This is a genomic window from Lactobacillus sp. WILCCON 0058 (assembly GCF_057198005.1).
The window spans coordinates 1,951,799-2,067,141 of the sequence record NZ_JBUBHM010000001.1 but is presented as its reverse complement, the minus strand read 5'-3'; the positions used below and the strand labels follow the sequence as shown (position 1 = coordinate 2,067,141).

Annotated in this window: 94 protein-coding genes, 28 tRNA genes and 3 rRNA genes (2 of these 125 running past the window's edge); 89 read left to right on the top strand and 36 right to left on the bottom strand. The window is 49.3% G+C overall.

What is annotated here, in order from left to right; translation table 11 throughout:
- The 3 genes from ACYVUU_RS09600 to treR form a co-directional block, all read right to left on the bottom strand.
- Positions 1-1,491, bottom strand: partial view of a mucin-binding protein gene (locus ACYVUU_RS09600; protein ID WP_484500752.1) — the start only. 3,651 nt of this gene lie to the left of the window's left edge; the window shows 1,491 of its 5,142 coding nt (coding positions 1-1,491); the start codon lies at positions 1,489-1,491; its stop codon lies off the left edge, out of view.
- 289 nt (positions 1,492-1,780) lie between these two features.
- The gene (gene treC / locus ACYVUU_RS09595) at positions 1,781-3,436 is read right to left on the bottom strand and encodes an alpha,alpha-phosphotrehalase (RefSeq protein WP_484500751.1); all 1,656 of its coding nucleotides are present in this window, start codon (positions 3,434-3,436) and stop codon (positions 1,781-1,783) included.
- Positions 3,437-3,445: 9 nt separating this feature from the next.
- Positions 3,446-4,153 (bottom strand): trehalose operon repressor, encoded by a 708-nt coding sequence (gene treR / locus ACYVUU_RS09590; RefSeq protein WP_484500750.1) that lies wholly within the window; start codon positions 4,151-4,153, stop codon positions 3,446-3,448.
- 211 nt (positions 4,154-4,364) lie between these two features.
- Between treR and ACYVUU_RS09585 the strand changes: the two genes are divergently transcribed.
- Positions 4,365-6,230 (top strand): beta-glucoside-specific PTS transporter subunit IIABC, encoded by a 1,866-nt coding sequence (locus ACYVUU_RS09585; RefSeq protein WP_484500749.1) that lies wholly within the window; start codon positions 4,365-4,367, stop codon positions 6,228-6,230.
- A gap of 57 nt (positions 6,231-6,287) precedes the next feature.
- Here ACYVUU_RS09585 and ACYVUU_RS09580 read toward each other — a convergent pair whose 3' ends face one another.
- Both ACYVUU_RS09580 and ACYVUU_RS09575 read right to left on the bottom strand, forming a co-directional pair.
- Complete coding sequence (locus ACYVUU_RS09580; RefSeq protein WP_002879841.1) at positions 6,288-6,473, bottom strand: hypothetical protein; 186 nt, start codon at positions 6,471-6,473, stop codon at positions 6,288-6,290.
- 73 nt (positions 6,474-6,546) lie between these two features.
- Positions 6,547-7,419, bottom strand: coding sequence for a LysR family transcriptional regulator (locus ACYVUU_RS09575; RefSeq protein ID WP_484500748.1), 873 nt, complete (start codon positions 7,417-7,419; stop codon positions 6,547-6,549).
- Between the two features lie 168 nt (positions 7,420-7,587).
- Here ACYVUU_RS09575 and ACYVUU_RS09570 point away from each other — a divergent pair, with 168 nt between their 5' ends.
- Both ACYVUU_RS09570 and ACYVUU_RS09565 read left to right on the top strand, forming a co-directional pair.
- Positions 7,588-8,406: a class C sortase gene (locus ACYVUU_RS09570; protein ID WP_484500747.1), complete on the top strand. Its 819-nt coding sequence runs from the start codon at positions 7,588-7,590 to the stop codon at positions 8,404-8,406.
- 331 nt (positions 8,407-8,737) lie between these two features.
- Entirely contained in the window at positions 8,738-9,430 is a 693-nt protein-coding gene (locus tag ACYVUU_RS09565; protein ID WP_484500746.1) for a hypothetical protein, read from the top strand.
- Between the two features lie 55 nt (positions 9,431-9,485).
- On the opposite strand, the gene ACYVUU_RS09560 is transcribed toward ACYVUU_RS09565, so the two are convergent.
- A complete protein-coding gene (locus tag ACYVUU_RS09560; protein WP_439774737.1) occupies positions 9,486-10,556 on the bottom strand; it encodes an LLM class flavin-dependent oxidoreductase in 1,071 nt (356 codons plus the stop codon).
- A 14-nt stretch (positions 10,557-10,570) separates the two neighbouring features.
- On the bottom strand, positions 10,571-12,313 hold the full coding sequence (locus ACYVUU_RS09555; protein WP_484500745.1) for a diguanylate cyclase domain-containing protein: 1,743 nt from the start codon (positions 12,311-12,313) through the stop codon (positions 10,571-10,573).
- A gap of 535 nt (positions 12,314-12,848) precedes the next feature.
- Here ACYVUU_RS09555 and ACYVUU_RS09550 point away from each other — a divergent pair.
- Positions 12,849-13,862: an NAD(P)H-dependent glycerol-3-phosphate dehydrogenase gene (locus tag ACYVUU_RS09550; RefSeq protein WP_484500744.1), complete on the top strand. Its 1,014-nt coding sequence runs from the start codon at positions 12,849-12,851 to the stop codon at positions 13,860-13,862.
- 133 nt (positions 13,863-13,995) lie between these two features.
- Positions 13,996-14,364: a helix-turn-helix domain-containing protein gene (locus ACYVUU_RS09545; protein ID WP_439774734.1), complete on the top strand. Its 369-nt coding sequence runs from the start codon at positions 13,996-13,998 to the stop codon at positions 14,362-14,364.
- A gap of 79 nt (positions 14,365-14,443) precedes the next feature.
- Here the strand turns inward: ACYVUU_RS09545 and ACYVUU_RS09540 are convergent, their stop codons facing one another.
- On the bottom strand, positions 14,444-15,322 hold the full coding sequence (locus ACYVUU_RS09540) for an IS982 family transposase (RefSeq protein ID WP_484499368.1): 879 nt from the start codon (positions 15,320-15,322) through the stop codon (positions 14,444-14,446).
- A 142-nt stretch (positions 15,323-15,464) separates the two neighbouring features.
- On the opposite strand from ACYVUU_RS09540, the gene ACYVUU_RS09535 reads away from it, so the two are divergent.
- Entirely contained in the window at positions 15,465-16,241 is a 777-nt protein-coding gene (locus ACYVUU_RS09535; protein WP_484500743.1) for a hypothetical protein, read from the top strand.
- 321 nt (positions 16,242-16,562) lie between these two features.
- On the opposite strand, the gene ACYVUU_RS09530 is transcribed toward ACYVUU_RS09535, so the two are convergent.
- Complete coding sequence (locus ACYVUU_RS09530; RefSeq protein ID WP_484498915.1) at positions 16,563-17,423, bottom strand: DNA/RNA non-specific endonuclease; 861 nt, start codon at positions 17,421-17,423, stop codon at positions 16,563-16,565.
- A 335-nt stretch (positions 17,424-17,758) separates the two neighbouring features.
- On the opposite strand from ACYVUU_RS09530, the gene ACYVUU_RS09525 reads away from it, so the two are divergent.
- The 3 genes from ACYVUU_RS09525 to ACYVUU_RS09515 all read left to right on the top strand — a co-directional run bounded on the left by ACYVUU_RS09525 (position 17,759) and on the right by ACYVUU_RS09515 (position 23,546).
- Complete coding sequence (locus ACYVUU_RS09525; RefSeq protein ID WP_439775487.1) at positions 17,759-20,998, top strand: glycoside hydrolase family 68 protein; 3,240 nt, start codon at positions 17,759-17,761, stop codon at positions 20,996-20,998.
- A 157-nt stretch (positions 20,999-21,155) separates the two neighbouring features.
- A complete protein-coding gene (locus ACYVUU_RS09520) occupies positions 21,156-22,334 on the top strand; it encodes an LCP family protein (protein WP_484500742.1) in 1,179 nt (392 codons plus the stop codon).
- Positions 22,335-22,565: 231 nt separating this feature from the next.
- Positions 22,566-23,546 (top strand): LCP family protein, encoded by a 981-nt coding sequence (locus ACYVUU_RS09515; RefSeq protein WP_484500741.1) that lies wholly within the window; start codon positions 22,566-22,568, stop codon positions 23,544-23,546.
- 270 nt (positions 23,547-23,816) lie between these two features.
- Here the strand turns inward: ACYVUU_RS09515 and ACYVUU_RS09510 are convergent, their stop codons facing one another.
- Positions 23,817-25,208: an IS4 family transposase gene (locus tag ACYVUU_RS09510; RefSeq protein ID WP_484499835.1), complete on the bottom strand. Its 1,392-nt coding sequence runs from the start codon at positions 25,206-25,208 to the stop codon at positions 23,817-23,819.
- A 220-nt stretch (positions 25,209-25,428) separates the two neighbouring features.
- On the opposite strand from ACYVUU_RS09510, the gene ACYVUU_RS09505 reads away from it, so the two are divergent.
- Genes ACYVUU_RS09505 through tagD form a run of 9 tightly spaced genes read left to right on the top strand, consistent with a single transcriptional unit; the run spans position 25,429 to position 33,949 of the window.
- The gene (locus ACYVUU_RS09505) at positions 25,429-26,025 is read left to right on the top strand and encodes a sugar transferase (protein WP_439775488.1); all 597 of its coding nucleotides are present in this window, start codon (positions 25,429-25,431) and stop codon (positions 26,023-26,025) included.
- Positions 26,025-26,801, top strand: coding sequence for a DUF4422 domain-containing protein (locus tag ACYVUU_RS09500; protein WP_439775484.1), 777 nt, complete (start codon positions 26,025-26,027; stop codon positions 26,799-26,801). The genes ACYVUU_RS09505 and ACYVUU_RS09500 overlap by 1 nt, the downstream gene beginning before the upstream one ends.
- Before the next feature lie 24 nt (positions 26,802-26,825).
- Positions 26,826-27,935, top strand: coding sequence for a UDP-galactopyranose mutase (gene glf, locus ACYVUU_RS09495; RefSeq protein WP_484498916.1), 1,110 nt, complete (start codon positions 26,826-26,828; stop codon positions 27,933-27,935).
- A 2-nt stretch (positions 27,936-27,937) separates the two neighbouring features.
- Positions 27,938-28,870: a LicD family protein gene (locus tag ACYVUU_RS09490; protein ID WP_439776414.1), complete on the top strand. Its 933-nt coding sequence runs from the start codon at positions 27,938-27,940 to the stop codon at positions 28,868-28,870.
- Positions 28,870-29,919, top strand: coding sequence for a glycosyltransferase (locus ACYVUU_RS09485; protein WP_439776413.1), 1,050 nt, complete (start codon positions 28,870-28,872; stop codon positions 29,917-29,919). The genes ACYVUU_RS09490 and ACYVUU_RS09485 overlap by 1 nt, the downstream gene beginning before the upstream one ends.
- A gap of 27 nt (positions 29,920-29,946) precedes the next feature.
- Complete coding sequence (locus tag ACYVUU_RS09480; RefSeq protein WP_439776412.1) at positions 29,947-31,083, top strand: glycosyltransferase; 1,137 nt, start codon at positions 29,947-29,949, stop codon at positions 31,081-31,083.
- A 19-nt stretch (positions 31,084-31,102) separates the two neighbouring features.
- Positions 31,103-32,536, top strand: coding sequence for an oligosaccharide flippase family protein (locus ACYVUU_RS09475; protein WP_439776411.1), 1,434 nt, complete (start codon positions 31,103-31,105; stop codon positions 32,534-32,536).
- Positions 32,537-32,556: 20 nt separating this feature from the next.
- Positions 32,557-33,468 carry a LicD family protein gene (locus ACYVUU_RS09470; RefSeq protein ID WP_439776410.1) on the top strand — a complete coding sequence of 304 codons (912 nt, stop codon included), beginning with the start codon at positions 32,557-32,559 and terminating at the stop codon, positions 33,466-33,468.
- 16 nt (positions 33,469-33,484) lie between these two features.
- The gene (gene tagD, locus ACYVUU_RS09465) at positions 33,485-33,949 is read left to right on the top strand and encodes a glycerol-3-phosphate cytidylyltransferase (RefSeq protein ID WP_439776409.1); all 465 of its coding nucleotides are present in this window, start codon (positions 33,485-33,487) and stop codon (positions 33,947-33,949) included.
- Positions 33,950-34,016: 67 nt separating this feature from the next.
- On the opposite strand, the gene ACYVUU_RS09460 is transcribed toward tagD, so the two are convergent.
- A complete protein-coding gene (locus tag ACYVUU_RS09460) occupies positions 34,017-35,276 on the bottom strand; it encodes a beta-carotene 15,15'-monooxygenase (protein WP_439776408.1) in 1,260 nt (419 codons plus the stop codon).
- Between the two features lie 10 nt (positions 35,277-35,286).
- Positions 35,287-35,973: a Wzz/FepE/Etk N-terminal domain-containing protein gene (locus tag ACYVUU_RS09455; RefSeq protein WP_439776407.1), complete on the bottom strand. Its 687-nt coding sequence runs from the start codon at positions 35,971-35,973 to the stop codon at positions 35,287-35,289.
- Positions 35,974-36,264: 291 nt separating this feature from the next.
- Here ACYVUU_RS09455 and ACYVUU_RS09450 point away from each other — a divergent pair, with 291 nt between their 5' ends.
- The 4 genes from ACYVUU_RS09450 (at position 36,265) to ACYVUU_RS09435 (ending at position 40,599) form a co-directional block, all read left to right on the top strand.
- Positions 36,265-36,978: an IspD/TarI family cytidylyltransferase gene (locus ACYVUU_RS09450; protein WP_439776406.1), complete on the top strand. Its 714-nt coding sequence runs from the start codon at positions 36,265-36,267 to the stop codon at positions 36,976-36,978.
- A gap of 10 nt (positions 36,979-36,988) precedes the next feature.
- Positions 36,989-38,029, top strand: coding sequence for an NAD-dependent epimerase/dehydratase family protein (locus tag ACYVUU_RS09445; RefSeq protein WP_439776405.1), 1,041 nt, complete (start codon positions 36,989-36,991; stop codon positions 38,027-38,029).
- Between the two features lie 133 nt (positions 38,030-38,162).
- Positions 38,163-39,254, top strand: a complete 1,092-nt coding sequence (locus ACYVUU_RS09440) for an acyltransferase family protein (RefSeq protein WP_439776404.1) — start codon at positions 38,163-38,165, stop codon at positions 39,252-39,254.
- Positions 39,255-39,342: 88 nt separating this feature from the next.
- Positions 39,343-40,599, top strand: coding sequence for a C39 family peptidase (locus ACYVUU_RS09435; RefSeq protein WP_439776403.1), 1,257 nt, complete (start codon positions 39,343-39,345; stop codon positions 40,597-40,599).
- A gap of 66 nt (positions 40,600-40,665) precedes the next feature.
- Here the strand turns inward: ACYVUU_RS09435 and ACYVUU_RS09430 are convergent, their stop codons facing one another.
- From ACYVUU_RS09430 to ACYVUU_RS09410, 5 genes are all read right to left on the bottom strand, one after another.
- Positions 40,666-42,318, bottom strand: a complete 1,653-nt coding sequence (locus ACYVUU_RS09430) for a hypothetical protein (RefSeq protein WP_439776402.1) — start codon at positions 42,316-42,318, stop codon at positions 40,666-40,668.
- A gap of 96 nt (positions 42,319-42,414) precedes the next feature.
- Positions 42,415-43,461 carry an acyltransferase family protein gene (locus ACYVUU_RS09425; protein WP_439776401.1) on the bottom strand — a complete coding sequence of 349 codons (1,047 nt, stop codon included), beginning with the start codon at positions 43,459-43,461 and terminating at the stop codon, positions 42,415-42,417.
- Positions 43,462-43,722: 261 nt separating this feature from the next.
- Entirely contained in the window at positions 43,723-44,172 is a 450-nt protein-coding gene (locus tag ACYVUU_RS09420) for a VanZ family protein (protein ID WP_484500740.1), read from the bottom strand.
- A 108-nt stretch (positions 44,173-44,280) separates the two neighbouring features.
- Positions 44,281-44,709 (bottom strand): GtrA family protein, encoded by a 429-nt coding sequence (locus tag ACYVUU_RS09415; protein ID WP_439776399.1) that lies wholly within the window; start codon positions 44,707-44,709, stop codon positions 44,281-44,283.
- Between the two features lie 140 nt (positions 44,710-44,849).
- Positions 44,850-46,496: a hypothetical protein gene (locus ACYVUU_RS09410; protein WP_439776398.1), complete on the bottom strand. Its 1,647-nt coding sequence runs from the start codon at positions 46,494-46,496 to the stop codon at positions 44,850-44,852.
- A 204-nt stretch (positions 46,497-46,700) separates the two neighbouring features.
- Here ACYVUU_RS09410 and ACYVUU_RS09405 point away from each other — a divergent pair, with 204 nt between their 5' ends.
- The 3 genes from ACYVUU_RS09405 to ACYVUU_RS09395 all read left to right on the top strand — a co-directional run bounded on the left by ACYVUU_RS09405 (position 46,701) and on the right by ACYVUU_RS09395 (position 51,073).
- Positions 46,701-47,408, top strand: coding sequence for a VanZ family protein (locus ACYVUU_RS09405; protein WP_439776397.1), 708 nt, complete (start codon positions 46,701-46,703; stop codon positions 47,406-47,408).
- Between the two features lie 10 nt (positions 47,409-47,418).
- Positions 47,419-48,939, top strand: coding sequence for an ATP-dependent nuclease (locus ACYVUU_RS09400; RefSeq protein ID WP_439776396.1), 1,521 nt, complete (start codon positions 47,419-47,421; stop codon positions 48,937-48,939).
- Between the two features lie 145 nt (positions 48,940-49,084).
- The gene (locus ACYVUU_RS09395; RefSeq protein WP_484500739.1) at positions 49,085-51,073 is read left to right on the top strand and encodes a glycerophosphodiester phosphodiesterase family protein; all 1,989 of its coding nucleotides are present in this window, start codon (positions 49,085-49,087) and stop codon (positions 51,071-51,073) included.
- A gap of 67 nt (positions 51,074-51,140) precedes the next feature.
- Here the strand turns inward: ACYVUU_RS09395 and ACYVUU_RS09390 are convergent, their stop codons facing one another.
- From ACYVUU_RS09390 to ACYVUU_RS09375, 4 genes are all read right to left on the bottom strand, one after another.
- Positions 51,141-53,480: an SEC10/PgrA surface exclusion domain-containing protein gene (locus ACYVUU_RS09390; RefSeq protein ID WP_484500738.1), complete on the bottom strand. Its 2,340-nt coding sequence runs from the start codon at positions 53,478-53,480 to the stop codon at positions 51,141-51,143.
- A gap of 152 nt (positions 53,481-53,632) precedes the next feature.
- Positions 53,633-54,325 carry a glycerophosphodiester phosphodiesterase gene (locus ACYVUU_RS09385; RefSeq protein ID WP_484500737.1) on the bottom strand — a complete coding sequence of 231 codons (693 nt, stop codon included), beginning with the start codon at positions 54,323-54,325 and terminating at the stop codon, positions 53,633-53,635.
- A 115-nt stretch (positions 54,326-54,440) separates the two neighbouring features.
- A complete protein-coding gene (locus ACYVUU_RS09380) occupies positions 54,441-55,094 on the bottom strand; it encodes a histidine phosphatase family protein (protein WP_484500736.1) in 654 nt (217 codons plus the stop codon).
- Between the two features lie 15 nt (positions 55,095-55,109).
- Positions 55,110-55,772 (bottom strand): matrixin family metalloprotease, encoded by a 663-nt coding sequence (locus tag ACYVUU_RS09375; protein ID WP_439776391.1) that lies wholly within the window; start codon positions 55,770-55,772, stop codon positions 55,110-55,112.
- A gap of 199 nt (positions 55,773-55,971) precedes the next feature.
- On the opposite strand from ACYVUU_RS09375, the gene helD reads away from it, so the two are divergent.
- From helD to ACYVUU_RS09355, 4 genes are all read left to right on the top strand, one after another.
- The gene (gene helD, locus ACYVUU_RS09370; RefSeq protein ID WP_484500735.1) at positions 55,972-58,251 is read left to right on the top strand and encodes an RNA polymerase recycling motor HelD; all 2,280 of its coding nucleotides are present in this window, start codon (positions 55,972-55,974) and stop codon (positions 58,249-58,251) included.
- Positions 58,252-58,615: 364 nt separating this feature from the next.
- Positions 58,616-59,257 carry an amino acid ABC transporter permease gene (locus ACYVUU_RS09365; RefSeq protein WP_439776389.1) on the top strand — a complete coding sequence of 214 codons (642 nt, stop codon included), beginning with the start codon at positions 58,616-58,618 and terminating at the stop codon, positions 59,255-59,257.
- Between the two features lie 12 nt (positions 59,258-59,269).
- Positions 59,270-59,902 (top strand): amino acid ABC transporter ATP-binding protein, encoded by a 633-nt coding sequence (locus ACYVUU_RS09360; protein WP_484500734.1) that lies wholly within the window; start codon positions 59,270-59,272, stop codon positions 59,900-59,902.
- A 10-nt stretch (positions 59,903-59,912) separates the two neighbouring features.
- Complete coding sequence (locus ACYVUU_RS09355; RefSeq protein ID WP_484500904.1) at positions 59,913-60,743, top strand: amino acid ABC transporter substrate-binding protein; 831 nt, start codon at positions 59,913-59,915, stop codon at positions 60,741-60,743.
- Positions 60,744-60,805: 62 nt separating this feature from the next.
- On the opposite strand, the gene ACYVUU_RS09350 is transcribed toward ACYVUU_RS09355, so the two are convergent.
- The 3 genes from ACYVUU_RS09350 to ACYVUU_RS09340 form a co-directional block, all read right to left on the bottom strand.
- Positions 60,806-61,558: a hypothetical protein gene (locus ACYVUU_RS09350; RefSeq protein ID WP_484500733.1), complete on the bottom strand. Its 753-nt coding sequence runs from the start codon at positions 61,556-61,558 to the stop codon at positions 60,806-60,808.
- A 5-nt stretch (positions 61,559-61,563) separates the two neighbouring features.
- Positions 61,564-62,007, bottom strand: a complete 444-nt coding sequence (locus ACYVUU_RS09345) for a LytTR family DNA-binding domain-containing protein (protein WP_484500732.1) — start codon at positions 62,005-62,007, stop codon at positions 61,564-61,566.
- A gap of 127 nt (positions 62,008-62,134) precedes the next feature.
- On the bottom strand, positions 62,135-62,704 hold the full coding sequence (locus ACYVUU_RS09340) for an SGNH/GDSL hydrolase family protein (protein WP_484500731.1): 570 nt from the start codon (positions 62,702-62,704) through the stop codon (positions 62,135-62,137).
- Positions 62,705-62,805: 101 nt separating this feature from the next.
- On the opposite strand from ACYVUU_RS09340, the gene coaA reads away from it, so the two are divergent.
- Both coaA and efp read left to right on the top strand, forming a co-directional pair.
- Positions 62,806-63,720 carry a type I pantothenate kinase gene (gene coaA / locus ACYVUU_RS09335; RefSeq protein WP_484500730.1) on the top strand — a complete coding sequence of 305 codons (915 nt, stop codon included), beginning with the start codon at positions 62,806-62,808 and terminating at the stop codon, positions 63,718-63,720.
- A gap of 53 nt (positions 63,721-63,773) precedes the next feature.
- Complete coding sequence (gene efp / locus ACYVUU_RS09330; RefSeq protein WP_002879354.1) at positions 63,774-64,331, top strand: elongation factor P; 558 nt, start codon at positions 63,774-63,776, stop codon at positions 64,329-64,331.
- 59 nt (positions 64,332-64,390) lie between these two features.
- Here efp and ACYVUU_RS09325 read toward each other — a convergent pair whose 3' ends face one another.
- From ACYVUU_RS09325 to ACYVUU_RS09315, 3 genes are all read right to left on the bottom strand, one after another.
- Entirely contained in the window at positions 64,391-65,230 is an 840-nt protein-coding gene (locus ACYVUU_RS09325) for a helix-turn-helix domain-containing protein (RefSeq protein WP_484500729.1), read from the bottom strand.
- Positions 65,231-65,388: 158 nt separating this feature from the next.
- The gene (locus ACYVUU_RS09320) at positions 65,389-66,303 is read right to left on the bottom strand and encodes a proline-specific peptidase family protein (RefSeq protein WP_439776382.1); all 915 of its coding nucleotides are present in this window, start codon (positions 66,301-66,303) and stop codon (positions 65,389-65,391) included.
- Positions 66,304-66,371: 68 nt separating this feature from the next.
- Positions 66,372-67,439: a hypothetical protein gene (locus ACYVUU_RS09315; RefSeq protein WP_484500728.1), complete on the bottom strand. Its 1,068-nt coding sequence runs from the start codon at positions 67,437-67,439 to the stop codon at positions 66,372-66,374.
- Positions 67,440-67,609: 170 nt separating this feature from the next.
- Here ACYVUU_RS09315 and ACYVUU_RS09310 point away from each other — a divergent pair, with 170 nt between their 5' ends.
- From ACYVUU_RS09310 to ACYVUU_RS09300, 3 genes are all read left to right on the top strand, one after another.
- Positions 67,610-69,205 (top strand): ABC transporter ATP-binding protein, encoded by a 1,596-nt coding sequence (locus ACYVUU_RS09310; RefSeq protein WP_484500727.1) that lies wholly within the window; start codon positions 67,610-67,612, stop codon positions 69,203-69,205.
- A 213-nt stretch (positions 69,206-69,418) separates the two neighbouring features.
- Positions 69,419-70,162, top strand: coding sequence for a PAS domain-containing protein (locus tag ACYVUU_RS09305; protein WP_484500726.1), 744 nt, complete (start codon positions 69,419-69,421; stop codon positions 70,160-70,162).
- Between the two features lie 146 nt (positions 70,163-70,308).
- Positions 70,309-71,214 (top strand): ROK family protein, encoded by a 906-nt coding sequence (locus ACYVUU_RS09300; protein WP_484500725.1) that lies wholly within the window; start codon positions 70,309-70,311, stop codon positions 71,212-71,214.
- An 85-nt stretch (positions 71,215-71,299) separates the two neighbouring features.
- Here the strand turns inward: ACYVUU_RS09300 and ACYVUU_RS09295 are convergent, their stop codons facing one another.
- Both ACYVUU_RS09295 and ACYVUU_RS09290 read right to left on the bottom strand, forming a co-directional pair.
- On the bottom strand, positions 71,300-71,755 hold the full coding sequence (locus ACYVUU_RS09295) for a hypothetical protein (RefSeq protein ID WP_439776377.1): 456 nt from the start codon (positions 71,753-71,755) through the stop codon (positions 71,300-71,302).
- A 502-nt stretch (positions 71,756-72,257) separates the two neighbouring features.
- Entirely contained in the window at positions 72,258-73,088 is an 831-nt protein-coding gene (locus tag ACYVUU_RS09290) for an aldo/keto reductase (protein WP_484500724.1), read from the bottom strand.
- 120 nt (positions 73,089-73,208) lie between these two features.
- Between ACYVUU_RS09290 and ACYVUU_RS09285 the strand changes: the two genes are divergently transcribed.
- From ACYVUU_RS09285 to ACYVUU_RS09270, 4 genes are all read left to right on the top strand, one after another.
- Positions 73,209-74,051, top strand: coding sequence for a DNA/RNA non-specific endonuclease (locus ACYVUU_RS09285; RefSeq protein ID WP_484500723.1), 843 nt, complete (start codon positions 73,209-73,211; stop codon positions 74,049-74,051).
- Between the two features lie 15 nt (positions 74,052-74,066).
- Positions 74,067-75,470, top strand: coding sequence for a C69 family dipeptidase (locus ACYVUU_RS09280; protein ID WP_484500722.1), 1,404 nt, complete (start codon positions 74,067-74,069; stop codon positions 75,468-75,470).
- Between the two features lie 74 nt (positions 75,471-75,544).
- Positions 75,545-76,132, top strand: a complete 588-nt coding sequence (locus tag ACYVUU_RS09275) for an alpha/beta fold hydrolase (RefSeq protein WP_484500721.1) — start codon at positions 75,545-75,547, stop codon at positions 76,130-76,132.
- 24 nt (positions 76,133-76,156) lie between these two features.
- Positions 76,157-76,678, top strand: a complete 522-nt coding sequence (locus tag ACYVUU_RS09270) for a GNAT family N-acetyltransferase (protein ID WP_484500720.1) — start codon at positions 76,157-76,159, stop codon at positions 76,676-76,678.
- Here the strand turns inward: ACYVUU_RS09270 and pepI are convergent.
- On the bottom strand, positions 76,675-77,562 hold the full coding sequence (pepI, locus tag ACYVUU_RS09265; RefSeq protein WP_484500719.1) for a proline iminopeptidase: 888 nt from the start codon (positions 77,560-77,562) through the stop codon (positions 76,675-76,677). The genes ACYVUU_RS09270 and pepI overlap by 4 nt on opposite strands.
- Positions 77,563-77,640: 78 nt before the next feature.
- Here pepI and ACYVUU_RS09260 point away from each other — a divergent pair, with 78 nt between their 5' ends.
- From ACYVUU_RS09260 to ACYVUU_RS09250, 3 genes are all read left to right on the top strand, one after another.
- Positions 77,641-78,558 carry a magnesium transporter CorA family protein gene (locus ACYVUU_RS09260; protein ID WP_439776370.1) on the top strand — a complete coding sequence of 306 codons (918 nt, stop codon included), beginning with the start codon at positions 77,641-77,643 and terminating at the stop codon, positions 78,556-78,558.
- 32 nt (positions 78,559-78,590) lie between these two features.
- Complete coding sequence (locus ACYVUU_RS09255) at positions 78,591-79,505, top strand: serine hydrolase (protein WP_484500718.1); 915 nt, start codon at positions 78,591-78,593, stop codon at positions 79,503-79,505.
- 107 nt (positions 79,506-79,612) lie between these two features.
- A complete protein-coding gene (locus tag ACYVUU_RS09250; protein WP_484500717.1) occupies positions 79,613-80,434 on the top strand; it encodes a TIGR02452 family protein in 822 nt (273 codons plus the stop codon).
- A gap of 42 nt (positions 80,435-80,476) precedes the next feature.
- Here ACYVUU_RS09250 and ACYVUU_RS09245 read toward each other — a convergent pair whose 3' ends face one another.
- Positions 80,477-80,722: a hypothetical protein gene (locus ACYVUU_RS09245; RefSeq protein WP_439776368.1), complete on the bottom strand. Its 246-nt coding sequence runs from the start codon at positions 80,720-80,722 to the stop codon at positions 80,477-80,479.
- Between the two features lie 147 nt (positions 80,723-80,869).
- On the opposite strand from ACYVUU_RS09245, the gene ACYVUU_RS09240 reads away from it, so the two are divergent.
- From ACYVUU_RS09240 to ACYVUU_RS09230, 3 genes are all read left to right on the top strand, one after another.
- Complete coding sequence (locus ACYVUU_RS09240) at positions 80,870-81,451, top strand: TetR/AcrR family transcriptional regulator (RefSeq protein WP_484500716.1); 582 nt, start codon at positions 80,870-80,872, stop codon at positions 81,449-81,451.
- 43 nt (positions 81,452-81,494) lie between these two features.
- Positions 81,495-85,766, top strand: coding sequence for an MMPL family transporter (locus ACYVUU_RS09235; protein ID WP_484500715.1), 4,272 nt, complete (start codon positions 81,495-81,497; stop codon positions 85,764-85,766).
- Positions 85,767-85,878: 112 nt separating this feature from the next.
- Positions 85,879-86,961, top strand: coding sequence for a zinc ribbon domain-containing protein (locus tag ACYVUU_RS09230; protein WP_484500714.1), 1,083 nt, complete (start codon positions 85,879-85,881; stop codon positions 86,959-86,961).
- A 212-nt stretch (positions 86,962-87,173) separates the two neighbouring features.
- Here the strand turns inward: ACYVUU_RS09230 and ACYVUU_RS09225 are convergent, their stop codons facing one another.
- Complete coding sequence (locus ACYVUU_RS09225; protein WP_484500713.1) at positions 87,174-88,559, bottom strand: NAD-dependent succinate-semialdehyde dehydrogenase; 1,386 nt, start codon at positions 88,557-88,559, stop codon at positions 87,174-87,176.
- A 257-nt stretch (positions 88,560-88,816) separates the two neighbouring features.
- Between ACYVUU_RS09225 and ACYVUU_RS09220 the strand changes: the two genes are divergently transcribed.
- The gene (locus tag ACYVUU_RS09220) at positions 88,817-89,488 is read left to right on the top strand and encodes a type 1 glutamine amidotransferase (protein WP_484500712.1); all 672 of its coding nucleotides are present in this window, start codon (positions 88,817-88,819) and stop codon (positions 89,486-89,488) included.
- An 8-nt stretch (positions 89,489-89,496) separates the two neighbouring features.
- On the top strand, positions 89,497-89,994 hold the full coding sequence (locus ACYVUU_RS09215) for a nucleoside 2-deoxyribosyltransferase (RefSeq protein ID WP_439776362.1): 498 nt from the start codon (positions 89,497-89,499) through the stop codon (positions 89,992-89,994).
- A gap of 39 nt (positions 89,995-90,033) precedes the next feature.
- Here ACYVUU_RS09215 and ACYVUU_RS09210 read toward each other — a convergent pair whose 3' ends face one another.
- Both ACYVUU_RS09210 and ACYVUU_RS09205 read right to left on the bottom strand, forming a co-directional pair.
- A complete protein-coding gene (locus tag ACYVUU_RS09210; RefSeq protein ID WP_484500711.1) occupies positions 90,034-90,894 on the bottom strand; it encodes a helix-turn-helix domain-containing protein in 861 nt (286 codons plus the stop codon).
- 2 nt (positions 90,895-90,896) lie between these two features.
- Positions 90,897-91,700 carry an alpha/beta hydrolase gene (locus tag ACYVUU_RS09205; RefSeq protein WP_484500710.1) on the bottom strand — a complete coding sequence of 268 codons (804 nt, stop codon included), beginning with the start codon at positions 91,698-91,700 and terminating at the stop codon, positions 90,897-90,899.
- 219 nt (positions 91,701-91,919) lie between these two features.
- On the opposite strand from ACYVUU_RS09205, the gene ACYVUU_RS09200 reads away from it, so the two are divergent.
- From ACYVUU_RS09200 to ACYVUU_RS09150, 11 genes are all read left to right on the top strand, one after another.
- Positions 91,920-92,513: a TVP38/TMEM64 family protein gene (locus tag ACYVUU_RS09200; protein ID WP_003616018.1), complete on the top strand. Its 594-nt coding sequence runs from the start codon at positions 91,920-91,922 to the stop codon at positions 92,511-92,513.
- On the top strand, positions 92,513-93,007 hold the full coding sequence (locus tag ACYVUU_RS09195) for a GNAT family N-acetyltransferase (RefSeq protein WP_484500709.1): 495 nt from the start codon (positions 92,513-92,515) through the stop codon (positions 93,005-93,007). The genes ACYVUU_RS09200 and ACYVUU_RS09195 overlap by 1 nt, the downstream gene beginning before the upstream one ends.
- Positions 93,008-93,250: 243 nt before the next feature.
- Positions 93,251-94,558 (top strand): serine--tRNA ligase, encoded by a 1,308-nt coding sequence (serS, locus tag ACYVUU_RS09190; protein ID WP_484500708.1) that lies wholly within the window; start codon positions 93,251-93,253, stop codon positions 94,556-94,558.
- A 156-nt stretch (positions 94,559-94,714) separates the two neighbouring features.
- The gene (locus tag ACYVUU_RS09185; protein WP_484500707.1) at positions 94,715-95,278 is read left to right on the top strand and encodes an RNA polymerase sigma factor; all 564 of its coding nucleotides are present in this window, start codon (positions 94,715-94,717) and stop codon (positions 95,276-95,278) included.
- A gap of 13 nt (positions 95,279-95,291) precedes the next feature.
- A complete protein-coding gene (locus ACYVUU_RS09180) occupies positions 95,292-96,158 on the top strand; it encodes an RsiV family protein (RefSeq protein WP_484500706.1) in 867 nt (288 codons plus the stop codon).
- Positions 96,159-96,720: 562 nt separating this feature from the next.
- Positions 96,721-98,284: ribosomal RNA gene (locus ACYVUU_RS09175) — 16S ribosomal RNA — on the top strand.
- A gap of 112 nt (positions 98,285-98,396) precedes the next feature.
- Positions 98,397-98,470, top strand: a tRNA-Ile gene (locus ACYVUU_RS09170).
- A 68-nt stretch (positions 98,471-98,538) separates the two neighbouring features.
- Positions 98,539-98,611 (top strand) — tRNA-Ala (locus ACYVUU_RS09165).
- Positions 98,612-98,738: 127 nt separating this feature from the next.
- Positions 98,739-101,645 (top strand): 23S ribosomal RNA (locus ACYVUU_RS09160).
- Positions 101,646-101,714: 69 nt separating this feature from the next.
- Positions 101,715-101,831 (top strand): 5S ribosomal RNA (gene rrf / locus ACYVUU_RS09155).
- Together the 16S, 23S and 5S rRNA genes with 2 tRNA genes alongside form the textbook arrangement of a ribosomal RNA operon.
- A gap of 167 nt (positions 101,832-101,998) precedes the next feature.
- Complete coding sequence (locus tag ACYVUU_RS09150; RefSeq protein ID WP_484500705.1) at positions 101,999-103,573, top strand: amidohydrolase; 1,575 nt, start codon at positions 101,999-102,001, stop codon at positions 103,571-103,573.
- An 87-nt stretch (positions 103,574-103,660) separates the two neighbouring features.
- Here ACYVUU_RS09150 and ACYVUU_RS09145 read toward each other — a convergent pair whose 3' ends face one another.
- On the bottom strand, positions 103,661-104,380 hold the full coding sequence (locus ACYVUU_RS09145; protein ID WP_484500704.1) for a B3/B4 domain-containing protein: 720 nt from the start codon (positions 104,378-104,380) through the stop codon (positions 103,661-103,663).
- 75 nt (positions 104,381-104,455) lie between these two features.
- On the bottom strand, positions 104,456-105,325 hold the full coding sequence (locus tag ACYVUU_RS09140; protein ID WP_484500703.1) for a DNA-binding domain-containing protein: 870 nt from the start codon (positions 105,323-105,325) through the stop codon (positions 104,456-104,458).
- A 308-nt stretch (positions 105,326-105,633) separates the two neighbouring features.
- On the opposite strand from ACYVUU_RS09140, the gene argF reads away from it, so the two are divergent.
- From argF to ACYVUU_RS08980, 32 genes are all read left to right on the top strand, one after another.
- Positions 105,634-106,635, top strand: coding sequence for an ornithine carbamoyltransferase (gene argF, locus ACYVUU_RS09135; RefSeq protein ID WP_025896204.1), 1,002 nt, complete (start codon positions 105,634-105,636; stop codon positions 106,633-106,635).
- A gap of 18 nt (positions 106,636-106,653) precedes the next feature.
- Complete coding sequence (arcC, locus tag ACYVUU_RS09130) at positions 106,654-107,583, top strand: carbamate kinase (RefSeq protein ID WP_439775620.1); 930 nt, start codon at positions 106,654-106,656, stop codon at positions 107,581-107,583.
- A 163-nt stretch (positions 107,584-107,746) separates the two neighbouring features.
- Positions 107,747-108,970, top strand: coding sequence for an arginine deiminase (gene arcA, locus ACYVUU_RS09125; RefSeq protein WP_484500702.1), 1,224 nt, complete (start codon positions 107,747-107,749; stop codon positions 108,968-108,970).
- Between the two features lie 99 nt (positions 108,971-109,069).
- A complete protein-coding gene (locus ACYVUU_RS09120; protein ID WP_439775618.1) occupies positions 109,070-110,497 on the top strand; it encodes a basic amino acid/polyamine antiporter in 1,428 nt (475 codons plus the stop codon).
- Between the two features lie 158 nt (positions 110,498-110,655).
- A tRNA-Val gene (locus ACYVUU_RS09115) sits at positions 110,656-110,728 on the top strand.
- 2 nt (positions 110,729-110,730) lie between these two features.
- Positions 110,731-110,803 (top strand) — tRNA-Lys (locus ACYVUU_RS09110).
- Positions 110,804-110,815: 12 nt separating this feature from the next.
- A tRNA-Leu gene (locus ACYVUU_RS09105) sits at positions 110,816-110,897 on the top strand.
- Between the two features lie 15 nt (positions 110,898-110,912).
- Positions 110,913-110,985: transfer RNA gene (locus ACYVUU_RS09100), tRNA-Thr, on the top strand.
- A gap of 4 nt (positions 110,986-110,989) precedes the next feature.
- Positions 110,990-111,061: transfer RNA gene (locus tag ACYVUU_RS09095), tRNA-Gly, on the top strand.
- Positions 111,062-111,076: 15 nt separating this feature from the next.
- Positions 111,077-111,162, top strand: a tRNA-Leu gene (locus ACYVUU_RS09090).
- Between the two features lie 5 nt (positions 111,163-111,167).
- Positions 111,168-111,241 (top strand) — tRNA-Arg (locus tag ACYVUU_RS09085).
- A gap of 6 nt (positions 111,242-111,247) precedes the next feature.
- Positions 111,248-111,321 (top strand) — tRNA-Pro (locus ACYVUU_RS09080).
- Positions 111,322-111,357: 36 nt separating this feature from the next.
- Positions 111,358-111,431 (top strand) — tRNA-Met (locus ACYVUU_RS09075).
- Between the two features lie 12 nt (positions 111,432-111,443).
- Positions 111,444-111,517 (top strand) — tRNA-Ile (locus ACYVUU_RS09070).
- An 11-nt stretch (positions 111,518-111,528) separates the two neighbouring features.
- A tRNA-Met gene (locus ACYVUU_RS09065) sits at positions 111,529-111,602 on the top strand.
- A gap of 17 nt (positions 111,603-111,619) precedes the next feature.
- Positions 111,620-111,692: transfer RNA gene (locus ACYVUU_RS09060), tRNA-Phe, on the top strand.
- Between the two features lie 14 nt (positions 111,693-111,706).
- Positions 111,707-111,777: transfer RNA gene (locus ACYVUU_RS09055), tRNA-Gly, on the top strand.
- Positions 111,778-111,780: 3 nt separating this feature from the next.
- Positions 111,781-111,854: transfer RNA gene (locus ACYVUU_RS09050), tRNA-Ile, on the top strand.
- A 2-nt stretch (positions 111,855-111,856) separates the two neighbouring features.
- Positions 111,857-111,944, top strand: a tRNA-Ser gene (locus ACYVUU_RS09045).
- Between the two features lie 242 nt (positions 111,945-112,186).
- Positions 112,187-112,258 (top strand) — tRNA-Glu (locus ACYVUU_RS09040).
- A gap of 41 nt (positions 112,259-112,299) precedes the next feature.
- Positions 112,300-112,387: transfer RNA gene (locus ACYVUU_RS09035), tRNA-Ser, on the top strand.
- A 9-nt stretch (positions 112,388-112,396) separates the two neighbouring features.
- Positions 112,397-112,470, top strand: a tRNA-Met gene (locus tag ACYVUU_RS09030).
- Positions 112,471-112,474: 4 nt separating this feature from the next.
- A tRNA-Asp gene (locus tag ACYVUU_RS09025) sits at positions 112,475-112,548 on the top strand.
- 6 nt (positions 112,549-112,554) lie between these two features.
- A tRNA-Phe gene (locus ACYVUU_RS09020) sits at positions 112,555-112,627 on the top strand.
- An 8-nt stretch (positions 112,628-112,635) separates the two neighbouring features.
- Positions 112,636-112,717 (top strand) — tRNA-Tyr (locus tag ACYVUU_RS09015).
- A gap of 4 nt (positions 112,718-112,721) precedes the next feature.
- Positions 112,722-112,792 (top strand) — tRNA-Trp (locus ACYVUU_RS09010).
- A gap of 14 nt (positions 112,793-112,806) precedes the next feature.
- Positions 112,807-112,879, top strand: a tRNA-His gene (locus tag ACYVUU_RS09005).
- Between the two features lie 29 nt (positions 112,880-112,908).
- Positions 112,909-112,979: transfer RNA gene (locus tag ACYVUU_RS09000), tRNA-Cys, on the top strand.
- Positions 112,980-113,007: 28 nt separating this feature from the next.
- A tRNA-Leu gene (locus tag ACYVUU_RS08995) sits at positions 113,008-113,092 on the top strand.
- Between the two features lie 17 nt (positions 113,093-113,109).
- Positions 113,110-113,194, top strand: a tRNA-Leu gene (locus tag ACYVUU_RS08990).
- Between the two features lie 170 nt (positions 113,195-113,364).
- Complete coding sequence (locus ACYVUU_RS08985; protein ID WP_439774905.1) at positions 113,365-114,534, top strand: glycosyltransferase family 4 protein; 1,170 nt, start codon at positions 113,365-113,367, stop codon at positions 114,532-114,534.
- Positions 114,527-115,343 carry the 5' portion of a glycosyltransferase family 4 protein gene (locus ACYVUU_RS08980; protein ID WP_484500701.1) on the top strand. It continues 233 nt past the right edge of the window, so the window shows 817 of its 1,050 coding nt (coding positions 1-817); it begins with the start codon at positions 114,527-114,529; its stop codon lies off the right edge, out of view. Before ACYVUU_RS08985 ends, ACYVUU_RS08980 begins: the two co-directional genes overlap by 8 nt.

The following is a 115,343-nucleotide window of genomic DNA, read 5'->3' as shown; positions in this document are numbered from 1 at the left end:
AGCTTGAATATCTTCCGGAAGCTCGCTTAACTTCTGGTCTTCGCCAATTCTGACGGTTTGCCCCGCGCTATTAGTGTAGCTGACTAAATCGTCAGGCACTGCAAAAACTTTAAGCGTCGAGTAAAGCGGGATCTGCATCTTGTCAAAATATGATCTGAAGTCCGCGTTTTCCAAACTGGTCTTAGGGTAGTTGAAGTAGTATCCCCACTGGTAGACAGTGTTGTTGGCAACCGCGCTGTCGATAAACTGCTTCACATCGCCGTCGCTGTTGGCCTTCAGCAAGTCCAATTCATGCTCAAGCGAAATATCAGTGGAGTCGCCATCGCTCGCGCCGGGATTATATCTCATTTCATCGGTCAGAGATCTTTCTTCCATGGAAAAACCGTAGAGGATCTCATCGCTTTGGACAAAATCCTTGGCCGGCGTAATCTTGGCGTACAGAACCGGGCCGCTAGTTGTTGAAGAAACTGCTGTGCCGTCGCTAGTAGTAATCACCGGCGTTAAACTGCTGTCTTTTCCTTCGTCACTTAAGCTGGGATTGATTGCCCGGTTGGCTTGGACAGGAATGTAAAAATCCGCGCTAGTAGCGTTGGTGTTTTCAGCCCGGCTTAAAGTGAGGGTGCCGTCACCGTTATTAATTAAGTTCCAAACCGGCTTGCTCTGTTCAAGCAGGGTGGTAGTGCCCGCGTTATAGGAAATGACAAAATCCTTGCTGCTGTTTCTTAAGCCGCCCGCGTTGTCAAAAGAAATCGTAAGCGGGGTGGTATTCTCCGCTAAGCCAGAAATGTTGAAGCGCAGATAGATGTTTTGATTGCCTGGCGTCAAATTCTCAGGCTTGTCCGGGGAACTTTCGATTTTGCCAGCAGGATTGGCACTTTTGGCATTTTCCGCGCTGTCGTAGACAGTGATGTTGTAGTTGACATTGCTTTGCTTACTTTCCTGGGCTTCAGTGTTATTTTGGGAAGTGCTTGTCTCGTTTTCCGGGATGCTGCTTTCAGCGGCTGCCGCGCTTTCTTTTGCTGGTTCAGCAGTCTCCTTGTCTGCTGTTTCTGCTGAAGCAGTTTGACTGCTTGTTACATCTGCTTGCTTTTGCTCAGCAGCAGTAGCAGTCTCTTCCCTAGTAGATTCGCTGCTTGTATTTTCTGCAGTTGCCGTGTCTGTGACGGTAGATTCGTTACTAGTACTCTCTTCAGTTGCGTTTTCCGCAGTAGCAGTCTCTTCCGCGGCAGCAGTAGCATTCTCGCTGCTAGTATTCTCTGCAGCTGCAGTACTAGAGCTTGTATCTGCCGCGCCGGTGTCACTCGCACTGCTGCTTTGCTGCACGACAGTTTCAGTCGCTTGATCGTCAGCCGCGTGCACCAGTTGCCCGTTACTTACGAAAAAGCTGGTTCCTAACGCAACTGCCGCCAGGCCAAGCGATAATTTACGAAAGCCAAACTTTTCTTTCCCATTTAATTTGGCGTTGAAGTAGGGATCGTGTTTATGGCTCATGATTATCAGTCCTCTATGATTTTATACTAAAACAACTATATATTTATGTAAAAATTTTTATGTATCATTGAAAAACGATACATGCTTAGAAAATTACACTCAATTGGCTATAAGAAAAGGACTTCCTCTACTTATAATCTAAACGAACAATATTAAAGTAAGTCCTTATAAATAATTTTAGCAAAAAATCGCTATAATGGACGATCAAATACGAAAAAGCGATGAATATTACAAAAAATGCCTTGTAAGCATCAGACTTTTGTCTAAATCTTGCAAGGCATTTTCATTTTTATTGAATTTTAAAGGCTAAAGTTTCGTATGGCCGCAGGCTCAATTCAGCTGGCAGCTGGCTGAGCTCTCTTTGATAGTTGTCCAAAAGAACCTGCCCGCTCTCCCGCAGGTCGCTTGGCACGGACACAATGGTTTCTTTTCCGTAGAAGTTGTTGAAGACAGCTAACTTTTCCCCGTCCAGTTCTCTGACGTAAGCAAAAACTTGCTGGTCATCCGGGAGAATTTCCCGGAAGCCGCCAGCAGAAATCACGTCTTCCTGCTTTCTCAACGCAATCAGCTTCTGGTAGAAGGCAAAAACTTCCCCCTCAGCCAGTTCCTTTTCGACATTGATTTCGTCTTGGTGGGTCGGCATAAGCCACGGCTTAACCTGGCTGAAACCGGCGTACTTGCTGTCGTCCCAGTGCATCGGCACCCGGGAGTTGTCTCTGGACTTGGCCTTGATGATTGCAAAAGCCTCATCTTCGCTCATGCCCTTGTCCAGCAATTCTTGGTAGGCGTTCTTGCATTCCACGTCCACGTACTCGTCCATTGACTGGTAGTCCGGGTCAACCATCCCCAGTTCTTCACCTTGGTAGATGAATGGCGTTCCCCGCAAAAAGTGAGTCGTCGCCGCCAGCATTTCCGCTGACTTTTCCCGGTAGTAGACCGGGTCGCCAAAGCGGTTCAAGGCCCAAGGCTGGTCGTGGTTGTTCCAGAAGACCGCGTTCCAGCCGCCGCCTGCCGTCATCCCTGTCTGCCAGGAGCTGAGCAGGCCCTTCAGCTTCATGAAGTCAAAAGGCATCTTGGTCCACTTTTCCCCGTTCTTATAGTCGACCTTCAAGTGGTGGAAGGTGAAGACCATGGACAGTTCCTTTTCCTTAGGGTTGGTGTAGCGGATGCTGTTGGGGATGGTGGTTGAAGACATTTCCCCAACTGTAATTGAGTCCTCATCTTGGCCAAAAGTCGTCCGGTTCAGTTCCTTCAAGTAGTCGTGAACCACCGGCGTGTCGGTGTAGAGGGTCTTTTCTTCAGTTGGGTCTGTGGAGTCGACCAGGTCTTCGCTCTTGCCCGTCACGTTGATGACGTCGAAGCGGAAGCCCTTGACGCCCTTGCCCCGCCAGAAGTTGACCACGTCTTCCAGTTCCTTTCTGACTTCCGGGTTGTGCCAGTCCAGATCAGCCTGGGTTGGGTCATAGAGGTGGAGGTAGTAGAGGCCAGTGTCGCCGAACTTGGACCAGGCCGGGCCGCCGAACTTGGACTGCCAGTTGTTTGGCAGGCTGCCGTCAGGCTTGCCAGGCCGCAGGTAGAAGAACTTCTGGTATTTTTCATCCCCGGCTAAAGCCTTCTTGAACCACTCATGTTCAGTTGAGCAGTGGTTCAAGACCATGTCCAGCATGACGCCAACGCCGATGTCCGCCAGTTTGGCCTGCAGCTCTTCAAAGTCAGCCATGGTGCCAAAAAGGGGATCGATCTCCCTATAGTTGGCGATGTCATAGCCGTTGTCGTTTTGCGGGGAAACATAGAAGGGGTTGAACCAGATCATGTCCACATTCAGCTTCTTGATATAGTCGATCTTCTCGATAATGCCCCGAAGATCCCCGATTCCGTCGCCGTTAGCGTCGTAGAAGGACTTTGGGTAGATCTGGTAGATGACTTTTTGGCCTAAATTTTGCATATTTTTCTCCTATATTTTGCTGCGGCGAGCAAAGTCAATAAATCTGAAACGATTGGGATTGTGGTAAGAGGCGGTCAATTGGAAGAGGGAGGTGTCCTCTAAGTAGACCATGCTCTTAACTAAAACGGCTTTTCGGTCGGAGTCCAGCTCCAGCATCTTGGCTAATTCCTCACTCACGGTCTGCACGCTGACGTCTTTAACCGCGTAGGAAATCTTGAGACCCAGGTCATTTTCAAAGTAGTCATATAAGGAATGTTCCGCCACGGACGGGCTGATTTCCTTGACGTATTTGGTGGAGATGTAGTCCACGTCCAAAACGTCCGGCTCACCGTCAATGATTCTGAGCCGCTTGACCTTGATAAAAGGCTCTGTGTTGTCGCAGCTGAAGTCGTCGGGAACTTCTTTTACTTCTTTGATTTCCAAAAGCTTGGTCTGAGCTTTCAGCCCCAGGGATTGGTTCAGCTCGTTAAAAGTCGTGATCCTGGAAATAGGAAAACTTAAACGGGAAAAGTCGAGGACGATTGAGCCCTTGCCCTTGATCTTCTGGATTAATCCCAGGCTGGTTAAGTCTTCCAGGGATTTTCTGACCGTGTTCCGGGATGCCCCGTAGAGGTTGGCCAGTTCGTTTTCGCTGGGCAAAAAGCTCTTGGGCGGGTAGATCCCGTGCCGGATCTTGCCGGCCAGGTCTTGGGTAATCATGTCTTGCTTGGCAGTCATGTCAGTTGCCTCCAAATTCTTTTATGCCTCCATTATAGCCGGGCAGGCAGATTTTTTCAACATGTATGGACAAGATAAATTAGAAACAGAAACCGGAAACAATGCTGATGGAAAAAGGTTTTAGAAAAGTTGTTGACAACTTGTATGCACAAGTGTAAGATGGAGACAGTTAAGAGAAAGCGGTTACCCGCTAAGTTTTTGGAGAATGAATATGGCAAAGAAAGATTACAGCGCCCTGGCGAAGACGATCATCGCCAATGTAGGCGGCAAGGAGAACATCAACAGCTTGATTCACTGCATCACGCGTCTGCGTTTCTACCTTAAGGACGAAAGCAAGGCCAACGATGAAGTATTAAAGGAAACCGACAGCGTCATCGACGTAATGCACGCTTCCGGCCAGTACCAAGTGGTCATCGGCAATGCGGTTACCCAGGTTTACGACGCCGTGATGGCGGAACTGGGCGGCCTGCCAGAAGGCGGCGAAGAAACTGAGACTAAGGAAGACGACGGCAAGAACCCGGTTTCCAGAGCTTTTGGCAACTTGATCGGCTTCATCACCGGTTCCATGAGTCCGGTAGTTGGCGTTATCGCTGCTTCCGGTATCATCAAGGGGATCCTGGCCCTGTTGACTTTGCCGCAATTAGGGGCACTTTTGAACGTGAAGAGCACGGCTTACATCACGGTCAGTGCCATGGCGGACTCAGCCTTCTACTTCCTGCCAATCCTGGTTGGCTTCGCCGCTGCTAAAAAGTTGAACGGCGACCCAATCGTGGCCGCGGTAATCGGCGGGGTCCTGACTTACCCGCAACTGGTTACCTGGGGCGGACAGTACAAGACCATGTTCAGTATTGGGGGCTTTAACTTCCAGTTCCTGAACTACACCTACTCAATCTTCCCGATGATTCTGGCCGCTTGGCTGGCTAAGAAACTGGAAGACTGGCTGAAGGACCACCTGCCGGACTACCTGCAGATGATCTTTACTCCATTGATCACTATCTTGCTGGTTTCAGCAGTGACCTTGATGGTTACCGGTCCGGTGATTCAAGGCGTAGCCAACGGGATTGCCGACTTGATCAACTGGGTTGTTTCAGCATCTGGCTGGATCGGCGGCCTCTTGATCGGTGCCTTCTACCAAGTTCTGGTTATCTTCGGTCTGCACTGGGGTGTTGTACCGCTGGTTGCCCAGCAGATTGCCCAAAGTGGCCAGAGCTCACTGAACGCAATTATTTCTACTACCATGGTTTCCCAAGGTGCAGCAGTTTTGGCTGTAGCCTTGAAGACCAAGAAGAAGGGGACCAAGACTTTGGGTATCTCCGCAGCTGTTTCAGCCTTCTGCGGGGTTACGGAACCAGCTATCTACGGGATCAACCTGCGCTTTAAGAAGGTCTTCATCTCAGGTTTGATCGGGTCAGCAGTCGGTGGTTTGATTACTGGCTTGATGCACGGGACCATGTACGGCTTTACCGGTTCTTTGATCGGTTTCTCATCCTTCTTCAACCCGAAGAATCCAAGCGACTTGACCAGCTTCTACGCCTTCCTTCTGTCCAGCGCGGCAGCTTTGGTAATTTCCTTCATCGTGGCCTGGGTTTGGGGCTACAATGATGAAATGGTTGCCGGCAAGAAGGTTGAAAAGAAGCAGCGGCCAGGCAGCGAAGCCAAGCAAAAGGGCGAAACTTTGACTGCTCCGGTAGCTGGTAAGGTGATTGCCTTGTCAAGCGTTAACGACCCAGTTTTTTCAACTGGTGCCATGGGCGAAGGCTTCGCGGTAGTGCCAACTGAGGGCGTGGTTAAGGCTCCGGTTGACGGTGAAGTAGCAGCCTTGTTTGAAACTGGCCATGCGATTGGCTTGAAGACTACGGCCGGCGCGGAAGTGCTGATCCACATCGGGATCGACACGGTTATGCTTAAGGGCAAGGGCTTTAACGTCAAGGTTGCACAAGGTGACCTGGTTAAGGCCGGGCAGACTCTGATCGAGTTTGACCTGGACGGCATCAAGGAAGCCGGCTACGACCCAACGGTCATGACGGTAGTCACTGACAAGCACGGCGTGGACGTTAAGCTGCCAAGCGTTGAATAATTTGCAGAGAAAAAAGACGTCATCCCTCGATTTGGGGATGGCGTCTTTTGCGCTTATTTAGCTTTCTTCTTCGCTGCAGATAGCGATGACCCGCATCTTGTAGCCAAAGGTGTGGTCTTCGGTAACCTTTTCGCCGGTGTGGTCAGTGATGACCGCGTCGATGTGGCCGCCTTCAGCAACGAACTTGTCGATTTGCTCTTTAACTTGGGCAAAAGTGCCTTCAAATTGCTTGGTGAATTGCATAGCATTATCCTCCTCTTTCGTAGTTTATTTAATTTTACCTCTAAAAAAAGGAAAAATGCTTACTGCTTATAAATTAATATGGAAAATCTTCTGGCCAGTTTTTGCTTAAAAGGTCCAAGAGAGGGGTGACCATCTTCTTTTGGTCCTTGCGGTAGACGGCGTAGAAGTCAAGCCGGTTCTTCGGGTCAGCAATTCTGACCGGAACCCGGTTGCCAAGTTCTGGGTAGTCAGGGTTGGACAGGTTGGACCGGAAGACGGGCAGCTGGGAGTATTTGGTTAATTCGGTGAGGGAATCCACATCATCCTGGTAGATGAAGTGAGGATGAGGGATGGCCTTTTCCTTGATCTGCTTCCAAGGGCCGATATCCTGCAAGACGATAAAGCTGACCCCGGCAAGCTCCTGGAAGGTAACTGAGCCCTTCTTGGCTAAGTCGCTATCCTTGTCGCACATGAGAAAAAGCTGCTCATAACCGATATAGCGGGACTCACAAAGGTCGGTCTGGTATTCACGGCTGCTGAAAACCATCTGGTAGCGGTAGCTTTCAACTGCCGGCAGAAGCTCGTTTTCTTCAAGCAGCTTCTGGTCCAGCTCAACTTTGACCGGTAGCTTGTTTTCGATCCGCTCACTGAGCAGCAAGGGGCCAGGGGCGTCTGAACCGACTAGGAAACGGGTTTGGCCTTTAGCGAAGTTCTGGACTTTTTCCAGCATGCTGCTCTCCATGGCGAGCAAACGGGCGGCTTCTTTAGCGGCGAGTTGGCCAGTGGTGTTCAGAGTGATTTTGTTGTTGCCGGATCGGTTGAAAAGGGCGACGTCCATCTCTTGTTCCAGCTTCTGCATCCCCCGCGTCACCGTCGGCTGGGTCAAGTGCAGCTCTTCAGCTGCCCCGCTGAGGGTCCCGCTTTCGGCAAAGGCAACTAATTCTTCAAGTAGTCGTGGATCGATCATTATTTTTACCTCACTATGTTCTAGACGTATACTAGCATAAAAAAGCGACAATTTTCAATTTAGAACCCCCGAATCATCTTTAGGGCAGAATTGACAAGTATTTTTATCGCCGCAATGTAATTGCTGGCCAGCGGCATGTAGTAGAATATTGTACAGAAAGAATAGAAAGTGACTGAAAAAATGTCGAAAAAATCACTGATCATCCGGCTCTTGGTGATCCTGGCCGGCTTCATCATCCTTCTGTATCCGGTCATAAGTGACTATGTAAATACGCAAAACAGCGGCAATGCGGTCAACAGCTACGCCGGTTCCGTAAGAAAGGCGACCAAAAAGCAGCGCCAGCAGCTTTTTAAAAAGGCTAGAGCCTATAACGAGGCCTTGGCCAAAGATCCAGAAACTTTTTATCACCCAAACCTGGTCCCGGGCTACTCAAGTCAGCTTAAAGTAGCGGACACGGACGTGATGGCTATCGTTGACATTCCTAAAATCAGAGTCCATCTGCCGGTCTACCACGGGACAGCCAACAGCGTCTTGGGTGACGGGATCGGTCACTTGAAGGGGACCAGCCTGCCGATCGGGGGCAAGTCGACCCACTCGGTACTGGTGGGCCACCGGGGTCTGCCGAGCGCGACCTTGTTCACTGACCTGGATGCCATGAAGAAGGGGGACTACTTTACGGTCACCACTTTAGGCAAAAAGATCACCTACAAGGTTGATGCTATTCACGTCGTTAAGCCTAACAACGTCAAGTATTTACAGATCGTCAAAGGCAAGGACTACTGCACCCTGCTCACTTGCACGCCTTACGGGATCAACACCGAGCGGCTCTTGGTCAGAGGGGGCAGAGTAAAGAACCTGCCGGAGGATAAGAAGGGCAAGTTAGGCTTCTTCATTTCCCCGAAGAAGCTGATCTATTACGGCGCTATGGCCTTGCTCGGTCTTTTGGTCGTAGTCTGGCTGATCGCCTTGCTCCGGCGGAGCAGATAAAGAGAATAAGTTTTTTAGCAGTCCTGTTGCCGAGCAGCAGGGCTGTTTTTGTTTATACTTTCTTATACTTTTTAGGCAAAATATAACTTTTATTTTTTGTGTAGACATATAGAAATGAATCATACAATGTTCATAGGTGGAAAAAGCAGGTTAAAAACGTGCATGACTAGAAAATAAGCTGGATAATTTTATCTATTCCTAGGATAAAAGTTTAATTCTAATTTTCTTCATTTTCTTCATTTTTTAGCTTAACATCCTTCAATAATTGAGTATAATTAAGGGCAAGCAATAAAAATAATTTTGATCTCGATATAGGGAAAGGAACCGTATTATGAAGAACAACCGTTTAATGAAGAACCTTGGTAAAGCTACTGTTGCCGCTGCACTGCTTGCTACTGGCGTAAGCCCAGTTCTGGCCGCAACTGAAAACAAGACTGAAGTTAAGAGCAACAAGACTGCTGCTGAATCTTCATCAAAGAAGACCAGCTCAGTAAGCTCATCAACTTCATCAAAGAAGACCAGCTCATCTGAATCATCAAAGGCTTCAAGCTCATCAGAAGCTTCATCATCAAGCAAGAAGGCCGCCAAGAAGGCAGCAAAGAAGTCAACTAAGAAGGCCGCCAAGAAGGCAGCTAAGAAGTCAACTAAGAAGGCCGCCAAGAAGGCAGCTAAGAAGTCAACTAAGAAGACCACCAAGAATGCTGCAAAGAAGGTAGCTAAGAAGACTACCAAGAAGGCAGCTAAGGACACTAAGAAGGCAGCTAAGACTGCTAAGAAGACTACCAAGAAGGCAGCTAAGGACACTAAGAAGGCCGCTAAGACTACCAAGAAGTCAACTAAGAAGGCTGCAAAGGACACTAAGAAGGCCGCTAAGACTGCTAAGAAGACTACCAAGAAGGCAGCTAAGGACACTAAGAAGTCAACTAAGAAGGCCGCTAAGACTGCTAAGAAGTCAACCAAGAAGGCCGCTAAGAAGACTAGCGCAAAGTCAACTTCAGCATCTTCAACTAGCTCAGCTAAGTAATTAATTTGAGCAAAACTAAAGGCTCTGTCATCAATCACGATGGCAGAGCCTTTTTTTAGTCCTTATTTACTTCCGGGAAAACGTACTTTTCCATATCAGCCAGGCAATCAGCAATTGGCCGCTTGGTTGGCTTGAAGTTGATGATCACGTGGTTTAAGCCTTCCTCGCGTTGCTTGCGCCAGAACTGTCCCAGGCTCTTTGCTCCCCCGCGCAGGTAGATCTTGTTGAAGAGCTGGCATGGGGCATCCGGGTCATCCAAAAGTTCAACGAAGTTTTGGTAGCCGAAGGGATGCCAGTTGCCGTCCTCATTCAAGTCGTTCAGCTTCTTAACCACCGATGCCGTCTCATCTTCGCCAACCCCATGCCAGATCCAGACGTCTGGCTCATTGGCCAGCCAGGATAATTCCTGCCGGCAGCGGCCGATCGCGACCATTGGCATCTGGTAGCCCTCTTCAAGCTGAGGCACGACGCTCAAAGACCCGGTCAGCTTACTGTAGTAGTTGCCACTGAAGTGCAGGCGGTTGGGGTGAGTCAGGGACTTTTTGGCCAAATCCCAGCCTTCTCTGAAGATCTCGCTGCGCTCGTTCCAGTCCCGGCCAAAAGCTTTAAATTCATTTTTCCGGTCCCCGCTGACTAAACCCAACAAGAAACGGTGGTCACTGAGCCGGTCGATTGACACGGCCGCCTGGGCCACGTGAATCGGATTCCGCTCAGGCAAAATAAAGCCGGCAGACCCCAATACGATCTTGTCCGTGGTCATGGCCAGAGCCCCCAGAGTCGTGAATGGATCAAGTCCCTGGCCAACGTCGCCAAAGTATGGGTCATAAAAAGGAACGTCTCTGATCCACAAGGCGTCAAAGCCGGCTTTTTCCGCTGCCTTGGCGCAGTCAAAAAGGTCGCTGACATCTGGAATCTGGCTGTCCGGGTAGCCCTTAAAAGGCGCCATTAAGCCGAAAGTCAATTTACCCGGCTGAAAGACCTGCTTAAAGCCCGGGTGGTTGGCAAACTGCTTGGGATAGACAACCTTCTTGGCATCGCTGCCTGCTCCTTGAAAAAGGGGACTGTCGTCTTGACCCAAAATTTGCAGATTGGGAATGTTCAGCTTGTTTTCTTGTTCTTCAGCCATTTTTTCTGCCTCCGTTAATTAAGGATAAAACTGATATAAACCAAGGCGCCATAGCGCTGGTTGACAGAATACTTCATGTCGCAGAAGACGCGCAGGGTCCGGGCGTCCGCCGTCAAAATCTGGCAGTCGTCCCTAAAACGCTCTTCATCAGCTGCCGATTCAACAAAGTCGGTAAACTCCTCCTTGATCCTGTCTCTGTCGCTTGGTGAAACCAAGTTGAGCAGGGACTGGCCATAGTAGTCATAAAAGTCAGCCGACAATTCGCAGCCAAACAATTCCAGCAGACTCTTGTTGACGTAGATGACCTCTTTGGTATCCATCTGCATGACCAAAAGAGGAGTCGGGTCGCCGGCCGCCAGGGCTCTTAAACCCAGGCCCAACTGGTTTCGGTGCTTCTTCTCCGACAGGCTGGACTTGTAGCTGGCAAAATTGTTCTTGCCGGCAATTTTTACTTCGTACAAGGCAGCGTCGGCAAATTTTAGGGCTTCTTCATAGTCCTTGGCCTGGCCTGGGAATTCGCTGTAGCCGATGGAGACGGAGAAAGGAATTTCCTCCCCGTTGCTTTCTACTTCCTGCTTTAAAACAGAAAGGCCCTTGATAGCTTCCTGGTTGTCACACATCTTGCCAGGAAGTGCCACGACGAATTCATCCCCGCCGTTTCTGCCAATGATGGCATTGGGCCCAAAGCACTTTTTCAAATTCTTGGTCAGCTGGACTAAAACCGCGTCCCCGGTTTGGTGGCCAAAGACATCGTTGATTGACTTGAAATCGTCAATGTCCAGCATGATCACCGTGGTCTCTGGCTGCTTTTTAGCAGACAGGCTCGACAGCTTCCAGTCAAAGCCCTGCCGGTTGTAGGCTTGAGTCAAAGGATCTAGCGTGGCTTCTCTTTCCAGGATCCGCCCGCTGATCCGCCGGTTGATCACCCAGAGCATGAGACCCGCGATGGCAAAGTCGATGAGTATGAGGTAGCCCATGAACCAGTTCCACTTAGTGTAGCGCCAGCCAGTTGCCGGAGCGATTCTCAAGAACCAGTGGCTGTTGTCGGCAGTGGTGAAGCTGTAGCTGATCGGCTCGTGGAGATTGCCTTGCTGCATGACCTGCTTGTAGCTGGTATTTAAGGGAGAAACTTGCTTTTCCAATTCATAGCTGTAGCCGGCTGATTTAAGGTTGGCTGCGGTGGAGGAGAAGGTCTGAGGAATCTTCATCACTACGATGGCGAAGCCCCAGAACTGCTTTTTGCCGTTTTTCTTGATAAAAATCGGCGTCCGCATGACCACGCCTTTCCCGCCCTGTTTAAGGGAGATCGGCCCCTGGGTCACGGTGACCTGGTGGGCAATCCCGTAGCGGCAAAGAGGGCCGCGGATCGGGTCGGTTAAAAGGTTGATCTTGCCTGCTTCGTTTCCTTTTAAAGGATAGATCTCGGTGACTTTGCCATTAGGCGCCAGCTGTAGGTTGCTGGCTGCTTCATTTTCTTCTAAAAGGTCCTTGGCCACGGTGGAGAAATTCTGGACTTTGCCATTGCTGGCTAAAACCAGTTCCTTCAGAGTTGTTGACAGGGTCAAGGCATTCTTGATCTCACCCTTCAAGGTCCGGGAGAAACCGGCCGCCAGGGCCTGGGCCTGGTCGCGCTCGGCAGCTTTCTGCTGCTCCTGGACGTAGCTGAGCAAGCTGAGATTGAAGACGGCCAGCAAAATCAAAGTGGCCGCGATGAGCAAGTAGTCGTTTTGATTTGCTTTCCTAAGCTGTTTAAACATTGCTGAATTGCACCTTGCTTTTACTATAATATATTTTCGATTTAGTTATAACGTCACTGGCTGCGGATTTGTTCAAATTGCTAACGAATAATCCTATTGTTCAGTATACTATAGCGGAGAGTATTATTACAAATTGTTAAAATGTTATAAAACTGAGAAAGCAATTAGGAAAAAGTTGTTCGCCTTTTGAAAAAAGTGCATAAAAAATGTTTAAATTCACGAAAACTCTTGTCAAAGACTATTTTACATCATACAATAGGCTATGCAAGAGTAAGCGGTTGCTTTTAATAAACTCTTGAGTTTTTCACTTGGAGATAAATTCATAGCTGTTTTTGTTTACACTTTTTAATATGGCTATTCTCTAATGGGCGTTTCAATTGGGAAACGTCTTTTTTTGCGTTGGTAGAGGCTAATTTTTTAATAATTAGGCCGGGGGTAAAGAGAAAGTTGCCGGCTGAGTGCTATAATAGGTTAGATCAGCGGCGGCCGATTGTCTGCCGCGAATAGGAATCAACAAACTAAGTGAGGTAATAATATGGCAAAAATCGGTGTTTTGGGAGCAGGTACTTGGGGCATGGCACTGGCCCGGATGCTCAGCAACTCTGGTCATGAAGCGACCGTCTGGTCAGCCCTGCCGCAAGAAGTCGACGAACTCTCAAGAACTCGTCGCCAGAAGAACCTGCCAGGTATGGTTATTCCTGACGAAATTAAATTTACCAAGGAAATCGCAGAAGCCTGCCAAGACAAGGACATCATCCTTTTCGCCGTACCATCAGTCTTCGTCCGCTCAACTGCCAAGACTGCTGCCCCGTTTATTCCAGATGGGCAGATCATCGTTGACGTGGCTAAGGGGATCGAACCGGACACTCTCTTGACTTTGACTGAAGTCATCGCTGACGAAGTAAACAAGGATGGCAAGCATGGCAATGTCCACTACGTTGCCCTGTCTGGCCCGACCCACGCTGAAGAAGTGGCAAAGGACCTGCCAACCACCATCGTCTCCGCCTGTGAAGACCAAGACGTGGCCGAAAAGGTCCAGGACGTCTTCATGAACAAGAACATGCGGGTTTACACCAACTCTGACCGCCTGGGCGTTGAGCTCTGCGGGGCCTTGAAGAACGTGATTGCTTTGGCCAGCGGGATCTGCTCGGGACTTGGCTACGGGGACAACATGCGGGCCGCTTTGATCATCCGCGGGATGGCGGAAATCAAGCGCCTGGGCCTCAAGATGGGCGGCAAGGAAGACTCCTTTGACGGTCTGGCCGGCATGGGTGACTTGATCGTTACCGCCACCAGCAAGGAAAGCCGGAACAACAATGCCGGCTACCTGATCGGCAAGGGCAAGAGCGCTGAAGAAGCCAAGAAGGAAGTGGGCATGGTTGTTGAAGGGATCAATGCTATTCCAGCTGCCTTGGAACTGGCTGAGAAGTATGACGTGGAAATGCCAATCGTCTTTGCCGTTGATGCCGTAGTCAACCACGGTGCCGACGCCCGGGAAACCGTTGACGCCTTGATGATGCGGGAAAAGAAGTCAGAAATGACCAAGTAAAGAGATTTATGAAGAAGTTTGCGCCAAGCAGACTTCTTTTTATTTTTTCTTTTCTAAAAAAAGGTAAATCACTCTCATAAACATTTCATTTTGTCATAACTTATGCTATGCTTATGACAGGTGGTGACTTTGGATGGATAAGAACACGATTGGCAAGTATTTGAGAGACCTGCGCCGCCAGCGGGGAATGAGCCAGCGGGAGCTGGCCGTGGCCTTGGGAGTAAGCAAGCAGACGGTTTCCAATTGGGAGGTTGGCCGCAAGGTGCCGCGGATGAAGGCTGTTGAGAAGATAGCGAATGTTTTTGGCGTGTCCAGAAGCAGTATTTTAGCCGGTCTGCCGGTGGAAGTACTGGAGCAGGAAGGGCTGATTGATCGCAAGGTGGTCGACTTGACCGACCGGGATGTGCGCCTCACTTATCAAGGCCGGCAAGTGCCGCGGGAATACATTGACATTATTGAGAAGCTGATGCGCTGCGATATCGCCGAGCGCGATGCTCAGTAAGGCGGGAAGTCCCCGCCTTTTTCTTTTGCTTTGCAAAGCGTAAGCCTTTTCATGAAAAGGTAGTATAATACGCGTGGTGCTAGTTGAAGAAGTTGAGTCCATATCTCTGTAGGATGTAGCTGATATTGTAAGTTAGTACGATTATCTCGACGGTTTGTTGGAAACCGTCTGTACTTCTTGCAAGAATATTTTCAATTCCGTAGTACTTTAGTACAGAGAACACACTCTCGATCGTTCGGCGAATTGCCATTAGCTCTCTTTTGTTATGCTGCTTAGCACCTTTCATATTTTTCCGGTAAGGTGTCCACAGTATATAGCCGTTTATCTTGAGAGTATCGTGCAGCTGCTTGCCTATATAGCCTTCATCGCCTAAAATAAAGTGCCCTTCGGGATGGGTAGTGAGAATCAGCTCTTCTGCTTCTTTTGCATCGTGTATTGATGCTTGTGTGATTACATAGCCAAGAACATAACCGTCTTGAGCTACGGCAAAGTGGCCTTTAAAGCCGTAATAGTAAAACTGTTTGGTTGAGTTATAGCCAATGTTGGCAATTCCTTCAAACACTTTAGCTCTGCGGTTTCTGATTGGCTGACACAAAGGCATGGGTAGACTGTCAATGATCATGTACTGATCAGACAGATCGACTCTTGAGTTTAGTTCGTTGACGATCTGAACAGTGATGCCAAGAAGCGCTCTAGCTCTGCGATTGAAACGAGATCTGGAGAGCCCACAAAGTCCCCAACAGCGAGCAAATCTGCGCTGAGAAGATATACCTTCCTCAGCTTGCCAGACAAGTAATGCAATAATTTCGTAGTCTGGAACCTTTACCAGACTGGCATTGCGACGGTGAGTTAACCGAGATGGAGCGTACTTGTAATAAAGTTTCTTGCAGATTTTCGACAAAGTTCGAAATTCCACTTGCAAACGGTGACTATAACGTTTAATCTGTAGTTGGTTCAACATTGTAAGGACTCCTTTCTTTTTTCCAACTAGAGTCTACAATGTTGGACCTTTTTTGTTAAGAAATTGAAACTATATTTCAACTAGCACCACGCGTAGTATAATGAAAGAGTGATATTTGAAAAATAAGGGGGATAGAACGATGAAGGAGAAAAATTGGCTGACCTGGCTGACAGTCTTAGCCCTGGTCGTGGGCTTTGTCGCCATGGGGGCCAGCGTCTGGCTGAGCGCGCAAGCCGCCAAGCAGACCCAGAGAAACAGCAAGCTGGCCGGCCAGCTCTACCAGGCCAGCCGGACCAAGAGCAGTGAGGCATCAAGTCTTAAAAAGCGGCTGGACAAATTGGAGAGCGACAATTCCAGTTTGAAAAAGAAGAATTCCAGCCTGGCCAAGGAGAACGGGGCACTAAAAGAGGCCAACCAGGACCTGCCAGCAGCCAGCGCGGCGGCGGGATTAAATGTCTGGGAGACGGCAGAAAAAGGCAGCCAGCTCCAGCTGGAAATCGACAATCAGACCGGGCAGGCAGTGAGTGACCTGTTGGTTTTGGCGCTAGCGGCCAGCGGCCGGGTTACTTTAAGCAGCTTGCCCAGCTATTTCCCAGTTGGCGGGGCTAAGCCCAGCTATTTTTACCGGAAGAAAGTGGCGATTGGTGAGACCAAGGGAAGCCTGACCGGTGCTTATGCAGGCTCTGACCTGGTCTGCCTGTTTCAAGATGCCAGCGGCGTTTACTGGTTCAAGGGAAACCGGGGGCAGGTGGAAAAAATCGGCGCCCAGGCCCACTTCAAGAAATTGCTCCGCCAGATCAGCTTGAACAAGCTGGAAGAGAGTCCGCTGCCGGTTAAGAAGACGAAGACGGAAAAGAAGAAAAAGCAGACGGCTAAGAAAGCTGAAAAGCAGTCTGGCAAGAAGAAAGCAGAATAAAACAAAAGAGGGGCCCCAACTTAGTTGGGACTCCTCTTTGAATAGATGTGTAAAAGGGGTGGCATATGGCGCTTCGATGCATTTATGAATAGAAAGGAATCGGTAAAAATGCGAAAGATGTTAGAAGTGTATAGAAAGTCGCCCGATATGCCAACATGTTGTACCAAAAGTGTACAAATAAGATAAAAGAGTATGTGTGTAAAAATGCAATAAGAAAAGAGTATGATATAAAACCTTCACAGGAAAAGGTAGGTTCATCTCTCTTGCCTTTTCCTAATGCCAATATTACACAGGCCCTTGCAAAAATTCAAGAAATATGCCCTAGCGAAGTGCCCGCCGGTAGCCGGCCCTTTTGGCTTCTGTTTCGGTGCGGAAATAGACCGCGTTGGCTGAATTCATGTGGTAGCCAGCCTGGCCTGGAACGTGGTAGATCTTGGACCGGCGGTTGCCGACGATCCGGCCAGTAGTAGAAGTTTTGATCTTCTTTTTGGAAGAAGTGGATTTTTTGACAACCGTCTTTTTAGCCGCGCCGGTAACCACGCTGGTGCCGTTTGAATAGTTGAGCTTAACGCCGTCCTGGACGTTGAAGATGTAGACGTGGAAGCGGACAGCGTTAGAGCCAGTGGACTGGGCTTCCATTTCAACCCCGCGGGCTAAAAGCTCCCGGCCGCGGAAGATCGGCTTGACCCGGTAGCGGATGTAGTGGCGGCTAGAGGATTTAAGGTAGCTGGCCACCTGGTTTTCGTACTTGAGCATGCCCGGGTCGTTCAATTGCCGGGTGCCGGTGATCAGGTTTTTGGGGTTGTTGTTTTGCCCGGTCAGCTGGTAGCCGATCAAGTGGCTGCGGTTGTAGAGCCAGCCGCCGGCGATCTTCTTGTTGTGCCAGGCGGTTGGGTTCCAGTAAAGGGGCTCTCTGGCCTTGGTCGGCATAAGCCGCTTGTTCAGCATGGCATCGGCTTCCCCGGCCCGGTTTAAAGAGTCCAAGTTATGGTAGCTTTGCCAGGCGCCTTTCTCAGTTGAAAGGGCCTTTTTGGAAAAAGTTGGCCGGTTCCGGTTGACGGTGATGACTTTCTTGCCCTGGTAGTTTTGCTCAGCCAGGCTGCTGGCCTTTGCGGGGCTGGCTACAAGGAAGCTGGCTGAGGCCAGCAGGAGGGCCGTTAATTTTTGCAGTGTTTTCTTCACGGAAATTCCTCTTCTTTACAAAATCACTTTAGTGTTAGAACAAACAACTTTGACATTCTAACATGATTGGATAGAGAAAGAATAAAAAATACAAGCTGAACGGCTCGGAATGAATGAGGTTTAATTTTTTAAGAAAAATCAGAGGAAAACGGTCACGGTAAAGCGATTTACCTTTAAATAGATAAGTTAAAACGAACGTTATAAAAAATGTGAAAGAATTGTTGTAAAATAAAACCATTGCTTAGTGTGCTTGTTAGCTGGCTGAGTAAAATGTGTAAATATTCTATATTTTTAAGTAATAGATAGACTATATTTTAGAGGAAAAACTTAAGGCTATGAAAAAGGAAGATAAGAAACGCAACCTGTTCGGCAAGGATTATTTGATGCTGTCAGCAATGACCATCGGTTTACTTGCTGGCGCGGGCAAGGCACAAACCGTTAAGGCTGATACTGTTGACAAGGCAACGACTGAGGTTAAGGCGGCAACAACTACAGCCGCCACTACTGCTACTACGACTACCACCACAGCCAACAATTCTACTGCGGCTACTACTGTAGCTAATGACAATACTGCAACTGGTACTAACAATAATACTAGTACCACAAATACTGGGACAACTAGCGCAGCAACTGGCAATACCGACCAAGGTACTACTGGCACTACAACCGGCACCACAGGTTCAACTGGCACGGCCACTGGTACTCCAGATCCAACTAACCCAGGTTCAACTGGCACTACTACTGGCACCAATCCGGACACTAAGAGTACTGGGAACACGACTGACAACCCTGGTTCATCAAGTGACAATACTCAGACCCATCCCGGCTCATCAACTGGCAATACTTCTAGCGACCAGACTTCGGATTTGGGCAAGCAAAACGTCAGCGAAGACGTCTCAAACGAAAACATTGGCGAAGGCTCGGTTATTAACAGCTACCTAACCACGCAAACTGCCAAAGACAACTATGCAAAACTGAATGACACTGGCAAGAAAATCGTGGCTGCCGCTTTAAGAGAAGGCAGTACCTTGGAACTGGACAAGCTGACTGATACGCAGATTGCTGCTTTGAACAAGATGGTTCTGAACAAGACGGACGACAACCAGTATACTTTTAAGGATTATGATTCAATTACCAAAAAGATTGTCAACCGTGACAGTAGCTCCCAAATCCCGCTCTTTAATGGTGAGAAAGTTGTCAATATGCCTGGCTTGGAAAAGGTCAAGGACGCGGAGACAGGTGAAGAAGCAACCATGGATATCTGGGACTCTTGGCCAGTGCAAGACCCGGAAACTGGTTACGTACAAAACTGGAATGGCTACCAGTTGGTCGTGGCAATGATGGGGATTCCGCACAAGAGCGACAGTCACCTGTACCTGCTTTACAGCAAGTATGGTGATAACAACTTTGCTAATTGGAAAGTTGCTGGCTCAATCTTTGGCTACAACAATGACCCATCTACTGGTCAATGGTCCGGTTCTGCCATGCTTAATGAAGATGGTTCAATCCAGCTCTTTTATGCTAATGTTCTTGTTCAAGAAAGTAATAACCAAAGAGTTGCTACTGTCACCGTAAATATTGGCCAAAACGCTGACGGTGTTTACATCAAGAACACTGAAAATGACCACATACTTTTTATCGGTGATGGTACTGTTTACCAAAACTATGAACAATGGAAGAACAGCGAAAACCGTGGAGCAAACAACCCACAAATGCGTGATGGCCACGTCTTTAAGGACAGCGATGGCAGTTACTATCTCGCCTTTGAAACTGCTACTGGTGATCTCGGCGACGATCCAGAAGGAGCTGACAATCTGTACGATTGGAGCAGATACGGTGGCAACGCTGCTTACAACGTAAGTGAATTGTTCAAGTTACTCAACAGTACCGACATGTACACTAGAGCGATCGTAAGCAACAGTGCGATTGGTTTGCTCAAGCTTGACATGAGTGACCCTAAGAATCCTAAAGTAGCTACTGACGAAAATGGTAAGCAGGTTCTTTACAATCCATTGGTTAAGACTGTATTGTCAGGGGACGAAATTGAACGTCCTGACTTGGTCAAATTGAATGGCAAGTACTACCTCTTTGTCGATGCCCGGGTTAACCACGCAGCTGACACTGATTTAGCTGTTAATACCAACATCGCGGTTGGGGATAACGTCACTATGCTGGGGTTTGTTTCTGACAAGGTTGATGGGGACTATGTTCCTTTAAACGGTGATGGCTTGGTTGTAGGTGCTTCAGTACCATCTACTTGGCGGACTGCTACCTACTCATACTATGTAGTCAAGATTAATCCAGCTAACTTAAAGAGTGATAAGATTACGGTCAATGGCGTAACTTATGACAAGGACTACTTCGTCAACCACGTTGTTTTGGTCAACTCCTACATGGGTAACCGGGGTGAAGTCGCTGGCAAGGGGCTCAACTCGACTCTTGGGCCAAGCTTCTTGGTTTTGATCGATGGCGACAAGACAACAGTTTTGGCCAACTCGGTTACTGACCAAGGTGTTTGGGATTGGAACGAAAACAGTCCTAAGCCTGAACTGGCAGCCGCATCTTTAAAGGAAGCCAAGCGGTCAACTGACAGCTTCAGCTTCCAAGTCAACAAGGACGGCTACTGGTACCTGTATAACGACTCAACCGACGACGGTTCAATCAAGATGCAAACTGGCTTCCAATATCTGGCAAGTCAAAACAAGACGGTTTACTATGACCCATCAACTGGCCACATGCTCTACGGCCTGCAGAAGATTGATGGTAAGACTTACTACTTTACTCCAGGTTCAGGTGCAAGATTTGGCGGCCAAATTAAGCTTGACGGCTACTGGTACCTCTTCAGCAAGGAAGACGGCGTAATGCAGACTGGCTTCCAGTACATCGCCAGCCAAAACAAGACTGTTTACTACGACCCAGCTACTGGTCACATGCTGTACGGTCTGCAAAAGATCAATGGCAAGACTTACTACTTCGCTCCAGGTTCAGGCGCAAGAGTTACTGGCCAAATTAAGATCAACGGCAAGTGGTACATGTTTGACAAGAAGACCGGCGTGATGCAAACTGGCTTCCAGTACATCGCCAGCCAAAAGAAGACTGTCTACTACAGTCCTAAGACCGGCCAAATGCTGTATGGCCTGCAGAAGATCAACGGCAAGTGGTACATGTTTGACAAGCAGTCAGGTGCTAAGATCAGCTACCAGAAGGTTGGTACTTACATCCGTTTGAAGCACAACGCTGCACTTTACTCAGCTAAGGGCAAGCGTACTAAGACCAAGACCTACAAGAAGGGCCTGTACACTAAGTCTGTCGGCATCCGAATTATCAAGGGCAAGGTTTACTACAAGCTCAGCAACGGCAAGTATATCAAGGCTGGCAACATTACTGTCGGCAAGAAGCGTACTCTTAAGAAGAATGCCTACATCTATGTTAAGAAGGGCAAGAAGGTTAAGGCACTCAAGGGCTTGCAAAAGAAGGGGAGCACTAAGTACACTTACGGCTCAGTAGTCATCTTCCAAGGCAAGAAGTTCTACGCTGTAGCTAGCGGCAAGTACATCAAGTCCGCAAACTTCTAATATTAAACAAAAAATCCCGCATCAGCGGGATTTTTTCTTTGACCAAGATGTGAAAATACTCTTCAAAAAAGATAAAAAAATTGTCGGCAGCATCCATTTGATTCAAGTTTAACTATAATGAAGATAATGATTTTTATCTCAAAAGAATAGGATACTGGTGAAAATATTGAAAAATGACAAGGATATAAATACCAGAGTCGGCAAGCGAAAGAAGAATGGTAAAATCAAGCGCATCTTCTGGAGCGTTCTGGGCGTTCTCCTGGTAGGGATCGGTTGTTTTGCCTACTACGAGTACCATACGGTGAAGAACGCGGCAGATTCAGCTTACAAGTCCGGCGGGATCAGCAGTGCTGAAAATGGGAGCAAGAATTCCGTTATCAGCAGCTCCAAGCCGATCGCGATCCTCTTGATGGGGACAGACACCGGGGCTTTGGGCAGAACCTACAAGGGGCGGACTGACTCAATCATGGTCGCGGTCATCAACCCCAAGACCAAGAAGACGACTTTGGTCAGCTTTGAAAGAGACCAACAGGTCAATCTGCCTGACTATCCGGACAAGTCGCCTTCCAAGTTGAATGCGGCCTATGCTTACGGCAATGCCAAGGAATTGGCCAAGGTCTTGAAGAAGTACTACAATATTCCAATTAATGCCTACGTTTTGATTAACATGGGCGGGCTTAAGACCATTGTCAACAAGGTCGGCGGGATCGATATTGCTCCGGTGCTGTCTTTCAGCTATGAAGGCTACACCTTTACCAAGGGCAAAACGACCCACATGAACGGGGCCAAGGCTTTGGCATACTCACGTATGCGCTATGACGACCCGCAAGGTGACTACGGTCGGCAAAAGCGGCAGCGGCAAGTATTGTCTGCCCTTTTGAAGAAGGCGGAAAGCGCGACGACCTTGCTCAATTCCAGTTTTATCTCATCATTGTCCAAGCAGGTGCAGACTGACTTGACCTTCAGCGATATGACCGCTTTGGCCAAAAACTATGTTTCCGCCACGAAGAACTTGAAGACCGACTACACCCACGGGACGGGCTACATGCAGGATGGCGTTTCTTACCAGAAGATTTCTGTTTCAGAGCGGCAGAGAATCAGTAACTTGATCAGAAAGGCCCTAGGCCTAAAGACTAAGCAGGTGAAGACTGATTCAATCGACACTTCAACCAGCTCAAGCAGCACGACCACTTCAAGCAGCTCAGCCGGCACAACCGGCTCCGCCCCTGGCAACAATGCTGGTCCAGGCACAAATGCTGGCAGCAATTACAATGCCGGCGCTGGCACGCCGGGCGGCTCAAATGGGCCAGGCCAAAATACTGACGCGGGTTATTAAAACAAGAAACAAAGGAGTCAAACGGTCCAGTTTGACTCCTTTTTGCGTGCTCTCTTTATTTACCCGGGCTAAATACCTAAAAGGTCTGGTAAAATTAAAGTGTTAGACAATAATTTTCTGAATTTTTAAAGAAAAACAGAAGAAAGTGATTTAATTGGTGCAGACGCCGCGTTTTTATATATAATGAAACTATTGCATCAATTCTAAAGATTGGACATATGGTGAAAAGCTGTGAATGAGAAAAAGATAAATTCAAGAACAGAACAGCGCAAGAAGCGCAACAAGTTTTGGCGGATCTTCTGGTCTGTCATTGGGGTAATCGTAATTGGTCTGGCTGGCTTTGCCTGGTATGAATACAGCTCAGTCAAGAACGCGGCCAACACTGCTTACAGATCCGGCGGGATCAGCAGTGCCGAAAACGGGAGCAAGAACGATGTCATCAGCAACAAGAAGCCGCTGGCAGTCCTCTTGATGGGGACTGACACCGGGGCCTTGGGCAGAACCTACAAGGGCCGGACCGACTCCATCATGGTCGCGGTCCTCAACCCCAAGACCAAGAAGACTACCTTGGTCAGCTTTGAACGCGACATCCAAGTCAACCTGCCAGATTATCCGGAATACTCACCGTCTAAGCTGAACGCGGCTTACGCTTATGGCAATGCCGGTGAATTGGCCAAGGTGCTGAAGAAGTACTTCAACATCCCAATCAATGCCTACGTTCTGGTCAACATGGGCGGGCTTAAGACCATCGTCAACAAGGTTGGCGGGGTCGACATTTCACCAGTCTTGAGCTTCAGCTATGAAGGCTATACCTTCACCAAGGGCCAGAAGACCCATATGGACGGGGCCAAGGCTCTGGCATACAGCCGGATGCGCTATGACGCCCCAGAAGGCGACTACGGCCGCCAGAAGCGGCAGCGGCAAGTGCTGCAGGCTCTGGTCAAGAAGGCGGAATCCGCCCAAACCTTGCTGAATACGAGTTTTGTTTCATCATTGTCCAAGCAGGTTCAAACCGACTTGACTTTCAGTGATTTGACTTCCCTGGCCAGCTCATACCTGCCAGCCACGAAGAATGTCGTAACTGACTACACTCACGGGACTGGCTTCATGGAAGACGGTGTCTCATACCAGAAGGTATCTACGGCTGAGCGTCAGAGAATCAGCAATTTGATCAGAAAGGCCATGGGCCTTAAAACCAAGACGGTTCAGTAATCGAGAATAATTTAGAAAATGCTGGGTGCAAACATCCAGCATTTTTTGCTTATAGCGGCGATCTGCGATTGGTGATGCACAATCCAGGTCAAAAATGTTATACTTGAATACAATGCGGTTAATAGTGTCTTTGACTGATACGCTTAAGCTGAATGATTCTTATAAGCAAAGTAGAACCGCTGAAATATTTTAGTTGTTAACTTAAACTTCCCACACCAAAAAGAACTATGAAGCCTTGAAAACTCAATAGTTTAGCCAGTAAATATTCAATTAAGCTGCTAGTGATGGCGATAATGCCTCTTGCATGTACTTCGGGAGGCGGGAAATGAAAGCTTTGGTGAACCTTTCCATCTGCTCTTCTGTTGGTTGGAAGATCTCTTTCACACTCTCGAACATGGCTTCCACCAGGATCTGAAGCGAGTGATTGAAAGTGATGTCCGCAAGCTCGTCTACCATGCAATAAAAGAGCTCGCCTATTGTCCTATCGTCTTCATCGTCTCGCTTCTCAACTGACATGAACATGTAGCGCAGAAAGACGAAAGCCGTATGGGCAGTCAATGCATCATATGAGAGTCCATGGTATTCAGTGCCAAGCTTCAAGAAGCTCTTGCAGGTCTTGAAGAAGACCTCGATGTCCCATCTTTTGCCGTAAATTCTGATGATCTCATTTTCATCGATCGTCATGTCCGTACAAATAAGAGCGATCCAGTCTTTGCGGTTGGAGCGATTTCTCACACAGACTATTCTGGCATCAATCTGGGCACCATCTTTGGCAGGATCTCCAACCTTTACAGGGACGGACAGGAGATATCTTGAGCGACCTCTACGCTTCTTGCATGCGTTGAAGATCTGCTTGACGTTCATCCGCTTTCCTTCGAACTCGTATGTGATCTTGGAGCTTTTCTTCACCATGGCGATTACGTTCAAACCACGTTGACTGATTTGGACAATCTGATGCGGATTGGAAAACCAAGTGTCAAACATGACGTACTTGGCAGTGAGCCCTGCTTTCAAGGCTTGATCGAGCAGCTGGATAACTACATCGGTCCCCTTTGATTGGGCCATAATCCGCCTCTTGGCCGCAATTGTGCGCTTGTCGATCTTCTTGGTTGTCCCGATGACATTCTGATCGTTCTTTGAGGACAGGAGAGATGAAGCGATTGGGACGAAGGAGGATCCATCAGTCCAACCCATGGTCATCATCCGAAACCCCTTCTTGTAGGTCATCGAAACGTGGTCGAATACTTTGGCAGCCAGCTCAGTCTTCTTGTATCCAGTTCTGGAGTAGAGCGAATCGTCAAAGACGAAGCAATCCGCACGTTGGTCAGAGGTCAGATCTTTCAGATGCCCATTGACGATCCTCTCAGCTAGCAGAATAGTGAAGCGAAGCCAGTTGATATGTGGGTTCTGCATGAATCGATAGTAGGTATTTTTGGAGAAGCCAGCAGTACACTTGCCAGACTTCTGTTGCATGTACATGCTTCTGTCTCGAAACACATTACTGAAGATGTATGAAAGGATCGACCAAAGCGGGACTCCTTTGGACTTGCGGAGCCCAGATCTGCGGAGAAGCTCCATAACTTTGTAGTCCTTAAAGAACTTTTCAACAGAGCGGGCAATTTTAGGTTCGTTTTCAGTATCGAATGATGGTAAACTAGACATAGCACAAGCCTTTCGTTTGATATTGATGATGTTTTGGTCGACTTAATTATATCAAGCGAACGAAGGCCTTGTGCTTTTTTGTTGGCAAAACTATTGAATTTTCAAGGTACTAGCCCACTTTTGCAAGTGGGAAGTTTAAGTTGTTAAGTTGTACGGGTAATAAATGAGTAAAGAAGCAAAATCGTCCAATTACGAGACCGACTTGGGCGCCTACAAGTATATAAAGAGATTCTTGGACATTGTCGGCAGCTTGCTGGCACTGATAGTTTTCTCGCCGATTTTCTTGCTTCTGTCCCTAATCATCAAGGGCCAGGATGGCGGATCAGCTTTTTTTGCCCAAGAAAGAATTGGCAAGGGCGGCAAGCCCTTTAAGATGTACAAGTTCCGTTCCATGAAAATGGACGCGGAGAAGATCTTGAAAAGTGACCCTGACTTGTATGCCAAATATGTAGCAAACGACTACAAGCTGCTGGCTGAAGAGGATCCAAGAATCACACCAATCGGCCGCTGGATGCGGCGGACGTCAGTTGATGAGCTGCCGCAATTCGTCAATATTCTCAAAGGTGACATGAGCATCATTGGACCACGTCCGGTGGTGGAGAAAGAGCTGGAAGAATATGGTGACCGCAAGGCCAAGTTTCTTTCAGTCAGGCCAGGTGCCATGGGCCTTTGGCAGGCAACGGGCCGCAGCAATATCAGCTATCCGGAGCGCTGCGATGTTGAACTGGAATATATTGACAACATCTCTTTTGCCTATGATGTGAAGATCTTCTTCCAGACGATTTTTAGCATTTTCAAAAAAGAAGGGGCTTATTAGTGAAGGTTAAAGTATTAGTCGCGGCCCACAAGCAGTTTCCAATGCCGGCCGATTCTGTCTACATGCCGGTTTTGGTTGGCGCGGTCAAGAACTACAAGCCTGGAATCGGTTACCAGCGCGATGACGAAGGCGACAACATTTCAGCCAAGAATCCCTATTATAACGAGCTGACCGGGATTTACTGGGCTTGGAAGAACTTAAAAGACGTTGACGCGGTGGGTCTGGTTCACTATCGCCGCTATTTTTACGTGAAGAAGCCTTTCACCTTGGAAAATGTCGCGAACGAGGCCGACTATGCCAAGCTGCTTGAAAAATATGACGTAATTGTCCCGACCAAGCGGAACTACTATATCGAAAGCAACTACGAACACTATGTTCACGCCCACCCGGCAGAACCTCTGGACAAGACCAGAGAGATTCTGGCCAAGGACTATCCTGACTATCTGCCAGCTTTTGACATGATGATGAAGCGGCGCAGCGCCCACATGTTTAACATGTTCGTCATGAAGAAGGAGCAGTTTGCCGACTACTGTCAATTCATCTTCAGCGTTTTGAGCAAGCTGGAGGGGCAAATCGATATTTCCGGCTATTCCGTCCAAGACCAGAGAGTCTATGGTTATATTTCAGAGCGGTTGATGGATGTTTGGCTTTACACGACCAAGCAGAACTATACTGAAATGACTTGGGGCCAGCTGGGCGGAGAAAAGAAGATCAAGAAGGGGATCAACCTCATCAAGCGCAAGCTTGGCGTTGGCAAGAAGCAAACCCACTTTTAGGAAAGAAGAACAGGAGAGAAAATTATGGCTGATTATTTAGTAGTCGGTGCAGGTCTTTTTGGCGCTGTGTTTGCCCGCGAAGCTGCCAAGCGCGGCCACAAGGTGACGGTAATTGAAAAGCGTGACCACATTGCCGGCAATATCTACACCAAGGAAATCGACGGCATCCAGGTTCACCAGTACGGGGCCCACATTTTCCATACCTCCAACAAGGAAGTCTGGACCTATGTCCAGCAATTCGCGGAATTCAACCGCTACACCAACAGCCCGGTAGCCAACTACAAGGGCAAGATGTACAACCTGCCTTTCAACATGAACACCTTCAACCAGATGTGGGGCGTCCGGACGCCGCAAGAAGCCATGGACAAGATCAACGAGCAGCGCTCTGAAATGGCGGGCAAGACCCCGCAAAACCTGGAAGAGCAGGCAATTTCTTTGATCGGCCGCGACATTTACGAAAAGCTGATCAAGGGCTACACGGAAAAGCAGTGGGGCAGAAAGGCAACTGAACTGCCGGCATTCATCATTAAGCGCCTGCCAGTCCGCTTGATCTACGACAACAACTACTTCAACGATGACTACCAGGGCATCCCTAAGGGCGGCTACACCAAGCTGGTGGAAAACCTGCTCAAGGATGACAAGATCACGGTTGAACTGAACACTGACTTTTTCGACAAGAAGGACGAATACCTGCAGAAGTTTGACAAGGTCGTCTACACCGGCCCGATCGACCAGTTCTTTGACTACCGCTTGGGTGAACTGGAATACCGGTCTCTCCGCTTTGAAACTGAAGAAAAGAACGTCGGCAACTACCAAGGCAACGCCGTGATCAACTACACCGACGCTGAAACGCCTTATACCCGGGTAATTGAACACAAGCACTTCGAATTCGGCAAGGGTGACCCGGACAAGACCATCATCACCCGGGAATATCCGGCTGACTGGCACCAAGGCGATGAGCCTTACTACCCGGTCAACAACGAACGGAACAACTCCCTGTATGCCCAGTACAAGGAACTGGCTGACAAGGAAGATGCTAAGGTTATCTTCGGCGGCCGCCTGGGCCAGTACAAGTACTACAACATGGACCAGGTCATCGCTGCTGCCCTGGAAGCCGTCGAGAAGGAATTTTAAGCATGAGCAAATTAGGAACCAAGGACGGTTTCGCTGCCCAGAAGAATGCTTTTGCAGGCAGCGACCACGTAGTTTACGTTGAAGGCGAAGATTTGAAAAAGCTGAAGCAAACCCTGCTGGGGATGCTCCAGGACTTCATGGCCGTCTGCGCCAAGTATGACCTCAACTATACGCTCAGTGGGGGCTCAGTCTTGGGCACGATCAGACACCAGGGCTTTATCCCTTGGGACGACGACATCGACATCAACATGCCCAGAAAAGACTTCAACAAGCTCAAGGAAGTTTTTGACAAAGAGTTAGGGGAAGGCTACAAGCTGCTTGCCCCTGAACTGACCCCAGGCTATGGGGCAGCTGCCAGCCGCTTCATCAAGAAGGGGACGGTTTACCGCACCTTTAACGACGTGGCTGAGCCCAAGGAAAACTGCGGGATCTGCATTGACATTTTTGTCCTGGAAAACACCCCGGACAATGCCTTGGCCCGTAAGCTTAGGGGCTACTGGAGCCTGGCAGTAGGCTATTTGCTCAGCTGCCGGAAGGTTTACGACTACCTGCCAAAGCTCTTGGCAATCCAGGACACGCCGGAAGTCAGAGCGGCTTTTGGCAAAAAATACAAGGTCGGCCGCTTCTTCAAGTTCATCCCGCTGGATACGGCAACGCGCTGGACTTACAAGGTTTACTCCGGCTGCAAGAATGACAACTCCAAGTACGTGACGATTCCAAGCGGCCGCAAGCACTATTTCGGGGAAATGGATACCCGGGAGAATATGTGCCAGGCTACGGAAGGAACTTTTGAGGGGATCAAGGTCAAGCTTCCAGCCGGAATCGAAAGCTACATGAACCGGCTGTATGGGCCAGACTACATGACCCCGCCGCCGGTCGACAAGCGGGAAAAGCACCCGCTCTTTGAATTCAGCTTGGGAGAAGACAAGGATTAATGAAGAAGTACCAGATTTTTGAAGTTTTCAGTTCAGACGACACTGCCTTAGGGAAGGCTCCGTCTGACATCAACCAGATCGCGGAAAAGGCGGGCTTTGAAAGCCTGCGCTTGGTCCGGGTCTGCGCTGGAAAAAAGGATGCCCTTTCCCGGGTTCGCCGGCAGTTGCACTACCGCTTCAGCTGGCAAAAGCTCTACAAACAGATCGAACCTAATTCTATCGTCCTCTTCCAGGCCCCGTCCCGGGACCACCAGCTGCAACGGGAAGAAACCTTGGCCAAGCTGAAAAAAGAAAAGAACGTTAAATTCATTTATCTAGTCCATGATGTAGAAGAATTGAGACAATTCTTCTACAAGAAATTTTTCGCGGAAGACTTTGAGCAGATGATGAAATACGCTGACTGTTTGATCGTCCATAATGATTCCATGAAGAAGTTCTTCATTGACCGGGGGATCGCACCAGAGAAGCTGGTTACGCTGGGGATTTTTGATTATCTGATTCCAGACGGCGAGATCAATCATGCCAAGTTTGAACGGGCTGTTTCCGTGGCCGGCAATTTGGATGTCCGTAAGACCCAGTATTTGAACGATATCGGCAAGATCGACGCTAAGTTTAACCTTTACGGGCTGAATTTCACTTTGGATGCCTACAAAAACGTTGAATACCATGGAGCCTTTCCAGCCGATGAAATTCCGAAGCAGCTGAATTCCGGCTTTGGCTTGATTTGGGACGGCAGCAGCATTGAGACCTGTGATGGCCCTTTTGGCAACTACCTCCGTTACAACAATCCCCACAAGCTCTCCTTGTATCTGGCCTCAGCCCTGCCAGTTATCATCTGGAGCCAGGCTGCCGAAGCTAGTTTCATCAAGAGCAAGAATTTGGGCTTAACTATTGATTCCCTGCGCGACTTGCCGGAAGTTTTAAAAAATGTAACGGAAGAAGAATACGAAGTTTTCGCGGCTAATGCCAGGGATGTGGCTAAGAAGCTCAGAGCAGGCTATTTTACTAAGACTGCTTTGGAGAAGGCGGTCAAAAGTTTAGATAAGTAAGACGCGAGTAAAAGAACAGGTGATAGCGTGACTGACAAGTTGAAGGTACTTTTGATTAGGGGGATGCTCTACTATGATGGTGTGACCTCGGTTGAATACGAATGGATCAAGACCCTCCATGACCGGGTGGACTATGATTACGTCCTGCTCGATCCAGACAAGAGCATCCCTGAAAAAGAAGCAGCCGTGGAGGCTTTTGGTGTTCATGTTTACCCTCTGCGCTACTCGGGCAAGAACTCCTTTGAGAGCCACCGCAACCGGGTGGCCGTGGTTGACCAGTTTTTGAAAAAGCACCACTATGACGTGGTTCATATCGATACTGACCTGCCTAGTCGCTATGACATGGCCAAGGTAGCCCGGGAAAATGGCGTTAAGCGTGTGATCGTCCACTCCCACAATGCCATGCAGCATTTACACGGCATCCAAAAACTACCTGGTTTCGTAACTTACGAGCGCAAGCAGATTGCCCGCTATGCCACGGACCTGGCGGCCTGCTCAAAAGAGGCGGCTGCTTGGCTTTTTAATCCTAAAGACCAAGGCAGAGTTCGGATCATCCACAACGGGATCAGCCGAGACCGTTATGTTTTTTCTGAAGAAAAGCGGCAGGCGACTAGAGAAGACTTGGGCTTAGCAGCCGATCAGCTCTTGTTAGGCAATATTGGCCGCCTGGCAGACCAAAAGAATCAGCTTTTCCTGGTAGACATTTTTTATGAACTGGTTAAAAGCAATCCGCAAGCCCACTTGCTTTTGATCGGGAGCGGGGAAAAGGAAACAGACCTGCGGACTAAGATCAAAGATTTGGGTCTTGAGGAAAAGGTGACCATAGTCTTGTCTACTGACAAGATTCCAGACTACTTGTTTGCCATGGATGCCTTTGTCATGCCGTCTCTTTATGAAGGACTGCCAGTAACCTTGCTGGAAGCACAGACGACTGGTCTGCCATGCGTGATTTCTGACGTCATCAGTTCAGAAATGGACTTCGAGGGCTTGATTTTCCGGGAATCCCTGCAGGCTGATCCTGCTGCCTGGGCCAAGTTGATTGCGCAAGTGGCCAGCCAGGCCAACGGCCAGGACCGACGGCAATTTGCAAACCAGCTGACCAAGCTGGGCTACGACAACCAGGAATCTGCTGAGCAGGTTTACCAGATGTATTTGGGCAAGTAGTATCAGATCGGAAGCGTTAATGAAGAATCCTAGTATTAAAAAGAATATAGTTATCAGCACCCTGTACCAGATTCTGGCAATCATTACACCACTGATTACGGCGCCTTACGTTTCCAGAGTCATCGGAACTGATGGGATCGGTGCCTACAGCTGGACTTCCTCAATCCAGACCTACTTCTCCCTGGTCGCGGCCTTGGGGACAGCTTCGTATGGGATGCGGGAAATTGCCCGTAGCCGCAACGATGCCAAGAAGCGAAGCCAGATTTTTTGGGAAATTGAACTGCTGAGCGTGTTCACCTCCTTGGCCATGCTACTCTTATGGGGAGGCTACGTGGCTTTTCAGACCCACTACCGGGTCATGTTTCTTATCTTGACCTTGAACCTGTTCAACACCATGCTGGACATCTCCTGGTTCTTTGATGGACTGGAGCAGTTTCAGTACACTGTAACCAAGAACGCTTTGGTCAAGGTGGCTGGGGTTGTCTTGATCCTGCTTTTTGTCAAGAGCCCTAAGGATACCAACCTTTACGTCTTCATCATGACGGGGACGACCCTGCTGGGGACCATGTCCATGTGGCTGGAGTTGCATAAGTTCGTGGTAAAAGTTCCAATCAAACTAGCCAACTTGAAACGGCACTTCCACGAAACTCTGATCTACTTTATTCCGACTATCGCAACCTCTATTTATACTTACATGGACAAAACCTTGATTGGCTTCATGACCCAGAATAATGCGGAGAACGCCTACTATGAGCAGGCAACAAAGATTATCAACCTGACCAAGGCAGTGACTTTTACCGCCGTTAACAATGTCCTGGGAGCTAGAATTTCCTACTTATTTGCCAAGAAGAAAGAGAAGGAAATCAAGCAGCGGATCCAAGGATCCATAAACTACATCCTTTTCATCGGGGTGGGGATCGGCTTTGGCCTGCTCGGAATCGCGGATACATTTGTGCCGGTTTTCTTCGGTCATGGCTGGGATAAGGTGGCGCTCTTGCTTCGTCTGTTTAGCCCGCAGATCGTGATTATTGGAATTTCCAACTGCCTGGGTTCGCAATACTATAACCCGGCCGGCCTGCGGAAGCAGAGCGCGGTTTATATTATCATCGGAGCAGTTGTCAACTTCGTCTTGAACCTGTTTTTGATTCCGCGCTTTGCCAGTGCCGGGGCGACTTTTGCCTCAATCATCGCGGAATTGACAATTAGTCTGCTTTACCTTTACCATGATAATGGCTACTTGGAGCTAGCTTATATTGGCAAGGTGATTTGGAAGAAGCTGATTGCCGGGACTTTAATGATGCTGGTCATCCTGACCTTGAACCCATTTGGCCATCCTGGCATTATCAAGCTGGGCATTCAGTTTATTCTTGGAGCGGGGACTTACCTGGGCACCTTGTTTATCTTGCAGGATGATTCAGTTGGCCTGCTTAAGAAGATTTTGAGCAGAGGATAAGGGAGAATTTAGAAAAGACAATGGACAATATTAAGCTCAAGCTCTCAGACGATTTTTTTAAAGAAGAAGTCAGAAACGACTACACGGTCAGCCCGGAAATGAAAAAGATCTGGGCCGTGGAATTAGACCTCTTGGACCAACTGGATCAGGTTTGCCAGAAATACGATATTCCCTGGTACCTGTCGGGTGGTTCTCTCTTGGGTGCTGTACGCCATCATGGCTATATTCCTTGGGATGATGACATCGATTTGATGATGTACCGGAAGGATTTTGACCGTTTGTGCGAAGTGGCTAAGAATGAGTTTACCGAGCCGTACTTCTTCCAAACAGAAGAGACCGACCCTGGTGCCATGAGGGGGCACGCCCAGTTGCGTAATTCCTCGACCACGGCTATTCTCAAATCTGAACAGAATTTTCATTACCAGTTTAACCAGGGGATTTTCATCGATATCTTTCCATTGGACAGTGTGCCAGACGATCTGGAAGAGCGACAAGCTTTTGTTAAAAACGTCAACCAGCTCAAGCACCGGGCCCGGCAGTTCTACAACTACTGCAACGGCTATCCGAATAAGAATTTGTCCGGCTTGAAAAAGTCCCTCCTTTACACCAAATTCTTTTTTGATAAGAAAAAGAGTGGTGGCCGCAACATTTATTACGACCGCTTTGCCAAGGAAATTACCAAATATGACGACCAAGATACCCAAGAAGTCATGATGGTCATGCTGGAAACGGAAAAGTGCTGCTGGAAGCGCAAGTACGTGGCAAATCCAGTCAGAGTGCCATTTGAGATGCTCAGCCTGCCGATTCCAAAGGATTACGATCCTTTGCTGACCAAACAGTACGGCAAGTGGAATGTCTTTGTCAGAGGCGGGTCTATCCATGGCTCAGTCATCTTTGATCCAGACAAGTCTTACAAGGAATACCTGAAATAGGGGGCAAGGAGCAATTATGAAACGTGTAATTACTTATGGAACATTTGACCTGCTGCATTACGGCCACATCAACCTGCTGAGAAGAGCCAAGGCACAGGGAGACTACTTGATCGTTGCCTTGTCTACTGATGAGTTTAACTGGAACTCCAAGCACAAGAAGACCTACTTCTCATATGAGCAGCGCAAGCAGCTGCTGGAAGCCATCCGTTACGTTGACCTGGTCATCCCTGAAAAAGACTGGGACCAAAAGCGTAACGACATGCATGAATACCACATTGATACCTTTGTCATGGGGGATGACTGGAAAGGCAAATTCGACTTCTTGAAAGAAGAAGGCGTCAACGTCGTTTACCTGCCAAGAACCCCGGAAATTAGTTCTTCCAAGATTAAGCATGATCTGTATGACGCTAATGAGGTAACTGAAGAAAGCAAGTTATCTCATGATGATTTGGACACTGATCCAGACCATGATAAAAATTAAATCGGCAAAGTAAAAGAGCATTCCGCTGGGAATGCTCTTTTAATGTCTAAAAATGCTTTTCTCAGCCTTAAAAGTAGAGGCTAGTATAGTTCGGCCCGGCAAAAGATTTTCGCTCCCTAAGGTCGTTTAAAGTGGCATACCAGAGAAGAGCCATGGCCATTAAGTAGACCGGGTTGGTAGAAATATTGGAGATAATGATTTCCAGCAGCAATAAAATACTGATTGGCAGAAGATAGCGGCGGCTTGGAGCAAATAATGTGGTAAAGAATGGCACAAGGAAGTATAGAGCCAGGTAGAGCCCCCCAGTAGCCATCAAAGTGGTTAGCCCCATGCTTAGGCCGTTGTTTGCCCGGTGGAAGGCAAACATCTTGATTAAGGCTCCTTCATTGCCAAAACCTACTCCGAGGATCGGATGCTGGCCCCAAACAGTCAATCCAATGCGCAGATCGTCTACTCTGACTGAGTAAGATGACCCACCAGATTTTCTAATCCGGATGACAATGATTCCTAATACCAGAAGAAGCAGGAAGACTGGGATAACGATCTTCAAGTTGAGCTTACCCTGTGCCTGCAGGTATTGCAAAAAGGAAATCAATACAGCCAAAACTCCGAGCAGGATTGCTGTTGCGGACAGGGTTGTCAGCAGGGTGACCAGGATGAGACTAATCCGCCAGAAGGTCTTGGACTTTTTGACGAAGAGCTCGATAATCAAGCCGTTTAAAAGGAAGAGGGTGTAGCCTGGAGCTTCGGTAAAGATCCCCGTATTTCTGATCACGTGGTGGCCCAGGTACATTTGATCCTGTAAGGGCTGGTGGAAATAAAGGTAGCAGTAGCTAGTTGTAAAGTGGGGGTTGTTGGCCCAGTAATAGAAGGTGTCAACGGCCCCAATCCGCAGGCCAAGAATGCTGCCGAAAAAGTAAAAGAAGAGCGACACGCCAGCCACGATCAAGACGATATTGGCATAGCTGTCCCAAAGAAGATGCCCATTATCGTGCCGGCAGTAGACAAAGGTAATCAAAAGGGCCGCTGTCAAAGGCAGGCAGAGGTTGGAAAAGTACTTGAAAGGATTGGCCTGCGAAAAAAAGATGAAGACTAGCAGGTAGCATACGATCAAGACAATGAAGGACAAGTCCTTAAAGTTGTAAGAATTGGTAGCCAAAACCAAAAGGATCCCGATCCCCAAAAGAAGGTAGCGGTAGGTACCGATTGGGATGAAAGCTCCTCTTAAGTAGTTCCACATGACTGTCGTTGACATGACCGACAGGATGACGATGATATAAGCCATGACTGCAAAGAAGCGGTCACCAGCTGATTTGATAGACTTCACGCTAACCTCCTTATCGGTAACTTCTGCGCAGGCGCCAGTAAATTGATCTCCAAGTCGCCAGCAGGAAGCCAGTTACCGTGCCGATCGCTACTGCAAACTTGATATTCGGGTAGCTCTTCACGACGCTGGTTTTATCCTTGAACTTGATGGATTTGACTAGGACAGTTGGCAGGATCGGTTTCAAGTACTTGCGCTTCTTTTTCTTGGTTGGCATGGCCTTGCGACCCCGCTTGTATTCAAGCTTAAATTCTTTCTTGAAATTTTTGGCCACAACCTTAAGCGTCTTTTTGGCCTTTTTAGGCGAAGAACTGGTGACAGTCAAGGTATAGGTGTTGGAGCGCGGGGTAGATGTTACGGTTATATTCTCACGCAGAGCCGTTGGCGAAACGTTGTCAATTTCATTAGTGGTATGATCGATGACGCCAGGGCTGATGGCAATATTTTGAAAGCCGTTGGCTGCTTGCTCGTTTTGGCTTCTGGCCTGCCGCTTGGTAAAACCGCCTTGCGTGATTTTGCCCTTAGCCACGAAGTTCATGCTGGCAGTGTATCTGGCTGGAAGCAGATAGTTGGCAGTTCCATAAGCCAGGCAGCCAAACAAGGCCGTGCCGATAATAATCAGCAGTAGATTCTTCCAGATCAGCTTGGCCAGCTCTTTTAAAGTGAGCGTGGTGTCAGCCATACTGTAAAAATTGTTCACCTAGATTTCCTCACATTCTTATGCAGATGCATTAGTTGAAAAAGTATGCTGGTTTGCACAATACTAACTTCCAAGTATACCACAATAATTTTATTCTTCTTTTTAAAGAAATTTAAAAAATGACAGGAAGAAAAGACAAAAATACCTAAATAAGCAGATTGTTAATGCGGTTCAAATGTTGGATAGATCTGTTAAAATGAAAGTGATGGCGAGTTTTTGCCGGAGAATTTTGAATAAGAAGTTGCATTGATGGCTTAACAGCAAAGCCAGAAAATGGCTGAAGGAGTAAAAATGGTAGTAGCATTATTGACGGCAGCCGGTGTTGGCTCACGGATGAAGCAGGATATTCCCAAGCAGTTCATGCATGTGAACAACAAGCCGATCATCATTCACACGATGGAAGCTTTCCAAAAGCATCCCTTGGTTGATGCAATCATGGTGGTTACCCTGCCCGCCTGGATGGATGTTTTGAAAGTTTATGCCAAGCAGTTTAACATCAGCAAGCTCAAGTGGGTCGTGCCAGGTGGGGCAACCGGCCAAGAATCAATTCACAATGGCTTGGAAGTCCTGTCCAAGGAATTAGGAGATGATGAAGTTGTCTTAATCCATGACGGAAACCGTTGCAATGTTTCCCAGGAAATCATCTCTGACAGCCTGGCTACCTTTAAGGAACACGGCAGTGCGATTACCGCTATTCCGTGTGTAGAAGCAGTTTTCCGCAGCGGTGACGGTGGCGTATCTTCAACTGATTCAATTCCGCGTGAGCAGCTTTACAGAACGCAGACGCCGCACGTCTACACCTTGGGCAAGCTGCTCTGGGCGCATGAAGAAGCCGGCAAGCGCGGTATTACCAACACGGCCGCAACTTGCACCTTGATGCAGGCTTTGGGAGAAAGAGTTTATTTCTCTAAAGGGTCGGAAACCAACTTAAAAATTACGACGGTTGACGACTTGATGATTTTTGAAGCCCTGCTTTCCACTAAGAAAGACGAGTGGCTCAAGTAACGAGGTAACGATGAAGTACACTGAACAATATTGGGATGACGTAGACCACGTGCAAAAGGCAGTTCCGAATCTGGAACTGCTTTTTGGTAAGAAATTATTTATTACCGGAGCAACAGGGATGATCTGTTCAGCCCTGGTTGACGTCTTGCTTTGGTTGAACAAAAACAGAGATGCCGGAATTAGTCTGGTCCTGGCCGGCCGCAGCCGTGAACGGATGGCAACCCGTTTTGCCGGGTTTGGAGAAGGAAAAGACTATATCTTTTTCCAGTACGATGCTACCAAAGAAGTAGATCTGAATGTAAAAGTTGACTATATCATCCATGGGGCAAGCAATGCCAATCCTTCTTATTATGTCAGCCAGCCGGTTGAAACGATGCTGGCCAACTTCAGTGGCCTCTATTCTCTGCTAAAGATGGGCAAAGAGTACGGGGCCAAGCGCCTCTTGTACTTGTCTTCCAGTGAAGTTTACGGGAACAAAGACAATAATGATCCTTTCAAAGAAGAAGACTATGGCTTTTTGGACATTTTAAACTCACGTGCTTGCTACCCAAGTGCTAAACGGGCGGCAGAAACTCTGTGCGCCTCCTTTAGCCAAGAGTATGGCTTGGAAACGGTAATCGCCCGCCCCGGTCATATTTACGGACCAACCATTACCAAGTCTGATAGCCGGGCCTCAGCCCAATTTACTCGTAACGCGGTCAATCACGAAGACATCGTCATGAAAAGCGCGGGTCAGCAGCTGCGGTCATACTGCTATACGTTAGACTGCGCGTCAGCGCTTTTGACCATCTTGCTTGATGGCAAGAACGCCAATGCCTACAACATTTCCAACCGGAATTCCGTTGTTACTGTCCGCCAGTTGGCCGAAGCTCTGGCCAAGGCAGCTGGGACTCATGTTGTTTTTGAGAACCCGACAGACGTGGAGAAAAAAGGCTACAACTTGATGACTAATTCTTCTTTAGATGCTGAAAAGCTGGAAGCCCTGGGCTGGCAGGCTAAATTTTCTTTAGAAGAAGGGGCTCAGCGTACAATTGCCGGCCTCAAGGCTTAAGAAGTTGTTTTTACGTAATTTGATATTTTGATATAAAGTGATTGACAGTTTTGCATATGCTTAGATAAAATGATAAAGGGTAACTATTTTGAATATAAACAAATGGCAATTCTCGCGCCAAGACACCAAGGCGATGAAGGGTATCGCAATTTTGCTGATGCTGTTGCACCACAGTATGGCTTTCCCCGACCGGATTCCAAGCAAATATAAATTTGCTTTGCCGGCTGAGGCTTTAAAGCATTTGCAGATGGTCGGCAGTTTCGGCAAAATCTGCGTGTATATCTTTATGTTCTTGGGCGGATTGGGCCTTGCTAAACAGATTGAGGCGCATAAGTTTCATTTGCTGAGGAAAATCTGGAACTTGTACCGGGTTTACTGGCGCGTATTTTTCTTGTTTGTCCCACTGGGCTTCTTGTTTTTCAGCCAGCAGCCGCGGTATTCGCGGGCTTTTATGTGGAATCGCTTTGCTGATTTCTCTTTTGGAAAATTCATTCAGAATTTGACCGGCTACGCTTCGACTTATAACGGTGAATGGTGGTTTGTCCGTGTCTTCGTAGCGGCAATTGTGCTAGGCAGCGTCTACTATTATTTGACAGAAAAGGTCAACAATGTCTATGTGGAAACAGGCCTGGTCTTGCTGCTGTCCGTCTTTACGGTTAGGTTCCTGCCAGCTTTGACCAAGCTGTCACCGTTCAACAGCCTGGATTCCAGCTACCTGTGGACCCAACTCTTTATGCCTAATGCATTTATCTGCACTTACTTGTTTGGGATCGTTTTTGGCAAATATGATGTCTTCAGCAATCTTCGCCGTCTCTTTAGCGGCTATACGACCATTTGGCGGACAGTGATCGGAATTTTGCTGATAGTTTCAGCCTTTTATTTTCAAGAAAAGGTATTCGGCAATGTCAGCGATATGATGCTGATTATCACTCCGGTCTTTATGGCAGGTTGCCTTTTGCTACTGGATCTGGCGAAGTGGCCGCGGAAGATTTTTGAGTATTTCGGCCATTTGAGCACAAATATGTGGCTGACTCACACTTTCTTTTGCTATTACTTCTACCCATTTGTGGTTGCGGTTTTTTGGTCAAGGAATCCTCTAGTAGCTTATCTGACTTTGCTGGCCATAACAGTCTTGGCCAGCCTGCTCTTGGATATGTTTTACTGGAGCCTGGAGAAGCTGGGGAGTAAGTTGCCGGTTTGGCTTAGAATAAGACAAGTAAAATAGCAAGTTTTGCCGTAATGTAAATATTCACTGTTTGTTTAACCGTGTCGTTATAGTTTTTGTCTATTGTTTGCAACAAGGAAATGGAAAAGTGAAAAAAGGTTATAGCTTATTGACTGCTCTTCTGCTTACCGGCAGCTTGACCGCCTTTGCGGCCACCAAAGCTCAAGCGGTGGAAAAGAGCGGTTTTGTTACGGAAAACGGTGTAACAGTCTACTATGATGCTAGTGGAAATTTGGTCCATGGGCAAAAGAAGGTTGATGGCAACTGGTACCTGTTCGATGATGAAACCGGTGCGATGAAGACCGGTTTCCAGACGATTGCTGAGCAAAAGAAGACCGTTTATTATGATGCTAGTGGTCACATGGTTTACGGCAAGAAGAAGATCGACGGTCATTGGTATTGGTTCGCTGACAAGTCTGGCGCGATGAAGACTGGTTTTCAAACCGTTTCTAAGAAGTCTTACAAGACAGCCTACAAGTGGGTCAAGAAGCGCGGCAAGCTGATCAAGACGAAGTACAAGAAAAAGACTACCAAGAAGTATAAGGTTTATTACGCGACGAACGGCCAGTTGCAATACGGTGAACAAAAGGTCAATGGCAAGTGTTACTACTTCAGCAAGAAGAACGCTTGTATGACTACAGGCCTGCAAACCGTTGGCAAATCTAAGAAGTACTACGCTTCAAACGGGCAAAGAAAGACGGGCTACCAAAAGATCAAGGGCAAGGGCTACTACTTTGACAAGAAAACCGGCGCTATGTTCATCAAAAAGTTTGCCTTTGTCGGCGGCAGAGACTACTACGCTTTGTCAAGCGGTGTCCTACACGCCCCAACTTGGCACAGCCAGTTTACGCCAATCTACGCGCCAGAAGGTTGCGCGGTCGCGTCTTCAGCAACTCTCTTGAGCATCAAGAACCGGTCTTTCAACATGAGATACGCCTATAACAATCTGCCGCAATACGGCGGCGTTTACTCAACTGCCAACTTCCACGGTTTGCTGTCAGCATCAAGCTTAACCAACTACATGAAGAAGTTTGACGGCGGTTTTACCAACATTACTGGTAGCAGCATGGCAAAGATCGAGTCTGTCGTAAAGAGCGGGCACCCAGTGATTTATTACGGTTTTTCAAGCTATGAAACTTACTTCCGCAGCAAGCACCACGCTAAGGTTATCGCTGGTTACAAGAACGGCCGCTTCCTAGTTTATGACCCATGCTACTATAGCGCTGGCAGCGGCTCTAGTCACAGAAATGCCTACGACTATGGCGCTATCGCCTGGGTTCCGGTTTCGACTGTTACTAGAGAATCAACTGGCGGTTCAAACAACGGTACGATCATGATGAACTAATCGGCTATATTCAAAAAGAGTACGTGATTTCTCGCGTACTCTTTTTTCAATGCTTTGCTATTGTATTTATTTTGTCTTGAACTTGAATAGGTAGATAAGTAAGGCGAGCCAGCTGATGATGCTGATGACGATACTTAAGTAGAGGACAGGACTAGCCTTGTAACTAACCGCGACAATGTTTTGCCCGCGGTTGATCTGTACAACCACAGTTCCTCGATTTCCGCGGTGGAATGGCCGGCTTTGCTTGTTAACGCTGACAGTGGTGTGCTTGTAGGCAATTACTGGCAAGTCAATATCAGCTGCTTTTTCACTCTTGACTTGGTAAGTAATTTGATTGGCTTTGATTGAAGGACTCAAGGTTAAAGTCTTGCCATTAAGGTAGGCTTGGTGTATCAAGAGGGAATTTTGCTTCTGAACGCTGGTCAGTGAGCTCTTTGGCATGTAGTCAAAGGCTCCGAAAAGAATCTTGTAATTGAACTGGTTGTAATAGTTATAGTCACGCAAGCGATTGAATGGTGCCGGCTGGGTGCTGTTAGCACTGGTTTTCGGCATGTCTTTAACACGCTTCAAGGTATCCCGGTAAACTGAAAGGGAGCTGAGGGAGAAGAGAGCCATGAAGACGGCCAGGCTGCAGCAGAGGGCAAGCTTTTTTCGGTCGGCCACATGTTCTTCAAGTACGTCGTTACTACCCAAGGCAAAAAGGATGGTTAAGAAAAGTGAAGCGTAAGAAAGATAGCGGGCAGTCAGCTGGACCATTTCAAAAGGCGAGCCAGCAGTGAGCTTCCAAGGGAAGTAGCGGGTAGTTAAGAAGCAGGCAAAGAGGCCCAAAGCATAGATGATCCAGTTCCTTCGGCTTTTAATAAAGGCCCAGGCAGTAAAAATTGTTAGCATCAGCATGAAGCTCAGCTTCCAGCCCTTTTGGGCTGAGAAGGAGTTGAGAAGTAGGTAGCGTGGCCCTATGGTATAGTTGATGCCTGGCTTAGCGCTGGAGAGCCCTTGACCGATAAAGTCAGTGAAAAATGGAACGATCACTGGTAAAACCAGAAAGATGCAGACGCTGGCAGCCAAAAACAGGGACTTAAGCCGATCTTCGCTGATGCCGCGGCTTGTAATCAGCTTGATGATGAAGAGGATCACGGCAAATTCCAGACTCAAAAAAACTGAGAGGATGTGGGCATAAGCAATCAGCGCCCCGCCAATGGCCAAGAGGTACCATTTATTCTTATTGCCCCACAGGACTTCATAGATGCCAAGAAAAAGCAGGGGCAGGAAGGTTACAGCCAGGTATTCGCCAAAGACTGCTCCGCCCAAGTAGAGCCGGTAAGGGGCGAAAGTATAGACCAGGGAGAAGATGAAGCTGGCCAGGGACTTTTGGGAATATGTCTTCATGGAGAAGTAACTGATTGCGGCCGTGGCAAAGGTTACCAGGGCATACCAAGCGTAAAAGGCGTTGACCGGAGAGAGAACAAAACGCAGGAAGGCCCATGGATAAAAGAAAATATATGGGTAAAAGAGGAAAGAAGCAGCTCCGGTGTTGTGGAAAGTTCTGGCCGCGATAAAAGTAAAGAAGGAGCCAGATTTGAGATTTAGGTAGATTTCTTCTACCCGCGCGGCGTGGAAGGTCCAGTCTGAGAAGGCAAAGATCGCCTTCGTGCTGGCCAGGTAAAGGGTGGTCAGTAAAGTAACGAAGAGCAAAAGGCCCAGGTAAATCAAATTCAATTTACGCGGGTTGCTCTCGCTGTTAGTGTGGAGATTATTTTTTATATCCAATTTAGAAATACCTTTCTATTCTTTTGATGCTATATCTTTCTATTTTTAACGCGATGGCGGCAAGAGCCGGCCTTGGATCTTGTTTTCCAGCCATTTCAAGAGGAAACTGCCCAGGTAGGAGAGGACGATCATGACCAGGTATTGCCAAAGAATGTACAAGGACATGTGGTGGGCAGTGAGAAAAATCCGCGCCGAAACGTGGCCCAGGTATAGTTCAAGTGACAAGGCTCCGGAAATTTTAACAAAGCCTTGTAGGAAATTGGTGAGGCTGATCAGCTTGCAGAGATAAAGACTAATGATCATCAGTGGAAAGGCCCAAAGACTGTTAGTCAAGCGGATGTAGTAAGGAAGGGGCAGCCAGATGCCAAAGTGGATATTGTACTTGCAGTACATCAATAGTGCTGTCGCGAGCACAAAGAGGATAATCTGCCAGATGGTAAAGCGGTCATTTTTCTTAATTCGGGGCGCGAAGTAGCAGCCCAGAACAAAAATCGGCACTCTGGACAAGGCAATGTCCACGTTGTCAAAGACTACGTGATTCAAGGTGAAAAGCCCCCAGGAAAATAGGGCATAGATGGTTAACACGGCCAAGAGGCGGAGAAATCTTTTTCCCTGGCTCGCGGTATCCAAGAATTTGAACAAGAGGGGAAAAAGCAGGTACATCACGATTATAAAGAAGATGAACCAGTAAGTTGTGTCACCATGATCAATAAAATTGAGGAAAAGCAGGTCTCTGGTAAAGGTTAAAACGCCTGTATGCAAGTGGATAAAGTCCCGCCAGACGAAAAATGGCACTGAAACAAGCAGGTAGGCTGGCAGGATTCTGACCAGCCTTTTCTTGTAGAACTGGCGAATATCGTCATTTTTAGTCAAGGAATAGAAAAGTCCCATTCCTGACAAAAAGAGGAAGAAGTCCACTCCGGTTGATCCGATATAATAGTCCCAGAACTGCTCTGATGCCATGAGCAGGTGGGCGCTGCGAATATGCTCGAAGTAGTGGAAGACCATGATGCCAATGATCGAAAGGCCAAACATATTGCTTCGGTAGTGGCTGAAGTCTCCCCAGCTAATTGTAAATTTGTTCTTTTTCATTAAGCTTTCCTTTAATGCTCCGCCGCATTCTCTTGTGAAAGTATCGCCTGTTGACGAGAGGAAAGTATGATCTTTTGGATGCGGAGGGGTTAGTAATTTTTCCTTTCTTCTGACTGTAAATGTTAAACAATACATATTATACGATTTTTAGCCGTTTATGATAATTCGAATTTAGTAATGATGAATCAAGGAATTGTTGAAGATGAAAAAAGAGTGCCGCGAAAGCACTCTTTTTAGTAATTAGCAAATTGTATTAGCGCCTTAGTTGACGGCCCGCTTGGCCCATGGCCGCTGGAGCAAGAGGATCAAGCCGATCCCGAGCAGGTAGCCGGCGATGTCGAAAGGAAAGTCGGTTGGGTCGAATTCCCGGCCGGGAACCAGCAGCTTGCTGGTCTGGTCAAAGAGAGACCAGGCGGCTGACAGGGCCAGGGCTGACCAGGCATAGCGCTTTTGCCAGCGGCTGAAGAAGTAGCAGGCACTGGCGCCGAGCAGGAAGTACTCAGCCGTGTGGGCCAGCTTCCGCATCATGTGGTAGATCGGATACTCAGCCACCATAGTACCGGTTAAGTGAAAATGGACCTTCTCAAACAAGTTGACAAACTTCAAGGTCAGCTGGGCTGACTGGCTGGAATTCTGGAAAGTCAAGCCGCTGATCAAGAGGATTGACCCCAGACATCCCAAAAAGGCTAAAATCATATTTCTTTTCCGCATTTTCACCCTTCCTCTCTGTTAAACTGCCTACAAGATTAACACGAAAATGCACTAGTTGAAACTTTTAGCCGGAATAATTACCATTTCTTAGCAATTAATCCAAATGAGTTATTCTGAGTCTTTGGATTTGAAGATCCAGAACTTGCTAGCCACGTAGTTGACAATAACGACGACCACGTTGGCCAGGATTTTGATGATCATGCTATTTAAGTGCATTTGTTCAGCGAAGATGAACATGATGGCCATGTCCAAGAGGGCAGTCCCAATTCTGGCCGCGAAGAAGCTGGCGATTTCGCTGGCGTATTCCTTAAAGGTGGAAGCCTGGCTGTGGAAAACCCATTTGCGGTTGGTCAAGTAGGCAAAAACGATCGACAGGAACTGGGCCATGATCGTTGCCGGCATGATATCCCACTTGAAAATGCTGTTGCAAAGCCAGTAGGAGAAGATGTTGACCAGGGTGGTCATGACGCCCCAGAAGACGTAGGGGATGATGTCCTTGTACTTGTCCCATAATTCGTTGAATTTTTCTTTGTCCATGTTTGTTTTTCTTTCTGTTGCTGATAATAACGATTTTTCAAAAATACCGTAGAAAATGATAACACAAATTGTACTGGGATGCAGAGCAAAGAAAAGGCCCGCCAGCCTTGCTGACGGACTTTGAGAGTTAGAGTGAAGAATTACTTCTTCTTGGAAGTCTTCTTAGTGCTCTTCTTGCTCTTCTTGCTTGACTTTTTAGCAGTCTTTTTCTTAGTTGTCTTCTTAGCAGTAGCCTTCTTGGTTGTCTTCTTAGCAGCCTTCTTAGTTGCTTTCTTGGCAGTAGTCTTCTTAGCTACTTTCTTCTTAGCTACTTTCTTCTTGCTAGTTTTCTTAGTTGACTTCTTAGCAGTAGTCTTCGTTGCGGCCTTCTTCTTAGTAGTCTTCTTAGGAGCGGTCTTTTTAACTGAACTTGCCAAAACAACTTTGGTGTACTTGCTGCCATGTGAGTTCAACTTTGCGAAGTTATTTGAAACTGTCGCAAGGTAAACAGGCGCATTCCGGAACCATGCCTTATGCAGACCCAGATCTAATTTGTAGACCGGCCGATTTTGTCCGCTTAAAGTATCTGGAATACCACTGTCTCCGCGGTCAAGAACGTTGATATAGGTATTGTTGCTTGCTGTCAAGGAGTTGACCTGGGCAGGAGTATCAAGTGGTGAGTAGCGGTAGTGAACAGGCGCCATGTGCTTGTAGTAAGTCGGTGTCGTGTTGGTGGCTACTGCAGTGTTTTCAAAAGTAGTACTAGTAACGTTCAGATTCTTGTAGTGTGACTTCTTGCTTACATCATCGATACTGTGGTTACCAACAGATGATCCATAAGGGAAGGTAGCTCGTTTGTCTAAGCCATTGATCATGGCACCACCAGTCAAGCCATTCTTTTCAGGCCCGAAATAGCAGTTTTTGATCGTGACATTTTGAGTACCAGCCCCGTCGTACATATTTTTACCAAAAATAGATTCATTAACGTTTGGGTCACCACCAGCGTCTGCCTTAGTGGCAACGCCAAGCTCAATAGCTTCTGAGTAGACGCCATGAGGATCTTTGTTCTTGGAATAAATAGCATTCCAGCCAGCCTGGTTGAAGCCAGAACCAGCGTAGCCGTAGAAGCGGCAACCATCCCAAGTAATATTGGTGCAGCCCATGACGTCAAAGACATGCCGGTTGTAGTAATGAACTTGGTGGAAGTTCATATTCTTGAAGGTTACGTTCTTGGTGTGGAGCATGGAAACTTGTAGACCGCCATTGTAGTCAGAAGTTACGACACCTTTCGAGTTGACAGATCCTTCAATAGAACCATAAACGTTTAAGTTGGAGATGACTTGACCTTTGTGGTCACCTTCAACCGTCCAGCTGGTTCTGACAGTTTCTGGCCAGTCGGCATTCCAGTCAATCTTTTTCTTGGTGCCGTAACGGCGGTTGATCATCATTTTGGTCCCGTTGAAGTCAATGTTGCCGGTTGATTTGCCGGTGAAGTCAAACTTGACTCCTCGCATCAATTTCAAGTCATCGTCTTTTGGAAACTTAATCGGAGTGGAGTTTTCAAACTTGAATTCAAGCAGGGAGTCTCTGACGAAGATATTCTGACTAAAGAACTTGTCAATATCTGCCTGGCTCTTGATAACGTACCGGCATTCAGCGTCAGTAGGCACGTAAAAAGCCTTGGCTTCGCCATTACCCGGTAGCAAAGCCTTGAATTGGCTTGTCTGGGCAGCGCCGGCTGTTAAAGCCAGAGCTAAAGCCCCAGCAGCCAGCAGTTTCTTCCCGGAGGAGAAGTGCATTCTGTTCATAACTTTTTCCTTTCCATTGAAAAACGTTCAAATTCAATAATATATTAGTTAACAGCATTTACTAAAAATATTATAAAACAATTGAAGACTGAATGGAGAAGAAAAAATATCTTTATTTCAATATGCGGACTATTAAATTTTGTGGTAGCTAATTGATTGTTATAAAATATGTAAAAAGGAATTCGTAAGGGGAAGTGAAAAAGAATGTATCATGAACTGGCTTTGCTGATCCGCTTTGTGGTCATTGCTGCCTGTGTGGTTGCCGGCTATTGGGCCATCCGCACGGGCAACTCATTTTTGCGGTTGGTAGTGACGATTGTCTATGGCTGTGCATTAATTTACTATGTGTTTGCCTCAAGAATGCTGACGGCTGCCGTCTACTACTGGCAGCACCCGGTGAAAATGGCCGCTAGCTCTGAGGTCTTGGAAGACCCGGCCTTTTGGAAGTGGGGGCTGAAAAAAGTTTTTGCCAGCTCAAACTATGGCGGCCGCTATGGCTTTTTGATGAATGTGCTGCTTTTTGTGCCCTTGGGCTATATTATTCCATCCTGGTCCAAGTGGCTGCACAGCATTATGATCACCACTTTTATGGCTTTCTGCCTGTCCTGGTTTATTGAACATTTCCAGCGGTTGACCGGGCTGGGGACGTATGATGTCAATGACATGATCGCCAACACTACCGGTGCCTTCTTAGGAGCCGTATCGATCATGCCAACCTTGTGGATGCGGGACATCCAGGCAAGAAAACTCCGCAAAGCCCGGGAACACGCGGAAGCTGAAGCTAAAGGGGAGGCGGAAGCTGCCCGCCTGGACCGGGTCAGCCGGCAACTGGCCAACCCAACTGAAAAGGTACCGAAGGTTAAGATGAGCCGGAAGGACTACCGGCAAAGACACGGCGACCAAGCCGATTAAGGAGCAAACCATGTTGCTGCGCGCGGTTGAGCTGCATAACTTTCGCGGTTATCGCAATTTTAAGTTGAAATTTGCCCCCTTGACCAGTCTCTTGGGCGAAGGGGAAGTTGGCAAGAAGACCATTCTGCGGGCCTTGGACATCTTTTTCAACGGTCCCTTGGCTAAGCGCCCTTTGAAACTGCAGGACCTTAATGAGAAAGCCCTCAAGGCTGGGGACTGGCAAATTGCGATTACTTGCTACTTTGATGATTTTGCCATCAGAAAGTCCTTTGACCTCAAGCAATATCTTGAAGAAAGTGATAGCTTCGCGGAAGGCGGAGGAGAATTTACGGCTGTCACTGACCAGAACAGGGGACATTACCGGCAGCTTTTAGCCCGCATGCCGATGTATGTCTTTTTTGATGAAGAATCAAAGGCATCCAGTCCTTTGAATTTTGTGGTCCGCAGCGCCATCCGCGACAAGGCGGCCGAAATCAAGGAGATCCAGGACTACTTGGATGAACGTTTGGGCCGCAATCTTTCCCAGCTTTTGGCCAATTACCGGGACTTAGGCGAGCCGGCTCCCCAATTTGTCTTTCAAGATCCAGACTTGGCTGAATTGATCAAGCAGCAGGAAAAAGTTGGGGTAAGCGGGACCGCCAAGGTCAGCCGGATTATACTGTCTTTTCTTTTGGCCCAAAGCGAAAACGCAAATATTGACAACGTGGTCTATGCCTTTGAAGCAAATGATTTGTCAGAAGATGATGAGACCTTGCTCGCTCAAGCTTTGTTGAAGCTGGTTGCCAAGAACAAGCAGGTTATTTTGATCCCGCGCACGCCGCACTTAATGGGTCTTCTGCCTTTGGAAGGGACTAAGATTATTAAGAAGGTTGCCGGCCAGCAGCAGCTTTTAAGTGACAACCAGATTTTGGCGGAAGCGTCAAGCAGCTTGGGCCTGGCGGCAGACCAGCGGGCAGTCAAGTCCCGCTGCGTTCTCTTGGTGGAAGGACAGGAAGACGTTCGTTTCGTGACCAAGATCAACCAGTGGATGTATGAAGCTGGAATGGTAGAGGCGACTTTTGCTGAAAAAGGGCTCTTCATCTTGCCGGTTGGGGGATGCGGAAGTCTATTAGCCTGGCTGAACTTTGACCTTTTTTCTAAGCTAAATGAGCCCTGGTTCATCTTGATTGATTCAGATAAAGGGACGCCAGAAGCCAAGCAGAGCCAGCATCACTTGCACCGGATTAGGGCAAAATACCCGGGGATGCAGGACCATATCCATGCTACTTTTAAGCGGGAGATTGAGAACTATCTGGTTTTTAAAGAAGGCAAGAAGACTCATATCTTTGAGCCCTACGAGGACGTTAAGCAGCACATGTATGACCTGATGCAACAGCGCCATCAGAGCTGGAGCAAGGATAAGACTGCTTCCAAGCTGATGGAGCAGATGGATTTGGCTGATCTGCAGGACTACTATGAAAAAGACGGGCAAAAGCACCGGGAATTGGTGGAATACTTCCTGCAGATTGACCGCTTTATCGATGAAATATAGCATAAAGCAACTATACATAAATCAAGATTAAATTTTACCAATGGACAAAAGGCGATTTGTTCATTGGTTTTGTTTTATTTAGGCAAAATACGCTAGAATAGAAGTGTTGATCTAATAAACAGGAAAAGAAAATGGAGTGAATTTTTTGAAGAAACGGAAAGATAGAAAAAAGTTGTTGCTGGCCTCAGCGATTTTGCTGGCTTTGGGACTGGGGCAAGGACTTGAACCGCTGCAGCCGGTGCAAGCCACACGGCAAGTTAAGAAGGCGAAAAGGAGCAAGAAGGCCAAGAAAGTCAAAAAGGCAAAAGTCTCTTTAAATAAGAAAAAGCTGAGCTTGCTGCAGGGAAAGACTGCCCGCCTGTATCTGAAGAACAGCAAGAAGAAAACAACTTGGAAAAGTTCCAACAAGAAGGTAGCCACAGCTTCTTCCAAGGGCAGAGTCAAGGCAATTAAGGCAGGGACAGCCAAGATTACCGCGAAAAACGGCAAAAAGCGCTACACCTGTCTGGTTATGGTGACTTCTCCAAAAAGAACACTGACTTTGGCAGCAAATGACGGGTCTGGCCGCCGGCAAGTGTTGACTTTTTCATTTGGCAAGAAGGTAACCCTGCCTAAGACCAGTTTCGAGAGAAAGGACTATAAGTTCTTAAATTACACCGTTGCCGCAAACGGAGAGGGGAAGAAATACCGGCTGGGCAAGGCCTACACTTTTAAGAAGAATACGACCTTGTACGCCCAGTACCGCAAGCTGGAAAACTACACGATTCAGATCGACGCGGGTCAGGGATTTGGGCAAAATATCACTCTCCATGAGCAGGAAGGCGATAAGGCAACCTTGCCAGAGACAGGCTTCAGTAAGCCCGGCTACGTCCTCGACTCCTTTAACACGCAAGCTGACGGCAGCGGTGAAAAGTATGATCTAGGCGATAGTTACGCTTTAAAAGACGTCACCTTGTACGCCCAATACCGCAAGCTGCCGGTAAGCGCGAATCCAGAAAGGGACCTGGGCCTCTGGGGTGTTGATAGTGCGGGGAATTTTTACCCAAGCAAAAAGGAACTGACGACTGTTGACTATGTTAAGGCGGACCAGAGCAAGTACCTGGCTTTGGACAATTACTTTGACTACCAGATCAAGGCGTTCAAGTACACCGATGATGAAAAGCCGAGTTATGTTGGCGTGCAGGCCAACTGGTCAAAGCAGGGGATTATCCTGGATCCGGGCTACAAGTACTTGATCATGGTGAGAAAGAGCAACCAGGCAGAGATTTCGGAAAGCGAAATTGGGGATATTGCCAAGCTGGTCCGGTTAGAAAATGCTGATGTGAAGACGCAAAGTACTGCTGGCGCGGCTAAAGCGCCAGTCAAGTTTATCGCTCACCGCGGCTACAGCACCAAGTATCCGGAAAATACCACCCTGGCTTTTGAAAAAGCTGGTGAGGAAGCCGGCATCTGGGGAATTGAAACCGATGTGGCCAATACTTCAGATAACAAGCTGGTCATTTTGCACGATAACACTTTGGCGCGAACAACTGATATCAGTCAGAATGATCCAAACTATGGCAAAAAGATCAACGATATACCTTTTGACCAAGTGGAAAACTACAAGATCAAGGGTGTGCTGGATGGAATCGACAAGGACCAGGTTTATGATGACCTGCATCTGCCAACTTTGCGCCAGTACTTAGATATCTGCAAGAAGTATGGCAAGGAAGCTTTTTTGGAGCTGAAGAACATCAACAATATGGAGGCCTTGAAAGAGGTAGTTAAGGAAATTAACGAGGCAGGGATGCAGAAGCAGACGACCTTGATTTCCTTTAATATTGGTGAACTGGAAGAAGTCAGAAACGTGATTCCTGGTGGCGAAGAAATTGCCATGATGGGGATTTACAACCGTCACTTGACGGACAATGACTACGTTTTCCTGTCCCACTTAAAGGCTGGTGCTGACCGCAATAAGGATACGACGACGCTTGATGATATTCTCGCGGCCCGCAAGTATGGCGTGGACTATGGGATCTGGACGGTTTACAAGAATGATGATGCCGTTACTGATATGATTAAAAATGGTGCGGACAAGGTTACCTTAAACGACGCGGAATTAGTATCATCGATGAGCGCCGTTGTTGAGAACTAAAAAACAGCTGTCTCATGTAGAAGCGTGAGATAGCTGTTTTTGTTTGGAGTTAGGTTTGATTTTTAGATTAACGAGTTTTTACAGTCTTGGCCTTTGACCAGGCAGAGTAGTAGGTCTTGCCGGAGAGCTTGCGGTAGGAGCGGAGCTGTACGTAGTACTTTTTCTTGCTATTCAAACCGGAAACCTTAAGCTTGGTTGCCTTAGTGCTCTTAGTCTTGGCTTTCTTCATTGAGGAAGCCGTGCTGTAGCGAACCTGGTAGCCGGAAACGGACTTAGCCTTCTTCCAGCTGCCGACAAAGGCCTTCTTGCTGCCCTTTAAGCTAGTAAACTTACTGCTTGCGACAACAACTTTCTTGGCCTTCTTTACCTTCTTGGTGACTTTCTTCTTGGTTGACTTTGCTTTCTTTGAGGACTTCTTAACAGTCTTCTTGGTCAACTTCTTAGTAGCCTTCTTTGGAGTTTTCTTAGTAGAAGATTTCTTGCTTTGGGCAAGGGCTAAGACCGCCTTAGCGTGTGCCAGTTGCTTCTTTTCGTAGGCCAGCTTCTTGGTGAGGGATGCAACAGATGCAGTCAGTTTTTCTTGCTTCTTCTTTGCTTCATCGTAGGCATTTTGAGCAGTTTGGAGCTTTTGTTGTGCGTTGTTTGCGTCAGCCTTTACCTTGTCCAAGTTGCTTTGAGCATTTGCCGCTTCTTTCTGAGCGACTGCTAAAGCAGTCTTGCAGTCATTAAGTTTACTTTGGGTGGCTTTAACCTTCTCATTCGTAGCTTGCAGAGCAGCCTGCTTTGCTGGCAAGGAATCCTTGGTCTCCTTGATTTGAGATTGAATTTTATCCGTGTCAGTAAGCTGTTTCTTCAAGGACGCTACATCGCCTTGACTGTCACTGATCTTCTTTTGCAAATCGCTGATTTGTTGGCTAATCTTTTGATTTTCAGCTTGGGTTTGATCAAAAGTGCTTTGTGCGCTTTCTACATCTTTGTTTGCTTGATCCGAATCAGCTTGAGCTTTTTGAGCAGCAGACGAAAGTTCATCTTGACTCGGCTTGACAACTTCCTTGGTGTTAAAACTACTTGGGGCGTTAGTCGGGTTGATCGTCAAAAGGCAGACGTAGAACTTGTCATCTTGGGTAGTTACAGCAACTGAGAAGTAACCATTGTTGTTGATGATATTGTTGTAATCAGTTGGATTAGCCAGCTCTTGTGTTACCAAGTCAAAAGCCGCCTTGGCAATTTCACTCATCTTTGTTGTCCCAAATTCATATGAGTTATATATGTACCCATTGATAATCGAAATGGACCGACCGGTAACTTGTCTGTTGGCGGCAATGTCATATCCAGTAACGGAATACTCATCAAGTCCCATGATGCTTGAAGCTGACTTGATTGCATTGTACTTTCTGAAGACATAGTTGCTGTTTTGGTACTCTTGCGTGTAACGCTTGGCGAATTCAAGTGAACCGTCAGTAATGGTCAGCTTGCTGGTTGATCCAACTTGAGACTTGACGGAATCGATCAAGCTCTTCACGTAGAAGTCCAAACGTTTTTGATCAGTTTCGGATAAGGCAGCAGGATCGTCGTAAACAGTATCGTTTTCATCACCATCAGTAAATGGATAAGTGTGGCTGCTTACTGCATCTTGCAGGTTTTTTTTGGCAGTATCCCAATCAGTTGACTTGCCAGTTACATAGTCAATGTAGCTTTGTGGCAGGGTCAAGCTTTCGTTGGTGCTAGTTGCTGAACCCAAATCCTTTTTGGCTGTTTGCAAGGTTTGTGAGGCGATATCAGCCTTTTGTTTCTTTTCAGTAAGATCGTTTTGCACTGATGAAAGCTTAGCGTCAGATTTACTCTTTTCTTGTTGTAAGCTAGACAAAGTTTTCTGGTTGTCGCTAATCTTTTTGTTCTTGTCAGTAACTTTTTGGTTGATGTTGTTATTGTTCTTTTCGCCATCAGTGAGTTGCTTTTGGAGATCAGTTACTTTATTTTGTGAGTCAGTCAAATCCTTTTGCTTGTTTGTGCTGTCCTTGGTGGCATTTTGGTAGTCGCTATTTGCGGAATCAGTGGCTGACTGAGCTTGCTTGAGAACGGACTGTGCAGCATCGTTGCTCTTATTCGCAGCCGCCACTTTACTATCAGCGGCTTCAGTCGTCTTCTTAGCATCTGCCAATTCAGTCTCTTTTTGAGGCATATCTTTGTTGACAGTATCTAAATCGTTTTGTGCCTGGGTTAATTTACTTTGGGTTTGGTCAACGCTCTTTTGCGCGCTTTTAACCTTGGCTTGGTCACTGGAAACAGTAGTTTTCTTGCTAGTACTGCTTGCCGCAAATACCGGATGGGTATTAGTAACCGCGAATGCAGACCCAGCTAAACCGACTGATGATACAAGCAGAACATTTTTCGAAATTTTCTTCATAATCACACATTCCTTAATTCATTAACACATATTGGACAAGTCGATTTTAGCACTCACTGGAACCGGATACAATACTTGATATAGCGATTAACTTATGATATACCACGCAAAAAAGAGCTGCCCGTTAAGGCAACTCTCTTCATATATTCGCGTTAGTAGTTGGCTACCCGCTTGCGCAGGTCCATCATATCTTCGAACTTGTTGGTAAAAAAGCCGGCCGCACCGTACTCAATGATCTTTTTGGCCCGCAGGGGACTGTCTACCGTCCAGATCCGCTCCGGCGTGTCCGTGTCGAGCAAACGCTTCGGGTGAATCCCCTTAAAGCCATGTTCCTTGACAAAAGCTGCCGGATCCTTAATCCGCTTGTCCGTCAGGAAATTGTAGTTTCCCTCCGGCCGGATCTTCTGCGCGTGGATCAGCGTCTGCAAATTGAAGGAGGAGTAGATGATCTCCTCCTTGAACTTGAACTGGTCCGCCAGGGCAAAAATCTTCTCCGGCAAGCCTGGATAATCGAACTTATTGGTCTTCATCTCCAGATTCAGCTGGCCCGCATAGCCAGATTCTTCAGTCAGCTGGAAGAGGTCCTTCAAACGGGGGATCCGCTCGCCATTGGCCAGGTGGAACTGGTCCAATTCCGCCAAGGTGAAATCCTTGATCAGACCCTTGCCATTGGTGGTCCGCTTGATGTTCTCATCATGCATGATCACCGGCACCCCGTCCTTGGTTAAGTGGACATCGAATTCGATCCCCTCAGCTCCGTGATGCATGCAGTAGTCAAAGCCCTCCAGGGAATTCTCCGGGAACTTGGCTGGATAACCGCGGTGACCAAAAATCTTCGTTCTCATATATTTAATTGCGCTCCATCCTTAAACTGGAATCTTGCTTTTTCTCTTGCCGGCTCATATTATAGTAGCTCTATGCCAACTTGCAAGCCTTTTGCCTGTAAAAATCTGGTAAAAATTACAGCTGCAATTTGTTGTAGCTGGTCATCTTTAAATTGCCAGCATCGTCCATCACTAAAGTTGAAATCGATGAGTTTCTCGGGTGAACAGTCGTGTCGATTCCGTCCACCGCAAATCTCTGGGCCAGGGTCTTGATGGCAAAACCATGGCTGACCAGCAGAATATTTTCCGCCCCGTCCAATTGCTTGATCAAGTCAAAACCTTTCTGCCAGCGGGCCCAAAATTCCTTGCTGTCTTCAGCATCGTGGTAGGGATCAGCTTCCTTGGTCCAGTCGGCGATCTGGTCGCAAGTCGCGTTTTCAGCCAAATCCGCAGCGTTAGAAAAGCCGTGGGCCGCGCCAACCATCCGCCAGGCCACGTCATTGTCCATCCCCTCAAAGTAGCCGTAAAAGTGCTCTCTGAAGTAGGGGTAGGCCAGGTGCTGGAGCAGATCCCTGTTGCAGTTCTTCTCCATGATGATCTCGCAGGTCTCACTGGCCCGCAAGGTGTTGCTGGATAAGGCGATGTCCAGTGGCAGATCCTGCAAGGCTTCAGCAGCCTTTTCAGCGCCTTTACGGCCTTCGTCAGTCAAGGGGGTATCGCACCAACCCTGCATCTTGTTGTACTTGTTGATAAAAGTCTTCCCGTGTCTAACCAGATAAATCCGTTTCATTTTTTCTAACTTGCCTTATGACTTGCTCTTGTAAATCTTCTTAACCAACTTGACGTCCTTTGGCTGGATCGTGTAGATGGACCCGGTCGGGTACATGACGGTAACCCCGGTCCGGTGGTCTAAGCCGATCGCATGGCCTAGTTCGTGCTCAACCGTGTTGACGATTCTGGCTTGCGTGTAGTTGTAATAATCGTTTTCCAGATAGTAAGTGTTCAGAGCCACCTGGGCTGAGTAGAGCCGGTTGGTATGGCTGAGGTACTTGTAAGTGGTTAGGCCCGCTGCCCCGTTACTCTTGGAGTTGGCCACGACCACGATCTGGGCGTTCTTCTTGTTCTTAGTCTGCTTAAAGGTAAAAGCTCCCGTCTGGTTCCAGGCCGCCATGGCATTGACCGTGGCGTTGTAGAGGTCGGCTTGCTTGACCCCAATGTAGACCTTGGCCGTCGCCTTTGGCCAGCGGTAGCCGGTCGTGTTCTTGGTGACCTTCTTATTGCTTTCAGTGACGATGCCACCGCTTAAGTCCAGAGTCTTGCTCTTTAAGCCCTTCTGCTCCAGATAAGTGTTGGCCGCGCCCGCCGCTTCCAGCAGGAAATTCTGTATTTGCTCATGATAGTTGACAATAGCTCCGGCCATGATTGCTAAGATGAGCAGGTTCTTGATGAAATTAAAAAAGCGTCGCATCAATTTTCTCCTTTGCGCTAATTATTATAAGATTTGCCGGCTCTTTTTCCTAGCAAAAAGGCTGCTGAAACTGCTTAAGCTTTTCCTAAGGAGCTCTGACTTTAGTTTTAAGCTGAAAAATGTTAGAATATTAGGCAAGTTTTTGCAAAGAAAAGCTGTTGGAGTTATTTTTTAGAAAAGGTTATAAGGTGTTTATTACATGGCAGAAAACTTAGACCGCAAAGCAGAACAAGCCCACCTGGACCAGGTCCTGCAAAAAATTGATCAAAAAGGGGACCAGCTGCAAAAGGCTATCAGCAAAGACAAGGCTGAAGCCCGCAACATCAGCGCCCACTTCTATGATGATATTCGCCTGGACTTTGACGACTACTCAACCTCAATGGACACGGCCCTGTCGATTCAGCAGCAGCAGCAAATGCTCAAAGAACGCGACAATGCCTGGCAGGTCAACGCCCGCGAACTGGCTACTTTAAAGCGGCTGCATGTCCATCCATACTTTGCCCGGGTCGACTTTGAAGAGGCTGGCGAAGAGCCGGAAAGCATCTACATCGGCCTGGCCTCCTTCATGGACGAGAACAATGAGCTCTTGATCTACGACTGGCGGGCCCCGATCTCCTCAATCTACTACGATGGCAAGATCGGCAAGGTAACCTACTACTCACCGGAGGGCCCGGTTGAAGTCGACATGAGCAAAAAGCGCCAGTTCATGATCGAAGACGGGACCATCATCAATATGTTCGACACTGACGAAACTATCGGCGACCAGATGCTGATGGAAGTTTTGTCAGAAAAGTCCTCCATCCAGATGAAGTCCATCGTCAAGACCATCCAAAAGGAGCAAAACAAGATCATCCGCGACACCACCAGCGACCTCCTCTTTGTCCAAGGGGCAGCGGGGTCGGGTAAGACCAGCGCCATCCTGCAGCGGATCGCTTTCCTTTTGTACCGCTACCGGGGCAACCTCAAGAGCGGGAACGTGATCATGTTCAGTCCCAACCAGCTCTTTAACGACTACATCGAAAACGTCCTGCCGGAAATGGGCGAGCAGAACATGGTCCAGATGACTTACTGGCAGTTTATCGCCCGCCGCTTGCCGAAGATGAAGGTGCAGAACCTCTTTGACCAGTTCGAAGACCGGCAGGCTGACACGGCCATCGGCCGCTTCAAGGACTCGCTGGCCTTCTACAAGCTGGCCACCCGCTATGGCCAGCACCTCAACCAGTCTGGCATGATCTTCCGCAATATTTATTTCCGGACCAAAAAGAAGCCATTTTTCAGCAAGGAAGAAATCAAGGAGCTCTACTACTCCTTCAATGAAAACTACAAGCTGGGCAACCGGATTGACGCTACCCGCGAGGAACTGATCCGCCGCTTGAACAAGCGGGTCGCCAGTGAAGCCCGCAAGGTCTGGGTCAGTCGGGAAATCGAAGGGCTCAGCCACGAGCAGATGTTGGACATGTACGACCGGCCGGACCAGGAATTCCCTTCAGAAAAAGCTGAACGGGCCTTCTTGGGCAAAAAGATCGTCATCCAGCACCTGGCCAAAGTTGCCCGCCGGATCAACCACAACGGCTTTTTGAACCTGCGGGGCCAGTACCTGGCCTTTTTGCGGGCCGTGCCGAAGATGACGGACCTGGCCAAGTACGGGATCAGCGAAGAAGAATGGCTGAATCACGTTGAAGAGGTCAAGGCTAAGTTCAAAGACCAAGAAATTGACCTCAGAGACGCTTCTGCTTACCTCTATCTGTACGACCAGATCATTGCCCGCCAGACCAATCTGGAAATGCGCTACTGCTTTATCGACGAAATCCAGGACTACTCAGCCTTCCAGCTGGCATATCTCCGTTACAACTTCCCCCGGGCCAAGTTCACCATGCTGGGCGACTTGAACCAGGCGATTTTTACTAAAGACGAGTCCAGCAGCCTCTTAAAGCAGATCTCCGGCCTCTTTGACCCGGAAAAGACCAAGGTGGTCCAGTTGACCAAGTCCTACCGGTCAACCAAGCAGCTGACTGACTACACCAAGCAGATCCTCCGCCATGGTGAAAAAATCGAAAGCTTCAACCGGCAAGGACCGCTGCCGCAAGTTTGGGGCAGAAGTGACGAAACAGAAGCTTTGGCGGCTTTGAAAGAGGCTTTGGCGGAAAACGATGCCCAGAAGCTGACGACTGCCATCATCACTAAGGACCTGGAGGCTGCCAAAAAGCTGGCTGACCAGCTGGATGGGGTTCACCTTATCTCTAGCGCCAACCAGCGCTTGGTGGAAGGCAACCTGGTCTTGCCGTCCTACCTGGCCAAGGGGCTGGAATTTGACGCCGTAATCATGTGGGATGCCTCTAAAGAGACCTACCACGAAGAAGACGAGACCCAGCTGGTCTACACGATCGCTTCCCGGGCCATGTACAAGCTGGACCTGGTCTATGCTGGGGAAAAGAGTCCGCTTTTGCCAAGTGACGAAGCAACTTTTGCAGAAAAATAAAAGAAAAGCTTGACGGCTTTTTAATATTAGTTTAATATTACTAAAAACAGACCAAGAGTCGGTTATATTTCACGCGATGAACAGAAGAAGTAGGCCAGCCTGGACAGATAGAGACTTCCCGTCGGTGGAAAGGGGAGCAGGGGCTAGCTGAACACACGTCTGTGAGCAGGAGGGGTGAAGGCTTAGTAGCTCCTTCCGGGTCAGCCCGTTACCGCTGCAGCTTGAAGGCTTTTTCAAGCTGGTGAGGCCGGTTGCCGCGAGGGACCGGTGAACACGAGGTGGAATCACGCTGACGCGTCCTCTTGGCCCTTCGGGGCCGGGAGGACTTTTTTATTTTCTTTTTTCTAGGAAGCGGGTAAAACGAATGAAATACGTTATGGAAATACTTCCCTCCCTTTTCAGCGGGGCGGGGATGACCTTGCAAATCTTTTTTGAAACATTGATCTTCTCCCTGCCTTTGGGGATCCTGGTCTCCTTCGGCTTAAGCAGCCGCTTTGCTCCCTTGAAGTGGCTGCTTAACTTCTACGTTTGGCTGATGCGGGGGACGCCGCTTTTGCTGCAGCTGATCTTCGTCTTCTACGGCCTGCCGATCGTCGGCTTGACCTTCCCGCGGTACGCGGCGGCCTTGTTTGCCTTCGTCTTGAACTACACGGCCTACTTCGCTGAAATCTTCCGGGGCGGCAACCAGGCCATCGACCGGGGGCAGTTTGAAGCAGCCAAGGTCCTGCAATTGACCTACGGGCAGACCCTTAGAAAAATCGTTATTCCCCAGGTAATAAAAATCGTCCTGCCCTCAATCGGCAACGAAGTAATCAACCTGGTCAAGGACTCCTCCCTGGTCTATGTGATCGGTTTGGGCGACCTGCTCAGAGCTGGCAACCTGGCTACGGCCCGTGACGTGACTTTACTTCCGCTGGTGCTGGTGGCCTTGATCTACCTGCTTTTGATCGGCCTGTGCACTTTGCTTTTGCGGCAGCTGGAAAAGCACTACTCATACTACAGATAGGAGGACTGAACGATGCTTGAAGTAAAAAACTTAGCCAAGTCTTTTGGTAACCGGCAGATTTTAAAAAATATGAACTTCAGCCTGCAGGACGGGGAAATCCTCACGGTGGTTGGTCCTTCCGGGGCCGGGAAGACAACGCTTCTCAGAATCGTGGCGGGTCTGGAAACAGCTGACGCGGGCACCATGACTCTGGACGGGGAAGAATACGACCTCAGCGGCGAAGAGCGGGGCGCCGTGGGCGTGGTTTTCCAGGACTTCAACCTTTTTCCCAACATGTCAGTTTTGGAAAACATTACTTTGGCTCCCCAGTTGGCTTTAAAAGAAGACAAGGCGACAGCGGAAGCTAAGGCCAAGGAGCTTTTGGAGAAGCTGCAGATGGCTGACAAGGGCGGCCTTTACCCTTACCAGCTTTCCGGTGGGCAAAAGCAGCGGGTAGCCATCGCCCGGGCTTTGGCCATGCAGCCAAAGATGCTCTGCTACGATGAACCGACCAGTGCCCTGGACCCGGCCTTGCGCGACCAGGTGGCCGACCTCATCTTGAGCTTGAAGGAATCGGGCTTGACCCAATTGATCATCACCCACGACATGGACTTTGCCAAAAAGGTGGCCGACCAAGTCCTGGAAGTTAAGCCGCTGGAAGGATAGTGAAGGGCAGATGAAGTGGTTTAAGAAATTCCTGCTGCTGGGCCTGGTCTTGTCGTGCTTTTTGACAACAGCCTGCAGCAATTTAACTAAAGAAGCCAACCAAAAAGACACCTGGGCCAAGATTAAAAAGCGGGGCAGCTTAGTGATCGGCTTAGACGACACCTTTGTGCCCATGGACTTCCGGCAAAAAGACGGGCAGCTGGTCGGCTACGACGTCGACCTGGCCAAGGCCGTGTGCAAGAAGCTGGGCCTAAAGGCGGACTTCCAGACTATCGACTGGTCCATGAAGGAAACAGAGCTGAGAAACGGGACGATTGATGTCCTTTGGAATGGCTACAGCGTGACCAGTCAGCGGAAGAAAAAAGTCGCCTTCAGCCGCAGCTACCTCAGAAACCGGCAGGTTTTGGTCGTTAAAAAGTCCAGCGGGATCAAGTCTTTTGCCCAGATGAAGGGGCAGGCGATCGGCGCCCAGAGCGGGTCAACCGCCCAGATCTGGCTGGATGGCAGTCAAAAGGTCTTAAAGCCAAAGAGCAAGGTCCTTTACGACACTATTCCGTCGGCCTTCCTGGACCTCAACGCCGGCAGAATCAAGGGGATTTTGCTGGATGAAACTTATGCGGAATACTACATCCAGCATGAAGCAGACTCAAAGTCTTACCAGGTCATCTTGAACAAAGAGGTGCCAGAGGACTTGTTCGCCGTAGGGATGCGGAAGGGCGACAAGACATTGAAGAAGAAGATCAACCAGGCCCTGGCGGACTTAAAAGCCGACGGGACTTTGACCAAGATCAACCAGAAATGGTTTGGCCAAAAGTCAGATTACTTGGGCAAGGTTGATTAGCGCGAAATAGAATAAACGAAAAAACTGTTCAGCCTTATTAGATAAGGAACTGAACAGTTTTTTTATACCCGGTGGATGGTAACCTGGCTGAAGACCAAGTCAGCATCGATTTTTAAGAGTGGGGCATCGGCTGTTAAACCATTGGGGTTAAGGGCGGAAAAGCGGGAGAAGACTGGGCTGGCGTCGGTTTGGACCTCCCAGTCTCTTGGAATGTAGATGTCGACCTTGGAGAAGACTGCATCCAAATCCAGCTTGCCGCGTCCGTCTTTGAGCTGGGTCTGGTCCAGGTAGATGGTTACCGGGCTCATGACGGCGGAGACTGACAATTTGCGCAGGGCTTGGCTGTGGATGTAGCGGACGCATTTGGAGAAGACGGAGTCGATTGAGACCTTTCCGCCATTTTCGCCAATCTCCTCGCTGTAACTCAAGCTGGTATTGTCTTCATCGTCTTTCTTGCCGCTTTTTACATTCATCTTGATCTCCAGCTGGCTGCCACCGGCCAAAAGCTGGCAGCCCAGGGCGATTAGGAAGAGGGCCAGGTACATGTAGCCGGTCCATTTAAAGAAGTGGCCGGCCTGGCCGATGATTTTGACGATTAAACCGCTGGCAAAAATTCCAAAGAAGAGGGCCCGGTTCTTGAAGCTGGTCCAGGCGATCCAGGCTAAGAAAAGGATCCAGAAGACTTGCCCCCAGCTCAGGTTGAACATGCTAAAGAGGGCGAAGTAGCCTGGAAAAAGCTGACTTAAAAGCAAGAGGATGGCGATAGCGATCAAGATCATGCCCCATTTGACCGCGGATTTTCTATTCTTGTTCATTATTTTTACCTCATTTCATGTAAATGGCTGATCAAAGTTTGGTAGTAGCGGCGGGAAACGAAAACTTTCTTGTAAGAAGCGGTAAAGCCGAGCTCGCAGCCAGTCAGCGACCGTTTGACAGCATTGATCTGCCGGCAGTTGACCAGGGCACTCTTAGAGGCCCGGTCAAAGTCGCTGGGCAGGCTGGCTTCCAGCTGCCGCAAGGTCTGCTTGACCAGGTAGCTGCCTTCCCGGTCATGGGCCCAGACATGCCGGTCGCTGGTTTCAAAAAAGAGAATGCTGGCCAGGGGCAGGATGATTTCATCGCTATCCTGGTAAACCGTGATCTTCTGGGCCAGCTTTTCTTCTAAAAAGGCTAAGGCCGCCTTGATTTCCGGCGTCAGTTCTTTAGCCTTGATGATGAGCTGGTCTTTCTTTAGCTGGTCGTCTTGTTTAAACTCTACCTGCATTTTTTCTCCCCCTTTTCAGATATTATTATGAAGAAGATGAAGCAAAAATGAAAGAACAGACGCGTGAGCGGTCATTTTTTCTGTTTAAGCGGCATGCAAAAAGCGCCCGAGCAATCGAGCGCTTTTCCTATGCCATCTTGTTAATCTGGTCAGCCAGGACATCGGCCAGCCAGGAGATACCTTTTTCGCTGTAGTGGAGGCCGTCTGCAATCATGAAGGAAGGCAGGTCCTTCAGCTTTTCCATCTTGTGGGTCAAGTCAAAGAAGAAGGAGTTGGTCTTGCCGGCGTCTCTTTGCGCGATGTCGACGTACTCGTCCAGCTTTTCCAAGTCGTAGGCCGCGGCCATTTCCGGATTTGTCAAGTCCGGCATGGACGGAGCCAGAACCAGGGTATCGCTGGCCCCAGTAACCTTCTGGGCCTGCTTGATCAAGCTTTCCAGCCCTTCCTGGTAGTCATAAGCACTGCAGCCCCAGCTGGCGGCATCGTTGGTCCCGTACTCTACGACCAAAATGTCGCAGGCGGGCAGACTGCCGACTCTGGGCAGGACGTCCTGGGCACAGGCACCGCTGACCGAGATGTTTACGAGCTCGTAAGCATCTCCCAGCCGCTTGGCCAAGGCCTTGGTCAAACGGTCGGTATCCTTTCGCCCGTCATACGCGTTAAAAATTGAATCGCCAAAAAGCACGACTTTCTTCATTTGTTTCACCCATTTCTTCGAAAAATGAAGCTGGCATTTGCCAGTTTCTCCTGCTTTTTCTACTATAATAGATAAAGAATGAGAAAAGGACAAGTAAAAAGATGCGAAACTATACTGAATTCAGCCGGCAGGCCTGGGCAGCTTTAACCCCCAAGACCGAGCTGGCGGTGACCAATGAAGAGCTGGCCAAGGTCAAGTCTTTGGGCGACCAGCTGGACGTCAAGGACGTCGACGAAATCTACCAGACCCTGCTGAACTACATCCACCTGGCCTACCAGGCCAAGCGGGAGACAGCGGCCAAGAAGGCGGCCTTTTTACGCCTGCCAGGAAAAAATCTGCCTTTTATCATCGGCATTTCCGGCTCAGTTGCCGTGGGCAAGTCCACGACTGCCCGCCTTTTGCAGCTGCTTTTAACCCGGTATTACCCGGACTTAAAGACCCAGATGATGACCACTGACGGTTTCATCTACCCCAACCAGGAGCTGGAGAAGCGGAAGCTGATGCCCAGGAAGGGTTTCCCGGAAAGCTACAACATGCAGATGCTCAGAGACTTCCTCCAGGACGTGGTCAGCGGGAAAAATGACGTCGTTTATCCCCTGTATTCCCAGGAATTAAGCGACATCGTCCCAGGCCGCTACGGCCATGTGGAAAAGCCTGATATCTTGATCATTGAAGGGATCAACACCCTGCAGCTGCCGGAAAGCGGGCAGCTGGTAACCAGCGACTTTTTCGACTTTTCAATTTATATCGATGCGGAAGAAGACTTGATTGAAAAGTGGTATATGCAGCGATTCAAGAAGATCATGAAAATGAAGAAGAACGATCCAAGCAACTTCTACTACAAGCTGGCCAACGGGCCGGAAGACGAGGCCCTGCGCCTGGCGGAAGAAACCTGGCAGATGGTCAACCTGGTCAACCTCCGTCAGTACATCGCCCCGACCAAGGAGCGGGCCAACTTGATCCTGCATAAGGTTGAGGGGCACTTGATTGACAAAATTTACCTTCGCGGCTTTTAAGTCAATGGTATAATGGAGAACGGTGATAAAAAATTTATTAGGGAGATTTTTTTATGCAAGCAATCGAATTGAAAAAAGGCATGATTTTTGACGATGGCGGCAAGCTGATGCTGGTTATGGCGGCCAACCACCACAAGCCAGGCAAGGGCAACACCGTTATGCAGATGGACCTGCGTGACGTCCGGGCCGGCAGCGTGATCCACAAGACCATGCGGCCAAGTGAAAAGATCGAGCTGGTCGAAGTCGTCAAGAAGAACGCCCAATACCTGTACGCTGAAGGCGACAGCTACAACTTCATGGACACGGAAACCTACGAACAATACGCTATTTCCGGCGACCAACTGGGTGACGACGTCAAGTACCTAATGCCAAACATCGAAGTCATCCTGGAATTCACTGAAGACGGGGAACTTTTGGCAGTACAATTGCCATCAACTGTCAACATGAAGGTTGTCGAAACCCAGCCAGGCATCAAGGGGGCAACCGCTGCTTCCGGCGGCAAGCCAGCTACCATGGAAACTGGCCTGGTTGTCACTGTGCCAGACTTCATCAACGAAGGCGACGAACTGGTCATCAACACCCTGGAAGGGACTTACAAGGGCCGGGCTTAAGGTCAAAAATAACAGTAAACGAAAAGCGCTCGATTGCTCGGGCGCTTTTTGCATGCACTTTATTCGTTTGTATCAGTCGTCGTGTCAGTGCTTGACTGGCTGCTAGAGGAAGCTTCCTGGCTGCTCTGCTCTTGGCTGGAGGAGCTGGCCGCGGAACTAGAGGAACTGGCAGAACTTGCAGAGCTGGCCTGGCTCTGCTCTTGGCTGGAAGAACTTGCCTGCTTCTCTTCACTTTGGCTTTGGCTCGGTTGGCTCTGCCGGTCATCCTGGCTCGGCTTGTTTTCATCAGGCTTAGCGGAATTATCTTGCTCCGGCTTAGATGATGAAGAAGATGATGACGAGGAACGGGAAGAGCTGGATGAGCGGGTAGTGCTGGTGGCTTTAGAAGCCAGGGCACCGAAGCCGCCGGCTACGGACCCGACCACGGCCAGGCCCAAGATGACCCAGATCCCGATCTTTAAGAGCTTGTCTAAGTTGATGGCATCAAAGAATTTAAAAATTGCCTTGAAGCCATGCGGCACCTTGCTCTTGTCCAAAATTTCCTTGGCCTTGCCAGCTGGGCTGGCCTCTTTAACCGGAGCCGGATTAGTGGCCCGGACTTCAGTGATCTTTTCTTTAACTGGGCTGGCCGGCTTAGCGGCTTGGGTATTAGCAGCAGGGATGTCCTTGCCGGCAACGGCAGGTTCAGTAAACTGGTCTAAGAGCTTTGCCCCGTCCAGGCCCAGCAGGCTGGCGTATTGCCGGATGCAGCTTCTGACCAGGACTGGGTTTAAGCCTTGAAAATCATCGGCTTCAATCTTTTGCAGAGTCGCCTGGTCGACCCGCAGGGTTTGACTAACGGCTTCCAGGCTGAGCTGCTTGGCACGGCGCTGTTTCTGTAGTTCTTTACCGATTGTCAAATTTTTGCCTCCTAAATGCTTATGATTAGTCTTAGCCTATTTTACTTGAAAAAGGGCAAAAGCTAAAGGCAGAAGCCTTTTCCAACTTGGATCTTTTACCAAAGGTTAAGATTTCTTTTACAAAAAAAGCCCCCTTAGGGGACTTTACAAATCGCTGCTTATTCGCCTTGGAAAGTGCCAGCTTCAACTTCCTTGATGAAGTCAGCCAGGTGTTTGTAGTAGACATCCGGGTTGTCGACCATGTGGTGGTGGCCGCCATTAGGAGTAGTCACCAGGCGGGAGTTAGGAATCAGCTTCTGCATGGTTCTGGCCGTTTCCAGGGGCATGGTTTCCACTTCGCCAAAAGTCAGCAGGGTTGGCACCTTGATCTTTGGCAGCTGGCTTCTGAAGTGCCAGTCCTTCAGCTTGCCGGTGATGACGAATTCGTTGTCGCCCTGGAAGGCGTTGTAGACAGCAGTGCCACCCAAATCGCCCAGGTGGTAGAGCTTGGAAGGCTGCTTGCGGTCAACGAAGTTGATGTTCAAGATTTGCACGTCATCTTGGTAGCGCTGGTTGGCGTAATCGTTCTTTGCTTCGCATTCGTGCATGAAGTCGATTTCGGTCTGCGGGAGCACTTCTTGCCGGCGGCGGTTGACCGCGGCCACGTATTCGTCAATGTCGTCAACCATGGAGGAGATGATGGCCCCCTTCAAGTGGTCGCCATACTTAACGGCGTATTCCTGGACCAAAAGGCCGCCCCAGCTTTGTCCGATCAAGTAGAAGTTGTCGATGCCCAGCTTTTGCCGGACTTCTTCAACTTCGTCCAGGAAGTATTCGTAAGTCAGGTACTTGTCAGCGATCTTTGGGTCGCTGTAGTCCGGCTGGTCAGAGTACAAAGAGCCCAGCTGGTCGTACATGTGGACCTGGACGTTCAAGCCCTGCTTCTTCAATTGTTCAGCCGTGTCTTCCCAGTATTCGTGGTTGCCGCCCGGGCCCCCGTGCAGGCAGAGCAGGTGGATGTCGCCTGTCCCTTGGGTGTTGGTCCAAAGGTGGTAGCCGTTGTCCAAAGTCAAAATCGTCGTTCCTTGTTTCATTGAAAAAATCTCCTAACTATAACTACTCTAGTTCAGTAAATGCCTCTATTATTATATGCCTTATTTGCCTACTGGTTTTGGGCCGCCAGGAATTCCCGCATTTTTTCCAGCTCGGTGCTGGCTAAATCCAAAGAGCAGACATTTTCAAAAAGGTGGCTGACTTCCTGCCCGCTTTCCGGATCCTCAATGGTGAAGCCTTCTTCATCTACCGCTGTTACGTAGCCCAGGTTTTCCCCGGCTAATTCGTAGTCGTCAACGCTGACCAATTGCTTGCCGGCTTTTTCAATCACTTCCCGGGCGGTCGGGACATGGTCTAAGGACTGAGCCAGTTTGCTCAAGTGGCCTGGGTCAAAAATTTCCATTTGCTGGTTATAGGCCACCAGGAAGCTGGAGAAGTCGATGGCGGCGGAATTGACTGTCTCATGCACCACGTCTTCTCTGTTGATCAAGCAGATGGATTCCAGTTGCCCGTAGTCGTTCAAGCTTTCAAAAAGGAGATACTGGTCACTTTGGTCAATAACCCGGCCCAAGATGCAGCTGCCAAAGCGGGCGTCATCCAGCCAGTCCAGGTAAAGTTCAACCAGGCCGTAGGGATTCTTGCCGGCAAACTGGTCCTTGACCGGCTGGTACTTTTTCCAGAGCTTGTTTAAAGGGGCGTTTAATTCCAGGCTGGAGATGTCGGCCAGGGGCACGATCAAGCGGAGAGGGTCCAGTTCATAGTCGTCGCCGATCTGCTTGAGCTGGACTTCTTTAGGGCTAGTGCGGACAATAATGCCGGTGTAGACGACCCCGCTGGTTAAGGTAATATTGACGACCAGGGCCTTTTCCATGGCGGCTTCGCTGGCCGCGCCAAGACTGGTCAATGGCGTTTTTAAAAGCTCCTGGTTGAGGGGCATGAGGGAGAAGGGGTCGGTCGACTTGCCTTCATCGATAAGGCGCTGGCAGTAGGCCAGGCTGGGGGATTCGTCGACGCTAGCCAGGATGTCCTGATTGTTGATGACTAAGACCCCGCCGGCGTTAGCGTCGTCGTCCAGGCTGATGAGGGCGGCCGCGTCAGCACTTTGGTAGACCAGGTAGCCCAGATAGTAGCTGCCAGATAATTGGTCGGCTTTGGTGTGCAGTTCAACTAATTTCATTTTTATGTCTTCTCTTTTCTAGTTTTGTCTTTTTCAAAAAATTACCGCAATTTGCCAGGAATCAGACTTTAGCAAGATTTTACTTTCTTAGGATTATCTTAATTATATCAATGCTGGCGGCAAAAACAGGAAAGATTGCTATAATGTTTATGAAAGAGAGGGATTATCCAATGAGTCTCAAATACGCACGGAAAGGCCAGGTCGCCCTATTCACCTTCCTGGCTGCCATCAAGGCCTGCAATGTTTTGTTCGTGGCCTACATGCTCAAGATCATGCTGAACATTGCCTCTTCCGGCAAAGGCGACTACCAGCGCCTGATCGGCTTCGCCGCCTTGACGGCCGGGGGCCAGCTTTTGTTCATGGCCAGCAATTTCGTCTATGAAACGACCAAAATGAACATTATCAGAAGCGTGAACATGACTTTAAAAGAAGCCAATTTGCGCTACTTGATCGATCAAAACAGCCTGGACACCAAGGACGGGCTGAGTTTCATGACCAATGACTTAAAGCAGATTGAAACCAACCGGATCACGGCCCAGCTGGACATCATCTATCAAAGCTTGACCTTTGTTGGTTCTTTGGCTTTTGCCTTTTATAACTCCTGGGAAATGACCCTGGTCTTTATCGTGGCGACTCTGGCTCCAGCCGGCGTGCAGATTTTTACCAGCCGGATCATCACCAAGAAGTCCCGGATCTGGACCCAGAAGAACGCCGTTTACACCCAGTATGTGTCAGACAGCTTGAACGGGGCCCAGTCAGCCCGGCTTTATAACGTCCGCACCAATATCGTCAAGCGAGCAGTCGGAGCTGCTGGGGACATGGAAACGGCCCTCCGGAACATGACCTTGACCCAAGCCTGGGCTTTGGAATTGATCTATTCAGCAGCTGAACTTTTCTGCTTCATCATTCCCTGCACGATCGGCGGGATCATGATGATGCGAGGGCGCTTGGCAGTTGGGACTCTGGTCATGATGGTTGACTTAGCCATCAACTTCATCAGTCCGGTCGTTACCTTGTTTAACGAATTCAACCAGGTCAAGTCGACCGTGCCGATGTGGCAGAGAACCCAGCGGGCCCTCAACTACGTGCAAAAAGACGACAGCTACCCGGTTGACCACTTTGACGGCATGGAGATCCGGGACGTGGCCTACGTGACCAAGCACAGCAAGCGGCAGATTTTTGAACACGTGAACATCAAGGTAAAGCCAGGGGAAAAGATCCTCCTTATGGCTCCGTCCGGCTGGGGCAAGACTACCCTTCTGCGCCTCATGCTGGGCATCTACAAGCCAAGCCATGGTGAAATCTTGATCAACAGCGAGGACGTGACGGGGGACTGGTACAAGGCCCACAACTTCTACTCCTATGTCAACCAGAAGCCGTTCATGTTTGACGACACCCTCCGCTTCAACGTGACTTTGGGCCGGGATGTGGATGAAGAACAGCTGCTCATGGCCTGCCATGAAGCTGGCCTGGACGACTTGATCCAGGAAAACGGCCTGGACTACCCAGTTGGGGAGAACGGCAACAATCTCTCCGGCGGGCAGATCCAGCGGGTGGAAATTGCCCGGGCCCTTTTGTCCGGCCGGCCGATCCTGCTGGCTGACGAAGCCACCAGTGCTTTGGACCCCCGCCTGTCTTTGGAAATCCATGAGACCCTGCTGGGCAACCCAAAGGTAGCGGTGATCGAAGTCGCCCACAAGATTTCGGACGTGGAAAAGGCCATGTTCGACCAGATTATAGTTTTGGACAAAGTAAAGCCAGCTTAAGCTGGCTTTTTATTTTGCTTGTTTTTATATAGCAAAATATATGTTAAGTGGCTTTTTAATTCAGTAAAAGCGGAATATCTATTTTTGTACATATGAGAAATATGATATATTGTACTTGCAAGGTAAGTGCTTACAGGATACAATTGAGAGTGTAAAGCAAGTAAGTAAAAGTTAAAGAAAAATTTTTGTTGCAAGACTGAAGGAGACTGAATTATGGCAGAACCAAAATGGCTGCAGGACATGAAGCCTGAAGAATACTTGAAGGAAGACTTTGAAGCAACTGGCCACAGCCGCTACACTGTTGACGGTTTGGACAAGAACGACCCGGAATGGCTGGACAAGGCAGCTGCCAAGGTTAACGCGGCTGAAGGCGACGACTACGTTAAGCTGGACGCTGGTCTTTTGACCGTTAACCAAATCAACTGGATGCTGCGGAACACTTTTGGGGAAATGACTTATGTGGACGACAACAACCAGTTCCTGTGGTACAACCGTCCGCAAGACCCTAACTACAAGATGAAGGCCGGCCGTGTGCCAGCTCAAGTCGGCGACACTATGGGCGCGGTTCACCCAGACATCCGTGACGTTATCCCAACTGCCAAGAAGGTTGTTCACGCCCTGCGGACCAAAGAAGGCGGCCATGACTCAGTATGGATGCCAGTGCCAACTGGTAACTTGACTGAACTCGTTTTGCACTACTACAAGAGAGTGGAAGACGAAGAAGGCAACTACATGGGTATCTATGAATGGGTACAAGACATCTACCCATTCGTGAAGTACTTCTGCGAATCAACTGGCCAGAAGCTGGTTGTTGACCCAGATGCTTCAACTGGCGCAACTTACCGCCGCAACTCTGACCCAGACGCTAAGACTGGTCCTTCAACCAAGGCAGCTGCTGCCAAGGAAGAAGAGAAGCCAGCTGAACCAGAAGCAACTAGCGGCGCTTCCCACCACTAATCAAGCATTTTTTAGATAGTTGATAAGTATTGCTCTAAGACCAGCTCAAGGCTGGCCTTTTTTTGGTCAATTTTTGGCATAGAGCTGATTACAGAAAGCGCTTATAATGATAGTTAAAGATGCATTTTTAGAGGTGAGGGTAAAAAATGACGCAATACTTAGTTTTTGACATTGGCGGAACCAACGTGAAGTACGCCTTGATGGATAGTGAAGGGCAGCTGCTGGAAAAAGGCAAGCGGGCAAGCGCGGACAACTTGGACGACTTTGTGGCGGCTCTGTATGAAGTCGGCGACCAGTATAAGGGCAAGTTTGCCGGGATCGCGGTCTGCGCGCCAGGGAAGATCGACACGGAAAAGAAGATCATTCACTTTGGCGGGGCCTTGCCTTTTTTAGATGGCTTGAACCTGGAAGAGACCTTGGGGGCCAGATACGGGGTTCCGGTTGGCGCGGAAAACGATGGCAAGGCGGCAGCTTTGTGTGAACAATGGTTAGGTGAACTCAAGGGAGTTGACACCGGGGCTGTGTTGACTCTGGGCACCGGCGTTGGCGGCGGGATCGTCGTTAGCGGCAAGCTTTTGCACGGGAGCAGCTTCCAGGCCGGGGAACTCAGCTGGATGATCACGAACCAAGGTGCCGGGCTCAAAGAAATGGCGGCTTATACTGGTGCCCGCTGCTCAGCCGTTGGCATGGTGGAAAAGGTCAACCAGGAACTGGGCAATGAAGATCTTGCGGATGGCTTGGCGGCTTTTGCCGCCATCAAGTCCGGCAATGAAGAGGCAGGCAAGATCTTCCGCCAATACTGCTTGGATGTAGCGGTGATGATTTTGAACCTGCAGACCGTGATCAACGGGGAAAAGGTTGTAATTGGCGGCGGGATCAGCGCCCAGGAAATCCTAATTGAGGAAATCCGCCGGCAGTTTGGGGAAATCCTAAAGGACAACCCGATTTTGGGCCAGCAGGTAATTCCTCCGGAAATCGTGGCGGCCAAGTTCAGAAATGATACCAACCTCTATGGTGCCCTTTTTGCCTTGCTGCAAGAGATGCAAAAGTAGCAGGAAAATTTTTAGCTGAATATAGAAAAAACTGAGCTCATATTGATGTGAGCTCAGTTTTGTTATTGTCGGATGATTAGTTTTTTTACTTCGTAAACCAGTAATTGACGTACCAGTCGTAAGGAATGGTTGAAAGATAAATGTAAACTAAGTTGAGAATGACAACTGTAATCGGTCCTACGTATGGCTTAGCGAATTTGCCATAGCGCATGATGGCGAGAATTGCTGCAGGTCCGAGTATGTCAAAAGCTGTACCAGTATTCATCACCCGTAAAGAAGTCAAGGCAATGAATCCGGCAACTAGGACAATTTCAGTGATCCAGAAGAGGATTGAGAACTTGCTTGTCCAAATAAGTACAGCTGCCAATACGAGTGCGACTGAAATCAAGATGAATGACCAGCCGATCTCAAGCTCTTTCAGATTAGTTTGAAATGTGACCTGCTCTGCTCCCATGAGCCAGATTAGAACTGCTTCGACTAGGAAGATCAAGCAGTTGACTGCTTTAATGATTGTTGAAAAAATTTTTTCTGTTTTTGTCATGGTAGATCACTTCCAACTGGTAATCTGATGAATGTAACTTGCCTTGAAGTCACCTTGAAAATTACCGACAAAAGTAAATGGGTGAACGATATGTGGTTTATCGCGCTTCTTCATGATTCGACCTCCACTTTTCAGTAAACGAATTTTGATAAATCGATTCATCAATCATATGATAACGCTTTCTTTACAGAAAGAGCACATAAATAGCGAAGATTAGTTGTTTGTCATAAATGCACGTAGATATTATAAAGTTCCCGCGCAAGATGGGCGATTATGTGAGCAAGCATATAGACGCTTAGTCATGAATTTCTAGCGATATAACTATATCGTGCAAGAGCTGAGTTACTTTATAAGGTCTGAAAGGGCGGAAAATTAATTATCTTAAAAATCAGAGCACAAATTTTGCTTATCAAAGCAGGGAAAAGTGAGATAGCATCGAATTCTTGCAGATGTTGAAAAACAAAATAAGCAGTTGACCAGTGCAACTGCTTATTTCCACTTCTTAAAATTCCTGGTGCTGGTTAGGGTCGCGGTCGGGCCGGCGGCCATCTGCCTTATCCAAATCCGTCAAGGCTGTTACTTCTTCCTCAGTTAAACTGAAGTCAAAAATGTCCAGGTTGCTCAACTGGTGCTGGCTGGATGAAGCCTTTGGAATCGGCACTACTCCCAGTTGGATTTCCCAGCGCAAAATTACTTGAGCCGGACTCTTGCCATACTTGGCGGCCAGCTTTTTAATCAAATCTTCCTGGAAAACTTCCCCGGCCCGCATGAGCGGACTCCAGGCTTCCGTAACGATTCCATGCTCATCGTCATAAGCCCGGACGGCGCGGCTGGACCAATAGGGATGCAGCTCCACCTGGTTGACGGCCGGCGTAACCCCCGTTTCCTTGATCAAGCGGTCGATATGCCCCGGTTCAAAATTCGACACCCCGATCGACCGGACCAAACCAAATCTTTGCGCGTCAATCAAGGCCTGCCAGGCTTCTACATAATGATCTTCCAAAGGATTCGGCCAGTGGATTAGGTAGAGGTCAAAGTAGTCCAAGCCGCTTCTTAAGAGGCCCTCTTCCAGTTCGTTGATCGCGGCCTTGTATTCGTGGTGGGCCCCCGGCAGTTTGGAAGTTACAAAAAGCTGGCTTCTGGCAACTGAGCTGCTCCTGATCGCCTTGCCCAGGGCTCCTTCATTTTCATAGCGGGCGGCTGAGTCCAGGAGCCGGTAGCCGTTTTCGATCGCCTGGCTGATGGCCTGGGCCCCTTGGTAGCCCTTGATCTTGTATGTGCCAAAGCCGATCTTTGGAATCTTGTTTCCATCATTTAAGTTGAATTCTTCCATGATTTTTTCCTTTCTTTTATATTTGCTGTTTGCTCTTTTTCTATCAATTATAGGTTAAATCTTTTGGTTTCCGGCAAAAATCCTCTAAAATAGGTTTAGTCTAAAAAGCGAGGAAAAGAAATGGCAAAAAAACGCAGGCGCAAGAAGCGCCAAAATACCAGCCTCCTGTCGGTTTTAATTGCCGCGGCGGCAATCATTTGGGGCGTCTACACCAAGGGCGGCCAGGAAAATTTAACTAGCTCCAGTACCAGCAGCACTTCATCAAGTGCAGTCAGCTCGGCCCAAACGGCTAAAACCGTCTACGGGGGATTAGCCAAGAGCGACTACCAGAAATTAGCCAATGAGACTTTTAAGTCCGGAGGCAAGGGCTGGCGCTATGTTAACAACAACCACTCCACCCTGGTGAAAAGCGCCTGGAAGGTCAACCGGGTCATCTACTCCAACCTGGACAGCCAGAACCGGACTTCCAGCTCCAACACCGCCTTTTTGGAAAAGCGGAACGTGGCCAACGACTCCTTAAGAGTAAGGCAGTACGTACAGCCAACCGGCTGGCACTCCAACCGGCAAAACGGGACCCAGATCTACAACCGGGGGCACCTCATTGCCTACTCAGTTTCCGCCGGCATTGACCAGGACGGCAACTACAACCCCAAGAACCAGTCCGGTGACCAGAACAACCCTAAGAACCTTTTTACCCAGTCGGCCTTCTCCAACCAAAAGATCCAGACGATTTTTGAAAGCAAGGTCCGGTCAGCTTTAAGAAGTGGGAAAAAGGTCATCTACCAGGCAACGCCAATTTTTAAAGGCAGGGAACTTATGGCCCGGGGGATCAACCTGCAGGCAGTTTCAACCGACGGGACACTGGATTTCAATGTTTACATCTATAATGTGCAGCCAGGCTACCAGTTTGACTACCAGACGGGCCGGGCGAAGATTGACCGGAGCATGCAGGTCAGCGAATAGAAAGAAGGAAGAAAAATGCGCGATAATTGTACAACCATGCTGGTGGGCAAGAAGGCCAGCCTTGACGGGTCAGTGATCGTGGCCAGAGATGAAGACTACGACCAGGGCTTTAACGAAAAGCGCTTTGTCTACTATCCAGCTAAAAATTATGATGAAGTTTTTGTTTCCAAAGGAACCGGCGTTGAAATTCCTTTAAAGGGGGAAGGCTGCGGCTTCACCGCTGTCCGCGATGCTGTAGAAGACTACGGCCGCTTTGACGAGCAGGGGATCAACAGCTACAACGTGGCCATGAGCTCAACCGAAAGCGAAGCCAGCAACCGCCGGGTCTTAGGCCATGATCCTTTTGTCAAAAATGGGATCGGGGAAGACTCCATGCTCTATTTGGTTCTGCCTTTCATCAAGACGGCCAGAGAAGGGGTTGAGCGCCTGGGCCGCTTGGTTGAACAATACGGGTCCAGCGAAAGCAACGGGATTGCTTTTGGCGATGAAAATGAAATCTGGTACATGGAAACCGGGGCCGGCCACCAGTGGGTTGCCCGCCGGGTGCCAGACGACAGCTATGTCGTGGCCCCGAACATGATGATCATCGGGGAAATCGACTTTGATGATCCGGCCAATTACATGTATTCCACTAACCTTCGCCAGTTCGTCAAGGACCACCACCTGAATCCGTCGAAGACTGGCAGCTTCAATTTCCGGGAGATTTTTGCCCCAAGAGACCAAGACGACCTGCGCTACAACACGCCCCGGATGTGGTATGGGCAAAAGCTCTTTAACCCGGAAGTGGATCAGGCAATCGACGACTTGGACATGCCGTTTTGCCGGGTGCCAGCCAAGAAGATCGCCATCGAAGACGTGCAATTTTACCTGAGCAGCCACTACGAAAACACGGAATATGACTACTTAACTAAGGAAGAAAGCCCGGTCAAGAATGCCTACCGGCCAATTTCCGTGACGGTATCCCAGGAATGCTCCATCATGCAGATCAGAAACGACCGGCCAGAAGGCTACAAGTCCATCCAGTGGCTCTGCTTCGGCCTTTACGCCGCAGCGCCTTGGGTGCCTTTCTACACCAACATCAAGGACACCCCGGCCAACTACCAGATCAAGACCGGCCAGGCTGACCCGATGGGTAGCGCCTACTGGCTCTACAAGTGCATCCAGGCCCTGCTTGAAGGCAAGCAGCAGGATTGGCAGAGAAAGCTCCGGGCCTTCCAGGCTGACTGCCAGAGCCTGGCGATCCAGCATGTTGATGAAACTGACAGAGAAGCTGAAAAGTTAAGCCAAGCAGACCTGGTAGACTTTTTGACGGAAGCCAATAATGCGATTGCTGATAAAATCACGGCCAAGGGCAAAGAACTCTTCGACCAGCTGGTAAAGGACAATCTCAACAACTCGATTTACAAGTACCGGCCCTAATTTCTTGCCAAAAATAGTACAATAGAAATGTTGTAAGTTTTTAATGTAAAGTAAGAAATCGTAAGGAGTTTTTTATGGAAGAAGAGATGACCTTAATCAGCGCCAAGGGCAAGTTAAAAGGGACTTGGGGCGAAGCAGTCAACCCAATTGAAGGGCTGACCCCCTTGGTAATTTTGGCCAAGATTGGCGATAAGGACCAGGCCCGGTGGCTGAGCCGCTACTTAAATGACGCCGGCATCTTGACCTTCACTTTTGAAGCAGAAGATTCAGCCAGCGCCATCAGCGGCTACCACCTGGCCTTTGACGAACTCAGAAACGACGACCGGGTAGCCAGTGAGTACATCGTTTTCGCCGGCTATGGGGAAGCTGGAGATGCTGCCGCGGTGGCCGCCAGTGAAATCGGCCGCTCAGTCCGGGGAATCTTCCTTATGTCACCAGTTATCAAGGACTGGGACAAGATCAAGGGCTACCAGGGCCGCAGCTATATTGTTGCCGGCAGCGAAGACGACCAAGCTCCTTTGGCTAGCCTGGAATTGATGGCCAAGCAAATGAAGCAGGGCGAACTTTTGCAGATGCGGGGCGCCGGCCACGACTACCGGGAAGAAGACTGGGAAAGGGCAGGGATGCTGCTCAGAACCTGGGTCTTGACTGGACTTAACTAAAGTAGAAAAGAGAAGGAAGCAGCGATGACGGATGTAAAGATTGACCAGGTCGCTGAAAAAGATCTGCCGGCCTTGGTGGCCATCAGCCGGGAGACTTTCGCCGACACTTTTGGCGAGTACAACAGCGCCGAAGACATGGCCAAGTTTTTGGATGAAAACTATAATGAAGAAAAGCTTGGGGGAGAAATGGCAACTCCAGGCAGCTTCTTCTACTTCTTGAAGGTGGACGGGGAAGTTGCCGGCTACTTAAAGCTGGACGTTGCCGACGCCCAAAACGAAGATGTCGACCCAGATGGCTTGGAAGTTGAGCGGATCTACCTGCGCAAATCCTTCCAGCACCGGGGCCTGGGCAAGCAGCTCTTTGAGTTCGCGGAAGAAAAAGGCAAAGAATGGGGCAAGTCCGTCCTCTGGCTGGGCGTTTGGGAACACAACGAAAACGCCAAGAACTTCTATGCCAGCCGCGGTTTGACCCGGTTCAGCGAGCATGTCTTCGTTCTTGGCGATGACCGTCAGACAGATTTTTTGTTAAAAAAGCCTCTCGTCTAGTCCTGGCTGATTAACCAGTCGGACAAAAGCTTTTGGTACTTGGCATTTTCCTGGACAAAAGGCATGTGGCCGCAGCCGGCAAAGAGCTCCCAGCGGGCGTTCGGCAAGTGGTCGTACATGCTTTTAGCCACCAATGGCGTGCACAAGTCGTCAGTGCCGCTGGTAATCAAGACCGGCAAGTGCAGGTCCTTTAAGCGGTCAGTGTACTCATAGCCGTGCAGGTTGCCAATCGGCGTATATTCATTAGGGCCCCAGCCGGTCAAGTAGGTCAGGCTGCCGCCCTTTTTTTTGCGCAAAACTGGCTCCGGCATGTCCGGCGTAAGCTTGATGGCGTGCTGATCCATGAAGTGGGCATTGGCCGCCTGGTAGGCCGGGGAGTCATAGTTGCCACTTGCTTCAGCTTCCTTGATAGCGGCCTGCTCGTTTTCTGGCAGGTACTTGATCAAGCGGTGCAATTCCTGGCTCCAGAGCTTGGCGGAGGCTAAAGTAGAGGAGAGGATCAGGCTTTTGACCCCTTCAGGCTGGTAGTCGCACAGGTAGATCAAAGCCAGCATCCCGCCCCAGCTTTGCCCTAGGAGGTGGATCTCGTCAAGGCCCAGCTGCTTTCTGACATTTTCCAGCTCCTTGACCCAGGTCTGGGCCGTGTAGGCCGTCTCTGCCTGGTCGTCGGGGATGCTGGAGTTGCCGCAGCCTAGTTGGTCATACATGATGACTTGCCGGCCGCTTTTTTCAGCAACTTGGTCGAGGACTTCAAAATAGTTGTGACTGCTGCCGGGCCCGCCGTGGAGAAGCAGGAGCGGGGCGCGGTCAGTCGCCTCGCCCACGATCCGGCAGTAAGTTTGCCAATTTCCGAACGGAAGATATTTTTCTGTGATTTGCATCATTATTTTACCTACTTTAAACAACTTCATTTTAAAAAAATGGTAACATGAATAATGAGTAAAATGAAGGTGGGGACAGCCATGATTAAGCAACAAATTTTTCCAATTGAAACTGACTTTAACTGGTACGACGTCAATGGCTTGAATGAAGCTGACAGCCGGCGCCTGCAGACGGAGTTTTATTTCACCCCGGAAATCATTTCCTACGTTTCCGACCGGCATGAACGGCCCCACTACGACTACGACCAGTATACCGACACCCACCTGCTGGTTTATGACGTGCCAGTCTGGCCAACGACGACCAGCAAGCACTTCACTTCCCGGCCAATCACTTTCTTGTTGCAGGACAAGAACCTTTTTTCTTTCCATACGATCGAGACCAGCTATGTCTTTGACGAGTTCAACGATCCCCAGGTTTTGCGCCGGCTGTCCCACGCCCAAGACGTGACGGAGCTGCTGGCGACTTTTTTGATGTATGCTTCCCAGTACTTCCAGCGGGCCATCACCCAGCTGGATGCTGAGCGCAACGACTTGGACGTCAAGCTGAGCGATGACATCGACAACAAGGACTTGGTGGAACTGTCTAATATTGAAAAGAGTCTGGTCTACCTGTCCAGCTCGATTCAGACTGACCAGATGATGCTGCACAGCCTGCAGCACTCCCGGCTGACTTTTTCCAAAGCGGCCAAGGAAAGACTGGACGACGTCTTGATCGAATCCAGCCAGTCTTCAGAAATGGTGCAGATTTCCCGGCAGGTGACCAAGACTTTGTCATCGACTTCCAATAACATGATGAACAACAACCTGAACGACACCATGCAGTTCCTAACGGTTTGGTCCATCGTTTTGACCATCCCGACCATTCTGACCGGTTTTTACGGGATGAACGTGAAGTTGCCGGTTTTGGGAGCCAACTATGACTGGGTGATCATTATCTTGATCACCGTCCTTTTGATGGTCTGGCTGATCTTCCTCATGCGCAAGCACCATCTTTTCTAAAGGAAATTAGGAGCTAGAAACAAGGAGTCTTAATGAAGAACAATATTGTAGTCGGGGCTTTGATCGCCTCCCTGCTGGCTTTTGTCGTCTACACCAGCACCAACAAGGATGCTGAAATGCGGAAGGTTACGGTGGTGCAGGTAAAGAAGTCCGGCAGCGTCAAAAAGACGGTTTCTTCTACTGACAAGGAACCGAATGTCAATTCCATTGAATATGACAACCAGGTCAAGAGCAGCAAGGGCAGCGACAAGCAACTGGTCAAGGCAATCAAGAAGGCCATGGGCCAGGACGTCAGCTACCAGGTGGCGGCATATGACTTAAGCAAGAGCAGCCATTTCGCGGAAGTGGCCAACACCAAGAGCAGCCAGGATTCCCAGAAGATTTTTTACCTCTATCTCTTGATCGCCCTTTATGCCCAGGAAAAGTCCGGCAAGATCGGGGCCAGCACGGCTATCAAGGTTACTAAGGCTGACAAGGCTGGGACAAGTACGGCGATCGCGGTCGGGATCAGTTACGGGCCAAGCTACTTGCGCGAGCAGATGCTGAAGGGCAACAAGACCGCGGCTAACGCGCTTTTGCGGACGATCGGAACTAAGCAGGTCAATAAGGTGTTGAAACAGCTGGGGGCCAGCCAGAGCAAAGTGACTGGAACCTTCTCCAAGTCCGTGGTCGGCAAGACGACAGCCAGTGATCTGGCCAAGATCATGGTTTCCATCTACCAAGGCAAGCTGGTCGGCAGCTACAACCAGCAGGTTTTGACTGCTATGACAGGGAAGACCAAGCTGGCCAGCAAGGCTAAGGGGACTGTCTACCAGTATGCCGATGGCAATTTAGAGGTCGCCTTGATCAGCAATAACGGCCACAATTACGTGGTCAGCGCCTGGTCTAGCAAGACTGACGACTTTGCTTCCTTGGGACAAGCTGTCAAGAAAGTCATGGAAAAGTAAAGGCAGACCAAACTGAACAGAAGAAATAGAAGTTACTTCAAGACACCTCCAAAATGACAGAGTTTATTTTTGGAGGTGTTTTTATATCAAAAAAGTAGGGTGAAATTATGGCAACGATTAGGGATTTAATAGAAGTATTTAAGGACACGCAACGATTTTATCGTAGCAGTCCGATTTTAAAAAAAGCAATAGAGTATTCTATTTCCAATACTGAGATCATTGCCCCGGGATTTACAACTGATTTGCAAAAGAGATATGTTCACACGGATATTGTGGTGAACAGCAATAGGAGCTTTGAAGATGCTCAGTCTATCAATAAATCCGATCCAACAGAAAGAACTTGTGTCCATAATTTTGCTTCATTTGAGTATCCAGGTGGCGGAGTGGTTAATGGGTCAAGAGCTCAAGAAGAGAGCCTCTGTCGTGTTTCGACCTTATATCCTGTTTTAACTTCAGCCAAGCCGATGGAGAAATATTATCTTCTACACCGCATTAATCCACAGCCTGCATATTCAGATGACTGTATTTATTCTCCGGATATCATTAATTTCAAGTCTGATGAAGATCTTCCCCAGTTGATGGAGGAAAAAGATTGGATTAGGGCAGACGTAATTACTTGTGCTGCTCCTAATTTGCGCACTTATTCTGGCCGTCTTCTTAGCCCAGAGGATCAATACGCTATCCATGTTCAGCGTGCCCGCCAGATACTTAACGTTGCTGCTGCACATCAAGTTGATTATCTTGTCCTTGGTGCATTTGGTTGCGGTGCTTTTAGCAACAGCCCGACTATTGTTGCTCATGCCTACAAAAAAGTTATTCCAGAATACGATGGAGTTTTCAAGGAAATCCACTTTGCGGTTTATACTAACCCAAAAGGGCTTCATGGTGATAAGAACTACACGGTCTTTAAGAAAGTCATGGAAAAGTAAATCCAGAACGAATAATTAGAACAGAAGAAATGAAAAACGACTCTACAGCCAGACAGTAGAGTCGTTTTGTGCTTTCTTGCGTTTACGTGGTTTATAAGTTTTCTTGGCCAGCCACATGTACCAGGCGAATTGGAATTCCCCGATCATAATGCAGATAGCCAGCAGCAGGAAGGTCACCACGAAAGGATTGATGCTGCTGCCGTCAGCGTAATGAAAATTGAACATGAAAACATTTAGATAAATCAGTAAACTGAACCAGTAAAAGTTTGCGAACCACCAGATTTTCATTTTTAGTTTTCATCTCCTATCTGAATATATGATAGCGCTTTTAGGAACCGTTTTCAACAAAAAAGAGGATTAATTTACAATCTGTAGATTGAAATCTTCAGTCAGTAGTTATATAATTGCTACAGTTGAAAGGAAATGGTAGAAAGTATGACTCAAAAAAGAACTTTGGACTTAGGCAAGGTCATCGCCAAAGCCACGGAAATGATCGAAAGCCGGGGCTTAAGCGAGACGACCATGCCAAATCTTGCCAAGGCTCTGGGCGTTCGCAGCCAGTCGCTCTATCATTACGTGAAGAACCGTTCTCAACTTCTGTCGCTGGTCGCGGCCAGCCGGATCCGCCTGCTCTACCAGGACTTGCTCAAGCAGCTTGTTGGTTTGTCAGGCCACGAAGCATTGTTTAAGTTTGCTGACGTGGTCCGCGACCGCCTTTTGGAAGACCAGGCCCTGGCGACTCTGCTTTACCATATGGATGAATTTTCCGATGATTCAGACCTGGTGCAGGAAGTAGTCAAGATCCTGGACTTGGGTGAGCAGCTGCAGGTGGACACGGGACACGTGGTTTCCCAGCACGCCTTGGTTGGCGCGGTCCTGGGCTATGTCTTTTTAGACAGGTTTGCCAAGGACCAGGGAAGCCGGGATTTTCCGGAAAGCCCGCAAGAAGCAGAAGAGAACTATCACGAAATGGTCTGGCGGCTGGTTTCGCCCAGCACCCAGCAGTCAAATGCCTAGCTTAGTAGACTGATTGTAAAAGACAAAGAAAGGAAAAAGGACGTTGAAGAAGTTACTGAAGAACCACCTTGGCGCTTTGATCGCCTGGGTGCTCATTCTGGTGATTTCTTTGGTTGCCCTGCCAAACGTTGACTCACTGACAAGAGCTCACAGCGAGATCTCTTTGCCAAGCAGCGTGGAAAGCGAAGCAGCCAAACTAATCAAGAACGAATGGGGCAGTAAGAAAAAGAATACTTACGAAGTCGCGGTTGTTTTCAACAAGAAATCCGGTAAGCTGACCGAGACCGACCAAGGCAACATTGAAGCCTCGATCGACCGCTTGACCAGCAACAAGAAGAAATACGGCATCAAGGATTACCTGGCGCCGCAAGATAACATCGCGACCAAGAAGCTGCTCAAGTCTAAAGACGGAACGACTTGGGTAATGCAGATGAACATCTCCAAGAGCCATGGGACCATCTCCCAGGTTTACGACGAGATCAACAAGGCCGTCAAGACCAGTGGGGTCAGAACCTACGTTACTGGGGCAGACGTCCTCAACAATGACTTTACCAGCTCGATCCAAGAAGGGATCAAGAAGACGGAACTGATCACGGTGGTCTTCATCTTCATCGTGTTGATCATCGTCTTCCGGTCACCGGTTGTCCCGCTTGTGTCACTTTTGACGGTTGGGATTTCCTTCCTGGTTTCCTTCTCAATCGTGACCAACCTGGTCAACCAAATCAACTTCCCGTTCTCCAACTTCACCCAAGTCTTCATGGTGATCGTCTTGTTCGGGATCGGGACCGACTACAACATCCTGCTATACAACCACTTTAAGGAGGACCTGGGCAATGGCCTGGGGGTGGCTGAGGCCACGAAGGACTCGATCAAGAAGGCCGGCCGGACTATTCTTTACTCCGGCTCCTCAATCCTGATTGGTTTCTCCGCTTTGGGCTTAGCTAACTTCTCCGTTTACCGGTCCGCTTCCGGCGTTGCCGTCGGCGTTCTGGTTCTGCTGGTTGTTTTGCTGACCTTGAACCCATTCTTCATGGCCACTTTGGGCAAGAAGATGTTCTGGCCAAGCAAGGAATTTGCCGGGGAAAACCCAAGCAAGATGTGGCACGGGATTTCCAGTGCTACTTTGAAGCGGCCGATTGTCTTTTTGGCAGCAGTAGCAGTTGTCGTTGCTCCGTTCTTCGTTACTTACTCCAACGTTTTGAACTACGACGACACGGCGGAAATTTCAGATTCAGTTCCTTCCAAGCAAGGGCTGAACCTGGTGCAAAAGCACTTCTCCAAGGGGATGGCTATGCCGTCATACCTTTACATCAAGAGTGACCACAAGCTCGACAATGAGAAGGACTTGAAGCTGATCGACGAATTGACGCGGAAACTGCGCAATTCTGAAGGCGTGGACAAGGTTATGTCCGCGACTGAGCCATACAACGAAAAGATCAAGCTGCTCTACGTTAAGAAGCAGCTGAAGTCAGTTACCGACGGGACCGCTAAATTGGAAAAGGGTGTCGGCAAATTGACTAAGGGCAGCGAGCAGGTGACCAGCGGGGCCAAGAAACTGGCTAACGGGGCCGACCAGCTTGACGAAGGCACCGGCACTTTGAGTGACGGGGCCAAGGACCTGTACACGGGGACGGTTAAGCTTTACAACGGTTCAATCGCCCTCTACGATGGGGCAGGTACCCTCTTTAACGGGACCAAGACCCTGTCAGTTGGGGCAGATGCCCTTTACTCCGGCACTAAGAAATTGTCCAGCGGGGCCAACACCCTGTCTGCTGGTACTCAGAAGCTGAAGAGCGGGACCAGCTCCCTGGCCAGTGGGTCAAAGACTCTGGCTAACGGGACCGGTTCTCTGGCAACTGGTGCTCAAACCTTGAGAAACGGTGCCGGCACTTTGAAGAACGGTACCGCCAGCCTTTACACTGGTGCAGGTACTTTAAAGAACGGTACTGCCAGTCTTTACACTGGCGCTGGTACTTTGAAGAACGGTACTGCCCAGCTTTTGACTGGCAGCACTAGCTTGAAGAACGGCACCAGCTCTCTTGTGACTGGTGCAAACAGTCTTTACACTGGCACTCAAACCTTGACCAATGGCGCCAAGGACTTGACGGCCAATATGAACACTTTGGTTGCCGGTCTTGACCAGTTGAAGAGCCAGCTGTCAGAGAATGCCAGCTCCTTGAACGCTGACCAGCTTGACCAATTGTCATCTGGTTTGACCGACCTGAACAACGGCTTGCAAAGCTTGAACAGCAAGGTCAGCCAAATCAGCGTGCCAAACATCGACACTTCAAAGATCTCTAGCCTGGTCAGCGGCCTGCAAAGTCTGCAAGGGCAAGTTTCATCACTTGAATCTGGTTTAACCAATGCCAAGAGCGGTTTGACCACTGCCGGTACTGGTCTGGGAACTGCCAGCTCAGCTGCAGGCAGCCTGGCAAGCTCAATCAGCAAGGTTTCAGACCCAACTTTGAAGGCAGAACTTGAAAAGGAACTCCAAACCCTTAATAGTGGCCTGTCTTCTACTAAGAGCGGTTTGGGCACTGCAGGCAGCGGTTTGACTACTGCGGGTTCTGCCGCAACCAACATGAAGAGTGCTTCATCCAGCATTCAATCAGCAGCTGGCAGTTTGAGCAGCAGCAGTTCTACTGCTTCAACGGCTGACTTGAGCGCTGAAGTTCAGCAACTGCAAGCGGCTGTTTCTCAGCTTGCTTCTGGCTCAAGCACTTTGAGCACCCAGGCAGCCAGCGGGATTAGCAGCTTAAAGTCTGGTTTGAGCAAGATCAGCCAGATGCAGTCAGCAGTTGATGCCCTAGCAACCGGCGCCCACAAGCTTTACACTGGTTCAAACTCAATTTACAGCGGTTTGAGCAAGGGTATGGCAGGGGCCTTGGCCTTGTCACAAGGTGCTACTAAGTTAAACAGTGGTGCCGCATCCCTTTACAACGGGATCAGCCAAGTCAACACTGGTGCTTCAAGCCTTTACACTGGTGCCGGACAAGTTAACTCCGGCGCTTCCAGCCTTTACACTGGCGCCGGCAAGCTGAACACTGGTGCCGCAAGCCTTTACTCCGGCACTGGCACTTTGGTCAGCGGGGCTAACCAGGTCAACTCTGGTGCATCCTCTGTTGCAAATGGTGCCAGCCAAGTCAACACTGGCGCCAGCCAGGTTAACTCCGGTGCCGGCCAATTGGCTAACGGCTTAGCCAGCGGCGTCAGCGGCGCGGCTCAACTGGCTAACGGCGCGAGCCGCTTGACCAGCGGTGCAAGCTCACTTAAATCCGGTGCTGGTCAATTGCAAAACGGCCTGGCTCAAGGCGTCAACGGTTCAAGCCAGTTGGCTGAAGGGGCTGACAAGCTGCAGTCCGGTACCAGCCAACTCTCAAGTGGCGCAAGCAAGCTGGCCACTAAGACGCCAGCCATCACCAGCGGCTTGACTGCCGTCAACAATGGTCTGGTTTCCGCCGGCTCATACTTGAACGGCCTGCGCAAGTCCAAGGCTTCCGACACCTTCTACGTGCCAAGCTATGTCTTAAAGCACAACGCCGACCTGCAGAAGTCCCTCAAGGTCTTCCTCAGCCCGGACAAGAAGAGTGCCATGATCATCATCATCCTGGACAGCAACCCAAGTTCTGAAAGTGCTGCAGAGCACTCACAAGCTTTGAGCGCCATGGCCCGCAAGTCCCTGAAGGGGACCGACCTGGGCAAGGCTGATGTCGAAATGGGCGGGCAAAGCTCAACCATTGAAGACACCAAGAACACGGCCAGCGGCGACTTTACCAGAACTATGGCTATCATGCTGATCGGTATCGGCATTGCCTTGATCTTCGTCACCCGGAGTCTGCTTCAGCCGATCTACATCCTGGGGACTCTGCTTTTGGCCTACATCAGTTCTCTGTCAATCACCCGCTGGGTTGTCAGCGGCGTGATGGGCCGGAGCACCCTGGCTTGGAATGTGCCGTTCTTCACCTTCATCATGTTGATCGCCCTCGGGGTCGACTACAGCATCTTCGTCATGATGCGTTACCGCGACAGCGATCCGCACGCCTTGCCTAGCGCAAGAATCCTGGAGGCATGTACGGTTATCGGGACGGTTGTCATCTCAGCCGCCGTCATCCTGGGTGGTACTTTCGCGGCCTTGATCCCATCAGGCGTGCCAACCTTGATCGAAGTGGCCATCGGGGTCATCATCGGTCTGGCTATCTTGGTCTTCTTGATGCCAATCAACCTGTCAGCTGCAACCAAGCTGACCTACGAAGGCTTCCCATGGTTAAAGTGGCCGATCCGCAAGAATGGCTTCAGCTTCAGTAAGAAGTCTTAAATGAAAGCTAAATAATGCATTAAGAACCCGTCATCTTTGGCGGGTTCTTTTTTGCCGCTGCTAGGAAAATGCTATAATGTGGAAAAAGAAACACTAGCAAAGGACGATTACTATGAAAAAGTGTCCCAACTGTGGACAGACCCTGACTGGCCAGGAAAAGACCTGCCCAAACTGTGGATTCAATGTGGAAAAATACCGCCGCGACTACTTTACTGAAGAAACCGCGGAAGAAAATGTGGAAAGAACTGAAATAAACAGGGAGGAAGCCGACCGGACTTTGGAAAAAGATCCATCCGGCAAGCTCAGCCGGTCCGCCTACCGGCAAAAGCAGGAGCAGAATGCCTTTACCGGCAACCCAACCGTGGAAAAGATGATCCAGTGGCTGAGAGACAACACCACGATTGCCTTCCTGGTTGGCGTGGGCCTCTTGATCATCATGAGTTTCTCCCGGCCCCTGGGCTGGACGGCTTTTGCTGTCTCCATGGCTCTGCTTATCTGGACCGGTCACCGGGACTCCCAGGGCGAATACACGGCTGACCGGAACTTGACTGAGTATATCCGGAATTGGGGCTCCAAGGTCTTCAATGCCTTTGACGACAAGGAAAACGAAATTGAGGAGAAGAATGAAGAGTTTACCGAGTCCCACCCGAAATTTGAAGCCAAAGTGGAAAAGGTGAAGAAGAAGACCAAGAAGCCGCGGAATTTTGGTGTCATCCAGCTCTCCATTCTCTTGACCAGCTTGATCACCTTGGTCCTCCTTTTCCTGGGGACAGGCTTCGTAACCTCCAGCAGCAAGCTGACCGTGGCCAGCGTCTTCTTTGAAGTTGCCAACAGGCAGATCACGGCGGGCAAGATCGTTCCCGCCTTGATTCTTTACCTCTTCCTGGCGGTTTTCCTGCTTTTGCCGGTCTTCATCATGCTGGCCGTCAGCCAGAATACCAGGGTTTCCCGGGTCCGGGCCTTCGCCTTGTCCCTTGTTGAAAGCCTGGTCTTGATCTACCTCTTTTACCAATTGGCCCAGACGACTAGCGCGACCAGCTACTTAAGCCAGGCTGTTTCCAGCTTGAAGAGCTATGCCGTGGCTATCGGCATTTCCGGCTACCTCTTGATCCTGGTCTCTTGCTTGACTACGGTTTTGGCCGGCATCAACATGTTCCAGCCAATGGCCAAGGCAGATCAAAATAACGAAGAATAGTTTTTGTTAGCAGAAAAAAGGCTGCTGGTCTGAGTGACCAGCGGCCTTTTCTTGCTATTTTTCTACTTGGAGATTCGTGAAAAACAAAAACTAAAGAGTGGAAAATTTGAATTAGTACAAAAGAAACACTAAAAAGAAAGTAGGTAATGTAATAAAGATTAAAAGAAAAAAGTAAAAGTGAGTGTAATTGAAAGAGATTGATTAAATTCCGTTTATTGCTTGTTTTGGTCAGTAAAGTCGATAACCAGGTGCTCGTTGACGAAGGCGTCCAGGCCCAAAGGACTGAGCTCGCGGCCGTAACCTGACTTCTTGACCCCGCCGAATGGCAGGCTGCCGTCAGTGATCCAGCGGCCGTTGATGACTGTCATCCCGGTTTCAATCTGGCTGGCTACTTCTTCAGCATGCTTGATATCACTGGAGATGACGGAAGAACCCAGCCCGTAGCTTGAGTCGTTGGCTAAGGCAATGGCTTCAGCCTCGTCTTTAACCTTGTAAACCACGCAGACTGGCCCGAACATTTCCTGGTCAAACATTGGGTTGTCCTTGGCCATGTCCGTCAAAATAATTGGCCGGCTGAAGGCACCTGGGGCGTCAATTTCCGGGTACTCGTAGTAAACCTTGGCTCCGCCGGCAATTGCCGCTTCAACCTGCTTGGCCAGCTTCTCTTTTGCGGCTTGGGAGTTCATCGGCGGCAGGGTAGTGGAGTCTTCTAGCGGATCGCCCCACTTAAGGCCAGAGTAGATTTCCTTCATGTCTGCCAAAACTTCTTCATAGCGGTCGGCCAAAACGATCATCCGCTTGGATGAGGTGCAGACCTGGCCATTATTGTAGCTGCGGGCGTCGCTCAAGGCTGCCTTCAAAACTGCTGGGTCAGCGTCGCTTAAGACGATGAAGGCATCGTTGCCGCCCAGTTCCATAGTGGACTTCTTCAAGTTCTTGCCGGCGTTTTCGGCTACGGACACCCCGCCTCTTTCAGACCCGGTCAAGGCCACCCCTTGCACGCGCGGATCAGCGATGACCTGGTCCAGTTGGCTGTAGCTGAGGTAGAGGTTGATCAAGCTGCCTTCCGGCGCCCCGCCAGCTTTCACGATCTTGGCGGCCAGGGCAGCAGAAGTTGGCACATTGTGGGCGTGCTTAAGCAGCATTGGGTTGCCGACCACGAAGTTCGGGGCAAAGACCCGGATGACTTGGTAAAGAGGGAAGTTCCATGGTTCACAGGCCATGATCACCCCGGTAGCCTGCTTTAAGTAGTAGGCGCGGCCGTATGGGTTGGGCAGGTCGACCGGCTTTAAAAGTTCTGGGCCGTGGTCGGCGTAGTAGTTGAGGATGCCGATGCAGATCTCAACTTCTTCCTTGGCCTCACTGAGCTTCTTGCCCATTTCCAGGGTCATGGTCTTGGCCATTTCTTCTTCCTTTTCCTGGAACTTGGCCGCGATGTCCTTCAAAATGGCTGCCCGGCTGCTCGGTTCTTCATGCCGCCACTTCTTGTAGAGGGCGTGGGCTAAGGCCAGAGATTCTTCAATCTGCTGGTCAGTCGGGTTCTCGTAGCTCGCGAAGACTTCATTGGTATATGGGTTCACTGATTCGTATTTTGCCATAGCTGTTTTCTTCATCCTTTCGAATTAAAAGTTGATCAGACCGGCCTTTAGCGCCAATCTAGTGTAAGATTCACAAATATCCCTCTCTCTAGTATAAACCGCTTTCTGATTTTTGGTATAGCTAAAGGCTGAAATAATTTTATTATCTGAAGGAATATTTTAACGGCAATTTTTTCAATTTTTTGGTAAAAATCTCTCCTTTAATGAAAAAATCCTGCCAGCATGGTAAAATATTTAAAAATTGAAAGGACGAGATTATGCGGATCAACGTTTTGCAGCACACCCCGAATGAGGGGCCGGGGGCCATCAAGGCCTGGGCCGAAGACCGGGGCAACAAAGTCTATGTTTACCATCCGGAAACTTTCGGTATTTTTCCGAAAGCTGATGAAACCGACATGCTGGTCGTTTTGGGCGGGCCGATGAGCCCGGGCGACGACCTGCCCTGGCTTAAAGAAGAACGGCAACTGATCAAGGACTGCCTCAAGCAGCACCTGCCGATTTTGGGCATCTGCCTGGGTGCCCAGCAAATTGCCATCTGCTTAGGCAGCAGCGTGCACCCGGCCGCCCACAAGGAAGTCGGCTGGGCTCCGGTCTACAAGCAAAGTGATGCTATTGCTGATTTGCCAGACAAGCTCCTGGCCCTGCACTGGCACCAGGACATGTTTGAAATGCCAGCTGGCAGCCACTTGCTCTATTCCAGCGACCTCTTGGCCAACCAGGGCTTTTTGGTCAATGGCAACGTGATCGGCCTGCAGTTTCACTTAGAGCCCTTGGCTGACAACGTCCGCGAAATCGTCATCAATGACGGCGCCTATGCCGAAAGCGGCAATGACTTACACCAGACACCAGCCGAGATTCTGGCCCAGCCTTTGCCAAGTGCCAATAAGCGCGCTATTTACACCATGTTAGATTATTTAAGCGTCCACTAGGAGGATTCATGACGGCAACTGCACGTATTTATTTAGGTTCATCTTTTCACCGCGACCACCATCAAGCCCGGGCCAAGCAGGTCCGCGAATATCTGGCGGCCAACCCGACGGTCGAGCACGTTCATTTTCCTTTTGACCAGCAGGTAACCGACCCGGCGGAAGACCCGAATGTTGGTTTTGGGGATGAACGGAGCCTCTTTTGGAAGCAGCAGACTTTCCAAAACGACATCAACGGCTTGTCCATGGCTAATTGCGGCCTCTTCCTTTACGACATGGATGAACTGGATGACGGCTGCGCCTTTGAAATCGGCTTTTTGCGGGCGCAGAACAAGCCGGTCATCATCGTACCTTTCACTAACCACCCGGAAAAGAAGCCGATCATGAACCTGATGCTGTCTGAAGGGGCAACGGCTTTTATCAAGGGCGACCAGGAACTGGAACTCTTGAAGACTTACGACTTTAACAACTGCCCATGCCGGCCGCTGACCGGTTACGGCACCATTTAAAGCATAAGAAAACGGTCAATCTCGCGATTGACCGTTTTCTTATGCTTTCTCTTCGAGTTCTTTGAGGAGCTTGCCGCCTTCTTTGAGGATAACCTCGTTTTTGTTCAAACGGGCGAAGGCCAGGGCGTCGTGCAGGTGTTCCAGGGTGGTATTTATGGACCGCTTTTGGGCCAGGTCGTCTAAGGCCAGCTGGTAAAGGACCCGGGCCAAAAAGTAGACCACATGATGTTCGGAAGCCAGCTCGTAGGCATAGTTGAGCAGGTCGTCAGCATGTTTGTACTGGCCGCTTTGCCCGTAGAATTCGCCGGCCGCCGTCAAAATGGACATGACCTGGAGTTCTCTCAAGCTGTCTTTGATTTCGACTTTCTTGATCTGGTCCAGGATCTGGTCAAAGTAATGAGAGGCCTTGCCTATGTCCTGGCTGGCATAAACCTGGCTGCAGCCTTTAAGGGCCAGGAGGCGGTAGATGTTGCCGGCCTTAAGGTTGTCGGTTGTCAGGATATTGTTGAAGTAGAAAAGGGCCGAGACTTCGTTGTGGTCCCCGTCCAGAGCCAGCTGCCCGCAAAGGTAGTTGTAGTGGAGAAGGTCTTGCTTGTCGCGGATCTTTTTCTCATTGACCTGCTTGAGGATCTTGCGGACCTGGTCATAGTCATAAGTGATGAAGCAGAAGTCCGCGGAAAAAAGCTTCTGGGCAATTTCGCTTTCCGTGCTGGTCAGCATGATGTCAGATAAGGAGATGTTCATCCGCTCGCAGAGCTGCTTGAGGATCTTGAAAGAAGGAATCTGCCCGTTGTTTTCGAACTTGCTCAAGGTTGACTGGGTGCAGATCCCATTGCAGAGCTCATTTTGCGACAGCTTGAGCGACTTGCGGATTTTGATGAATTTTTCAATGTTTATCATGGTTAATCGCTTCCTGTTTTCAGACTGAGGGCATAGTTGAGATAAGTTATGCTTTCCCTGAGATAATCCCGGCCGTAGTCCATGGCGTGGCCATGACCGGGGATGATTTCCAAGTCAACCTGGTGGCCGCGGCCAGCCAGGCGGCCGGCAAATTCAGTAACGCCGGCCAGGTCGGTCAGTTCAGCCGCTGAGTTCATCATGAGCAGGCGGCTCAACTTGGTATAGTCGTAGCTTTGGGCATCCAAGTCGGCCAAAAGGTCAGAGTCCTCGCTGCCGGCGTAGGTCAAGACAAAGTACTTGTAAAAGGCTTCATTGATGGCCTGCTGGGTGGTCAAGCCCAGTTCTTCCTTGCCATTGACTGAAGGCTTGACCTCTTGGTGGTCGGCCAGCCAGCTGCTGAAGTCGACAGGGGCTGACCAGGTGACCGTCGGGAAGCCGTACATGCCGGCGACTTTCAAGGCCAGGGTGCCGCCGGAGCTGGCGCCGATCTGGACGATGTTGTTTTCATCGCCCTCATCGGTGTAGTTTGATGCCAAAAGCCAGGCCGCGAAGTTAAGGGCATCCTCGTGGGCAGCTGGGAAATGGTCAGCTGGAGCCAGCCGGTAGTCGGGCACGAAGGTCATGAAGCCAGCGTTGGCCAGGTCGATTGCCACGTCTCTGATGCCATTTTTGCTTCCCCTAAACCAGCCGCCGCCGTGCCAGAGGATGAGGATTTTTGTCTGTGAGTCGGTATCGTTGGGATAATAGATGTCGGTCTTTAGGCCGTGCTTGAGGTCATAAGCGATATTGTTAACAGTCACAACCATAATCTCATTTTTCCTTTCTGATCTGATTTGAATTCTGATTTTTTATCCTAACTTAATTATATACTCAAAGCAATAACTTCTGCTTGCTTTTTGTCTTTTTTCGCAAGGGAAAAGAAGGCAGCATACATAAGTTTATTTAAAGCCCGAAGCAAACTAGTGTGGAGGGGGGAGGCTTTTTGCTAAAATTATCCTGGAATTTGTTTTTAGGGGGAAAAGACCATGAGTTACGAACAAAGCCGCAAGCTGATCAACCGGCTGACCATTATTTCAACCATCGTGATCATTGGCCTCTGCATCTATTGGTACCAGCTGGGGATTTTTACCAGCCAGGCCAAGATGAGCGCCTATTTGGCTGACAAAAAGATCCTGGGTCCCTTTATCTTTGTTTTGATTCAGATCATCCAGGTCGTGATCCCGATTATCCCCGGCGGGGTCTCCCTTTTGGCCGGGGTTGTCTTCTTCGGCGCTGGACCTGGTTTTATCTACAACTATATCGGGATCGTCATCGGCTCCTTGATCAACTTCTTCCTGGCCCGCTACTATGGCAAGTCCTTCATCCTGCACATCGTGTCGGAAGAGAGCCTGGAGAAGTATACCAAGTGGACCAAGAACCAAAAGAAGTTCAACTGGTTCTTCGCCATCTGCATCCTGGCCCCGGTTGCCCCGGATGACCTCCTCTGCCTTTTGGCGGGTCTGACGGAAATGAAGCCTTGGACCTACTTCTGGATCATCGTCCTCTGCAAGCCTTGGACCATCGCTGCTTACAGCCTGGGCCTGGTCTACGGGGCCCGCTGGATCATGAGGCTGATGTGATGGAGAGCGAGCGGATATATTTGCGGCCGGTCGGGTTAGGGGATGCTGACCTGCTTTTGTCTTGGGGGCAGGATCCCTACTACCAGAAAACGGCAGGCTTTGCCCACTACCGGAACATGCTTGAAGCTGAAGAAGGTGCCTTAGCTTACCAGAGACGACCGGCCAGTTACATGATTTGTTTAAAAAACGGCCAGGCAATCGGCTTGCTGGAACTCTACCCCCGGGATGGCCAGTCCCGGGAACTGGGCTTTCTTTTGGACAAAAAATTCCAGGGGCAGGGCTACATGACTGAAAGCATCAATTGTCTTTTGGCGGAAGCTTTTAAAGATCCGGAGATCAAGGAAATCTGGGCCGGCTGCCGGTCGGATAATTTGCGGCCTCAGCATTTATTGCAAAAACTGGGCTTTCGGCAGATGTATGAAGTCGATTACCGGAAAATTCCCCCTTTTTTGGATTTTTCGGCCAAGTATTATTTGCTAAAACGGACCGAATAGCATAGAATAGAGACAAACACGAAATCCTTAGACTGCCGACAGAGAGTCCGCGTATGCTGAGAGCGGACGGCGGTCGCTTCCAGATTTCATTAGTGTGGGCAATTAATCATTGCACGGCCGGGCACCGTTAGCGCCCAACTGAGTGCGGCTCTTTGAGCCGAAACTGGGTGGTACCGCGAACCGTGCGCCGATTCGTCCCAAGACTGGGACGGACCGGCTTTTTATTTTTTTCGGAGGTTATATATGCTGGATATTAAGGTCATTCGCGAGAATCTTGACTGGGCCAAGGAAAAGTTGGCAACTCGGGGCATCAAGCCTGAGCAATTGGATGAACTGGTAGCTATCGACGCCAAGCGCCGGCAAGCTATGGTAGAAGCTGAAAACTTGAAGGCAGAAAGAAACGAAGTTTCAAAGAAGATTGCTGCCGCCAAGCGGGAAAAGGCAGATGCCAGCGAAGCTATCGCCAACATGCGTGAAGTCGGTGCCAAGATCAAGGAATTGGACCAAGAAGTTGATGAACTGCAGGAAAAGCAAGAATACATCCTGCTTCGTTTGCCAAACTTCCCAGCTGACTCAGACCCAATTGGCCCTGACGAAAGCTACAACGAAGAAGTCCGCCGCTGGAGCGAACCAACCAAGTTTGACTATGAACCAAAGGCTCACTGGGACCTGGGCACTGACTTGAACATCCTGGACTGGGACGCGGCAAGCAAGGTTTCCGCAGCCCGCTTCGTTTACTACAAGGGTGCCGGGGCTCTCTTGGAACGGGCCGTTTACAACTTCTTCCTGGATGAAAACACCAGCGAAGGCTACATTGAAGTCATCACCCCATCCTTGGTCAACAACGACTCAATGCAAGGGACTGGCCAATTCCCGAAGTTTACTGAAGACGTCTACACCATCGTTGAAAATGACGACCCAGAAGTACCGCGGAACCTGACTTTGATTCCAACTGCTGAAGTTCCTTTGGTCAACTACTTCAGAGGCGACATCATCGATGGCAAGAACTTGCCAATCAACGTGACTGCTTTGTCACCAGCCTTCAGAAGTGAAGCTGGTTCAGCTGGCCGCGACACCCGGGGCCTGATCCGGATGCACGAATTCCGCAAGGTTGAAATGGTCAAGGTCGTTAAGCCAGAAGAATCGTGGAAGGAACTGGAAAACCTGACCCACAACGCTGAACACCTGCTGCAAAAGCTGGGTCTGCCATACCGGGTCGTAGCCTTGTCAACCGGGGATGCATCCTTCACCAGTGCCAAGACTTACGACTTGGAAGTCTGGATGCCAGCCCAAGACACTTACCGGGAAATCTCATCCTGCTCCAACTGTACTGACTTCCAGGCCCGCCGGGCACAAATCCGTTACCGGGACGAAGACGGCAAGGTTAAATTGACCCACACTTTGAACGGGTCAGGCCTGGCTGTTGGCCGGACGGTTGCCGCTATTTTGGAAAACTACCAAAACGAAGACGGCACGGTTACCGTACCAGAAGCTTTGCGCCCATACATGCACGGCATGACCAAGATCACGCCAGAAGTTAAGTGGCACTAGTCATAAAGGAACTCCGCGGAGGGGTTCCTTTTTGCGTGGAAATTTTTTTTAAAAAACTTTTTGCAAAAGTGTAACCTTTCAGCTCCCTTAGGTGTCTATTAGGGTAGAGGAGATGAGGGCCTCGAAAAACAAAAAGTAAAAGGACGGAAAAAGACAGTGAGAGAAACTGAAATCATCGAGCAGTTCTTCGCCAGAGACGAAGCTGCGCTCACTTCAGTCCAGAGTGAATATGGGGCATATTGCTCAACGATTGCCCGCAACATCTTGCGGGATAAGGAGGACGTTGAGGAGTGCCTGAACGATACATGGCTGAAAGCCTGGAACACGATTCCGCCAAAGCGGCCGCAGAGCCTCTTGGCCTACCTGGGGCGCGTCACGCGCAACGGAGCCTTGAACATGGTCCGCGACCAAAAGCGGCAGAAACGGGCTGGGGATCAATATACCGCCTCGCTGGATGAAATTGGAGAATCATCCGGCGCGGTCCAGGAGCAGCCAGAGCTGGAAGGGATTGAGAGCAGCGCTTTGACGGAGATCATCAATGATTTTCTGGCAGGCCTGCCAAAAGAAAAAAGAATTATTTTTGTTCAGCGGTATTTTTACATGGACGCCATCAGCGACATTGCCGCGGCTAACGGGATGACGGCATCGGCCGTTAAGGTAGCTTTGATGCGGATGCGGCGCAAGCTGGGCAAAAAACTGCAAGAAGAAAAGTTTATTTAAAGGGGATACTATTATGAAAAACACTGACTTAATGGATGCAATGGGCGGAATCAAGACTGAGTATATCGTGGAGGCAGCAGCCGGCCGGGGGCAAAAGAAGGTCGTTCCTTTGTCCGCCAAGCGCAAGCCGTGGGTCCGCCTGGTGGCAGGGATCGCGGCAGCGGCAGCTTTCAGCGTGATTTTGCCAAACACGAGTCCGCAGGTGGCTAATGCCATGCAGAACTTGCCAGTTGTGGGTAACTACTTCAAGCTGGTGACCTTCCGCGATTACCACTACGAAAGCCGCAAGCATTCAGCCGATATTTCCGTTGACAAAGTTGCTGTCAGCGGGGTGACCGGGCCGGCAGCCAAGGAGGCCAAGAAGAGCAGCCAGGCAGTCAACCGGGAAATTGCCAAGGAAACTGACAGTTTGACCAAGGAATTCAAGGCTTCTCTGAAGAAGGGTGGCTATGGTTCTTTGACAGTCAAGACTAAGCAAGTGACTAACAACCGCTACTGGTACGTGATCAAGCTGACGGCCGTGCAAACCCAAGCCGACAGCGGCGAAAGCAGCCGCTACTATGTCTTCAGCAAGGCCAGCGGCAAGCGGGTCAAGCTGGGCGACTTGTTCAAGAGCGGCAGCAACTACCAAAAGGCCATCAGCCAGAACATCATCAAGCAGATGAAGCAGGAGATGAAGGCTGACAAGAACAAGAGCTACTTCCTCAAGCAAAATGGCGACCCGGACGGCTTCAGCCAAATCAAGAAGAACCAGCAGTTCTACATCAACAAGAAGAACCAGGTGGTTATCGTCTTTAACCAAGGTGAAGTTGGGCCAATGTCCATGGGCAGCCAGAGCTTCGTTTTGCCAAACAAGCTGGTAGCCAAGCTGCAGAGATAAGTTGAGCAAGATAAGAAAAGAGAAAAGAAAAAAGAAAAAGAATACAAAAGAGAATAATGGAGTGAAGAAAATGGTGACTTAGGTCGCCATTTTTCTTTTGCCCAGTTTTTTAGAAAAAATCGCAGAAATTTTTCCGGCTTTTCCAGAGAAAAACAAGCAAATTAAGAACAATCTTCTGTTAAAAAAAGAAAAAATACAGCTAATCCGATTTATTGCAACTGGAAGAGAAAGGTGCGTAACAACAACACCGCCGGGTGCACCAATCATAAAACGAATGAAAAAGCAAATTTGACGAATCAAAAAAAGCTAGTATACTAATATTTGTTGCCGCGTGAGACAAGCAAGTCTCGCGGAGGCAAAAAAGAAAATATCAGAAAGCTGTTGACAATAATCAAACAAGCGAGTAAGATATAAAACGTTGCGTCACTAAGACGCAAGTTGGTACTTTGAAAACTGAACAAAGTTTCGCAGTGTGCGGGTCAAACAAAGTTTGATCCAAACAAATAAGCGAAGTCAATTCGCAAGCAAATAATCTGGAGCAGATTAAAAAGAGCTCAATTTTCAAATTGAGAGTTTGATCCTGGCTCAGGACGAACGCTGGCGGCGTGCCTAATACATGCAAGTCGAGCGAGCTGAATTCAAAGATTCCTTCGGGATGATTTGTTGGACGCTAGCGGCGGATGGGTGAGTAACACGTGGGCAATCTGCCCTAAAGACTGGGATACCACTTGGAAACAGGTGCTAATACCGGATAACAACATGAATCGCATGATTCAAGTTTGAAAGGCGGCTTTTAGCTGTCACTTTAGGATGAGCCCGCGGCGCATTAGCTAGTTGGTGGGGTAAAGGCCTACCAAGGCAATGATGCGTAGCCGAGTTGAGAGACTGATCGGCCACATTGGGACTGAGACACGGCCCAAACTCCTACGGGAGGCAGCAGTAGGGAATCTTCCACAATGGACGCAAGTCTGATGGAGCAACGCCGCGTGAGTGAAGAAGGTTTTCGGATCGTAAAGCTCTGTTGTTGGTGAAGAAGGATAGAGGCAGTAACTGGTCTTTATTTGACGGTAATCAACCAGAAAGTCACGGCTAACTACGTGCCAGCAGCCGCGGTAATACGTAGGTGGCAAGCGTTGTCCGGATTTATTGGGCGTAAAGCGAGCGCAGGCGGAATGATAAGTCTGATGTGAAAGCCCACGGCTCAACCGTGGAACTGCATCGGAAACTGTCATTCTTGAGTGCAGAAGAGGAGAGTGGAACTCCATGTGTAGCGGTGGAATGCGTAGATATATGGAAGAACACCAGTGGCGAAGGCGGCTCTCTGGTCTGCAACTGACGCTGAGGCTCGAAAGCATGGGTAGCGAACAGGATTAGATACCCTGGTAGTCCATGCCGTAAACGATGAGCGCTAGGTGTTGGGGACTTTCCGGTTCTCAGTGCCGCAGCAAACGCATTAAGCGCTCCGCCTGGGGAGTACGACCGCAAGGTTGAAACTCAAAGGAATTGACGGGGGCCCGCACAAGCGGTGGAGCATGTGGTTTAATTCGAAGCAACGCGAAGAACCTTACCAGGTCTTGACATCCTGCGCAAAACTTAGAGATAAGTCTTTCCCTTCGGGGACACAGTGACAGGTGGTGCATGGCTGTCGTCAGCTCGTGTCGTGAGATGTTGGGTTAAGTCCCGCAACGAGCGCAACCCTTGTCTTTAGTTGCCATCATTAAGTTGGGCACTCTAGAGAGACTGCCGGTGACAAACCGGAGGAAGGTGGGGATGACGTCAAGTCATCATGCCCCTTATGACCTGGGCTACACACGTGCTACAATGGGCAGTACAACGAGAAGCGAACCCGCGAGGGTAAGCGGATCTCTTAAAGCTGTTCTCAGTTCGGACTGCAGGCTGCAACTCGCCTGCACGAAGCTGGAATCGCTAGTAATCGCGGATCAGCACGCCGCGGTGAATACGTTCCCGGGCCTTGTACACACCGCCCGTCACACCATGGAAGTCTGCAATGCCCAAAGTCGGTGGGATAACCATTTTGGAGTCAGCCGCCTAAGGCAGGGCAGATGACTGGGGTGAAGTCGTAACAAGGTAGCCGTAGGAGAACCTGCGGCTGGATCACCTCCTTTCTAAGGAAAACAGATGGATGGAGAGCAGAAATGCTAAGAGAAATCCATCAGTTACGGAAGCACACTGCAAAGAAACTTTGTTCAGTTTTGAGAGTACCAACAATAAGAACTTGGGCCTGTAGCTCAGCTGGTTAGAGCGCACGCTTGATAAGCGTGAGGTCGATGGTTCAAGTCCATCCAGGCCCATTGAAATGCAAAGAAAAGTCTTTACATTTCGGCCAAGATGGAGTAACATCTTAAAAGTTGATATTTACGGGGGCATAGCTCAGCTGGGAGAGCACCTGCTTTGCAAGCAGGAGGTCATCGGTTCGATCCCGTTTGCCTCCATTGGCCGCAAGGCCAAGTTTGTACGTTGAAAACTGAATATCTTAATTCCAAGAAAAAACCGAGAATCATTGAGATCAATGAAAACATTGCAAAGCGACCGAGAGAGTTCGAAAGAACAAACTTGCAAGGTCAAGTGAAGAAGGGCGCACGGTGAATGCCTTGGCACTGGAAGCCGATGAAGGACGCGACTAACCGCGAAAGTCTTCGGGGAGCCGTAAGTAGGCTTTGATCCGGAGGTCTCCGAATGGGGGAACCCAGCATGTGCAGACATGCTATTCTTGTGTGAATACATAGCACAAGAAAGGAACACGCAGTGAACTGAAACATCTAAGTAGCTGCAGGAAGAGAAAGAAATATCGATTTCCCAAGTAGCGGCGAGCGAACAGGAAAGAGCCCAAACCGGCAGATTTATCTGCCGGGGTTGTAGGACTGAGACATGGCACTTCAGAGGATAGCAGAAGCGTTTGGGAAGACGCGCCAGAGAGGGTGAGAGCCCCGTAAGCGAAATCCAAAGAAGGCCTATCAGTATCCTGAGTAGGGCGGGACACGTGAAATCCCGTTTGAATCCGCGAGGACCATCTCGCAAGGCTAAATACTAACCAGTGACCGATAGTGAACCAGTACCGTGAGGGAAAGGTGAAAAGAACCCCGGGAGGGGAGTGAAAGAGAACCTGAAACCGTGTGCCTACAAGTAGTCAAAGCCCGTTAAGGGGTAATGGCGTGCCTTTTGTAGAATGAACCGGCGAGTTGCGTTAGTCAGCAAGGTTAAGTCAGAAAAGACGGAGCCGCAGCGAAAGCGAGTCTGAAGAGGGCGAGCAGTTGGCTGACGCAGACCCGAAACCAAGTGACCTACCCATGACCAGGTTGAAGGCGCGGTAAAACGCGCTGGAGGACCGAACCCACGTAAGTTGAAAATTGCGGGGATGAGTTGTGGGTAGCGGTGAAATTCCAAACGAACTTGGAGATAGCTGGTTCTCTCCGAAATAGCTTTAGGGCTAGCCTCGCAAAGAGGATGCTGGAGGTAGAGCTCTGTTTGGACTAGGGGCCCGTCAAGGGTTACTGAATTCAGATAAACTGCGAATTCCAGACATTTATGTGCGGGAGTCAGACTGCGAGTGATAAGATCCGTAGTCGAAAGGGAAACAGCCCAGATCACCAGTTAAGGTCCCAAAATTCATGCTAAGTGGAAAAGGATGTGGAGTTGCGCAGACAACTAGGACGTTGGCTCAGAAGCAGCCATCATTCAAAGAGTGCGTAATAGCTCACTAGTCGAGTGACGCCGCGCCGAAAATTTACCGGGGCTAAGCATGATACCGAAACTGTGGATGTGCATTATGCACGTGGTAGGAGAGCGTTCTAGCGGCGGTGAAGCATGACCGAGAGGACATGTGGAGCTTCTAGAAGTGAGAATGCCGGTATGAGTAACGAAAGACAGGTGAGAATCCTGTCCGCCGCAAGACTAAGGTTTCCTGGGGCAGGCTCGTCCGCCCAGGGTAAGTCGGGACCTAAGGCGAGGCCGAGAGGCGTAGTCGATGGACAACAGGTTGAGATTCCTGTACTGCACCGAATCGTTATGAGCGATGGAGGGACGCAGGAGGCTAGCAGCGCGTGGTGCTGGATACCACGTTCAAGCGTCAAGTCTGAGAGCGAGTCAAATGCTTGCTTTCATAAGGACAAGGCGTGATGAGGAGCGAAATTAAAGTAGCGAAGGCTGCGACGTCACACTGCCGAGAAAAGCTTCTAGCCAGAGACGGTGCACCCGTACCGCAAACCGACACAGGTAGTCGAGGAGAGTATCCTCAGGTGAGCGAGAGAACTCTCGTTAAGGAACTCGGCAAAATGGCCCCGTAACTTCGGGAGAAGGGGCGCTGGTCGCAAGATCAGCCGCAGTGAAAAGGCCCAAGCAACTGTTTATCAAAAACACAGGCATCTGCAAAATCGTAAGATGAAGTATAGGTGCTGACACCTGCCCGGTGCTGGAAGGTTAAGAGGAGAGCTTAGCGCAAGCGAAGGTTTGAATTGAAGCCCCAGTAAACGGCGGCCGTAACTATAACGGTCCTAAGGTAGCGAAATTCCTTGTCGGGTAAGTTCCGACCTGCACGAAAGGTGTAATGATTTGGGCACTGTCTCAACGAGAGACTCGGTGAAATTATAATACCCGTGAAGATGCGGGTTACCCGCGACAGGACGGAAAGACCCCATGGAGCTTTACTGCAGTTTAATATTGGGTATCTGTCAAGCATGTACAGGATAGGTAGGAGCCGGAGAAGATAGGACGCCAGTCTTATCTGAGGCGCTGTTGGGATACTACCCTTGCTTGACGGATGCTCTAACTCAGGCCTGTGATCCAGACCGAGGACAGTGTTTGACGGGCAGTTTGACTGGGGCGGTCGCCTCCTAAAGTGTAACGGAGGCGCCCAAAGGTTCCCTCAGAATGGTTGGAAATCATTCGCAGAGTGTAAAGGTAAAAGGGAGCTTGACTGCGAGAGAGACAACTCGAGCAGGTACGAAAGTAGGGCTTAGTGATCTGGTGGTACCGCATGGAAGGGCCATCACTCAACGGATAAAAGCTACCCTGGGGATAACAGGCTTATCTCCCCCAAGAGTTCACATCGACGGGGAGGTTTGGCACCTCGATGTCGGCTCGTCGCATCCTGGGGCTGAAGTCGGTCCCAAGGGTTGGGCTGTTCGCCCATTAAAGCGGCACGCGAGCTGGGTTCAGAACGTCGTGAGACAGTTCGGTCCCTATCCGTCGTGGGCGCAGGAAATTTGAGAGGAGCTGTCCTTAGTACGAGAGGACCGGGATGGACGCACCGCTGGTGTACCAGTTGTCTTGCCAAAGGCATCGCTGGGTAGCTATGTGCGGACGGGATAAGCGCTGAAAGCATCTAAGTGCGAAGCCCCCCTCAAGATGAGATTTCCCATTTCTTCAAGAAAGTAAGACACCTCAGAGACGATGAGGTAGATAGGCCGGGAGTGGAAGAAGCGTGAGCTTTGGAGCGGACCGGTACTAATCAGTCGAGGACTTGACCAAAAGAGCGAAGCATGAAGGTTTTGACTTGGAAAGAGATATTCAGTTTTGAGCGTGCAAGCTCAAAGAGAGTGCGGTGGCAATGGAAAGAAGGATACACCTGTTCCCATGCCGAACACAGCAGTTAAGCTTCTTAACGCCGAAAGTAGTTGGTGGGAAACTGCCTGCGAGGATAGGAAGCTGCCGCGCGAGACAAGAGTCAGATGGAAGTCTGGCTCTTTTTGTTTTATTTTCTTTTTTTGTTTTCTATTTGTCTAATTTTTACTGTTATTTGTACTGTTTCTGAGTAGAATAATATTGTAAGCGGTTAATATCTAGAATAAAAAATAGGATTAATAGGAAAACAGGAGAAAAAGATGAACTGCCGAACTTTTGTAAACGGGAAAATTTTTACCGGGGAAAATGAGACGGCCTTTACCGATTCAATTACGGTTGAAGACGGCAAGATCGTGGCTATTGGGGAAAAGGGCCGGGGGGAGATCATTGATCTTCAAGGTCAAACCGTCCTGCCAGGTCTGATTGACAACCATACCCACCCCAAGTATATTGCCGATGCCCTGCATGGGGCAGCCTGCACCCCGCCTCTGGTCAACAGTATTAGTGAGATGCAGGAAGCCCTCCGCCACACTCCGGAATATGGCCAGGGGCCTGATGTTTGGATTGAAGGCTGGGGCTTTGACGAAAGCAAGCTGGCTGAACACCGGAGCCCGACCAGAGATGACCTGGACCAGGTGTCAACCACCCAGCCGATCTTCTTGTACCGGTCTGACTGCCACTCTTCAGTGGGCAATTCCCGGGCTCTGGAATTAGCAGGAATTGATGAGAATACGCCGGACCCAGCAGGCGGGAAGATTGAAAAAGATGCTTCCGGCCGGCCAACTGGCTTCATGCGGGAGGTCGCGGCCAGCCAGCTTTTGATCCGGGCCAAATCTGCCTTGTCTTATGAAAACGACGTGGCCAACCTGGTCAAGTCATCCAGCCACTACCTGGAAAACGGCCTGGTGGCCATCGGCGAAATGATGGGTCGCCTTCACCCTTACGCCACTCTTTCTTTGTACCAGGATGCCTACAAACAGGGCTTTAAGCCTAAGTCAGCCATCTATTACGTGGCTGATGAAATTTCCGGACCCTTTGAGATCGAAGAGAGCGACCGCCTGCGGGTAGCCGGGCTCAAGGTCTTTATGGATGGCAGCATTTCCGGTGAAACGGCCTTGATGAAGGATCCCTTCCCATCTGGCAAAAAGGGGGTAGCATTAACCAGTGAGGACCGCCTGCGGGAAATCATCGCTTATGCCAGAGAAAAGAAGCTGCAGGTCGCGGTTCATGCCATGGGCGACGCGGCCATTCAGCGGGTGATTGATGTTTGCCAAAATATGGACCCTTGGCTTGAATGTCAGCCGTCAGTCAGAATCGAGCATGCTTCACTTTTGTCTGACTCCATGCTCAAGGAGCTGAAGGAGGCAAAAATTGGCCTGGCTGTTTCTACCCAGCCGATCTTCTTCTTCGCCGAAGAGGATTCCTACCGGCAGTTTTTGTCAGCGGATCAGCTGAAGATGGCCTACCGGATCAAGAGCTTAGACCAAGAAAATATTCTCTTCAGCCTCAGTTCAGACGCTCCATGCACCCCATGGGCAGAACCGGACAGTCCATTTTACGGAATCTACGCGGCAGTGACCCGGCACACGGCAGCAGGCGGCTTCATCAACGAAGATGAAGGTATTTCCGTTGCCCGGGCCATTCTGGCATACACCAGAGACGCGGCTAAGATGGGCGGCTTTGTCAACAACGGGACCTTGACCCCGGGCAAGGACGCCGACTTTGTCATCTTGGACAGAGACATCTTCAGCCAAAAGGCGGCTGACTTAGCCAAGGTCAAGCCTGCTTCCACCTGGATTGGCGGAGAAAAGGTCTGGAGCCAGGAAAAGAATTAATGTAATTAAAGAAATATAGGCAATAGAAAAGTCTTACCTTTGACAGGTAAGACTTTTTTGATCTGTGGAAAACTTGTTGATAATTTTTTAGTCAACGTCTACGCTTGGCGCGTCCTTGGTCAACACAACAGACTTGTCCGGCTTGATGCCGAAGAATTCTTCCAAAAGCTTTTCCAAGTCGCTCATGGCTTCGTTAGCCCGCTGCGCCTGGTCAGCGTTGACAGATTCAATTACGATTACGCCCTTAGTTGAATCTTCATCCAGCATGGTTCTTTGGGCATCCCGCCAGTTGAGGCAGCGGCAAACGGCACCTTGGTCGTCGTACCAGGCAACTTCGCCTTCAAGGGTCGGTTCGTCCTTGTCAGCGCCGACTGGCTGGAAGGCCAGGCCTTCATGAACTTGGCCCAGGTGCATGGTGCCGGCCAGCTTATCTTGGTCTTCGATGCCAATCGGGACACCATGAGCCAGGGAAACTGAGTTGTAGACGTCAACCAATGGTGAAATCGGCCGCAAATCTTCGCCCTTGTCGATCCGCTTCAAAAGAGCTTCGATGGAAGCCCGGACACCTTTCTTCTTTTTGAATTGCTGGTAGGCTTGCCGCCATTCAGCAACGACTGGGTTCTTGGCAAAAGCCGCTGCCCCCAGGAAGTCTTCCGCCTTGTCGCTGCTTTCTCTGAGCAGCTTGCGCCGGCGGGCGAGATTGTCATCAGTGTCGTGGTTGTCGATGCCGCTGACGAGCATGATGTTTACTTGCGCGTCAGGGAAGAGTTCCCAAAAGCTTGGGTCAACGGTAACTTTTTCTAACATGTTGAACCTTTCTTTCTATATAAAAGAGATAAGATTTTTCCTTACTATCCAATTGTACTATAAGCAGAAAGCTCCTTACCAGAGCTCATTATCGCTGCCTCGCTTGACCCGGTAGCTTTCTTGCAGCAGACCGTCAAAAAAGTGCTGCAGGGAAATCTGCCCCCGTTCTAGCTCCTTGCCGTTTTGGTGCTGCATTTCCACGTGGATGTTCTGGTACTCAAAAAGGTTGTTGGCATAGTCCAGCAGCATTTCATTGTCCGGGTAGTCGATGCACATGGTGGCCAGATTGACGATCCCGATGTGCAGGGTCCGGCGGATCCGCTGGTAGATGACCTTTTTCTCCCGGCCGCTGATGCCAAAGCTTTCTTCCAGATCGATCTGGTCAAAACTCATGTCCTTGTCGACCATCAAGCGGATGATCTTCATGATGTCTTCATAGCCTTTTTCAGATGCAATGCCCAAAAAGCGCAGGGTGTCAGTCACATGGTCGATTTGCTGCCGGCGGGTGGTCTGCTGGCGGCCAGATGGATTGTTCAAGCTGCCCGAAAGTTCGCTGATCACCCGCATGTTGCTCAAGAGCTGCAGGGTGGTGCTGATAATCTTGGAAATATGGGCGATTTCCTCAGAATTGAGCTGGTGGTGGATGAAAAAGTCGCAACCGTTTTGGTAGGCAGCCGTGATCAAGGATTCTGACGGGGTATTGGCCGTCATAATCACCCGGGGCAGGATGTTGGCCTGCTTGAGCCGCCTTAAGAGGGTTAGGCCGTCAAAGGGTGCCAGATCATAGTCGACAACCAATACGTCAACTCTGAGTTGGCGGAGGTCGTCAAAGGTCCTTTGGGCATCGGTTGACCGGCCGACGACAATGTTTTCGAAGTTCCGCTCCAGGGCGTCACTAATTAGTTGTAAGTTCCTGGTGCTCTTGTTTGTGATATAAAAGTGCATTTTTGTATTTTCTCCCTGTTTTTGAAGCAAGTTGAAGTCTACTGAGTCAACTATCCAATTGTAGCACAAAGGAGACTTAAAATAAAAAAGTGTATAAACATGGTAAAAGTACCCAAGGGGCCGTATAAGCGGCCTTCTATTCACTTAAAAAATTCGATTATACAGTTCAGAAAAACTAATTAATTGATTTCTATTTTTTTCTGGTAAATCTTTTTGTTTTTTACTGTTGTGGTCTGAAAACGCTTTCTATAATGATAATCGTAAACAAGTGAAAAACACAAAACAATAGAAAACAGGAGGAAGCTATCATGGCTTTTAATTTACGCAACCGCAGTTACTTAACTCTCGCAGACTTCAACACTCGTGAAATGGAATACTTGCTTGACCTGGCAGAACAACTGAAGAAGGACAAGTACGCTGGTGTTGAACAACCTCGTTTGAAGGGCAAGAACATTGCTTTGATCTTCGAAAAGGACTCAACCAGAACCCGCTGCTCATTCGAAGTTGGTGCTCACGACCAAGGCGCTCACGTAACTTACCTTGGGCCAAGCGGCTCACACTTCGGCCACAAGGAATCAGTTAAGGACACTGCTCGCGTATTGGGCGGCATGTTCGACGGTATCGAATTCCGTGGCTTCTCACAAGAAGCAGCTGAAACTTTGGCTAAGTATTCCGGTGTCCCAGTTTGGAACGGTTTGACTGACGCTGACCACCCAACTCAAGTTTTGGCCGACTTCTTGACTGCTAAGGAAGTTTTGAAGAAGGAATACAAGGACATTAAGTTTGCCTTTGTTGGTGACGGTCACGACAACGTATCAAACGCTTTGATGCTGGGTGCCGCAGTTATGGGTATGGAATACCACGTTGTAACTCCTCCAGAACTGAACCCAAGCGAAGAAACTTTGGCAAAGGCTAACGCAATCGCTAAGGAAACTGGCGCCAAGATCGTTGTTTCAAACGACATCAAGGAAGGCGTTAAGGGCATGGACGTAATCTACGGCGACGTTTGGGTATCAATGGGTGAATCCGACGACAAGTGGAAGAAGCGGATCGAATTGCTTTCACCATACCAAATCACTATGGACGTTCTTAAGGCTACTGAAAACCCTAACGTTATCTTTGAACACTGCCTGCCAGCCTTCCACAACCTGGAAACTGAAGTTGGCCGCGAAGTTTACGAAAAGTTTGGCTTGAAGGAACTTGAAGTAACTGACGAAGTCTTCGAAAGCAAGCACTCAGTTGTCTTCCGTGAAGCTGAAAACAGAATGCACACCATCAAGGCTGTCATGGTTGCTACCTTGGGCGACTAATCAAGAAGAGGTGCTCTTATGTCAAAAGTTGTTGTAGCATTGGGCGGCAACGCCCTCGGCAAGTCACCAGCCGAACAATTGGAATTGGTTAAGAACACAGCTTCCTCACTGATCGGTTTGATCAGCGCCGGCAACGAAGTAGTTATCAGCCACGGTAACGGCCCGCAGGTTGGCCAAATCAACCTGGGCATGAGCTACGCTGCTGAACATGGCCAAAGCGCGGCCTTCCCATTCCCTGAATGCGGGGCAATGAGCCAGGGCTACATTGGCTACCACCTGCAGCAAAGTCTGCAAAACGAACTCCACAAGCGCGGCATGACCAAGGACGTAGCGACTATCGTAACGCAGATCGTTGTTGACCCGGCTGACTCAGCCTTCCAAAACCCAACTAAGCCGATTGGGGCCTTCTACACTAAGGAAGAAGCCGACTCAATCGCTGAAGACAAGGGCTACATCTTCAAGGAAGACGCTGGCCGCGGCTGGCGGCAGGTTGTTCCTTCACCGACTCCAAAGAGAATCGTTGAATTGAACAGCATCAAGACCTTGATTGAAGCAGATGAACTCGTTATCGCCGGCGGTGGCGGCGGGGTGCCTGTAGTTGAGACCGAAGAAGGGCTCAAGGGCGTGCCAGCCGTTATCGACAAGGACCGCTCCAGCGCATTGTTGGCAGACAATGTTGGCGCGGACAAGCTGATCATCTTGACCGCCGTTGACTACGTGGCAATCAACTTCAACAAGCCAGACCAAAAGAACTTGGAAAACATCTCTGTTGAAGAAGCTAAGAAGTACATTGACGAAGGTCAATTCGCTGCCGGCAGCATGCTTCCTAAGGTTCAAGCCTGCATGTCATTCGTTGAAGGCCACCCGGAAAGAGAAGCCATCATTACTTCTCTGTCAGGCTTAGACGCCGCTCTTGCTGGACAGTTGGGGACTGTTATCCACGCATAAGCGCGTTTGCTCATCGACCGGTTTAAATTTTAGTGTAAAAATCTCTCTTTAAAAATTACGAACAACTAGTTAGTTAAGTCGTTAGTAGGTTGACTTGACGATTTATAACCACACAAATCATTAGGATATTAGGTAAATTAGCAATTATAGGAGTGTAAAGATCATGACAAGTCCTATTCATGTAACTTCAGAAATTGGTAAGTTGAAGACAGTTATGTTGCACAGGCCAGGGCGCGAAATCGAAAACATCACGCCGGATTCAATGGAACGTCTCTTGTTTGACGACATTCCATACTTGCCAATCGCGCAAGAAGAACACGACTTCTTCGCACAAACCCTGCGCGACAACGGTGCCGAAGTTATCTACACCGAAGACTTGGCTGCCGAAGCCTTGGCAGACGAAGCTGTCAGAAACGAATTCATTGAAAGACAAGTAGCAGAAGCTGGCTTTGTTGCCGGCGTAACTCACGACGCTTTGGTTGAATACCTTAAGGCTCTGACTCCAACTGAACTGGTAACCAGAATCTACGAAGGTATCCGCAGAGATGACCTGGAACTGACCACTCTTGACTTGGCAGCAGTGTCAGAAAACACTGAATGGCCATTCTTGATGGATCCACTTCCAAACGCCTACTTCACCCGTGACCCGCAAGCTTCAATCGGCGAAGGGATGTCAGTCAACAAGATGACTTTCCCAGCTCGTCAGCGTGAATCAATGATCACTGAATACATCTTGAAGTACAACGCTCGCTTTGCTGGCAAGGTTAAGGTATGGCGCGACAGAAACCACGAAAGTCACATCGAAGGTGGTGACGAACTGGTATTGAGCGACCACGTAGTAGCAATCGGTATTTCAGAACGTACTACTGCCGACGCAATTCAAGACATCGCTAAGAGCTTGTTCGCAAACTCTGACTACGACACTGTAATTGCCATTTCAATTCCGCACAACCACGCAATGATGCACCTTGACACGGTGTTCACCATGATCAACTACGATCAATTCACTGTTCACCCAGACATCTTGACTGAAGATGGCAAGGTTGACAACTGGGTACTGCACCCAGGCAAGGATGGGGAAGTTACCTTCGAACACCACACTGACATCAAGGAAGTGCTGAAGAAGGCCTTGGGCAAGTCAGAAATCGACCTGATCCCAACTGGCAATGGCGACCCAATCGTAGCTCCGCGTGAACAATGGAACGACGGTTCAAACACTTTGGCAATCGCTCCAGGTGAAGTTGTAACTTACAACAGAAACTACGTTTCCAACGCTTTGCTGAGAGAACACGGGATTCTGGTCCACGAAGTTCGTTCAAGCGAATTGTCAAGAGGTCGTGGCGGCCCACGTTGCATGTCTTGCCCAATTGTCCGTGAAGACATCTAATTGGTTTTTGAATCTAAAATCGCGGAGCTGGTCTATCGCTCAAGGGCTTAGACTATCTCCGCCTTTTTAGGTGGAAAGAGTATTTGGGAGGTAAAAATCATGGAAGAGAAAGTAAACAAAAACGGGATAGGCCTTGTTGGCCTGACCGCTTTGATCGTCAGTTCCTCTATTGGGACTGGGATCTTCGGCATTACCAGTTCCATTGCTTCATCTGCCGCTCCAGGGCCCGCTATTTTGTCCTGGCTGCTGGTTGGCTTTGGTTTCTTGATGCTTGTTCTGTCATTGAACAATTTGACTGAGAAGAGATCCGACCTTAAGGGTGGTATCTTCGCTTACGCCGGGGCCGGCTATGGCCCATTGGGTGAATTCATTTCCGGCTGGGCCTACTGGCTGAGTGCCTGGCTGGGCAACCTGGCCTTTGCTACTATGCTGATGAGCGCGATCGGGACCTTTATTCCGGTCTTCAAGGGCGGTTCAAACCTGCCATCAATCATTGTAGCCATCATCTTCTGCTGGGCCTTGACCTTCTTGGTTAACAACGGTGTTGAAAGTGCCTCATTCGTTAACACGATCGGTACTTTCTGCAAGGTTGTGCCATTGATCATGTTTGTTATCATCTGCATCGTTTCCTTCAAGGGCGGGATGTTTACCGCTGACTTCTGGGGCAGAGTTGCCAACAACCTGTCCAAGGGGACGACGACTGGTGGTTTGTGGCCACAGATGAAGGGGACTTTGATGACCCTGATCTGGGTATTTATCGGTGTTGAAGGGGCCTCAGTCATGGGCTCACGTGCCAAGAGCCTGAAGGAAGCTCAACAAGCAACCATGCTTGGTTTCGTCCTGCTTTTGGTCTTCTACATGCTGATCTCAATCCTGCCATACGGCTCACTTACCCGGGCTCAATTGGCCAGTGCTGCACAACCAGCTTTGGGCAGCGACTTGAAGATGATCGTCGGCGACTGGGGCGCTATGATCATCAACATTGGCTTGATCATTTCCACTATCGTTTCTTGGCTGTCATGGACCATGCTGCCAGCAGAAACCATGCTTTTGATCGCTGAAGACGGTGCTGCTCCTAAGTTCTGGGGCAAGCTGAACAGCAAGAAGGCGCCAACTAACGCCCTGTTCACTACTGCTATCTTGCAGACCATCTTCCTCTTCTCCTTGCTCTTCACTGACAAGGCTTACGAATTCTGTTACACTTTGGCTTCAAGTGCCATCTTGTTCTCATACCTGTTTGTCGGCTTGTACCAAATGAAGTTCAGCCGTGAACGCAAGGAATGGGGCCAATGGACCTACGGTCTGCTGGCAGCCCTCTTCCAATTCATGTGCATGATTTTGGCCGGCTGGCAATACGTCCTGGTTGTTTCCTTGAGTTACATCCCAGGCTTGATCGTTTACTACCAAGGCGTTCGTGAACAAGGCAGAAAGCTCAACAAGAACGAAAAGATCACCTTTATCGTTATTGCAATCCTCTGCGTTCTGTCCATTGTTCTGATTGCCAACAAGACGATCGACATTATGTAATCGAAATTAAAATCTTTCCCAAAACAGCGGTTTTCCGCTGTTTTTTTGTGCTGTGGCTTATTTTTTCAAAATAAAAAAAGGAAAAAAGACTTGCATTCCTGGCTGAATACGATATACTAGTATTTGTGCTTACGGCCTATGCCGTAAACAAGTCATATGGAGGATTAGCTCAGCTGGGAGAGCATCTGCCTTACAAGCAGAGGGTCACAGGTTCGAGCCCTGTATCCTCCATCGAGTCGTTAGCTCAGTCGGTAGAGCATCTGACTTTTAATCAGAGGGTCGAGGGTTCAAGTCCCTCACGACTCATGGCCCTGATCTGCGGGTGTGGCGGAATTGGCAGACGCGCTAGATTTAGGTTCTAGTGTTTTCGGACGTGCGGGTTCAAGTCCCGCCACCCGTATTGTTTTTATAACATGCCGATTTAGCTCAGTTGGTAGAGCATCTGTCTTGTAAACAGGGGGTCGTACGTTCAAGTCGTATAATCGGCATTGTGCGGAAGTAGTTCAGTGGTAGAACATCACCTTGCCATGGTGGGGGTCGCGGGTTCGAATCCCGTCTTCCGCTTTTTATTATATATATGCCGGAGTGGCGGAATTGGCAGACGCACAGGACTTAAAATCCTGCGGTTGGTTTCAACCGTACCGGTTCGACCCCGGTCTTCGGCATGCTTGCACCCATAGCGCAACTGGATAGAGTGTCTGACTACGAATCAGAAGGTTGTAGGTTCAAGTCCTACTGGGTGCATAGATCCGGGAAGTGGCTCAGTTTGGTAGAGCACCTGGTTTGGGACCAGGGGGTCGCAGGTTCAAATCCTGTCTTCCCGATTTGTAATTTAATATTTTCCATATTGGTTACAGTATGGCGGTGTAGCTCAGCTGGCTAGAGCGTCCGGTTCATACCCGGGAGGTCGAGGGTTCGATCCCCCCCGCCGCTATTTTGTAAACTTGGACCTTTAGCTCAGTCGGTTAGAGCAGACGGCTCATAACCGTCCTGTCGTAGGTTCGAGTCCTACAAGGTCCATTTTTTGTCAGCGCGGGATGGAGCAGTCTGGTAGCTCGTCGGGCTCATAACCCGAAGGCCGTTGGTTCAAATCCAGCTCCCGCAATTGCTTTTAAATAAGCTGGCTCGGTAGCTCAGTTGGTAGAGCAATGGATTGAAGCTCCATGTGTCGGCGGTTCGATTCCGTCCCGCGCCATAAATTGAATATTTGCGGGTATAGTTTAGTGGTAAAACCACAGCCTTCCAAGCTGTTGTCGCGAGTTCGATTCTCGTTACCCGCTTATGGGCCTGTAGCTCAGCTGGTTAGAGCGCACGCTTGATAAGCGTGAGGTCGATGGTTCAAGTCCATCCAGGCCCATTGGAGTAATACTCAAGTGGCTGAAGAGGCGCCCTTGCTAAGGGTGTAGGTCGGGAAACTGGCGCGAGAGTTCGAATCTCTCTTACTCCGCCTAATAAAGAGCTGCCCTGCAGCTCTTTTTTTGTATCTAAGTCTAGAAATAAGAAGGAGAGCAGGGGAAAAGGCAAAAAAGTGGCTCTTTTTTTCTAAAAAAGGCTTGCAAAAGACAGGATTTTTCTGTATTCTAGTATTTGTTGACGCGCGAGCGTTGACGCAAGTGGCCTTTGAAAAGATTGAAAAAGCCGCTTGACAAGATGAGCTTAAGCGAGTATCATCTTAAGAGTGCTTATGACGGCCCGTTGGTCAAGTGGTTAAGACACCGCCCTTTCACGGCGGTAACATGAGTTCAAATCTCGTACGGGTCATTGCCGAAAGGCAAGAATTGAATATTTTCTATCCATCATCTGGAGGATTACCCAAGTGGCTTAAGGGGACGGTTTTGAAAACCGTTAGACGGGGCGACTCGTGCGTGGGTTCAAATCCCACATCCTCCTTTTTATTATCGCGGGATGGAGCAGTCTGGTAGCTCGTCGGGCTCATAACCCGAAGGTCGTTGGTTCAAATCCAGCTCCCGCAATATTGGTCCATTGGAGCAGTGGTTTATCTCGCCTCCCTGTCACGGAGGAGATCGCGGGTTCAAATCCCGCATGGACCGTTTGATGGCTCGGTAGCTCAGTTGGTAGAGCAATGGATTGAAGCTCCATGTGTCGGCGGTTCGATTCCGTCCCGCGCCATTGAAAATGGAGGAATAGCGAAGTGGCTAAACGCGGCGGTCTGTAAAACCGCTCTCTCTGAGTTCGGTGGTTCGAATCCACTTTCCTCCATAATAGGGATATAGTTTAAAGGTAGAACTACGGTCTCCAAAACCGTCGGTGTGGGTTCAATTCCTACTATCCCTGTTAATGAGAATATGGCGGTATTGGTGAAGTGGTTAACACACTGGTTTGTGGATCCAGCATACGTGGGTTCGATTCCCACATACCGCCCTAGCCGAAGGGCAGAAAAGAATAATCGTGGCGGTGTAGCCAAGTGGTAAGGCAGAGGTCTGCAAAACCTTAATCGTCGGTTCGACTCCGATCCCCGCCTTAGGCTTAACGGCCAAGTAGAATAGCATGGCGGTGTGGCGGAATTGGCAGACGCGTCAGACTCAAAATCTGGTGTCCATTACGGACGTATCGGTTCGACCCCGATCACCGCTATTCAAGTTTAATATCACGGCGGTGTGGCGGAATTGGCAGACGCGTCAGACTCAAAATCTGGTGTCCATTACGGACGTATCGGTTCGACCCCGATCACCGCTATTGCTTGAAACGACTCCTCTTGGGAGTCGTTTTTGTTTTATCTGTCTCCTTTTCCCTTCCCCTTTTTTCCTGCCGCAAATATGTTTTATTCTTTGTATTTTGGTTAAGAAATTTGCACCTCTTTTGCCGATTCTCTATAATGTCTTTTAGTATGGAGGTAAAGAAAGCACATGAACATCGGTTTGTTTACAGACACCTACTTCCCGCAAAACAGCGGGGTGGCGACGTCGATCAAAACCCTTAAAGAAGCTTTGGAGGCCCAGGGGCACAATGTCTTCATCTTTACGACTACTGATCCCAATGTTGACAAGGACACGGTTGAGGCCAATATCTTCCGCTTCAGCTCCGTGCCCTTCATTGGCTTCTCTGAGCGGCGAATTGCTTTCCGGGGTCTGTTTGAAGCAGTCAAGGTGGCCAAGGAAGTCAACTTGGACATCGTCCACACCCAGACCGAATTTTCCATGGGCACAATTGGCAAGTACGTGGCCAAGCAATTGGGCATCCCTGCCATCCACACCTACCACACCATGTACGAGGACTACCTGCACTATGTCTTAAATGGCCACCTGCTCCGGCCGGTCCATGTCCAGCAGTTTACCAAGAGCTACTTGAAGAACATGGACGGCGTCATCGCGCCCAGCCAGCGGGTAGCGGCTCTATTGACCCGCTACGGGGTGGAAATCCCCATGCGGGTGATTCCTACCGGGGTTGACCTGGACGCCATCAGTGCCCCGGACAAGGCTGATCTGCGGGAAAAATTAGGGATTGCCCCGGATGCCCAGGTGATCATCACCTTGGGCCGGGTAGCCGCGGAAAAGAAGATTGATCGTATTCTTCGGGTCATGCCGGACCTTTTGACGGAATTCCCTAAGCTGGTCTTCGTCATTGCTGGCGATGGGCCAGACGTGGACGTTTTGAAAGAGCAAGTTGAACGCCTGACTTTGGAAGACCATGTAATTTTTGCCGGCAATATTCCTCATGACCAGGTCGGCAGCTACTATAAGATGGCAGACTTCTTTGTTTCAGCCAGCGACACGGAAACCCAGGGGCTGACTTATATCGAAGCTCTGGGCAGCGGGCGCAAATGCGTGGTCTACAAGACCGACTACACCGACCAGGTCTTTGATGATCCGGCCTACGGCATGACCTTTGAAAGCCTGCGGCAGATGAAGGAAGAAATCGCGGCTTACCTGCGGCAAGGCCGGAAAGAAATTCCGCCGCAATTATTGGAAAAGAAGCTGGAGGAAATCTCAGCCAGCCACTTTGCCAGCGAGGTCTGCAAATTTTACCAGTACGCGATTGACAACTATCAAGTGAAAAAAGAGGGCAGCAATGATTAGAATCAACATGTTTTCCCAGGCAGACTCAGTCGCCGGGCAAGGGGTCGGGGCAGCCTACCTGGAACTGATCCGGCTTCTTCGGACCCACCTGGTCGATGACTTCTACGTGACCATCAACAAGTATGGCAGAAGCGACTTGACTCACTACCATACCATCAACCCGACCTACTTTGCCAACAGCTTCTCACCAGCCAGAGGGCGCAAGATCGGCTATGTCCACTTTTTGCCAGATACCCTGGAGGGGTCAATCAAATTGCCAGGAGTGGCTAAGAAGGTCTTCTACCAGTACGTGATCGACTTTTACAAGCGGATGGATCAGATCGTGGTCGTCAACCCGATCTTCATCGACAAGCTGACTGAATACGGCCTGGACAGAAACAAGATCCGCTATATCCCGAACTTCGTGGCCAAGAGCGAGTTCTATGAACAGACCCAGGCCAAGAAGAACGCCACCCGGCAGGAATTGGGCATCCCCCAGGACAAGTTCGTCGTCTTTGGCGACGGACAAGTCCAGGCCAGAAAAGGGGTCGATGACTTTGCCAAGTTGGCGGAAGCCAATCCCGACTACCAGTTTATCTGGGCCGGCGGCTTCTCCTTTGGCAAGATCACGGATGGCTATGACCACTTCAAAAAATTGGTCGAAAACCCGCCAAAGAATTTGACCTTTACCGGGATCATCGACCGGGAAAAGCTGGTTGACTACTTGAACATGGCCGACCTCTTTATCTTGCCGTCCTTTGACGAGCTCTTCCCGATGTCAGTTCTGGAAGCCTTCAGCTGCGGAACCCCGGTCTTGCTCAGAGACCTGG

Bases quoted from the DNA above. Each gene is read 5' to 3' on its own strand.
- ACYVUU_RS09350 (WP_484500733.1), bottom strand. From the start codon at position 61,558: ATGAACAAGAATAGAAAATCCGCGGTCAAATGGGGCATGATCTTGATC.
- ACYVUU_RS09320 (WP_439776382.1), bottom strand. From the start codon at position 66,303: ATGAAACAAGGAACGACGATTTTGACTTTGGACAACGGCTACCACCTT.
- ACYVUU_RS09365 (WP_439776389.1), top strand. From the start codon at position 58,616: ATGAAATACGTTATGGAAATACTTCCCTCCCTTTTCAGCGGGGCGGGG.
- ACYVUU_RS09120 (WP_439775618.1), top strand. From the start codon at position 109,070: ATGGAAGAGAAAGTAAACAAAAACGGGATAGGCCTTGTTGGCCTGACC.
- ACYVUU_RS09340 (WP_484500731.1), bottom strand. From the start codon at position 62,704: ATGAAGAAAGTCGTGCTTTTTGGCGATTCAATTTTTAACGCGTATGAC.
- ACYVUU_RS09470 (WP_439776410.1), top strand. From the start codon at position 32,557: ATGGACAATATTAAGCTCAAGCTCTCAGACGATTTTTTTAAAGAAGAA.
- ACYVUU_RS09230 (WP_484500714.1), top strand. From the start codon at position 85,879: ATGAAAAAGTGTCCCAACTGTGGACAGACCCTGACTGGCCAGGAAAAG.
- ACYVUU_RS09510 (WP_484499835.1), bottom strand. From the start codon at position 25,208: ATGTCTAGTTTACCATCATTCGATACTGAAAACGAACCTAAAATTGCC.
- ACYVUU_RS09385 (WP_484500737.1), bottom strand. From the start codon at position 54,325: ATGAGAACGAAGATTTTTGGTCACCGCGGTTATCCAGCCAAGTTCCCG.
- ACYVUU_RS09290 (WP_484500724.1), bottom strand. From the start codon at position 73,088: ATGGAAGAATTCAACTTAAATGATGGAAACAAGATTCCAAAGATCGGC.
- helD (WP_484500735.1), top strand. From the start codon at position 55,972: ATGGCAGAAAACTTAGACCGCAAAGCAGAACAAGCCCACCTGGACCAG.
- coaA (WP_484500730.1), top strand. From the start codon at position 62,806: ATGCGAAACTATACTGAATTCAGCCGGCAGGCCTGGGCAGCTTTAACC.
- ACYVUU_RS09585 (WP_484500749.1), top strand. From the start codon at position 4,365: ATGGCAAAGAAAGATTACAGCGCCCTGGCGAAGACGATCATCGCCAAT.
- ACYVUU_RS09380 (WP_484500736.1), bottom strand. From the start codon at position 55,094: ATGAAACGGATTTATCTGGTTAGACACGGGAAGACTTTTATCAACAAG.
- pepI (WP_484500719.1), bottom strand. From the start codon at position 77,562: ATGATGCAAATCACAGAAAAATATCTTCCGTTCGGAAATTGGCAAACT.
- ACYVUU_RS09275 (WP_484500721.1), top strand. From the start codon at position 75,545: ATGGAAGAAGAGATGACCTTAATCAGCGCCAAGGGCAAGTTAAAAGGG.
- ACYVUU_RS09475 (WP_439776411.1), top strand. From the start codon at position 31,103: ATGAAGAATCCTAGTATTAAAAAGAATATAGTTATCAGCACCCTGTAC.
- treR (WP_484500750.1), bottom strand. From the start codon at position 4,153: ATGACTGCCAAGCAAGACATGATTACCCAAGACCTGGCCGGCAAGATC.
- ACYVUU_RS09250 (WP_484500717.1), top strand. From the start codon at position 79,613: ATGGCAACGATTAGGGATTTAATAGAAGTATTTAAGGACACGCAACGA.
- ACYVUU_RS09205 (WP_484500710.1), bottom strand. From the start codon at position 91,700: ATGGTTGTGACTGTTAACAATATCGCTTATGACCTCAAGCACGGCCTA.
- ACYVUU_RS08985 (WP_439774905.1), top strand. From the start codon at position 113,365: ATGAACATCGGTTTGTTTACAGACACCTACTTCCCGCAAAACAGCGGG.
- ACYVUU_RS09220 (WP_484500712.1), top strand. From the start codon at position 88,817: ATGCGGATCAACGTTTTGCAGCACACCCCGAATGAGGGGCCGGGGGCC.
- ACYVUU_RS09425 (WP_439776401.1), bottom strand. From the start codon at position 43,461: ATGAAAAAGAACAAATTTACAATTAGCTGGGGAGACTTCAGCCACTAC.
- ACYVUU_RS09200 (WP_003616018.1), top strand. From the start codon at position 91,920: ATGAGTTACGAACAAAGCCGCAAGCTGATCAACCGGCTGACCATTATT.
- ACYVUU_RS09315 (WP_484500728.1), bottom strand. From the start codon at position 67,439: ATGAAATTAGTTGAACTGCACACCAAAGCCGACCAATTATCTGGCAGC.
- ACYVUU_RS09525 (WP_439775487.1), top strand. From the start codon at position 17,759: ATGAAAAAGGAAGATAAGAAACGCAACCTGTTCGGCAAGGATTATTTG.
- ACYVUU_RS09360 (WP_484500734.1), top strand. From the start codon at position 59,270: ATGCTTGAAGTAAAAAACTTAGCCAAGTCTTTTGGTAACCGGCAGATT.
- ACYVUU_RS09150 (WP_484500705.1), top strand. From the start codon at position 101,999: ATGAACTGCCGAACTTTTGTAAACGGGAAAATTTTTACCGGGGAAAAT.
- ACYVUU_RS09255 (WP_484500718.1), top strand. From the start codon at position 78,591: ATGAAGAACAATATTGTAGTCGGGGCTTTGATCGCCTCCCTGCTGGCT.
- ACYVUU_RS09375 (WP_439776391.1), bottom strand. From the start codon at position 55,772: ATGCGACGCTTTTTTAATTTCATCAAGAACCTGCTCATCTTAGCAATC.
- efp (WP_002879354.1), top strand. From the start codon at position 63,774: ATGCAAGCAATCGAATTGAAAAAAGGCATGATTTTTGACGATGGCGGC.
- ACYVUU_RS09450 (WP_439776406.1), top strand. From the start codon at position 36,265: ATGGTAGTAGCATTATTGACGGCAGCCGGTGTTGGCTCACGGATGAAG.
- ACYVUU_RS09145 (WP_484500704.1), bottom strand. From the start codon at position 104,380: ATGTTAGAAAAAGTTACCGTTGACCCAAGCTTTTGGGAACTCTTCCCT.
- ACYVUU_RS09180 (WP_484500706.1), top strand. From the start codon at position 95,292: ATGAAAAACACTGACTTAATGGATGCAATGGGCGGAATCAAGACTGAG.
- ACYVUU_RS09390 (WP_484500738.1), bottom strand. From the start codon at position 53,480: ATGAAGAAAATTTCGAAAAATGTTCTGCTTGTATCATCAGTCGGTTTA.
- ACYVUU_RS09400 (WP_439776396.1), top strand. From the start codon at position 47,419: ATGTTGCTGCGCGCGGTTGAGCTGCATAACTTTCGCGGTTATCGCAAT.
- ACYVUU_RS09560 (WP_439774737.1), bottom strand. From the start codon at position 10,556: ATGGCTGAAGAACAAGAAAACAAGCTGAACATTCCCAATCTGCAAATT.
- ACYVUU_RS09420 (WP_484500740.1), bottom strand. From the start codon at position 44,172: ATGCGGAAAAGAAATATGATTTTAGCCTTTTTGGGATGTCTGGGGTCA.
- ACYVUU_RS09490 (WP_439776414.1), top strand. From the start codon at position 27,938: ATGAGCAAATTAGGAACCAAGGACGGTTTCGCTGCCCAGAAGAATGCT.
- ACYVUU_RS09295 (WP_439776377.1), bottom strand. From the start codon at position 71,755: ATGACAAAAACAGAAAAAATTTTTTCAACAATCATTAAAGCAGTCAAC.
- ACYVUU_RS09195 (WP_484500709.1), top strand. From the start codon at position 92,513: ATGGAGAGCGAGCGGATATATTTGCGGCCGGTCGGGTTAGGGGATGCT.
- glf (WP_484498916.1), top strand. From the start codon at position 26,826: ATGGCTGATTATTTAGTAGTCGGTGCAGGTCTTTTTGGCGCTGTGTTT.
- ACYVUU_RS09240 (WP_484500716.1), top strand. From the start codon at position 80,870: ATGACTCAAAAAAGAACTTTGGACTTAGGCAAGGTCATCGCCAAAGCC.
- ACYVUU_RS09140 (WP_484500703.1), bottom strand. From the start codon at position 105,325: ATGCACTTTTATATCACAAACAAGAGCACCAGGAACTTACAACTAATT.
- ACYVUU_RS09345 (WP_484500732.1), bottom strand. From the start codon at position 62,007: ATGCAGGTAGAGTTTAAACAAGACGACCAGCTAAAGAAAGACCAGCTC.
- ACYVUU_RS09440 (WP_439776404.1), top strand. From the start codon at position 38,163: ATGAAGGGTATCGCAATTTTGCTGATGCTGTTGCACCACAGTATGGCT.
- ACYVUU_RS09270 (WP_484500720.1), top strand. From the start codon at position 76,157: ATGACGGATGTAAAGATTGACCAGGTCGCTGAAAAAGATCTGCCGGCC.
- ACYVUU_RS09260 (WP_439776370.1), top strand. From the start codon at position 77,641: ATGATTAAGCAACAAATTTTTCCAATTGAAACTGACTTTAACTGGTAC.
- ACYVUU_RS09580 (WP_002879841.1), bottom strand. From the start codon at position 6,473: ATGCAATTCACCAAGCAATTTGAAGGCACTTTTGCCCAAGTTAAAGAG.
- ACYVUU_RS09405 (WP_439776397.1), top strand. From the start codon at position 46,701: ATGTATCATGAACTGGCTTTGCTGATCCGCTTTGTGGTCATTGCTGCC.
- argF (WP_025896204.1), top strand. From the start codon at position 105,634: ATGGCTTTTAATTTACGCAACCGCAGTTACTTAACTCTCGCAGACTTC.
- ACYVUU_RS09545 (WP_439774734.1), top strand. From the start codon at position 13,996: ATGGATAAGAACACGATTGGCAAGTATTTGAGAGACCTGCGCCGCCAG.
- tagD (WP_439776409.1), top strand. From the start codon at position 33,485: ATGAAACGTGTAATTACTTATGGAACATTTGACCTGCTGCATTACGGC.
- arcA (WP_484500702.1), top strand. From the start codon at position 107,747: ATGACAAGTCCTATTCATGTAACTTCAGAAATTGGTAAGTTGAAGACA.
- ACYVUU_RS09565 (WP_484500746.1), top strand. From the start codon at position 8,738: ATGAAGAACAACCGTTTAATGAAGAACCTTGGTAAAGCTACTGTTGCC.
- ACYVUU_RS09285 (WP_484500723.1), top strand. From the start codon at position 73,209: ATGGCAAAAAAACGCAGGCGCAAGAAGCGCCAAAATACCAGCCTCCTG.
- ACYVUU_RS09355 (WP_484500904.1), top strand. From the start codon at position 59,913: ATGAAGTGGTTTAAGAAATTCCTGCTGCTGGGCCTGGTCTTGTCGTGC.
- ACYVUU_RS09485 (WP_439776413.1), top strand. From the start codon at position 28,870: ATGAAGAAGTACCAGATTTTTGAAGTTTTCAGTTCAGACGACACTGCC.
- ACYVUU_RS09575 (WP_484500748.1), bottom strand. From the start codon at position 7,419: ATGATCGATCCACGACTACTTGAAGAATTAGTTGCCTTTGCCGAAAGC.
- ACYVUU_RS09535 (WP_484500743.1), top strand. From the start codon at position 15,465: ATGAAGGAGAAAAATTGGCTGACCTGGCTGACAGTCTTAGCCCTGGTC.
- ACYVUU_RS09415 (WP_439776399.1), bottom strand. From the start codon at position 44,709: ATGGACAAAGAAAAATTCAACGAATTATGGGACAAGTACAAGGACATC.
- ACYVUU_RS09280 (WP_484500722.1), top strand. From the start codon at position 74,067: ATGCGCGATAATTGTACAACCATGCTGGTGGGCAAGAAGGCCAGCCTT.
- ACYVUU_RS09555 (WP_484500745.1), bottom strand. From the start codon at position 12,313: ATGTTTAAACAGCTTAGGAAAGCAAATCAAAACGACTACTTGCTCATC.
- ACYVUU_RS09210 (WP_484500711.1), bottom strand. From the start codon at position 90,894: ATGATAAACATTGAAAAATTCATCAAAATCCGCAAGTCGCTCAAGCTG.
- ACYVUU_RS09310 (WP_484500727.1), top strand. From the start codon at position 67,610: ATGAGTCTCAAATACGCACGGAAAGGCCAGGTCGCCCTATTCACCTTC.
- ACYVUU_RS09300 (WP_484500725.1), top strand. From the start codon at position 70,309: ATGACGCAATACTTAGTTTTTGACATTGGCGGAACCAACGTGAAGTAC.
- ACYVUU_RS09245 (WP_439776368.1), bottom strand. From the start codon at position 80,722: ATGAAAATCTGGTGGTTCGCAAACTTTTACTGGTTCAGTTTACTGATT.
- ACYVUU_RS09445 (WP_439776405.1), top strand. From the start codon at position 36,989: ATGAAGTACACTGAACAATATTGGGATGACGTAGACCACGTGCAAAAG.
- ACYVUU_RS09550 (WP_484500744.1), top strand. From the start codon at position 12,849: ATGGCAAAAATCGGTGTTTTGGGAGCAGGTACTTGGGGCATGGCACTG.
- treC (WP_484500751.1), bottom strand. From the start codon at position 3,436: ATGCAAAATTTAGGCCAAAAAGTCATCTACCAGATCTACCCAAAGTCC.
- ACYVUU_RS09305 (WP_484500726.1), top strand. From the start codon at position 69,419: ATGGCAGAACCAAAATGGCTGCAGGACATGAAGCCTGAAGAATACTTG.
- arcC (WP_439775620.1), top strand. From the start codon at position 106,654: ATGTCAAAAGTTGTTGTAGCATTGGGCGGCAACGCCCTCGGCAAGTCA.
- ACYVUU_RS09410 (WP_439776398.1), bottom strand. From the start codon at position 46,496: ATGAACAGAATGCACTTCTCCTCCGGGAAGAAACTGCTGGCTGCTGGG.
- ACYVUU_RS09215 (WP_439776362.1), top strand. From the start codon at position 89,497: ATGACGGCAACTGCACGTATTTATTTAGGTTCATCTTTTCACCGCGAC.
- serS (WP_484500708.1), top strand. From the start codon at position 93,251: ATGCTGGATATTAAGGTCATTCGCGAGAATCTTGACTGGGCCAAGGAA.
- ACYVUU_RS09225 (WP_484500713.1), bottom strand. From the start codon at position 88,559: ATGGCAAAATACGAATCAGTGAACCCATATACCAATGAAGTCTTCGCG.